Origin of the sequence: Magnetospirillum fulvum, from assembly GCF_900108475.1 — a bacterium.
GTDB classification, from domain to species: domain Bacteria; phylum Pseudomonadota; class Alphaproteobacteria; order Rhodospirillales; family Magnetospirillaceae; genus Phaeospirillum; species Phaeospirillum fulvum_A.
Genome location: NZ_FNWO01000015.1, coordinates 1 through 84,221, shown reverse-complemented (window position 1 = coordinate 84,221; position 84,221 = coordinate 1). Strand labels below are relative to the sequence as shown.

Genomic DNA, 84,221 nt, shown 5'->3' with positions numbered 1-84,221 from the left:
TCACCCTTCAGCCGGTAGCGAGTAACGCACGATCCGGATATCTGCGTCTGTCTCGCTGCTCAGGGTGATTTCCAGCACCTGATTGACCAGATCGGACTGCGTGTCGAGGTCGTCGAGCGCCACCTCGAACAGTTCCATCTGCATGTCGAGATCCATGCCGACCGGACCGTTGAGGCAAATGAGCCCGGCATGGAGGTCGATATCGACGTATTCGCCGCTGCCTCCCGGGGCGTTGGCCGGGCCACGGAAATCGATCGAGTTCTTGGTGACGAAGGTCCAGTCGCCCTCCAGGATCACCGGCATCAGCTCCCAATCCTTGGCGCCGCCCTTGCCGATCCAACGGACATGGGAAGCCTCAAGATGGCCGCGCTCACGGGCCAGCTTGGCGAGCTCCTCGCTCAAGCATTCGTCGATCAGTAGCCTCATGCCCGGCGACGCCGGGGCACGGTGCGCTCGGCGGAGAGGGTGGCGTCCGGCGGCAGGATTGTGAAGCGGCGTGGCCGGCCGCGCACCGGATTGGCTTCGCCATAGAGGAGGGCCAGATCGAGAGCGGTTTCGTCCAGCCCTGGATAGGCGGCGAAAATCCGCTCACGAGGAAGTCCGGCGGCGACCGAGGCGACCAGATCGTAGACCGGGATGCGGGTGCCGCGGATCACCGGACTGCCACCCAGGATCCCCGGATCCTCGACGACCATCGCCCGCGTCGCCTCAAGCCGGGTCGAGCGATCATCGGCGTCGGCGATGAAGTCCGACAGGGTGACGGAGAGGAAGCCGTCGCGGACGGTCCAGTTGGCCTTATTCCAGCCGACGAACGGGTGACGGGCCATGTCGCCGGTGATGCGTTCGGAGAAGCTGTGGATCAACGTCAGGCGCTTTTCGGCGGTCAGGGCCTTGGCCGCGCGAAAGTAGAACCCCACCAGCGGGCAGGCGGCCAGTTGCACGCGTCGACCGTCATCCACGGTGTACAGCGCTGCGGGCAGGATTTTCTCGTCGATCACCCGGTTGATGTCGCGGACGGTGACGCTGGCGACGATGGCAGCTTCGCTCGGGGTCAGCAGACTGGCGCGCATGGCGATCCTCGAAAAAACATTCCGACACACCGGAAGATAATCAATGGGAGCCGGTTCGACAAGGGCTCCGTCTTGTCCGAAGCCGGTGATGGGTCGTTACCGGCACACGGGGCAGGATGTCTGGTTGATCGTAAATCATCGTAGCTAAAGGCGATTTTCGATTCCGGGGTTCTGCCTGACCCTTATCCCAAGCGCCCGGCAACAGTGCCGGACCGGTTCGGGACAGGCCGCCATGACCCCCACTAAGCTGCTGATCGGCCAGATCCTGGTCGTTTTCGCGATCACCCTGTTCGGGGTGTGGTCGGCGACCCAATGGGCGGCGGCGATGCTCGGCTATCAGACCCAGCTCGGCCCGCCCTGGCTGGTGCTCTTCGGCACCCCGGTCTATCGCCCCTGGCAGTTGTTCCCCTGGTGGTATGCCTACGAGGCCTATGCGCCGCACATCTTCGACAAGGCGGGGATGCTGGCCGGGGCCAGCGGCTTCATGGGCTGCGCCGCCGCGATCGCCGGTTCGCTGTGGCGGGCGCGGCAGAGCCGGCTGGTCACCACCTACGGCTCGTCGCGCTGGGCGACCGCCCGGGAAGTGGAGCGGGCCGGGCTGTTCCGCTCGGCGGGGGTGTTTCTTGGCCGACTGGGCAACCGTTATCTGCGCCATGACGGCCCCGAGCATGTGATGGCGTTCGCGCCGACCCGCTCGGGCAAGGGCGTCGGGCTGGTGGTGCCGACCCTGCTGTCCTGGACCGGCTCTGCGGTGATCCACGACATCAAGGGCGAGAACTGGCAGCTCACCGCCGGCTGGCGGGGGCGGTTCTCGCATTGCCTGCTGTTCAATCCGACCGATCCCCGTTCCGCCCGCTACAACCCGCTGCTGGAAGTCCGCAAGGGCGCCGACGAGGTCCGCGACGTCCAGAACATCGCCGACATCCTGGTCGATCCCGAAGGTGCGCTGGAGCGGCGCAGCCACTGGGAGAAGACCAGCCATTCCCTGCTGGTCGGCGCGATTCTCCATGTGCTGTATGCCGAGGAGGAAAAGACCCTGGCCCGGGTCGCCACCTTCCTGTCCGACCCCCGCCGCGGCTTCGCCACCACCCTGCGCCGGATGATGGAGACCAACCATCTCGGCACCCCCGACCATCCCCAGGTCCATCCGGTGGTGGCGTCGGCGGCGCGGGAAGTCTTGAACAAATCCGAGAACGAGCGCTCCGGCGTGCTATCGACCGCGATGTCGTTTCTCGGCCTTTATCGTGACCCGGTGGTTGCCGCGACCACCGTCGCCTGCGACTGGCGGATCGCCGATCTGGTCGATGCCGAGCGGCCGGTGTCGCTCTATCTGGTGATTTCGCCGTCGGACATCTCGCGGACCAAGCCGCTGGTCCGGCTCGATTTCTTCGAGACCGCGCTGGCCTTCATGGCCGGCTACGGCATCCGCGCCTATCTGATCGCCCAAAGCCTCAACCAGATATCCAAGGCCTATGGCGAGAACAACGCGATCCTCGACAATTGCCATGTCCGGATTGCCTTCTCCAGCAATGACGAGCGCACCGCCAAGCGGATTTCCGACGCGCTCGGCACCGCCACCGAATTGCGTGCCCAGCGCAACTATGTCGGCCACCGGCTGGCGCCATGGCTCAGTCACGTCATGGTCAGCCGCCAGGAGACGGCGCGGCCGCTGCTGACCCCGGGCGAGGTGATGCAATTGCCGCCCGCCGACGAACTGGTGCTGGTTTCCGGCCTTGCTCCGATCCGGGCGAAGAAGCTGCGCTACTACCAGGACCGCAATTTCTCGGCTCGGGTGCTGCCCGCACCGGAGCTGGCCGAGCACAGCTATCTCGATCGCCCGGCCGCCCGTCCCGTCGATTGGAGCGGATTGGTGCGCGGCCCGCACGTCCGCCTCGCCACCGCCGAGGAGTCTGCGCTGGGCTTCGAGGACGAAGGCGGCGTCCAGCAGCAGCGCCATCCCGGCCTGCCCGAGGAGGGAATCGTGGTGGCGGCGCGGTCTGATCCCGAGCCCGAACCTGTCGATGACGATTCCGATCTGCTCACTGACCAGCGGGCGATGGACCGCCTGCGCGGCCTCGGCACGGTGGTTCGCGCCCACGCCATCAACGAAGGCCGCGATGGCGCCGGGCCGGGCGACGATCTGCTGCCGAGCTTCTGAGGGAGGCGAGGATGAACCGCACCAGGATCCGCCATCAATTGTTCCTCGACCCGGACCTCAGTGCCCGGCTGGAAACGCTGGCGGCCAAACCGGGGGTGTCGAAATCGACCATTCTCGCCGACGCATTGGCCGCCTGGCTCAATCGCCGCGGCAGTCAGGAACTCGACGAGCGTTTCGGCCTGCGTCTTCACCGCATCAGCGACCAGCTCGACCGCATCGAGCGCGATGGTCAGGTGCTGCTGGAAAGTCTGGCGCTCTTTGTCCGCTATCAACTGACCGTTACCGCCCCGTTGCCCGAGCCGGACAAGGCGGCCCGCGCCGTCGGCCAGGAGCGCTTCCAGAAATTCATCGATCAGGTCGGCCGGCAGATCGCCGCCCGCCGCCGCACCCTGTCGGGAGATCAGGAGGGAGACCCATCATGACCAATCCGGAATCCTGCGACCGCCGCCGCGCCATGCTGCGCACCGCGATGGGGCCGGCGATCGCCGTCGCCCTGGCCGACCCGCTGGTGATCGAGGTGATGGTCAATCCCGATGGCGCGCTGCGGCTCGATCGGCTGGGGGAGGGGCGGGTCGATACCGGCGTGCGCCTTGCCCCGGCCGAGGTGGAGCGGATCATCCGCCTCGTCGCCAGCCATGTCCGCGCCGAGATCCATCCCGGCAATCCGGTGGTCAGCGCCGAGCTGCCCGCCCGCGACGACGGCGCCAGCGGCGAGCGGTTCGAAGGCCTGCTGCCGCCGGTTTCGCTCGGTCCCTGCTTCGCGATCCGCAAGCCGGCGGTGCGGATTCACCCCCTGAGCGACTATGTCGCCGACCGGATCATGCTGCCGCTGCAGGCCGAGACGCTGCGCCGCGCGGTGCGCGAGCGGCGCAATATCCTGGTGGTCGGCGGCACCTCGTCGGGCAAGACCACCCTGGCCAACGCCCTGCTGGCCGAGATGGCCGGACTCGACGAGCGGGTGATCCTGATCGAGGACACCCGTGAACTGCAATGCGCCGCGCCCGATTGCGTCGCGCTGCGCACCCGGGCCGGGGTGGTGAGTCTGGCCGATCTGGTCCGCTCGACGCTGCGGCTGCGGCCCGACCGGATCATCGTCGGCGAGGTGCGCGGTGCCGAGGCACTCGACCTGCTGAAAGCCTGGAACACCGGCCATCCCGGCGGCATCGCCACGATCCACGCCAATTCCGCCCGCGCCGCCCTCTACCGCCTCGAACAACTGGTCCAGGAAGGTGTCGTCACCGTGCCGCGCCGGCTGATCGCCGAGGCGGTCGATCTGGTGGTGTTCATCGCCGGGCGCGGCACCGGCCGCCGGATCGACACCATCGCCGAGGTCACCGGGCTCGACGGCAACGGCGATTACGCGGTCAGGGAGATGCCGGGCTGCCGCCCGGCCCCGCTCGGGGAAGTGTTCCCCGAACCCCTTCCCTTGTTTTCAGAAACCGGGTCTGGGGCCGTGCCCCAGGCAGGGGCGGGCGGCAGCCCGCATGACATCTAACCGAGGAGACTCATCATGTCGACTTCATCTCAGAAACTGTCCCTGATCAGCGCCAGCGTGATGGCGACCCTGCTGGTTTCCACCTCGGCCTTCGCCGCCGGGGCGGGGATGCCGTGGGAGCAGCCGCTGCAGCAGGTGCTCGACTCCGTCCAGGGGCCGGTCGCCAAGATCATCGCGGTGATCATCATCATCACCACCGGCCTGACTCTGGCCTTCGGCGAGACCTCGGGCGGGTTCCGCCGGCTGATCCAGATCGTGTTCGGCCTGTCGATCGCCTTCGCCGCCTCCAGCTTCTTCCTGTCGTTCTTCAGCTTCGGCGGCGGAGCGCTGGTGTGATGAGCATCGACGGCTTCGAGGTGCCGCTGCACCGGGCGCTGACCGAGCCGATCCTGCTCGGCGGCGTGCCGCATACCCTGGCGATCGTCAACGGCACCGTTGCCGCCGCTCTCGGTCTCGGCCTGCAGATGTGGAGCGCCGGGATCGTGTTGTGGCTGGTCGGCCATTCCGTCGCGGTGTTCGCGGCCAAGCGCGATCCCGACTTCGCCTCGGTGCTGGCCCGGCATCTGCGGCAGAAGGGGGAGCTGTCATGCTGAACCTCGCCGAATACCGCCGTCGCGCCGACCGTTTGGCCGACCATCTGCCCTGGGCGGCGCTGGTCGCCCCCGGCATCGTGCTGAACAAGGACGGCAGCTTCCAGCGCACCCTCCGCTTCCGCGGTCCCGATCTCGACAGCGCTACCGAGGCCGAACTGGTCGCCACCTGCGCCCGCGCCAACAATGTGTTGCGCCGGTTCGGCTCGGGCTGGGCGCTGTTCTTCGAGGCCGAGCGGATTCCGGCCCAGGATTATCCCGACTCGTCCTTCCCCGATCCCGCCTCCTGGCTAGTCGAGCAGGAACGCCGCGCCGCCTTCCTCGGTCGTGTCGGCAGCCATTTCGAGAGCGTCTACCATTTGACTCTGCTCTATCTCCCGCCGCCGGATTCGGTCGCCCAGGCTGAATCCGCGCTGCTGGATCAGGGCCGGGAAGGGAAGGAGCGCGACTGGCACCAGGAACTGGTGGCGTTCCAGGCCGAAACCGAGCGGGTGCTCGATCTGCTGGCCGGCTTCATGCCGGAAGCGCGCGGCCTCGACGATGGAGAGACACTGACCTACCTGCACGCCACCATTTCGACCCGGCGCCATCCGGTCAAGGTGCCGGAAACCCCGCTCTATCTCGACGGGATTCTGGTCGATACGCCCCTGACCGGTGGGCTCGAGCCGATGTTGGGCGAGGCCCATTTGCGCACGCTCACCATCCTGGGTTTCCCCAATATGACCCGGCCGGGGATGCTCGACGCCCTCAATCATCAGGATTTCGCCTATCGCTGGGTCACCCGCTTCATCGCCTTGGACAAGGTGCGGGCGACCAAGGATCTGACCCGGCTGCGGCGGCACTGGTTCGCCAAGCGGAAATCGATCGCCGCGCTGTTGCGCGAGGTGCTCTATAACGAGCCGGCCCAGTTGCTCGATTCCGACGCCGACAACAAGGTCGCCGACGCCGATCTGGCGCTGCAGGCGCTGGGCGGCGACCATGTCGCCTTCGGTCATCTCACCACCACTCTGACGGTGAGGGATCCGGACCGCCAGCGCGCCGACGACAAGGTCCGCGCCATCGAGCGGATCGTCACCGGACTCGGTTTCACCGTGATCCGCGAGAGCGTCAATGCGGTTGAAGCCTGGCTTGGTTCGCTGCCCGGTCACGTCTACGCCAATGTCCGCCAGCCGCTGGTCCATACCCTCAACCTCGCCCATCTGATCCCGCTGTCTTCGGTGTGGGCCGGGCCGGCGCGCAACGCCCATCTCGATGGCCCGCCGCTGCTGATCGCCGAGACCTCGGGGGCCACCCCGTTCCGCCTTTCCACCCATGTCGGCGATGTCGGTCACCTGCTGATCGTCGGCCCGACCGGGGCCGGCAAGTCGGTGCTGCTGGCCCTGCTGGCGCTGCAGTTCCGCCGCTATCCGGGAGCGCGGGTGACCCTGTTCGACAAGGGCAACTCGGCCCGCGCCGCGACCCTCGCCATGGGCGGGGCCCATCACGCCCTCGGCGCCGGTGGCGGGCTGGCGTTCCAGCCGTTGCGGCGGATCGACCTCGAGGCGGAGCGGTCGTGGGCAGTCGAGTGGATCGCCGGTCTGCTGGCCCATGAGCGGGTGACGGTTACCCCGGAGATCAAGGAGACGCTGTGGTCGGCGCTCGGCAGCCTCGCCTCGGCCCCGCCCGAGGAACGGACCCTCACCGGCTTCTCGATGCTGGTGCAGTCGAACGCGCTGAAGGCTGCGCTGTTGCCCTATACCCTCGACGGCCCCTTCGGCCGTCTGCTCGACGCCGCTGACGATCGGCTGGAATTGGCCGACGTGCAGTGCTTCGAGACCGAGGAATTGATGCACCAGCCCGGTCTGGTGCTGCCGGTGCTGACCTATCTGTTCCACCGCCTGGAGGAGCGGTTCGACGGTCGGCCGACCCTGCTGATTCTCGACGAGGCCTGGGTGTTCCTCGACCACCCGCTGTTCGCGGCGCGGATCCGCGAATGGCTGAAGGTGCTGCGCAAGAAGAACGTCGCGGTGATCTTCGCCACCCAGTCGCTGGCCGACATCGCCGACAGCACGATCGCCCCGGCGATCATCGAATCCTGCCCGCAGCGGCTGTTCCTGCCCAACGACCGGGCGATCGAGCCGCAGAGCCGCGCCGCCTATGCCCGCTTCGGCCTCAACGACCGCCAGATCGAGCTGATCGCCCAGGCCACGCCCAAGCGGCACTACTACCTGCAATCCCGGCGCGGCAACCGCCTGTTCGACCTCGCCCTCGGCCCGGTCGCGCTGGCGCTGTGCGGCGCCTCCTCCCCCGACGACCAGAAATTGATCGACCGTCTGTCGGCCGCGCCGGACTCGTTCCTCGAGTCCTGGCTCGCCACCAAGGGGCTGCCCTGGGCGGTCGATCTGATCCGGGAGTACGTCCCATGACACACATTATATATGGTGGGGCTTCCGCCCCACGCCCCGACCGGGAAGCCGGGCTTCCCGGACCCGCCCTCAATAAAATCACCGCGGGTCTGGGAGCGGCGCTCCCAGGCGGGCGCGGGCGGCAGCCCGCAGCGAAGCTTCTCCTCATTTCTATTTTGCTGATCGGTCTTTCTGTTCCACCGGCGCAGGCGCAATGGGCGGTGTTCGACGCGTCGAACTTTGCCGAGAACGTGCTGCAGGCAGCGCGGGCGATGGAGCAGATCAACAACCAGATCCGCTCGCTGCAGAACGAGGCGGCGATGCTCGAGACGATGAACCGCAACCTGCAATCGCTCGACAGCTCGTCGCTGGGGCAGATGACGACGGCCCTGTCGCGGATCAACGGGCTGATGAATCAGGCCAACGGAATCGCCTTCACCCTCGACGCCACCGACAGCGCGTTCCAGCGGCAATTCCCGTCGCAATACGGTGCGGCGCTGACCAGCGATCAGTCGCTGGCGGCAGCGAGGACTCGTTGGCAGAGCGCGATGAGCGCCTATCGCCAGACGATGCTGATCCAGTCCCAGGTCAATCAGAACGTCCAGGCCGACACCAATACCCTGGCCGATCTGGTCAATGCCAGCCAGGGGGCGGCCGGCAGTCTGCAGGCCCAACAGGCCGCCAATCAGCTGATCGCGCTGACCGCCAAGCAGCAGATGCAGATCCAGACCCTGATGGCGGCGCAGTACCGCGCCGAGGCGCTCGAGCAGGCCCGCAAGGCCCAGTCGGAAGCGTCCGGGCAGGCGGCGACGGCGCGGTTTCTTGGTTCGGGGACCGCCTATTCGGGACGGTGACGCAAGATGGACGATCTCTCGGTCATCGACAGCTTCATGGCGGCGTTCAGCCACGCGATCGATAGCGGCTTCGGCTTGCTGTCGGGCGATGTCGCCTCGTTGACCACGATCCTGATCGGCATCGATATCGCCCTGGCCGGGTTGTTCTGGTCGATGGACGGCGAGGCCAACATCTTGTCGCGGCTGATCCGCAAGATCCTCTATGTCGGGCTGTTCGCCTTCTTCCTCAACAATTTCAGCAGCCTTGCCGACATCGTCTATCGCTCCTTCGCCGAACTGGGCCTGCATGCCAGCGCCAACGCGCTGACCGCCGACGATCTGCTGAAACCCGGTAAGCTGGCCGGGATCGGCTATCAGGCGGCGTGGCCGCTGTTGAAGCAGGTCAGTGCTCTGATGGGCTTCACCAGTTTCTTCGACAATTTCCTCACCATCGCCGTGCTGCTGATCGCCTGGCTGATCGTGATCATCGCCTTCTTCATCCTGGCGGTGCAGATCTTCATCACCGTGCTGGAATTCAAGCTGACCGCGCTGGCCGGCTTCGTGCTGGTGCCGTTCGCGCTGTGGGGCAAGACCGCCTTTCTGGCCGAGCGGGTGCTGGGCAACGTGATCGCGTCGGGCGTCAAGGTGATGGTGCTGGCGGTGATCGTCGGCATCGGCTCGGGCTTCTTCGACCAGTTCATCACCGCGCTGCAGGGCCAGGAGCCGAATATCGGTCAGGCGATGTCGCTGGTGCTGGCGGCGCTGGCGCTGTTCGGGCTCGGTATCTTCGGCCCCGGCATCGCCGCCGGGCTGGTATCGGGCGCTCCGCAATTGGGTGCCGGGGCGGCGGTCGGTACTCTCGGCGCTGCGGCGGGGGCGGCGATGCTGGTCGGCGGGGCCGCCCTGGGTGGGGCCGGGATGCTGCGTGCTGCCGGAGCGGCTGGCCTGTCGGCGATCCGGGCCGGAACCGCGATGGGGGCGGCTGCCTCGACCGCCTATCAGATGGGGCAGGCGACCTCCGGGGCCAACGGAATCGGGGGTGCCGCCGCCGGTCTTGGCGGCATGGCCCGGGCTGGCGCCGGTGCGGCGGTCCAGAGTGTCCGCTCGCTGGCCGATCGTGCGACCGAATCCCTGTCGCAGAGCGTCCAGGCCGGGCGCGAAAGCGGCTGGCGCGCCACCGGGGGCGGCCCGGTTTCCGGCGCGGCCGGTTCTGCTTCGTCCCCCCGTTCGTTCGACAGCGCTCCCCAATGGGCCCGTCAGTTGCGGGCCGAGCAGGCGTCACGCGCCCATCGCCATGCTGCTCTGCAGGCGATCAAGGAGGGCGACCGCCCCGGCGCTCCCGCCAATCCTGATCTCTCGACCAGGGAGGAGTAAGCATGTTGTTACGACGATCCCTCCAGCGTTACGGCGAGACCCCGCTGCCGGTGACGCCCTATCAGAAAGCGGCGCAAGCTTGGGACGAGCGGATCGGCTCCGCCCGGGTCCAGGCCCGCAACTGGCGGCTGATGGCCTTCGGCGGCCTGAGCTTAAGCCTCGGCCTTGCCGGCGGTCTGATCTGGCAATCGGCCCAGAGCCGCGTCGTCCCCTATGTCGTCGAAATCGACACGCAGGGACAGGTGCGGGCGGTCGGGCCTGCCATCGAGGCGTATCGGCCCAGCGATGCCCAGATCGCCTGGTATCTCGCCCGATTCATCACCAACGTCCGCGCCTTGTCGATCGATCCGGTGCTGGTGCGTCAGAACTGGCTCGAGGCCTACGACTTTGTCACCGACCGTGCCGCCCTGTTTCTCACCGAGCAGGCCCGCGCCAGCGATCCGTTCGCCCAGATCGGCACCCGCACCGTCTCGGTCCAGGTGACCAGCGTGGTGCGGGCCTCCGAGTCCTCGTTCCAGGTCAAATGGACCGAGCAGATCTATGAGCGCGGCAGCCTCGCCGCCACCAGCCGCTGGACCGCGATTCTGTCGGTCGTGATCCAGCCGCCGCGCACCGCCGAGACGGTACGGAAGAACCCGCTCGGCCTCTACGTCACCGCCCTGGCCTGGACCCGCGACCTCGATCCCGGCACCAGCAAACCGGAAGGGAAATCGCCATGAAACGCGCTCCCATCATCATGATCGTCTCTGTCCTCATCTTGGCCGCCTGCGCAGGCAAGGAACCGCCGCCGGCGATTGCCTATGACGGCGCCACTTTCCATCCCGCCACCATCGCGCCGGAGCCGCCCCGTCTGGTGGAGGTGGTCGAGATTCCCACGCCGCTGCCGTTGCCCGGCCAGCTTCAGCCGCTGCCCGAGCCGGTCAGGCCGGACCAGCGGAAGCCGACAATGCGGGTTGCCGCCGCCAACCGGGCGGCACTGCAGGAACCCTCGGCCCATGGCTATATCAACGCGATCCAGGTCTATCCCTACAGCGAAGGGGCGCTGTACCGACTCTATGCCGCGCCGGAGATGGTCAGTGACATCGCGCTCGAACCCGGCGAGCAGCTCACCGCGGTGTCGGCCGGCGACACGGTGCGTTGGGTGATCGGCGACACCACCAGCGGGGCGGGCGAGTCCAAGCGGGTCCATGTCCTGGTCAAGCCGTTCGCGCCGGGGCTCCGGACCAACCTGATCATCACTACCGACCGCCGCTTCTATCACCTGCAACTGGAGAGCACCGCCCGCACCAGCATGGCGGCGATCTCCTGGACCTATCCGCAGGGGACCCTGATTGCACTGCAACGGCGCAACGCGTCGGCTGAGGCGGCCGCGCCGGTCGCCGACGGCATCGCCCTCGAGTCCTTGCGGTTCCGCTACGCCATTTCCGGCGACAGCCCGCCCTGGCGGCCGCTGCGCGCCTTTGACGACGGGGCCAAGGTCTATATCGAGTTCCCGGCCCGGCTCGATCAGGGAGAGGCGCCGCCGTTGTTCGTGGTCGGGCCTGACGGCGAGGCTCAGTTGGTCAATTATCGGGTGCGGCGCAACTACTACATCGTCGATCGCCTGTTCGCCGCCGCCGAACTTCGCCTGGGCACCGATCCCCAGCAGGTGGTTCGGATCAGCCGCACCGATGGCGTGCCGAAGAGCGGGGGTCGGTCATGAATACGCATGACGCCCCCGGCTCGCCCAAGTCCGATCCTGAATCCCTGGTGCTGCGGGCGCCGCCGCGCAACGTGCTGCGATTCAAGCGCGCGCTGCTGATCGGCATCGCCGGGGTAACCTCGGCGATGATCTTCGGCGTGACCTGGTGGGGGCTGAAAGGCTCGGCGCTCAGGATCGGGCAGCAAGCCCAGGAACTCTACAACACCGAGCGCAAGACCACCCCGGACGGCCTCTCCGCCCTGCCGGGATCGTATGGTCAGATCAAACCGGACACACCACCCTTGGGGCCGCCCTTGCCTGGCGATCTCGGGCGCCCGATCCTCGAGCATCAGCGCCAGATGGGCATCGCCCCGGGGGCCGAGCCGGTGGATCAGGCGGCGGCGGCCGAACGGCAGCGTCTGCTTCAGCAATCGCAGAAGGCCCGCGAAGCCGGAGTGATGTTCCAGATCAATACCCGCCCGCAGCCGGTTGGACCGGCGGCATTCAGTCCGGCGGTGGGGCAGGGGGGCACGCCGTCCAATCCGGAGTCTCCCCGGCTCGCCCTTGATCCTGAGCACGATCCGAATACTCAGCAGCGCAAGCTCGATTTCCTCAACCAGAAACCGGAGACCGGCATCTATAATCCCCATGCTCTGCAGCAGCCGGCCTCGCCCTGGCAGGTGATGGCCGGCAGCGTCATCGCCGCCAGTCTCGTTACCGGGTTGAAATCCGATTTGCCGGGAATGGTGGTGGCGCAGATCACCGAGAATGTGTTCGACAGCGTGACCGGCCGCACCCTGCTGATCCCGCAGGGGGCCCGGTTGATCGGCAGTTACGACAGCGTCGTCGCCTTCGGCCAATCCCGCGCCCTGCTGGTGTGGCGACGCATCGTCATGCCGGACGGGACCTCGATCCAGATCGACAATCTGCCTGCCACCGATACCGCCGGCTATGCCGGACTCGAGGACGATGTTGATTACCATACCTGGGCGCTGCTGAAGGGCATCGCCCTCGCCACCCTGCTCGGGGTCGGCACCGAACTCAGTTTTGGATCGAACGAGGGCGATCTGGTCCGCGCCATTCGCGAATCGACCCAGCAGAACGCTGATCGCGCCGGTCAGCGCCTGACCGAGAAAAACCTCAACATCCAGCCGACCCTGACCGTCCGCCCCGGCTGGCCGCTTCGCGTCATCGTCCACAAGGATCTGATCCTGCGCCCCTATCGGGGCTGAACGGAGGTCGTCATGTTGAAGCTTGGCAAACTGCCCGACCGCACTCCGGTCCGCATCGTCATCACTGTCAGTCCCGACCTCAACCGAGATCTCGTCGCCTATGCCGAGGCGTATCGCCAAGCCTATGGCCATGCCGAGGCCGTCGCCGACCTGATCCCGCCCATGCTGGCGGCATTCCTCGCCGGCGACCGGGGGTTTGCCAAGACCCGCCAGGATGGCGCGATCACGGCTGACGCCGCCGAACCGGTCCGGCGGCGGGGGCGGAAGGAGGCCGCGCCGGCTTCGATCCCGACGGGAGGAGTGGGCCGGGAATGAGCGTCATCAGGCATAGAGCCCCGGCTAAGGATGGTGGCTATGATCACGGTTTATCAGGATTGCTTTGGACGTCGGCGCAGCAGGTAATTGTCCATGATCCAGCTCTTGCGGGCACGCTGCTCAGCAATCGTCTGATCGATCCTTTCGGCGACCTCGTCCAATGAACCAGAGATCAGGACTTCGTCGGGCCCGCCAACATCGCCGCCCCAATAGATGTCGATATCGCCCGACCCCTCGAGTCGATGGAAGGCGGAACGCGAATCCAGCATCACCACCGCGTTGGTGATCAACCCGGGGTCGGTCTGCTCGATTTGGCGGCCTGTGGTGATGGTGATGCTCTCCCCGATCCGATTGAGCGGAATCTTGTGACGAGCGGTCAGCATTTGAATCGAGGTAATTCCGGGAATGACCTCGAAGCTCAGCTCGGTGCTGCTCTCGTCGATTATATCGCGCAGGTGCTGGATCGTTCCGTCATAGAGCGACGGATCTCCCCAGATCAGCAGCCCGGCTGTTTCGCCGTCAGCCATCTCGGACTCAATCAGGGCCTTGATGACCGCAGTGCGTTGGCGGTGCCAATCTTTGACCGCGCCGACATAGTCCTTCGCCGCATGATCGCGCACCGGGTTTTGGCTGGTGGCGGTGCGATAGGGCCGGTCGCCCCGGTGGGTTTGCAAAATCTGCTGGCGGAAGCGGATCAGCGAGTCTTTGCCTTCGCCCTCTTTTTCCAGGAAGAAAAAAACGTCGGCACGGCCGATTGCCTTGATCGCAGCCAGGGTCAAGGCGTCTGGATCGCCGGGACCGATTCCGATCAGAAGAATGGTCTTCATGATTTTTCCCTAAAGTGCATCCAACAGGCGGCGGACCAAAACAGACCCTATCCTGGTCCTCGGTTTGGTCCGGGGGCAGAGGCAGGATCAAAAGCGAAAATCGCGATTTCGTCTACGCCGTAGTCGTACAACCCGGTTCTTTCCATTGTGGGATTGACAGAGGGTGGCCGATCTCTTTGTGGAACAAATGAATTCGCGAATCTTTGCAAAAATTAACAAATGTAACTCTCTTCGCTGGCAACTCTGCGCTTCTTTAGGGGTTTTTATGGCGATAACACTGCGTATTATTGAGGGACAGTGCGATGTCGACAAGAAGTTATGTCCTTAGGAGGCGAGAAGACGAAGTAGTGGTGCCGCACGGAAAGTGTCGGTTTGTGAGAGAAATTGCCAGTCGATTCAAGAAATGCTTCCTTGAATATCCGGGTTCTTTGATCAAGGTCATGTGGATCATCGCGTCTTCAGGTTACCTATTGAAACAAGAGCTTCAGAATGAAGCGTGGCCTCAAGACGGAGGCAGGCATGAGGCGGATGGGTGTCCATACAATAAATATAATATTATCGCAGTGGAGGCTTTGATATGAACGCCAGTGTCAATGAGAAAAATATCTCAGTTCCGTTTAAGGCAAAGAAGTCTGTTGCGCTTTCTGGGGTAACGGCAGGTAACACCGGTCTTTGTACGGTTGGGAAGACCGGAAACGATTTGCGCTACCGGGGCTACGATATCCTCGATATCGCCGAACGCTGTGAATTCGAGGAAGTCGCCCATCTGTTGGTGCACGGCAAATTGCCGACGATTGCCGAATTGCGGGCCTACAAGACCCGGTTGAAGGCGAAGCGCAGCCTGCCCAACAACGTCAAAACCGCGCTGGAATGCCTGCCCGCGTCGGCCCATCCGATGGACGTGATGCGAACCGGGGTGTCGGCGCTGGGCTGTGCGCTGCCGGAAAAGGACGATCACAACCTTCCCGGCGCCCGCGACATCGCCGACCGTCTGCTCGCCTCGCTCGGTTCGATGCTGCTTTACTGGTACCACTGGTCCAACAATGGCCGGCGTATCGACGTTGAGACCGACGACGACTCGATCGGGGCCCATTTCCTGCACCTGCTGCACGGCCGCAAGGTGTCGGAGGTGTGGGAACGGGCAATGCACACCTCGCTGATCCTCTATGCCGAGCATGAATTCAACGCCTCGACCTTCACCGGCCGCGTCATCGCCGGGACCGGCTCCGACATGTATTCGGCCATCACCGGCGCGATCGGCGCTTTGCGCGGCCCCAAGCATGGCGGAGCCAATGAGGCCGCGTTCGAGATCCAGAAACGCTATGACACTCCGGACGAGGCCGAGGCCGACATCCGTCGCCGCGTCGAAAACAAGGAAGTGGTGATCGGTTTCGGCCACCCGGTCTACACCGTTTCCGATCCGCGCAATCAGGTCATCAAGACCGTCGCCCACAAGCTGTCGGTCGATGCCGGATCGACCAAGATGTTCGACATCGCCGCGCGCATCGAGTCCGTGATGTGGGACGCCAAGAAGATGTTCCCCAACCTCGATTGGTTCAGCGCCGTCAGCTACCACATGATGGGGGTGCCGACCGCGATGTTCACGCCGCTTTTCGTCATCGCCCGGACTTCCGGCTGGGCCGCACACATCATCGAACAGCGCATAGACAACAAGATCATCCGTCCGAGCGCCCACTACGTCGGACCGGAAGATCGCGCCTTCGAGGCGATCGACCAGCGTCATTGATATTGGAAACGCCATGAGTCCCGCATCCTTCCGCAAGCCCTTGCCCGGCCTGTCTCTCGACTATTTCGACGCCTGCGCGGCCATTGACGACATTCGCCCCGGTGCGTGGGACGGCTTGCCCTATGTCTCCCGCGTTCTGGCCGAGCAATTGGTGCGCCGCTGCGCTCCTGACGTACTGGGCGATGCCTTACGGCAGATCGTCGAGCGCCGCCGTGATCTTGATTTTCCCTGGTACCCCGCCCGGGTAGTCTGTCACGACATTCTCGGCCAGACCGCGCTGGTCGATCTGGCCGGTCTGCGCGACGCCATCGCCGACCAGGGCGGCGACCCGGCCCGGGTCAATCCGGTGGTGCCGACCCAGTTGATCGTCGATCATTCTCTGGCCGTCGAATATGGCGGTTTCGATCCGGATGCTTTTGATAAGAACCGCGCCGTCGAGGACCGCCGCAACGAAGACCGTTTCCACTTCATCGAGTGGACGAAGCACGCCTTCAAGAATGTCGATGTGATTCCGGCGGGCAACGGCATCATGCACCAGATCAATCTGGAAAAGATGTCGCCGGTGATCCAGGTCCAGGACGGGGTGGCGTTTCCCGACACCTGTGTCGGTACCGACAGCCACACCCCGCATGTCGATGCGCTGGGGGTGATCGCGATCGGCGTCGGCGGTCTGGAAGCGGAAACGGTGATGCTGGGCCGCGCTTCGATGTTGCGGCTGCCCGATATCGTCGGGGTCCGCCTGACCGGACGGCGGCGGCCCGGCATCACCACCACCGATATCGTGCTGACGTTGACCGAGTTTCTGCGCAAGGAACGGGTGGTGGGGGCCTGGATCGAATTTTTTGGCGACGGCGCGGCCAGCCTGTCGATCGGCGACCGGGCGACGATATCCAACATGTGCCCGGAATACGGCGCTACTGCGGCACTGTTCCCGATCGACCGGCAGACCATTGATTATTTGGCATTGACCGGACGCGCGCCGGAACAGGTTGCGTTGGTCGAGCATTACGCCAAGGTCACCGGCCTGTGGGCCGATGCGCTGCACGCCGTCGATTACGAGCGCGTTCTTGCGTTCGATCTGGGCAGCGTCGAGCGCACCCTGGCCGGTCCGTCCAACCCGCATCGGCGTCTGCCGACTTCGGCGCTGGCGGCGCGCGGCATCGCCGTCAATCTCGACCAAGCCCAGGCGGAGGAGCGGGCCGGTCGGCTGCCGGACGGTGCCGTCATCATTGCCGCCATCACCAGTTGCACCAATACCTCCAACCCCCGCAACATGATCGCCGCCGCTCTGCTGGCGAAAAAGGCGAACGAACTGGGACTGATCCGCAAACCCTGGGTCAAGACCTCCTTCGCGCCGGGGTCGAAGGTGGTTCGGCTGTATCTCGAAGAAGCGGGGCTGCTGCCGGACCTGGAAAAATTGGGGTTCGGCATCGTCGGTTATGCCTGCACCACCTGCAACGGGATGTCCGGTGCGCTTGATCCGAAAATCCAGCAGGAGATCGTTGCTCGCGACCTCTATACGACGGCGGTGCTGTCGGGGAACCGCAATTTCGACGGGCGGATTCACCCTTACGCCAAGCAGGCGTTTCTCGCCTCGCCGCCGCTGGTGGTCGCCTACGCCCTGGCCGGGACCATCCGCTTCGACATCGAACGGGATGTGCTGGGGACCGACCAGAACGGCCACCCGGTCACCCTGAAGGATCTGTGGCCGTCCGACGAGGAAATCGACACCATCGTTGCGTCCTGCGTCAAGCCCGAACAGTTCCGCCAGATATACGATCCGATGTTTTCGGCTCGCCGCGAAATCTCGGAGAAAATCAGCCCGCTCTACGACTGGCGTCCGGCTTCGACCTACATCCGCCGTCCCCCGTATTGGGACACCGAAGGGGTCGGAGCCTTGGCGGCAAACCCGCGCACCCTACGGGGCATGCGGCCGCTGGCGCTACTGCCGGATAACATCACCACCGATCATCTGTCGCCGTCCAATGCGATCCTGTCCACGTCGGCGGCCGGTGAGTACCTGACCCGGCTGGGGCTGCCGGAAGAGGATTTCAACTCCTATGCGACCCATCGCGGCGACCATCTGACCGCGATGCGCGCCACCTTCGCCAACCCGCAGTTGGTCAACGAAATGGCGGTGGTCGATGGGGCGGTGAAGAAAGGCTCGCTGACTCGTCTCGAGCCGGACGGCACGGTGATGCGGATGTGGGAGGCGATCGAAACCTACCTTGCGCGCAGGCAGCCGCTGATCGTGATCGCCGGAGCCGATTACGGCCAGGGCTCGTCGCGCGACTGGGCCGCCAAGGGGGTGCGTCTGGCTGGGGGCGAGGCGATCCTTGCCGAAGGGTTCGAGCGTATCCACCGCACCAACCTGATCGGGATGGGCGTTCTGCCGCTGGAGTTCAAGCCGGGGACGACGCGGCTGACGCTGGACCTCGACGGCAGCGAGACCTATGACGTGATCGGGGAACCGCAGCCTCGGGCCGATCTCGTTTTGCTCATTCGTCGCCGTACGGGCGAGGTTACCTCGGTGCCGGTTCTGTGCCGCCTCGATACGGCGGAAGACGTGTCGATCTATCAGGCCGGAGGCGTGCTGCAACGGTTTGCCCAGGATTTCCTCGCTTCGGAAACCGCACGCAAGGAGCCCGCTTGATGGCCGCCTTACCCCAACCGCAAATCCGCATTCCCGCCACCTACATGCGGGGCGGCACCAGCAAGGGCGTGTTCTTTCGCCTGGACGACCTGCCGGAACGGTGCCGGGTTCCGGGCGAGGCCCGCGACCGGCTGTTCCTGCGGGTGATCGGCAGCCCCGACCCCTATGGCAAGCACACCGACGGGATGGGCGGCGCGACCTCGAGCACCAGCAAGGCGGTGATCCTGTCGAAAAGCACGCGGCCCGGTCACCACGTCGATTACCTGTACGGTCAGGTCGCGATCGACAGCGCCTTTGTCGATTGGTCGGGCAATTGCGGCAACCTCTCGACGGCGGCCGGGGCCTTCGCCCTCCATGCCGGGCTGGTCGATCCGGCGGATATCCCGGAAAACGGGGTCTGCGCGGTGCGGATTTGGCAGGCCAATATCGGCAAGACCATCATCGCCCATGTTCCGGTCGCCAACGGCGCGGTCCAGGAAACCGGCGATTTCGAACTGGATGGCGTGACCTTTCCGGCGGCGGAGATCGTGCTGGAATTCGTCGACCCCGCTGACGATGGGGACGAGGCGGGAGCCCTGTTCCCCACCGGCAATCTGGTGGACGAAATCGAGGTGCCCGAGGCGTTGGTGCCGGGGGGGCGGCTGAAGGCGACCCTGATTAATTCCGGCATTCCCACCATCTTCGTCAACGCCGCCGACCTTGGCTATCGCGGCACCGAATTGCAGGCGGCGATCAACGAAGACGCGGCGGCACTGGCCCGGTTCGAGGTGTTGCGGGCGATCGGTGCCCAACGGATGGGATTGATCAAGGATCTGGGCGATGCCGCCCGGCGTCAGCACACGCCGAAAATCGCTTTCGTGGCCCCGCCCGTCGATTATGTCGCCTCCAGCGGCAGGACGGTCCAGGCCAGCGACATTGATCTGCTGGTCCGCGCTCTGTCGATGGGCAAACTGCACCATGCGATGATGGGCACGGCGGCGGTGGCGATCGGGACCGCTGCGGCGATCCCCGGCACGCTGGTCAATCTGGCCGCAGGGGGAGGGGAGCGCGGCTCGCTCCGCTTTGGCCACCCCTCCGGAACCTTGCGGGTTGGGGCCGAAGCGACGCTGACGGCCGGCCGGTGGAGCGTCACCAAGGCAATCATGAGCCGCAGCGCCCGGGTGCTGATGGACGGCTGGGTCTGCGTCCCCGGCGATTCGTTCTGACTTACAAGGAAGCAATATGTCCACTCGTAAAAAGCTTAAAGACCTCGTGGAAGCCCGTCGCGGACTGATCGTTCCGGGCGCGTTCAATGCGCTGTCGGCCAAGGTGGTCGAGGATCTCGGCTTCGAGGCCATCTACATTACCGGGGCTGGCGTGACCAACATGTGGTTTGGCATGCCCGACCAGGGATTCATGGGGCTGGCTGAAATCGCCGACCATACGGCTCGTATTCGCGATGCGGTGAGCGTGCCGTTGATCGTCGATGCCGATACCGGCTTTGGCAATGCGCTCAACGTCTACCACACGGTGCGAACCCTGGAGCGCGCCGGCGCCGACTGCATCCAGTTCGAGGATCAGGTGGCGCCCAAGCGGTGCGGTCATTTCGCGGGCAAGGATGTCATCTCGACCGAGGAGGCCGTCGCCAAGATCAAGGCCGCGGCCGACGCCCGGCGCGATCCGAATCTGCTGATTATGGCGCGCACCGATGCCGCCGCCGTGCATGGCTTCGACGCCGCAATCGAGCGCGCCCAGAAGTTCGCCGAAGCCGGAGCCGACATCCTGTTCGTCGAGGCGGTGACGACGGCGGACCAGATCCGCGCCTTGCCGCAACGTTTGGACAAGCCCCAACTGATGAACATGGTCATCGGCGGCAAGACGCCGATCTTCAACGCCGATGAACTGGCGGAGCTTGGCTACGGCATCGTTCTTTACGCCAACGCCGCTCTGCAGGGGGCGGTGATGGGGATGCAGAAGGCCCTGACCGTTCTGCGCGATGAAAAAGAGGTCAAGGAATCGAGCGGTCTGGTCGCTCCCTTTGCCGAACGCCAGCGTCTGGTCGGCAAGCCTGCGTGGGATGCGCTCGAGACGCTCTACAGCTAGGGCATGTGGACATTCACCGCATGAAACGCGCTGCAGGAGAAAATCGCGGGATGGCAGGAGAAAAGCGATGAGCGTAGCGGCGCTACGGTCGAGGTTTTCGACGAACCAGACCACGATTTTCTCCGCAGCCCGAAGGGACGCGGGCAATTTGGCGGCTGGGTTCGCCGATCGTCACTCGTGGACCGCCAGTCCACATCGTTTCTCTCGTCTGCCCAGACACCAAATTGTCTCGCGTCGCGATTATGTGCTGAATGTCCACACGCCCTAAGTCGTAACGAAAAGGCTCCAGGGGGGGCGGGACGGGTGATGACCGCCCCCCTGACGGAACCGGGATGGCGCCGCTGTCCCGGATCGAGGACTCTCGCCCTGATTCCGGGATATGACGATGAGGAAAATCAAAAGCGTTCTGGTCGCCAACCGCAGCGAAATCGCCATCCGCATCATGCGAGCCGCTTCGGAACTGGGGCTTCGCACGGTCGCGATCTATGCCAACGAGGACCGCTTCGCGCTGCACCGGTTCAAGGCGGACGAAAGCTATCTGGTCGGCGAGGGCAGAAAGCCCGTTGCCGCCTATCTCGACATTGACGACATCATCCGTGTCGCCCGGCAAGCCAAGGTCGATGCGATCCATCCCGGCTATGGTTTTTTGTCGGAAAATCCCGATTTCGCCGAAGCCTGTGCCAAGGCGGGCATCGTCTTCATCGGTCCAAATCCCTCGGTGATGCGCGAACTGGGCAACAAGGTCGCGGCACGCGCGCTGGCCGAACGGGTCGGCGTGCCGGTGGTGCCCGCGACCGGGGCCTTGCCGGAAGATGCCGCCACCTGCCAGCGGTTGGCGGCGGAGATTGGCTACCCGCTGATGCTGAAGGCAAGCTGGGGCGGCGGCGGACGCGGCATGCGGGCGATCAACGGCGAAAGCGAATTGCCGGCGGCGATGGCCAGCGCCCGGCGCGAAGCCGCCGTCGCCTTTGGCAACGACGAGGTCTATCTGGAAAAAATGGTGGAACGGGCCCGCCATGTCGAAGTCCAGGTGCTGGGCGACCTGCACGGGAACCGCGTTCACCTGTTCGAACGTGATTGCTCGGTGCAGCGGCGAAACCAGAAAGTGGTCGAACGCGCTCCGGCGCCCTATCTCAGCGCCGACCAGCGCGAAGCCCTGTGCGCTGCCGCGCTGAAGCTGGCGGCTGGGGTCGAGTATACCCATGCGGGCACCGTCGAGTTTCTGATGGATGCCGATACCGGTGCCTTCTATTTCATTGAGGTCAATCCCCGCATCCAGGTCGAGCATACGGTGACCGAGGAAGTCACCGGCCTCGATCTGGTCAAGGCGCAGATCGTCATCAGCGAGGGTGGCCGGATCGGCGCCAGTGATTTTCTGCCGGCCCAGGCCGATATCCGTCTTTCCGGTCACGCTTTGCAATGCCGGGTGACTACCGAAGACCCGGAAAACGGGTTTACCCCGGATTACGGCAAATTGTCGGCCTATCGCAGCGCCGCCGGTGCGGGGATCCGGCTTGATGCCGGGACCGCTTATACCGGGGCGATCATCACCCCCTATTACGATTCCCTGCTGGTCAAGGTGACCGCGCGCGGCCACGACATTGACGAGGCGATCCGCCGCATGGACCGGGCATTGCGCGAATTCCGCGTTCGCGGCGTGACGACCAATCTGGCCTTCCTCGAAAATCTCATCCGTCATCCGGCCTTCAGAACCGGCACCTGCACGACGCGCTTCATCGACACCACCCCGGAGCTTTTCAATTTCAAGCCTCGCCGCGACCGGGCAACCCGACTGCTTCGATTTATCGGCGAAGTGACTGTCAACGGCAATCCAGAGATGAAAGGCCGCGCGAAACCGGCCTTGCCCCTGCCGAAGCCGTGCCTTCCCAAGGCCGACCTCGGCGTTCCACCGACGCCTGGCAGTCGGGATCTGTTGCGCGAGTTGGGGCCGCAGGGATTTTCCCGCTGGATGCGGGATCAGAAGCGCGTGCTTTTGACCGATACCACGATGCGCGATGCCCATCAGTCCCTGTTTGCGACACGCATGAGGACTGCGGACATGATCGCGGTGGCACCCCATTACGCCCGGCTGCTGCCCGAGCTGTTCTCGCTCGAATGCTGGGGCGGGGCGACCTTCGACGTGGCGATGCGGTTCCTCAAGGAAGATCCGTGGGAACGTCTCGACCGTTTGCGCGCGGCGATTCCCAACACGCTGTTTCAGATGCTGCTGCGAGGCTCCAACGCGGTCGGTTACACCAATTACGCCGACAACGTGGTGCGCTATTTCGTCCAGCAGGCCGCCGCGCATGGCATGGACCTGTTCCGCGTGTTCGATTCGCTGAACTGGGTCGAGAACATGCGGGTATCGATGGATGCGGTGATCGAGGCGGGCGCCCTGTGCGAAGGCACGATCTGTTATACCGGCGATCTGCACGACCCGGATCGCGCCAAATACCATCTGCGCTATTACGTCGAGATGGCCAAGCAGCTTGAAAAGGCGGGCGCCCACATCCTGGGGATCAAGGACATGGCCGGGGTCTGTCGGCCTGCTGCGGCACACGCTCTGGTCAAGGCTTTGAAGGCGGAGATTGGCCTCCCCATCCATTTTCACACGCACGACACCAGCGGTGGTTCGGTGGCCAGCATTCTTGCCGCGATCGAAGCCGGGGTTGACGCTGTCGATGGCGCGATGGACGCGATGAGCGGCCTGACATCGCAGCCCAGTCTTGGCGCTATCATTGCGGCGGTGGAGTTTACCGAGCGCGACACGGGCCTGACCGCCGGCCGCATCGCCCCCTTCTCGCGCTATTGGGAAAATGTGCGCCGCTCTTATGCTCCGTTTGAGGCGGATATCCGTGCGGGCACCTCCGACGTTTACCGGCATGAAATGCCGGGAGGGCAGTACACCAACCTGCGCGAACAGGCCCGCGCGATGGGACTTGATCACCGCTGGAACGAGGTCGCCCAGGCTTACGCCGACGTCAACAAGCTGTTCGGCGATATCGTCAAGGTGACGCCGTCGTCCAAAGTCGTCGGTGACTTGGCGCTGTTCATGGTCGCCAATGAACTGACGGCGGAAGATGTCGCCGATTCGGACAGGGACATCTCCTTCCCGGATTCGGTGGTCGCGATGATGCGCGGCGAGCTGGGCTATCCCGCCGATGGGTTTCCCAAGGACTTGCAGGCGCGCATCCTGAAGGGGCAGGTGCCGGTCGATGGCCGTGCCGGGGCGCACATTCCTCCGGTCGATCTCGATCGGGCGCGTGAAGATGCCCAAAAAGCCGTCGGCCACCACATCAGCGACGCCGAACTGGCCAGCTGGTTGATGTATCCCAAGGTGTTCGCCGATTATGCGGACCATCACCGCAAATACGGCAACGTCTCCGATCTGCCGACGCCCGTTTTCTTCTACGGATTAGGCGATAAGGACGAGATCACAGTCGAAATAGAGCCTGGAAAAACACTCATTGTTCGGTTGCTTGGTAAAAGTGATTTTTCAGAAGAAGGTGAGGTCAAGCTTTTCCTTGAACTGAATGGCCAGCCACGACCGATGCGTATTGCCCGTGCTGGCTTGCAGACGCCTGGACGGGCTCGTCCGAAGGCAGAAGAAGGTAACCCGGCCCATGTTGCCGCGCCGATGCCCGGGATGGTCGCCGTCGTCGCGGTGAAGCCGGGACAGAGGGTGAAGAAGGGCAGCCCGCTGTTGTCGATCGAGGCGATGAAAATGGAAATGGCGATTGTTGCCGAGCGTGACTCCACCGTCTTGCGTGTTCATGTCGCGCCGGGAGACGTCCTCAAGGCCAAGGATCTGCTGATCGAGTTCGCCTGAGGGGCCAATGACGTTGGTTGCCGCCGTCCCCCAGGACGGCATGGAAAGAGTGAGAGGATTTGGTCGTGCTTGAAGCCTATCGCCAGCATGTCGCCGAGCGCGCCGCGCTCGGGATTCCCCCCCTGCCGCTGTCGGCGGCCCAGACCGAGCAATTGGTCGCCCTGCTGCGCGATCCGCCGGTCGGCGAGGACGCGGTTCTGGCCGACCTGATCGCCGAGCGGGTTCCCGCCGGGGTCGATGACGCCGCCCGGATCAAGGCCGCGTTTCTGGAAGCCGTCGCCAAGGGGCTCGAAGCCAATAAGGTGATCAGCCGCGCCCGGGCCACCGAACTGCTCGGCACCATGTTGGGCGGGTTCAACGTCAAGCCGCTGATCGATCTGCTGGGCGATGCCGAGGTCGGCACGCTGGCGGCCGAAGGGCTGAAGAAGACCCTGCTGGTATTCGATTTCTTCAACGATGTCCGCGACGCCGCCCGTGCCGGCAATGCCAACGCCAAATCCGTGCTGGACTCGTGGGCGGCGGCGGAATGGTTCACCGCGCGCCCCGAAGTGCCGCACAGCCTGACCGTCACCGTGTTCAAGGTGTCGGGCGAGACCAACACCGACGATCTGTCGCCCGCGCCCGACGCCTGGAGCCGCCCCGATATCCCGCTGCACGCTTTGGCGATGCTGAAGAATGCCCGTTCCGGGATCGAACCGGACGAGCCCGGCCAGCGCGGGCCGCTGCGCCAGCTCGCGGCGCTGAAGGACAAGGGCCATCTGGTCGCCTATGTCGGCGACGTCGTCGGCACCGGCTCGTCGCGCAAATCGGCGACCAATTCGGTGCTGTGGTACACCGGCACCGACATTCCCTGTGTCCCCAACAAACGGTTCGGCGGCGTCTGTCTCGGCACCAAGATCGCCCCGATCTTCTACAACACCATGGAAGATGCCGGCGCCCTGCCGATTGAACTCGACGTCTCGGCGTTCGAGATGGGCGACGTGATCGAGCTGCGCCCCTATGAGGGCAAGGCGCTGAAGAACGGCGTGGTCGTCGCCGAGTTCAAGGTCAAGTCCGAGGTGATCTTCGACGAGGTCCGCGCCGGCGGCCGCATTCCGCTGATCATCGGTCGCGGCCTCACCACCAAGGCGCGCGAGGCGCTGGGCCTGCCCGCCAGCACCCTGTTCCGCCTGCCCGCCGTGCCCAAGGATAACGGCAAGGGCTATTCCCTGGCGCAGAAGATCGTCGGCCGCGCCTGCGGCCTGCCCGAGGGCACCGGCATGCGCCCCGGCACCTATTGCGAGCCGCGCATGACCACGGTGGGGTCGCAGGACACCACCGGGCCGATGACCCGCGACGAGTTGAAGGACCTTGCCTGCCTCGGCTTCTCGGCCGATCTGGTGATGCAGTCGTTCTGCCACACCGCCGCCTATCCCAAGCCGGTCGACGTCAAGACCCATCACGAGCTGCCCGGCTTCATCTCGACCCGGGGCGGTCTGTCGCTTCGTCCCGGCGACGGGGTGATCCATTCCTGGCTCAACCGCCTGCTGCTGCCCGACACGGTGGGCACCGGCGGCGATTCGCACACCCGCTTCCCCATTGGTCTGTCCTTCCCGGCCGGTTCCGGTCTGGTCGCCTTTGCCGCCGCTACGGGCGTGATGCCGCTCGACATGCCGGAAAGCGTGCTGGTGCGCTTCAAGGGCACCTTGCAGCCCGGCGTGACGCTGCGCGATCTGGTCAACGCGATCCCGCTGTACGCGATTCGCAAGGGTCTGCTGACCGTCGAGAAGAAGGGGAAGAAGAACGTCTTCTCCGGCCGCATCCTCGAAATCGAGGGGCTGCCCGACCTCAAGATCGAACAGGCGTTCGAGTTGACCGACGCCTCGGCCGAGCGCTCGGCCGCCGGGTGCACCGTCCATCTCGGCCCGGCGCCGATCATCGAATACATGCGCTCGAACATCACCTTGATGAAGTGGATGATCGCCGGGGACTATGAGGACCGCCGCGCCCTGGAGCGCCGGATCCGCGCGATGGAAGCATGGATCGCCGATCCCAAGCTGCTGGCCCCCGATCCCAACGCCGATTACGCCGAGGTGATCGAGATCGATCTGGCCGAGATCACCGAGCCGGTTGTCGCCTGCCCCAACGATCCCGACGACGTCAAGCTGCTGTCCGAGGTCGCTGGCGACACGATCGACGAAGTGTTCATCGGTTCGTGCATGACCAATATCGGCCATTTCCGCGCCGCCGGTCGGGTGCTGGAAGGCAAGACCGATCTGCCGACCCGGCTGTGGATCGCCCCGCCGACCAAGATGGACGCCCTAATCCTGACCGAGGAAGGCTATTACGGCATCCTGGGCCGGGCCGGAGCCCGGATGGAGCTGCCCGGCTGTAGCTTGTGCATGGGCAATCAGGCCCAGATCCGCAAGGGCGCGACCGCGATGTCGACCTCGACCCGCAACTTCCCCAACCGGCTGGGCGTCGACACCAACGTCTATCTCGGCTCGGCGGAACTGGCCGCCGTCTGCGCCCTGCTCGGGCGGATTCCGACCGTCGCCGAGTACATGGCCCAGGTCGCGGTGGTCAACGCCAAGTCGGCGGACATCTATCGCTACATGAACTTCGACCAGATCCCGGCCTTCCGCGACGTCGCCGCTCACTGTTCGAAGCCAAATTTGTAATGATAGCGGGGTAATGGTTTGGCTGCCCGCTATAATAGCGGGCAGCCTGCAGCGGGTTGAAATAGAGTATTACGCCCACTTCCTTGGCAGATGGAGGATGCCCGGTGAGCGTTTTGCTTCCTCCCGGTCAAATTCGGCCCAAACGCCATCGTCCCCATCCCAATTGCCCCGGCTTGCGACCTTACTGTATTCGGTTGCTCTTTGTTCGAAAAAGTTGGCGTGTTCGACTCCGTTTAGAATCTCTACCAGCCAGGGGAGGGGGTGGGGACGAATCTGGCGATAAACTCCATCGGCCAACGTGAAATAGCCAAACACCGGCGGCAGACGCAGTTGGGTCAGGCGCCAATCGGCAATGTAGGAGACATACGCCTTGATGTCCGGGGCGGTCATCCCCTCCACCCGGCCCAGTTCGAAGGCAAGGTCGATGAAGCTTTCTTCGAGTGTCACCATGGTCTTGGCGACGTCGATGATATCGTCCCGTACTGCGGGGGTGACGGCATCCGTTTCCCGGTTCCACTCATGGAACAGTCTGATGATCCCCTCGCAGTGCAGGCTCTCATCGCGTACCGACCAACTGACGATCTGTCCCATGCCGTTCATCTTGTTGTGGCGGGGGAAGTTCAGCAGCATGGCGAAGCTGGCGAACAGGGCCATGCCCTCGGTGAAGGCACCGAACATGGCCAGGGTGCGCGCCACGTCCGCCACCGTGTTCACACCGAATGTGTGCATATAGTCGGCTTTCGCCTGCATCGCCCGGTAGTTGCGGAATGCCTCGAACTCCGTCGTGGGCATGCCAAGGGTTTTCAACAGCAGGGCATAGGCATCGATATGCACCGTCTCCATGTTGGAAAAGGCCGCCATCATCATCTGAATTTCCAATGGCTGGAACAGCGGGATGTAGCGCTTCAGATAATTGTCGCCCACCTCCACGTCCGACTGGGTGAAAAAACGGAAGATTTGGGTCAGTAAGGCACGCTCGCTGTCCGTAACCCGATCCGACGTCCAATCCTTGATGTCGCCTCCGAGTGGCACCTCTTCTCCCATCCAGTGGGTCTGCTGCTGGCGTTTCCATAATTCGTAGGCCCACGGATAACGCTCGACGTCATAGGTGCCGGAGCCAGTCAGCAGACCGACGCGGCCGCTTCCGATCAGGGTGTGAGGATCCAGAAGGGACAGGCCGGTCATTGGCATGCCAAACACTCCTCGTAATCTGTGCGGATCGTCGGAGGCGTGCCGGTATCGACTGGCGCGCGGTCAAGTCGTCCCGCCACGGCGGCGCGGTTGATGGATTTGGATCGGCAGTAGTACAGGCTCTTGATCCCACGCTTCCAGGCGGTCCAATGCAGCATGTGCAGGTCCCATTTGTCGATGTCGGCCGGCAGGTAGAGGTTCAGAGATTGACTCTGGCAGATGAAGGGAGTGCGGTCGGCCGCGAGATCGATGATCCAGCGTTGGTCAATCTCAAATGCCGTGCGGTACACCGCTTTCTCGTCTTGGCTCAGGCCGTCCAGATGCTGAACCGAACCTTCATGCTCCACGATGGATTGCCACGTTTCCGGCGTGTCGAGTCCCTTTTCGGCCAGGAGGCGGCCCAGGTGGGGGTTGCGCACGACGAAGGCGCCGGACAGGGTCTTGTGGTTATAGACGTTGGCTGGAATGGGTTCGACACAGGCACTGGTGCCACCACAGATGATGCTGATGCTGGCGGTGGGGGCGATCGCGATTTTGTGGCTGAAGCGAGCCTTCATTCCTCGCTCCTGCGCGTCGAGGCAAGGGCCGCGCTCCACCGCCAGACGGACGGAGGCCGCGTCCGCCTCCCGCCGGAGCTTGCGGAAGATCTTCAAGTTCCAAGACTTGGCCAACGCGCTTTCAAAGGGAATCCCGCGCGCTTGCAGAAAAGAGTGGAAGCCCATGATGCCCAGGCCCACCGAGCGTTCGCGTAGCGCGGAATAGCGGGCGCGTTCCATGCTGTCGGGGGCCGCGTTGATGAAGTGGGTCAAGACATTGTCCAGCATGCGGAGGATATCTTCGACCAATCTGGGCTCGCCCTGCCACTGGGCCCAGGTTTCCAGGTTCAGGGATGACAGGCAGCAGACGGCTGTGCGCTCGTTGCCCAGGTGATCGGCGCCGGTGGGCAGCACGATCTCGCTGCACAGATTGGAACTGGTGACCTTCAGACCCAGTTCACGTTGGTGTTTGGGGAGGGTCTTGTTCACGCTGTCGATGAACAGAAGATAGGGTTCGCCTGTGTGCATCCGGGTTTCCAGGATGCGCTGCCAGAGCTGGCGGGCGTTCACCTCGCGCAGAGCTGTGCCCGTTTTGGGGCTGACAAGAGAGAAGGGGGCGTTGGTTCTCACAGCCTCCATGAAGGCGTCGGTGACGTTGATGCCGTGGTGCAGATTTAAGCCTTTTCGATTGAAATCACCCGAGGCCTTGCGGATTTCCAGGAACTCCTCGATCTCCGGATGGTGGATGTCGAGATAGCAGGCGGCCGAGCCGCGGCGCAGACTGCCTTGGCTGATCGCCAGCGTCAGGCCGTCCATCACGTGAATGAAGGGGATAATGCCGGACGTTACCCCGCTCCCCTTCACCGGCTCTCCGATGGAGCGGACATTGCCCCAATAGGTGCCGATGCCGCCGCCATTGGAGGCGAGGGCCACGTTTTCGTTCCAGGTCCCGACAATGCCGTCCAACGAGTCCGACACTGTGTTGAGAAAGCAGGAAATAGGCAGTCCGCGAGACGTGCCGCCGTTGGACAGGATCGGCGTTGCCGGCATGAACCACAGACGCGACATCGCATCATACAGACGTTGGGCATGTTCCTTGCCGTCGGCAAAGGCGCAGGCCACGCGGGCAAACATTTCCTGGAAGCTTTCGCCCGGAAGGAGGTAGCGGTCCTGCAATGTCGCTTTGCCGAAAGGCGTGAGCAGGTCATCCCGGCCACGATCTATGTGCACCTCGACCGGCTGGAGGACTGACGCCACGGGCGGGATCGGTTGGGCGAGTTGTTTCGGCGGTGGGAGATCGGCCACAGGTGTCCCGGGGAACCGCGCCAGCGGCACCAGATGACCATTGTGGTCTATGTCGTAGGCAAGCTCAGGCATCTGGCATCTCCCAAGGTCGGGGTGGAAGAGGACGGGGCATCGCCCCGCCAGAGGCGATGAATCCTAGTGGCAGGCGGAGGTGCCGCAGCGCGATTCTGAGAAGTAGAGGCGTTCGGCGAATTCTCCCTGCTTGCCTTTATTGAACGAAGCCAACGGGCGGTGATAGCCCATCACCCGAGTCCAGATTTCGCAGGGCTGACGCTCGTCGTCGCGCAGTTCCAAGGCGGCGTCGCAGGCGGTTGTGGACGGAATGTGATTCACGGACCAATCCTTTCGGGTCAGGAGGCAGGGGAACGGCTCGATATGGGGCGGTTGATCGACAAACGGAGAGACGGCGGCAAGGCTTCGCCAGCGTCGAGTTCGGTGGTGGCACTTGCCGACGCGCAGGATCGCGGAGCGGATTTTGTTGAGGCCGAACGGAACGGTGAGGCCGCTTCGCTTCAGAATCGAATGGCACGGGGGGAGGGCGGCAGGCACCGGGTTCTCCTGTCTTGCTGTGGCGAGGGGGCAAAGACAGGAACACAGGTCCGGACAGACAAGACGTAATGTCATTTCCGGATCGGCACTCCATCGGGACACCCCGCCCGCGGACGATCATCAACGCTACGGCAGGTCTCCTGGCTCGCGGGTCGTGACAACGTCTCCTGCCTTCCCGGGAAACCCCAGTGGCGTTTGCGGAGGTTGCTCGCCGCTGACAGTTGCGGGGGCAGCGCCGGTTTCACACCGGCTTCCCTCTTAGCTTCGGGCGGATGCCGCGAAGAACCGTATACCAATATGTTGTATCACCCACGCCTGTTTTTGTCACCTAATAGATTATAGACCCATTTTGCTCGCGAAGCCGCGGATTGTCCGGCTGACGGTGCCGCTATGGCCCGGAGGGGGGAAGAGCTACCGGGCGGGATAGGGGTCAAACGCGCTGTGGTGTTCATCGATTCTCACCGTGCGGCCAAGCGGAGGGAAGGCGCGCTGGGGGCAAGACGGGCGTTCGCACACCTTGCAGCCCGCGCCGATCGGGATGGCTGCTTCGGGGTGGGCGAGGTCGAGACCGCGTGCATAGATCAACTTGCCCGCGTGGCGCAGATCGCAGCCCAGCCCGATCGCGAAGGTTTTCCCCGGGGTGCCAAAGCCGGTGCGGCTGTGATCGACGGTGCGGGCGATCCACAGATAGGTGCGGCCGTCGGGCATCGCCGCCATTTGGGTGACGATCCGGCCGGGATGGGTGAAGGCTTCGTAGACATTCCACAACGGACAGGTGCCGCCTACTCGTGAAAAGTGAAAATCAGTCGCCGATTGACGTTTCGAGATGTTGCCGGCGCGATCAACCCGGACGAAGAAGAACGGGACTCCGCGCGCCTCGGCCCGTTGTAGGGTGGACAGGCGATGACACACCGTCTCGAATCCGACACCGAAGCGCAGCCCGAGCAGATCGATATCGTAGGCGAGGCCTTCGGCTGCGGCGAGAAACCGGGTATAGGGCAACAGCACCGCGCCCGCGAAGTAATTCGCGAGCCCGATCCGGGCCAGGGCGCGGGAATCGGGACCCGGAAGCTGCGGGCATTCGGTAAGCCGGTCGATCAGGGGGGCCTGATCGAGGAAGGCCAGTTGGGTCGCCAGTTGAAAAGCCCGCTGACCCGAGGAAAGGACTCGTGACAGGCTGAGTACGCGGCGGTCAGAATCGTAGCTTCGGTTGACGCTGGTCGCCTCGGTTTCGGCCCAGGCGACGGTGACGCCGTGGCGGTCGCGCAACAGCCGCTCCAGCCCGATTTCCATGGTCCCTGGTTTCAGTCCTTCCTGTTCCACCATTTGTTCCGCGGCTTCGTCCAGTTCGGCGACATAGTTATGTCGGTGGTAGAAGAAGTCGCGGACCTCCTCGTAGGGCATCGGTCGTCGCATCGGGGGGAATCCGCCTGGGGCGCCTGGCGGGGTCGCCATGGCCGCCAACCGCTCCTCTGCCGCCTGAGAGCGGCGATGCAACGCCACCAGAGCACGGCCAATGCGCGGCATATTGGTGGCGAGGCTTTTTATGTCGCCGAGCGGGATCGCCTCCTCACCGCCATTTTCGCCCAAGGCTTCACGCAGATCTGCCACCAGGCGGGCCTCTTCTTCCTCGGAGAACATCTGTACGTCGATGCCGAGGGTCGCGTTGATCCGCACCAGGACAGCCACGGTTAAGGGGCGTTGGTTGCGTTCGATCTGGTTGAGGTAGCTGGCCGACAAGCCGAGTCGACGCGCCAGTTCGGCCTGACTAAGGCCGAGATCCTCGCGCAGTCTTTGAATCCGGGGGCCCATGAACGTTTTTTTCATCCGCGCCCTTGTCCTTCGCAAAGATTTGCAAATCCATTGGCCATCACTGGCAATTTTACGCCTCTTTAGGCGTTTTCATCCCTTTGAATCTGCGTAGGATTGCAAATAGACGCGGTGCAGGCAAGAGGGCTTGTTCCAGTCCCCTCAGTCGGAGCGAAACAGTGATGGCAGAAGAAGAAAGCCGGTTCGTGGAGATGATCTTTCCCGAGCAGGCCAATCATTACGGCACGCTGTTCGGCGGCACAGCCCTGGCCTTGATGGGCAAGGCGGCCTTCGTTGCCGCCAGTAGGGCCACCCGTCATCCGGTGGTGATGGCGGCGTCGGAACGAGTCGATTTCCATGCTCCGGTTCGGGTCGGGCAAATGGTCGAATTGGTGGCCCGTGTTGAACGGACCGGCCGCACGTCTCTCGGCGTTGCCGTCGAGATGCATGCCGAGTCTCCGGCCGGGCCAGAACGACAGGTTGCCGTGACGGGGCATTTCGTCATGGTCGCGGTCGATGCCGCCGGTCGTCCCGTGCCGCTGCCGTCTGTTGCCGCGGCGTCCCAAGCGGGGGCTATCTGATGCTGCACGCTAACCTATCCGCCAACGACAAACGTCTCGCCTTCCGCGCCGGTCTCGCCTCGGGCAAGCTGCAACGTTTTCCCGGCGCGTTTTCGCCGCTGTCGGCGCTGCTGATCGAGGAGCAGGGCTTTGACGGGATTTATATCTCGGGCACGGTGCTGTCGGCCGATCTCGGTCTGCCCGATCTTGGGCTTGCCACCTTGTCCGAAGTGGCCCAGCGCGGCCATCAGATCGCCCGCGTCACCGATCTGCCGAGCCTGATCGACGTCGAAAGCGGATTCGGCGAGGCGATTAACGTCGTCCGCACGATCCGGATGCTGGAAGATCTCGGGCTGGCCGGATGTCATATCAAGGACCGGGTCGGTCCGAACCGAAGCGGTGTTCCCGCCGCGACGGTACTGGTCGGGGCCGCCGAAATGGCGCGGCGGATCAAGGCCGCCGCCTCGGCCCGGCGCGATTCCGATTTCGTGCTGTGCGCCCGCACCGACGCTCGCGCCAGCGAGGGGCTGGACGGGGTGATCGCACGGGCCCGGGCCTATCTCGACGCCGGGGCCGACATGATCTTCGCCGAGGCGGTCGCCGACGAACGCGAGTTCGAGGTGCTTCGCCGCGCCCTGCCCGATACGCCGCTGCTGGCCAACATGAGCGAGTTCGGTCCGTCGAAACTGTTGAGCGCCCGCAGCTTACAAAATCTCGGCATCAACATGGCGATCTACCCCGTCACTCTGTTGCGGCTGGCGATGGCTTCGGCCGAGGTCGGGCTGAAGACGATCCAGATCGAAGGGAGCCAGGCCAGCATCGTCGATCGGATGCATTCGGGAGTTCGTCTCGACGAATTGCTCGGTCATCAGGAGTACATCCAGATCGACAGGGAGCCGAGCAACGTCCGTGTCTGATGCGACAAAGCGGCGATGCCCGCCTCACCATTTCGGTCACGCAGGGCGAACCGGTCGATGATTGCGCAAAACGGCGGCGGCCGGAGAACGGCGTGGGGAGGAGGAGGCTCCACTGCGATTTCCACGCGGGGGCAGGAGGTAAAGGCGCAAACCTATCGGGGCTACCCGGTCGAGGACCTGGTTGCCAAATGCCGTTTCGAGGAGGTTGCCTATCTAATCTGGCACGGCGATCTGCCCGATCCCGAACAAGGCCGCCGCTTCATGGAACGGGAACGGGCCGTGCGCGGACTGAGCCGGGGAACACGGTCCGTGCTCGACCGGTTGCCGGATTGCTGCGCCCCGATCGATGTTCTGCGGACCGCGATCAGTGTTATCGGCGGCGAGGATGGCGAGGCGGAGATCAATGAGCCTCTCGCCCTTCGGGCCAGGGCGCTGGCGCTGATGGCCAGGATGCCGACGGTGGTGGCATACGAGTACCGCCGCAACCGCGGCCTTGACTCCATCCCGCCCGATCCGGACCTGGGCTTCGTCGAGAACTTTTTCTGGATGTGCTTTGGCGTGATTCCCTCGCCTGCGATCGCTCACGGTTTCGAGACGGCGTTGATCCTTCATGCCGAGAACGGTTTCTCGCCATCGACCTTCGCCGCGCGGGTGGTCATCTCGACCCAATCCGACATTTATGGCGCGGTGGGGGCGGCCATCGGCGCGTCGAAGGGGGCGCGGCAAGATGGCGGCGCCCAGGCGGTGATGCAGATGCTGCTGGAAATCGGCGATCCGCGCAGCGCCGAGGCGTGGGTGCGCGACGCGCTTGCCCGGCGGCGTCCGGTGGCGGGGTTCGGCGCGGACATCGGCTGCGGCGAGGAGCCCTGTGTTCCCATCATGACGCAGGTCTTTCAGGAGGTCGCCGCCCTGCGTCACGGCCGCAAATGGGTCGAAATTTCCGAGGGTCTTGAACGGACCATGCGAAAAGAAAAGGGGGCGTTTCCAGGTCTCGAATTTCCCACCGGTCCAACATATTATCTGATGGGGTTCGATGTCCCGATGTTCATATCGCTCATCGCGATGGGCCGAATCGTCGGATGGATTGCCCACATCATTGAACAGATCGATGAAGACGGTTTTATCCGTCCTCTCGTTGCTTATCACGGTCCTGCGCTTCGTGCCGTCCCTGGTTCGGTTATTGACCGAGCAGGTTAGCGTCATCGGTTTTGCTAGGGCTTTTTATTTCGTATTTGGAAAGGGTGTCATGTTTCTCTCTCACTGGTTTCCTCTGGCGGTCGCGGAACGACGTCTGCGTCATGTCTTCATTCACGATCTGGTGCTGGAGGCCAGCATTGGCGTTTTGGCCGAAGAAAAGCAGTTTCGGCAACCGGTGCGAATCAATCTTGATCTCGCCGTTTGCGACCCCGTCGATGACTTGCGCGACGATCTGGCCAATGTGGTCTGCTACGAACAAATGGCACATAGGATTCGCGCCATTGTCGAGGCAGGGCATCTGCATCTGGTGGAAACCCTCGCCGAAAAAATAGCGGCGGCCAGTCTGGAGAATCCCCGGGTTCGGCGGGTCAGGGTTCGGGTCGAAAAACCCAATGCGATCGCTGGGGCCGCCAGCGCTGGGGTTGAAGTCGAACGCGCAGCCTGATTCGGCGCGATTCAAAGATGACGTCCGATGGTTTTGAATTTTGGCCAGGGAAATTTTCATGAAACGGATGATGAGTTATCTTTATTTTTGGGTTCTCGTTGCTATTGTCTGTGGCGGCACCCTTGGCTATTTTGAACCGGCAATAGGTGTCAGTTTAAAGCCGCTGGGCGACGGCTTCATCGCGCTTATTAAGATGCTGATCAGCCCGGTGATCTTCTGTACGGTCGTTCTCGGCATCGCCGGAGCGGGCGACATGAAGAAGGTCGGCCGAGTCGGCGGCAAGGCGCTGCTGTACTTCGAAGTGGTTTCCACCCTGGCCCTGATCATCGGTCTGGTGGTGATGAACCTGATCCGTCCCGGCGACGGCTTCCACGCCGACCCCAGTCAGCTCGACGCCAAGGCGGTGGCGAAATACGCCAAGCTGGCCGAAGAGCAGAGCACAGTCGATTTCATCCTGCACATCATTCCGAAAACCTTCACCGACGCCTTTACCGGCGGGGGCGACCTGCTTCAGGTTCTGCTGGTGGCGATCCTGTTCGGCTATGCGATGAGCCGGATGGGCGAGAAGGGCGCTGGCGTTCACCGCTTCATCGGGGAATGCTCGCACATCTTCTTCGCGATGATGAACAGCATCATGAAGCTGGCTCCGATCGGCGCGGGCGGCGCGATGGCCTTCACCATCGGCAAGTACGGCGTCGCGGCCCTGAAGCCGCTGGCGGCGCTGATGGGCAGCTTCTACCTGACCTGTATCCTGTTCGTCGTGATCGTGCTGGGCGTGATCGCGAAGACGACCGGGTTCAGCATTTTCAAGTTCATCGTCTACATCAAGGAAGAGTTGCTGACCGTTCTCGGCACGTCGTCGTCTGAATCCGCGCTGGTGCCGTTGATGGCCAAGCTGGAGAAATTGGGCTGCTCGAAGTCGGTGGTCGGTCTGGTGGTTCCGTCGGGCTATTCGTTCAATCTCGACGGCACCAACATCTACCTGACGATGGCCGCCCTGTTCGTCGCCCAGGCGCTCGACATCAACCTGACCCTGGGTCAGGAGGCAACCCTGCTGGGCGTCGCGATCCTGACCTCGAAGGGGGCCTCGGGCGTCACCGGCGCCGGCTTCATCACCCTGGCCGCCACCCTGGCGGTGGTTCCCGCCGTCCCGGTGGCCGGTCTGGCCCTGATCCTCGGCATCGACCGCTTCATGTCCGAAGCCCGCGCGCTGACCAACTTCATCGGCAACGGTGTCGCCACCGTGGTGGTGTCGAAGTGGGAAAAGGAACTGGACGAGAAGCAGATGAAGCAGACCCTGGGGTAAATCGGGGGAGCCTGTCCGGTTTTGATTATCCGCGAGGTTTCCGGCGGCTTTGCCGGGAGCCCAGTGCGTGGGCCGCGTTTCTCTCCTTCAGAACGGAGCATCGCCTGTCATGCCTAAGGAAACCTCCCTGATCGATCTCGTCTTTCCTGGTGAGACCAACCATCACGGGACTTTGTTCGGCGGCGCGGCGCTGGCCTATATGGATAAGCTGGCTTATATCGTGGCGGCGCGCTATGCCCTGACCGACTTCGTCACCGCCTCTTGTGATCAGATTGATTTCGCTGCGCCGGCTCATTTGGGAGAGATTGTCGAAGTGACCGGCCGGGTGGTTCGAACCGGGCGCCGTTCGCTGACGGTTGAAACCGATCTGGAGGCGGAAACCTTGCGGACCGGCCAGCGCCGTCTGTGCAGCCGTGGACGGTTCCACCTCGTTACCGCCGATCCGGCGGCCTTGGTTCCGCCGTTGCCGGCGCAGGAGCCTGCCGACGGGACCGACTCGCCTCCTCCGCCACTGCGGATGGTCGAACTGGTGTTTCCGGATCAATGCAGCCATCGTCATGTGCTGTTCGGCGGCTATGCCCAGGCGGTGATGGGCAAGGCGGCGTTTGTCGCCGCGACCCGGTTCTGCGGCAAGACGGTCGTGATGGCGGCGTCCCGGGGGATGGATTTCATTGCCCCGGTCCATGTCGGCGAGATCATGGAAGTGACCGCCAGCGTCGGAGATGTGGGAACGTCATCAATGGTGGTCGATGTCGTCGCCACCGGAGAAAACCTTCAGACCGGGGAACGCTGGCCCGCCGCGCGCGGCAGTTACACCATGGTCGCCATTGATGATGACAGTGGTCGTCCGTGCCCGGCGCGGGGGGAGGGGGGCAAACGTCAGTCCTGACCGACCTGGGGCTGGTCCGGACCGGCGGGGGCTCGGCGTCGCGATGGCGGACAGCCGCAATAGCGTTGCTGGTAGAATCCCTCGCGCCGGGCGATCTCGACCATTCGTGAGGCTCCCCCGTCTTTTCGCCAATTGTAATCCCAGTAGGTCAGTCCGGCGTGAGAGGCGGCGGCGCGATGGCCGCTGGCATTGACCTGCGCCATATTCTTCCAGCGCGAGATGCCGAGCGAACTGGTGAAAACCGCGAAGCCATGGTCATGGGCATACAGGGCGGTCCGCTCCAGGCGTAGATCGAAACAAGCGGTGCAGCGCCGCCCCCGCTCAGGCTCCTGCTCCAATCCGCCGGTGCGCGTCAGCCATGTGTCAGGATCGTAATCCGCATCAACAAAGGCGGCCCCTCTTTGCCGCGCCTGCCGGATCACCTCGGCCTTGCGCCGGTCATATTCCTCGTGTGGTTGGATGTTCGGATTGTAGAAGAAAATAGTGAGGGTGATGCCCGAGGCCAGGATCGCCTCGATGATTTCGCCGCAGCACGGCGCGCAGCAGGAATGCAACAGCACCCGGCTCTGGCCATTGGGCCAGGGCAGCGGGGCGCGAGGTTGGGACGATGAGGTGTTCACGCTGGGCCGGGCCTCGTGTCGCGGTGGGCCCGCGCCAGATCGATGAAAGCGCGCAGGTAATCGAGGTCGGTATCCGCATTGCGGAACCCTAGGAAGATCTGCTTGGCGACGCCGTGTCGGCCCAGGCGTACCGGAGACAGCCCGAATTTGGGGCCATACTCCTCGACCATCCAGCGCGGCAGGGCGGCAACGCCACGGCCGTGGGCCACCATCAAGAGCATGATGTCGGTTGTTTCGATTGGTTTATGGTTTTTGGGGTGGATTCCGGCCGGCATCAGGAACTGGGTATAGATATCGAGCCGGTCGATCTCCACCGGATAGGTGATCAGGGTTTCCTCGGCGATCTGTTCCGGCTCTACGAACTCAGCGTCGCGCAGTCGGTGTCCGGGGCCGACCACCAACACCTGCTCGTAATCGAATACCGGTTCGAAGCACAGTCCATTCCGGTAAAGCGGGTCCGGTGTCACCAGCATATCGATTTCATAGCCGAATAACGCGCCGAGTCCGCCGAACTGGAATTTTTGCCGCACGTCCACTTCGACCTTGGGCCAGGAATCGAGGTAGGGAGCGACGATCTTCATCAGCCACTGATAACAGGGATGGCATTCCATCCCGATGCGCAGCTTGCCGCGTTCGCCCTGGGCGAACTGACGCAGGCGCTCTTCGGCGTGGTCGAGCTGCGGCAGCAGGCGATTCGCAACCGCCAGCAACCACTCTCCGGCCTGGGTCGGATGCAGGTTGCGGCCTTCCCGTCGCCAAATCGCCACGCCGAGCTGATCCTCAAGCTTGCGGACGGTATGACTGAGGGCCGATTGGGTCAGATTCAACCGTTTGGCTGCCGCCGTCAGAGAGCCGTGACGGTCAACCTCTTGAATGATCGTCAGGTGAATTCGTTCCAGGGTCGCCATGTCGGTCCAGAGCGTGGCTGAAAATTATTCATGCTTTGATGATTTAATATCATTTTTTTTCATGAAACGGAAATTCTACGATCCGCCTCGTTCCTCTTTTCAAGGCGAGACCCATGGCAACCACTCACTCTCTCGGTTTTCCCCGTATCGGCGCCAAGCGCGAACTGAAGCTCGCGCAGGAGGCCTATTGGAAGGGGCTCTCCTCTCGAGACGACCTGATCGCGACCGGTGCTGCGTTGCGCGCAGCCCACTGGCGTGTCCAGGCCGGGGTTGATCTGGCTCCGGTCGGGGATTTTTCGTTCTACGACCAGATGCTCGACATGAGCTTCACTCTTGGCAACCTGCCCGAGCGGGTGCGTGGTTTCACGGGCGACACCTTGGACAATTATTTCCGGGTGGCGCGAGGGCGCTCGGCACCGGGGGCTGGGGATCATGCCGAGGGGTGCTGCGGTGGCGTTGCCGCTGGCGAAATGACCAAGTGGTTCGACACCAACTACCATTACATCGTGCCCGAATTCGAGGCGAAGACGGAATTCCAGCTCGACCCGTCCCGTCTGCTGGCTCAACTTGCCGAAGCCAAGGCGCAGGGGGTGAAGGCCAAGCCGGTGATCATCGGCCCGGTGACCTATCTTGCTCTCGGCAAGGCCAAGGACGGGTCAGATAAACTGGCGCTGCTGCCGCGCCTGCTGCTGGTCTATGCCGAGTTGCTGGCGGTACTGGCCGCCGAAGGGGTGGAGTGGGTCCAGATCGACGAACCGATTTTGGTGACGGAGCTTGTCCCCGGTTGGCGCGAGGCTTTTGAGCGCGCCTATGCGGCGTTGAATTCCGGCAAGCTCAAGCTGCTGCTCGCCACCTATTTCGGCGCGTTGAAGGAGAATCTGCCCCTGGCCTGCTCCCTGCCGGTGCAAGGGATTCATCTCGACGCCGTCAACGCCCGCGACGAGGTGACGGCGCTGATTGCCGCGTGCCCGACCGACCGGGTGGTGTCGCTCGGCGTCGTCAACGGCCGCAACATCTGGAAGACCGATCTTGAGGCGGTGCTGGACTGGCTAGAGCCGGTGGCGCGGGCGCTCGGCGACCGCTTGTGGCTCGCCCCCTCTTGCTCGCTGTTGCATGTGCCGGTTGATCTGGCCAATGAAACGGCGCTCGATCCCGAGGTGCGCTCGTGGCTGGCCTTCGCGGTGCAGAAGCTCGACGAAGTGCGGGTGATCGCCGCTGCGTTGCGTCAGGGGCGCGGCGCGGTGGCAGCCGATCTCGCCGCCAACCGTGCCGCTCTCGCGTCCCGCCGCGTTTCGTCGCGGGTGAACAACCCGGAGGTGAAGGCGGCTGTCGCCCGGATCGATCCCGCTCTCGGCCGGCGGCAGAGTCCCTTCCCTCAACGCGCAGCCAAACAGGATCTTCGGCTGCATTTACCTCGTTTTCCCACCACGACCATCGGTTCTTTTCCGCAGACGGCGGAAATCCGCCAGACGCGCAGCCAGTTCAAGGCTGGCAAGATCGACGCGGCGACCTACCGGGCCGCGATGCACGGCGAGATCGAGCGGTGCGTGCGCGAGCAGGAGGTGTTGGGGCTCGATGTGCTGGTTCATGGCGAACCGGAGCGCAACGACATGGTCGAATATTTCGGTGAACAGCTTGACGGCTATGTCTTCAGCCAGTTCGGCTGGGTGCAGTCCTATGGCTCGCGTTGCGTTAAGCCGCCGATCCTGTTCGGTGACATCAGCCGGCCCAAGGCGATGACGGTGGAGTGGATCAGCTACGCCGCCTCGCTGACCGACCGGCCGATGAAAGGGATGCTCACCGGTCCGGTGACGATCCTGAATTGGTCCTTCGTCCGCGACGATCAGCCGCGTTCGGTGTCGTGCCGTCAATTGGCCCTGGCAATGCGGGAAGAGGTGCTCGATCTCGAAAAGGCTGGCATCCGCGTGATCCAGATCGACGAGGCGGCGTTGCGCGAAGGGCTGCCGTTGCGCCGGTCCCAGTGGCAGGACTATCTGGATTGGGCGGTGGAATGCTTCCGGATCACCGCCAACGGGGTGGATGACGAGACCCAGATCCACACCCATATGTGCTATTCGGAGTTCAATGACATCATCGCCTCGATTGCGGCGATGGACGCCGACGTCATCACCATCGAGACCTCGCGTTCGGACATGGAACTGCTCGACGCCTTCGACGATTTCAAATACCCCAACCAGATCGGCCCCGGCGTTTATGACATCCACTCGCCCAATATCCCGAGCGAGGAGCATATCGTCGACCTGATGAAGAAGGCGGCGGAGCGGATTCCGGCCGAGCGGCTGTGGGTCAATCCGGATTGCGGCCTCAAGACCCGGCAATGGAGCGAGGTGATCCCGGCCCTGACCAACATGGTCAGCGCCGCCAAGACCCTGCGCGCCACCGTCGTCTAATGACGTTACGCCCTGGCCGGGAGGATCGCTCATTCCGGCCAGGGTGCGGATGGCAATGCTCCGGTCTCTCCTCGTTCGTCTTGATGAAGAAGATAGGCCGGCGCGAGGGCTCAGATTGAAACAGAAGATTCAATCTGAGCCCTTAGCCCGAGCGGCGCTTGAGCCCTAAAAAAGCGGAACTATTTTGCTCACGCAGACCCTAGGACACTGAATCATCTGAATGTTTCAGGGCCCTAGGGCAAGGCGGCTGTGTCCTCCCGCCGAAGCCCTTCACTCTTCCGTCCCGTCGGGACGATCTGTTGGAATTGATGCCATGTTTGACCGTAGCCACGATACGATTGCCCGGATCGATCCGGAAGTGTTCGCCGCGATCGAGAATGAGAACCGCCGCCAGGAAGATCACATCGAACTGATCGCTTCGGAAAACTATACCTCTCCAGCCGTCATGGCGGCTCAGGGGTCGCAATTGACCAATAAATACGCCGAAGGATATCCGGGGAAACGTTATTACGGCGGTTGTGAGCATGTTGATGTTGTCGAGCGGCTGGCGATCGATCGGGTTCGTCGGTTGTTCGGGGCCGAGGCCGCCAATGTTCAGCCCAATTCCGGTTCCCAGGCCAACCAGGCGGTGTTTTTTTCGACGCTCCAACCTGGCGACACCATCATGGGAATGAGCTTGGCCGACGGCGGGCATTTGACCCATGGCATGGCGCTCAACATGAGTGGCAAATGGTTCAACGTGGTCAGCTATGGCCTGAACGAGCAGGAAGACATCGATTATGCCGCGCTGGAGCGGTTGGCGCGGGAGTCCCGGCCGAAACTGATCATCGCAGGCGCGTCCGCCTTCGCGCTGCGGATCGACTTCGAGCGGATCGCGCGGGTGGCGCGCGAGGTCGGCGCCTATTTCATGGTCGACATGGCCCATTATGCCGGCCCGATCGCCGCCGGGCTCTATCCCAATCCGGTGCCGCATGCCGATTTCGTCACCACCACCACCCACAAAAGCCTGCGTGGCCCTCGGGGTGGGGTGATCCTGACCCGGATCGAGCATGAGAAGGCGATCAATTCGGCGGTGTTCCCGGGATTGCAAGGCGGGCCGCTGATGCATGTGGTTGCCGCCAAGGCGATCGCCTTCAAGGAGGCGATGAGCCCCGACTTCGTCGATTATCAGCGCCATGTCCTGCGCAATGCGGCGGTGCTGGCCGAGACCCTGACCGCGCGGGGCCTGCGGATCGTCTCCGGTCGTACGGAAAGCCATCTGATGCTGGTCGATCTGCGGGCCAAGCGGATCACCGGCAAGCAGGCCGAGGCCGTTCTGGGACGGGCCCACCTCACCGTCAACAAAAACGCCATTCCGCAAGATCCGGAAAAGCCGTTCGTGACCTCCGGCATCCGGTTGGGAACGCCGGCGCTGACCACGCGGGGGTTCCGGGAAACCGAGGCGCGGGAGGTGGGAAACCTGATTGCCGACCTGTTGGATGCGCCGGACGACGAAGCAGTTCTTGCCCGCGTTCAAGGAAGGGTGTCCGACCTGACCCGGGCGTTTCCGGTCTATCGCTGAAACACGCAATCCGAAGGCTCGTCCGATTTGCGCCTCGGACACGCTTTCGGATTAACGGACGAATTCATGGTTGAGGGGGCCCCATCACTCGGCCTATCAACGCGGATGGCCAAGCTTGGCGAGGTGATGATCGTTAGGGGCACATCTTTGGATAAAGTTGACGCCAGAGATCCGGGGGCGCTTCCCGAAGTGCCCCCCCCTCCTACATTCCGTAGTGTTAGAGGACGGCGTCGATCAATTTTCTGCTTAGGTTAGGTATGGCTTCTGGCGAAGTCCCAATTCAAGGAGGCAGGCATCTTTCGCGGTTAAGCCTTTAGGCAGAGGAGTGCGCTCTTTCATGTCAAACGCGGTGTGGGCAAAGAGTCGGCATTTTTTATTTTATGTTTGTGGTGAAAATGTTCGTATCCTGTTGAGGGATTTGTCGAAATTAGACTCCTTGAAAATAAGGAGGCGTGAAGTTGTTCGTGTTTTGCGTCGGCGACTTGGCAAGATTGGTGAAGTGTTGTCTATTGAAATGGATCCTGAGATTATTGTTGAGATTTGCCCGTATGTTGATGCCGCTTGCTGCCATAAATTAATTGAACGACTGGATGATCGTATCGGTGAAATCATGAGCCGTCCATTGCACCCTAAGTTACTTCAGTCGTTGCTGGGTATCTCATCGCAGGAGCGATTGCGATGGACAAAGGATGGCCGTCTCCCACGTTCAAGAAATATTAATTTTAGAAGGGGGCGTGTTGTATCTATAGCTTCATACCCGATTGATGTAGCCCTTGAGATATCAAATAATCCGTCTGTTGTAGAAGGGTGGCGCCGCTGTGATTGTGAAAAAGGTTTGTTCTGAATTTTACGGAAAAACAGAATTTCTGATGCTCTCGATCGGCATGATCAGGACGCGCGGCCCAAGCGGGGAGGGGATGAACCCGAGCCGTCGGTAGAATTCGACCGCCCCGTCGTCGATGGCATGGACGATCACGGCGCGGACACCGGCGATGTCCGAGGCGGCGAGGCAGCGGCGCAAAGCATCGGACACAAGGGCGCTCCCCAGGCCCATTCCCTGCCACGCCTGATCGATTGCAAGGCGGCCGATCAGCAGCAGCGGGATTTCGTCGGGCGTTCCGGATCGAAGCCTTGCGCTGGGCAGAACGAGCCGCTGCTCCATCGCGGTGGACAGCGCGTAATACCCAACCACCCGTGCCGGATGGTCGGCGTCACAGACGACGTAGGTCCGGGCCGAAAGTCCTTCGCTGGCAAGCGCCCGACGTTTCAGCCAATCGTCCAGAGGTGGATGCCGACCATTTTGGAACGAGGTCAGATCGTGGTTCGGGGTCAAACGCTCTGGTGAACGAACGCGCCTGGCCGGATTGGAGCCCTCTATTTCCGGCATCACCGCTCCCAGGGAGCCGGGCGGGTCAGGCGCTGACGGATTTCGTCGCTCGGCGCGGCGGGGGCGTCAAGGATCGCCAGGAATTGCTCGTGCGCTTCGGGTTCCAGAAAGAATACCCGCTGATCCAGCAGCGTTTCCTCGGCCTGACGGCGGGCGCTGTCCAGCATGAATTCCGACAGCTTTTGTCCGCGCAGGGTCGCTGCCCGGTTCAGCAGCGCCTTGGTTTCGGACGAGGCGCGGATCTGAATCACGTCGCCCTTGCGGGAGAGGCTTCTTCCGGTGTTCGGTTCGGCGGACGTCATGGTGCACCTCTCAATCTGAGACTCACCCTATCAAGGGTGTACTGACATCGTCAACACGATGCGGACTATCTCGCCGATTTCCTTTGCCCTCGGGATTTGTGTTTTGGGGCACCCAGCAGGGCGATGCCGATCGTATCCGACACGCGCCCGGCGGCACGTTTGACTGGATCGTTCGCGAGGTGGGCATAGCGAGCGGTGGTCTGGACCTGAGTGTGGCCGAGCAGCTTGCCGATCATCGGCAACCCTTCCCCCAGCGCCAGGGCGCCGCTAGCATAGGAATGGCGCAGATCGTGGATGCGGACATCACCCAGGCCGGCCTTGTCCCGAATGCGCCGCCACGGGTGTTGCAGGTCAGTCAGCCGGGCACCGGTCTTCTTGCCGGTGATGACGAAGGGGTTGTCGTCCAACCTTTCGATGCCGTCCAGGATAGCGGCGGCGGTTTGGCCGAAATGCACCACCTTCGCCCCGGTTTTGGAGTCGGGTAGGCGCAGTTCCCGAGCCGTGGTGTCGACGTACTCCCATTTCAGCGTCATGATTTCGCTCAGACGGCAGCCGGTCAGCATCAACAGCCGGATCGCGGTGATCGCCGATTGGGTCTCGGGTCCATCGGCCTCGGCCTCGCGCAACGCCGTGCCGAGGGCGGCGAACTCGTCGGTGCTGAGAAAACGCTCACGCTTGCGCTCGACGTATTTCTTGACGTGCAGGCATGGATTGCTGCCGTCCGGCCGTAATCCCCACACCTCGGCGAGATTGAACATTTTCGACAGGACGCCGAGGGTCCGGTTGGCTTGGTAGGGGATGTGGCTGAGCGATTGGTGCAGTTCCGCGATGTCGCGTCGCTCGATGTCGGTGACCTTGCGGGTTCCGATTTTCGGATTGATGAACAGCTCGACCGAACGCTTGTATTCGGCCTGGGTGCTCGGCTTGCAGCGCACCGCGACATGCTCTTTGAGGAAGCGCTCGCCCAATCCCTTGACGGTCGGTGCCTTCCGCGCCTGATCGAGTTCCTGGGCGGGATCGCGGCCAGCCTTGGCCTCCGCAAGAATCTCGTGCGCCCGGATCCGGGCCTGCTCAGGCGTGATGGCGCCGTGGGGGCCGATGGTGATCCGGCGCAGACGCCCTTTCACCCGGCTCATCACCATGTAGACCTTGCGCCCGCTGGGCCAGACCCGCAGGCCGAACCCTTTGAGCTCGTCGTCCCAGTGCATCGATTCGGTGTTGCCGGGAGCGATCTGGTCCACCACCCGCTTGGTCAATTTCGCCATTGAACCCCTCCCTCCGGCGTCGCCCATCCTCAACCTGAAGGTCGGGTACAGGTAACGCATAGGTAACAGTAGAGAGCCGAATTGATGATGGGGAAGGGTATCATGATCGTAGAGTGTATGAAATAATAATGTTTGATATCAGTATATTGTCGTATGTTCGCGTAGGAGGGCGAAGGTCGGTCGGTGAGCATTTATCAAACTCATAACCTGAAGGTCGCAGGTTCAAATCCTGCCCCCGCAACCAAACTTGACAAACACGCCGCAGCCCTAAAGCTGCGGCGTGTTTGTCTGTCTAATCCACAAGAGATAAAACGCACGAGCAGGCCGCGCGCGAGGGGGGGGGTAGGCTGCACCGTCGTGCGATACAGCCCACCCGTTCTGTTACTCCTGTTGATTAAGGCCGAAGGCCGGGTGGTGAATCAGTTCACCGCGCGGGACGATGTCGGTGAACGGCAAGGCCAGAACCACCTCGGGAGGGCAGCCGGTGACGCCCAATCCGGGAAAGGTCCGAAAGCCGAAGCGGTGATAGTAGCCGGGATCGCCCACCAGCGCGGCGCCCCGGCACGATCCCCGCAAGCGGCGGAGCGCTTCCGCCATCAGGGCCGAGCCGATTCCTTGGCGATGCCGTGCGGGCGAAACAGCCAGCGGCCCGATCAGACCCCAGCCGTCCTGTTGCCCGACCCGTGCGGGCGAGGCGACCAGAGACCCGATGATCTGGCCGTCTTCCTCGGCGACCAGCGAGAAGATCATCCCGCCCTCGGCCCGCAGCCTTTCGACGATCCCGGCCTCGGTTCCGGTGGATTGAGCGAGTAACCGCAGCGCTTCGGTGACCACCCGGCCGATCGCCGCGATGTCACCGTCTGATTCCGTGCGAATCCGCATATCAGGCCCCCCGATTGTCGAGTTGGGCGCGAACGGCGGTCCGGCCCCGTTTCGAGATCCGATAGGCTCCGCCCAAGCGGGATTCGATCAGCCGTTTGCCCCGCAACCGTGCGAAGACGATCAAGGTGCAGTCCGACAGAATCATGCCGTCGCGGGTGTAGCAGGTGACGGAGGTGATTTTGGGACCATCGTCCCGCTCATGCAGAATGTAGCCGCCCAGGGCCAGAACGTGCAGCACACGTTGTTCATATCGAGAGATGTTCATGGACGTCTCGTGTGATAGGCGCAAAAAAACACCCCAGGCGCACAGGCACCCGGTGGGGTTAAATTTCACGAGGCTCTCTGAATCTCAGAGAGCCGTATCACACAAGCTCTGACATCCACTCTCCATTGGCCGGGCGGAGAGCATGGTCGCCACCCGGTGGATTAATCATAAGAGGCGTCCGCCCCAGGGACAAGCCCCGGCAACAACACATTGCCGTTTGGCTTTACGGCCCCTTGACCGCGTTGAGGACCATCGCGGTGTATTGATCGATCAGGTCGGCGGCGGTCAGCCGACCATCGGGACGGAACCAGGTGCAGACGCCGGTCAGCATCGCCAGGATGCCGTAAGCGGCGACCGGGGCGTCGCCGACGCGGAAGCAGCCCCGCGCCACGCCCTGCTCGATGATCGCGATCAGGCGCCGTTCGTAACCGCGCCGCAGCCCGACGATGATCGCGTAATTGTCCGGCTCAAGGCTGCGAAGTTCCGAATAGCAGATGAACACCTCGGCCTTGCGGGTGATGTGATAATCGACGTGAAAGGCGACGAACCGCCGCAGCGCGTCTTCCGGATCGGCCGTTTCGGCCAGGGCCTGATCCAGCGCCGTCAGCAGACTTTCCATGTGCCCGTGCAGCAGGTCGAACAGCAGATCCTGCTTGGTCCGGATATGGTTGTAGAGCGAGCCGACCTGAAGACCAACCTCGCCCGCCAACTGGCGCAGGCTCATTGCCGCGTAGCCATGGTGGTGGATCAGCCGCAATCCGGCGTCCTGGATCGCTTTTTGGGTGGTCGGACCATGCGATCCGGCGGTACGTGTCATTTTTCTCGTATCTCTTCCATGCATCCGCCGCCACCGCCGCCCTCGCCAGACTGCGGGGTGGGACGTCTGCGTTCGAGCGGGCGGCCCGGTGACGAGCCATGTATCACCCCCTCCTCCGTCTGTCTTGCGGATGGTGCGACAAAAGGGACTTGCGCTGCAAAGAAAAAAACGCATGATCGTTTTTATAAGAACGAGCGGCGAATGCCGCCATGCACTATGCCACCGAACGGGGAGGGCCACATGTCCACGACGTCGTTAGCTATGCTCGATTTCGGCCTGGGCGAGGAGATCGACCTGCTGCGCGACAGCGTGCAGGGATTTGCCGCCGACCGCATCGCCCCACGCGCCGCCGAGATCGACCGCACCGACCAGTTTCCGCGCGATCTGTGGCCGGAGATGGGCGCGCTCGGTCTGCACGGCATCACCGTCGAGGACGAGGATGGCGGAGCCGGGATGGGCTATCTCGCCCATTGCGTCGCGATGGAGGAGGTCAGCCGGGCTTCGGCCTCGGTCGGGTTGTCCTATGGCGCCCACTCCAATTTGTGCGTCAACCAGATCCGCCGCTGGGGCAATGCCGACCAGAAGCGGCGCTATCTGCCCGGCCTGATCGACGGCAGCCAGGTCGGCGCGCTGGCGATGAGCGAGCCCGGGGCCGGATCGGATGTGGTGTCGATGCGGCTGCGCGCCGACCGCCGCGGCGACCGCTACGTCCTCAACGGTACCAAGATGTGGATCACCAACGGCCATGTCGCCGACACCTTGGTGATCTATGCCAAGACCGATCCCGCCGCCGGGCCGCGCGGTATCAGCGCCTTCATCGTCGAGAAGGGCTTTGCCGGGTTCCGCCCGGCGCAGAAGCTCGACAAGCTGGGGATGCGTGGCTCGCCGACCTCGGAACTGGTGTTCGAGGAGTGCGAGGTGCCTGCCGAGAACCTGCTCGGCCCGCAGGGCGACGGGGTGCGGGTGCTGATGAGCGGGCTTGATTACGAGCGGGCGGTGCTGGCCGCCGGTCCGCTGGGGATCATGCAGGCCGCGCTCGACGTGGTGTTGCCCTATGTCCACGAGCGCTGTCAGTTCGGCCAGCCGATCGGCGAGTTCCAGCTGATCCAGGCCAAGCTCGCCGACATCTACACCCGCCTGAATGCCAGCCGGGCCTATGTCTATGCCGTGGCGCGGGCGTGCGATGCCGGCCGCGCCACCCGCCAGGATGCCGCCGGAGCGATCCTGTTCGCCGCCGAGCAGGCGACCCAGGTCGCGCTCGACGCGCTGCAAGTGCTGGGCGGCAACGGCTACATCAACGACTACCCCACCGGTCGTCTGCTGCGCGACGCCAAGCTGTACGAGATCGGCGCCGGTACCAGCGAAATCCGCCGGATGCTGATCGGCCGCGAATTGTTCAAGGCCAGCGCCTGACCCCGGGAGGAGATCGTCATGATCCTGCGTTCGACTCTGTCGCGCCACGAATCCGGCTTTGCCGCCAACGCCGAGGCGATGCGCCTGCTGGTCGATGACCTGCGGGCCAAGGTGGCCGAGATCAAATTGGGCGGCGGCCCCCTGGCGCGCGACAAGCATCTCGCCCGCGGCAAGCTGTTGCCGCGCGACCGGGTGCGCTGCTTGATTGATCCCGGCACCCCCTATCTCGAACTGTCGCAACTGGCGGCGCACGAGGTCTATGACGAGCCGATTCCGGCGGCCGGGGTGCTGACCGGCATCGGCCGGGTGGCCGGGCGCGAATGCGTGATCATCGCCAACGACGCCACCGTCAAGGGCGGCACCTATTACCCGCTGACGGTCAAGAAGCACCTGCGCGCCCAGGAGATCGCCCGCGACAACCGGCTGCCCTGTCTCTATCTGGTCGATTCCGGCGGGGCCAACCTGCCCAACCAGGACGAGGTGTTTCCCGACCGCGACCATTTCGGCCGGATCTTCTACAATCAGGCCACCCTGTCCGCTGCGGGGATTCCCCAGATCGCGGTGGTGATGGGCAGTTGCACTGCGGGCGGGGCCTATGTCCCGGCGATGAGCGACGAATCGATCATCGTGCGCCAGCAGGGCACGATCTTCCTGGCCGGTCCGCCGCTGGTGAAGGCTGCCACCGGCGAGGTGGTGACGGCCGAGGATCTGGGCGGCGCCGACGTTCATTCCCGCGTTTCCGGCGTCACCGACCATTACGCCCAGAACGACGCCCACGCTTTGGCGATCGCCCGGCGGGTGGTGGGCAATCTCAACCGGTCCAAACAGCCGGGAGTCGAACTGCGTCCGCCGGTCGATCCGCTATATCCCGTCGAAGACCTGCATGGTGTCGTTCCGGTCGATCCGCGCAAGCCGTTCGATGTGCGCGAGGTGATCGCCCGGCTGGTCGATGGCAGCGCCTTCGACGAGTTCAAGCAGCTTTACGGTCCGACCCTGGTGTGCGGCTTTGCCCACATTTTCGGCTATCCGGTCGGCATCGTCGCCAATAACGGCATCCTGTTCTCGGAATCCGCTCTGAAAGGAACGCATTTCGTTGAATTGTGCGCCCAGCGCGGCATTCCGCTGGTGTTCCTGCAAAACATCACCGGGTTCATGGTCGGACGCAAATACGAGGCGGGCGGCATCGCCAAGGACGGCGCCAAGATGGTCGCGGCGGTGGCCTGCGCCAAGGTACCGAAACTGACGGTGGTGATCGGCGGCAGCTTCGGGGCGGGAAATTACGGGATGTGCGGGCGGGCTTTTTCCCCCCGCTTCCTGTGGATGTGGCCCAACGCCCGCATCTCGGTGATGGGGGGCGAGCAGGCGGCGGCGGTGCTGGCCCAGGTCCGCCGTGACGGGCTGGAGGCGCGCGGCGAGAGTTGGAGCGCCGAGGACGAGGCCGCTTTCAAGGCTCCGATCCGTGCCCAGTACGAGACCCAGGGTCACCCCTATTACGCCTCGGCGCGGTTGTGGGACGACGGCATCATCGACCCGGCCGACACCCGGATGGTGCTGGGGCTTGGCCTGTCGGCCGCGCTCAACGCCCCGATCGAGCCGACTCCCTTTGGCATTTTCCGGATGTGAGGCGGCGATGAGCCAGCAAACGATTCGCGTCACGAAGCGACCCGACGGGGTGGCCATCGTCACCCTGGCCCGGCCGGAGGTTCACAACGCCTTTAACGAACGGATGATCGCCGATCTGAGTAGTGCGCTGTCCGCCCTGGGCAAGGACAAGACGGTGCGAGCCGTGGTGCTGGCCGCCGATGGGGCCAGCTTTTCCGCCGGGGCCGATCTCGATTGGATGCGGCGCAGCGCGGCCTATGCCCCGGCCGAGAATCTCGCCGATGCCGAGGGTCTGGCCGAGTTGATGCGGGTGTTGAACAGCCTGCCCAAGCCGACGATTGCGCGGGTCCAGGGGGCGGCCTTGGGCGGCGGCGTCGGGCTGGTGGCCTGTTGCGACATCGCGATTGCCGTCGATAGCGCCGTGTTCTGCCTGTCCGAGGTCCGGCTGGGGCTGATCCCGGCGGTGATCTCGCCTTATGTGATCGCGGCGATCGGAGCGCGGGCGGCGCGGCGCTGGTTCCTTACCGCCGAACGGTTCGTTGCCGCCGAGGCGCTGCGGCTCGGTCTGCTCCATCGGGTGGTCGAGGCCGACGATCTCGATCCCGCGATCGAGGAAATGCTGGCCGCGCTGCTGGCCGGTGCGCCCGAGGCCCAGGCAGCCGCCAAGGATTTGATCTTCGCGGTGTCCGACCGCCCGGTTTCTCCGGCGCTGATCGCCGATACCACCCGCCGCATTGCCGAGCGGCGGGCCGGGGCGGAAGGACGCGAGGGAATCGCCGCCTTTTTGAACAAACGCCCGCCGGTGTGGGGAGGCTGAGCCGATGTTTTCGAAAATCCTGATCGCCAATCGCGGCGAAATCGCCTGCCGAATCATCCGCACCGCCCGACGGCTCGGCATCGCCACCGTCGCGGTTCATTCCGATGCCGATGCCGGATCGGCTCATGTCGCCCTGGCCGACGAAGCCTGGGCCATCGGCCCGGCCCCCAGCCGCGACTCCTATCTGCGCGCCGAGGCGATCCTGGCCGCCGCCCGCGCCAGCGGGGCCGAGGCGATCCATCCCGGCTATGGCTTCCTGTCCGAGAATGCCGATTTCGCCGAAGCCTGCGCCCGCGAGGGTCTGGTGTTCATCGGCCCGCCGCCTTCGGCGATTCGGGCAATGGGCGGCAAGAGCGAGGCCAAGGCGCTGATGGAACGGGCCGGGGTGCCGCTGGTTCCCGGCTATCACGGCGCCGACCAGGACCCGGACCGGCTGGCGGCGGCGGCAGCCGAAATCGGCTTTCCGGTGCTGATCAAGGCATCGGCCGGGGGCGGCGGCAAGGGGATGCGGGTGGTCGATTCCGCCGATACCTTCGCCGCTCAGTTGGCGGCAGCGCGGCGCGAGGCGGCGGCGGCATTCGGCGACGAGAGGGTGCTGGTCGAGAAATACCTGACCCGGCCGCGCCATGTCGAAATCCAGGTCTTCGCCGACAGTCACGGCAACGCCCTTTCGCTGTTCGAGCGCGATTGTTCGATCCAGCGTCGTCATCAGAAGGTGGTCGAGGAGGCTCCCGCCCCCGGTCTTGACGACGATCTGCGCCGCCGGATGGGCGAGGCGGCGGTCGCCGCCGCCCGCGCCATCGGCTATGTCGGGGCGGGAACGGTCGAGTTCCTGCTGGGCGCCGACGGCGGGTTCTATTTCATGGAGATGAACACCCGGCTCCAGGTCGAGCATCCGGTAACCGAGATGATTACCGGTCTCGATCTGGTCGAATGGCAGGTGCGCGTCGCCGCGGGCGAGCCGATGCCCTGCCGCCAGGACGAGGTCCGCCGCGACGGCGCCGCGATCGAGGTCCGCCTCTATGCCGAGGATCCGGCGCGCGGCTTCCTGCCCGCCACCGGTCGGATCGCCCATCTGCGCTTTCCCGCCCCCGGCCCCAATCTGCGGATTGATAGCGGGGTGCGGGCGGGCGATGCCATCACCGTCCATTACGACCCGATGATCGCCAAGCTGATCGTGTGGGATCGTGACCGCGCCAGTGCGGTGCGGCGGCTGCGTGCCGCCCTGGCCGCGACCGAACTGGTCGGCCTCGCCACCAATCTCGACCTTCTTGCCGCGATCGCGGACGATCCCGCCTTTGCAGCCGCCGAGATCGACACCGGCTTTCTCGACCGCCATCTCGCCCGCCTGCTGCCGCCCCTGCCGCCTCTGTCCGACGCGGTGCTGGGGCTGGCCTGCCTTGGTCTGCTGCTCGAACGGCAGGTCGAGGCGGCGGCGGTGGCGGCGGGCTCGGCCGATCCCTACAGCCCGTGGAGTCGCCGCGACGGCTGGCGGCTCAACGACGACGCCCACGACAGCCTGCATCTGCGCTATGGCGACGAAGAGGTCGAGGTGCCGCTGATCCATCGCGCCTGGGGGTGCGAGCTGTCGCTGCCGGGGGGCTTGGTCGCGGCGCGGGGCCATCTCGATCCCGACGGGCGGCTGGAGGGCACGTTGGGGCCGATGCGGCGTCGGGCCGGGTTCTTCCATCGCGACGGACGGATCACCTTGTTCCTCGACGGCGACCGCCATCAATTGTCGATCGTCGATCCGCTGCCGGACGACGGCCCCGATCTGGCCGGGGGCGGGGTGGTGGCGCCGATGCCGGGGACGATCACCGCCTTACTGGTCGAACCCGGCGCGCGGGTCATCCAGGGCCAGCCCCTGGTGGTGATGGAGGCGATGAAGATGGAGCACACCCTGAAGGCTCCGGCCGACGGCACCGTCGCGGGCCTGCCCTATCCGGTCGGTGCCCTGGTCGAGGACGGAGCGGTTCTGGTCGATTTCACCGCCGAGGCGGCCTGAGATGGCGGCCCGGCCGACCCGGGTCCGGCTGGTCGAGACCGGACCGCGCGACGGTTTGCAAAACGAGCCGATGCCGGTGCCGCTTGCTGTCAAGCTGGAGTTGATCGAGCGGCTGGCCGCCGCCGGGCTGACCACGATCGAGGCCGGGGCGTTCGTCTCGCCGAAGCGGGTACCGCAGATGGCCGACAGCGGGGCTTTGTACCGCGAACTGCCCCGCCGCGCCGGGGTTTCCTATCCGGCGCTGGTGCCCAACCTCGCCGGGCTGGAGGCGGCGCTGGAGGCCGGACTCGATTCGGTGGCGCTGTTCGTTTCCGCCTCCGAGGGCTTCAGCCAGCACAACATCGCCTGTTCGCGGGCCGACAGTCTGGTCCGTCTCGCTCCGGTGGCGGCGCGGGCGCGGGCGGCCGGGCTGTCCCTGCGCGGCTATGTCTCCTGCATCGTCGCCTGTCCCTATGACGGGGCGGTGGACCCGGCAGCGGTGGCGGAAATGGCCCTGCGGCTGGCCGATCTCGGCTGCGACGAGATATCGCTGGGCGACACGCTGGGGATCGCCACCGCCGATTCGGTGCGGCGGGTGATCGAGGCGGTGGCCCGCCGCCTGCCGCGCGAGCGGATCGCGATGCATTTCCACGACACCTATGGCCAGGGAATCGCCAACACGCTGGCCAGTCTGGAAGAGGGAATCGCGACGTTCGACAGCGCGGTCGCCGGTCTGGGCGGATGTCCCTTCGCCCCCGGGGCCAGCGGCAACGTCGCCACCGAGGATCTGCTTCACCTGCTGCACGGGCTGGGATGCGAGACCGGGATCGACCCGATGGCGGTTGCCGTCACCGGGGCGTGGATTTCGGCCCGGCTCGGCCGCCCCTATGCCGCCCGGGCCGGTCGTGCCCTGCTGGCCGCCGCCGCCAGGACCGAAGCCCCGATCGCGCTCTAAGCCGGAGGACCGCACCATGTCAGCTCCCCTGTGGCAGCCCTCGCCCGACCGGATCGCCGCCAGCCGACTTACCGCCTTCATCGCCGAAATCAACCGCCGCCATGCCCTGGCGCTGGCCGACATGGCCGGGCTGTGGCGCTGGTCGGTCGAGCGGCCCGATCTGTTCTGGGATGCGGTGTGGAGCTTTTGCGGGGTGATCGGCGACAGGGGCGAGGGGCCGGCGGTTGACGATCCCGACCGTCTCCCCGGCGCGGTGTGGTTTCCCGAGGCCCGGCTCAATTTCGCCGAGAATTTGTTGCGCCGCCGTGACGACGGCGACGCCCTGGTGTTCTGGGGCGAGGATCAGGTCCGCCGCCGGGTCAGCCATGCCGAGCTTTACACCCTGGTGGCGCGGTTGGCGGCGGCGATGCGGTCGCGCGGAATCGGCCCCGGCGACCGCGTCGCCGGGGTTCTGCCCAACCTGCCCGAAGCGATCGCCGCGATGTTGGCGGCGGCCAGTCTGGGCGCGGTGTGGTCGTCGGCCTCGCCCGATTTCGGGGTGCAGGGGATCGTCGATCGCTTTGGTCAGATCGCCCCCAAGCTGCTGATCGCCGCCGACGGCTATTGGTACAACGGCAAGCGGCATGACATCCGGCCCAAGCTGGCGGGGATTCGGGCCGGTCTGCCCAGCGTCGAGACTCTGGTGGTGGTGCCCTATCTCGACGCCCGGCCGGACCTGGCCGATCTGCCCGGCGCGGTCGGGCTCGACGCCTTCCTCGGCCCGGCTGCGGCCGGAGAGATCGCGTTCGAGCGCCTGCCGTTCGACCACCCCCTCTACATCCTCTATTCCTCGGGCACCACCGGCTTGCCCAAATGCATCCGGCATGGGGCGGGCGGGGTGCTGGTGCAGCATCTGAAGGAACACCAGCTTCATTCCGACATCCGCCCCGGCGACCGGATATTCTACTTCACCACCTGCGGCTGGATGATGTGGAACTGGCTGGCCAGCGGGTTGGCGTCGGGGGCGACCCTGATGCTGTACGACGGCTCGCCCTCGCTGGCCCAGGGGGCGATTCTGTTCGATTATGCCGAGGCCGAGGCGGCGACCTTCTTCGGCACCTCGGCGAAATGGCTGGATGCGATTGCCAAGGCCGGTCTGCGTCCCCGCGACACTCACCGCCTCGAATGTCTCCGCACCATCGCCTCGACCGGGTCGGTGCTGGCGCCAGACAGCTTCGATTACGTCTATGACGCGGTGAAAAGCGACGTCTGCCTGTCCTCGATCTCGGGCGGCACCGACATCGTCTCCTGCTTCATGCTGGGCGACCCGACCGGCCCGGTCTGGCGCGGCGAGGTCCAGTGCCGCGGCCTGGGGATGCGGGTCGAGGTGTTCGATCCGGATGGCGTCTCGTTGCGGAGCGGGCAGGGCGAACTGGTCTGCACCCGGGCCTTCCCCTGCGTGCCGCTCGGCTTCGGGAATGATCCGGACGGGCACAAGTTCCACGCCGCCTATTTCCAACGCTTCCCCGGAGTGTGGACCCATGGCGATTGGGTCGAACTGACCGAGCATGGCGGTCTGATCGTTTCTGGCCGCTCCGACGCGACTCTCAATCCCGGCGGGGTCCGGATCGGGACCGCCGAGATATACCGTCAGGTCGAGACCCTGGACGAGGTGGTCGAGGCGCTGGCGGTCGCTCAGAACTGGGCCAACGACGTGCGGGTGGTGCTGTTCGTGCGGCTGAAGGAGGGGCTGACGCTCGATTCCGCCCTGATCGACCGGATCAAGCAGCGCATCCGCGACAACACCACGCCCCGCCACGTTCCGGCCAAGGTGATCCAGGTGAGCGACCTTCCCCGCACCCGCTCGGGCAAGCTCGTCGAACTGGCGGTGCGCGATCTGGTCAACGGCCGCACCGTCGCCAACCGCGAGGCCCTGGCCAATCCCGAGGCGCTTGACCTGTTCGTCGGGATCGAAGACATCGCGTCGCCCTGACCACAGCCGGGGCGGCAGGGACCGACGTTCAATGCCTTGAGCCCGGTTAGAAAAAAACGTATGCTTGTTTCCACAACCGCCGCGCTGGGACAGACCCCGGCGCAGGCGGACGAAAAAGGGGGGCAACGACCCCCCGCCAGGGAGTGACGCCGATGTCGCGCGATCCGTCGATTGTGCCGGATAGACATCCCGTGCTCGAAGTTCGCGACGTTTCCCTTGGCTTCGGGGGCGTCCGGGCACTGACCGGGGTGAGCTTTTCGGTCGCCAAAGGTGAGTTGTTTTCGATCATCGGCCCGAACGGGGCCGGAAAAACCTCGATGCTGAACTGCATCTCGGGGCGCTATCGGCCCTCTTCGGGCCAGATTCTGCTGGACGGCAGCGACGTGACAGGGCTGTCGCCCAATCGGCGGGCGACGCTGGGGCTGGGACGGACGTTCCAGAATCTGGCCCTGTTCGGCCATATGAGCGTGCAAGACAACATCATGGTCGGCCGCCATCACCTGCTGAAGAACAACGCCCTGACCGGGGCGCTGTACTGGCTGGGGGCCAGACGCGAGGAACTGGCCCATCGCCGCGTCGTCGAAGAGATCATCGACTTCCTTGAAATCGCCCCGATCCGCAAGGCCCAGGCGGGCACCTTGTCCTATGGCCTGCGCAAGCGGGTGGAACTGGCCCGTGCGATGGCGGTCTCCCCCAAGGTCATCTTGCTCGACGAACCGATGGCGGGAATGAACCTCGAAGAGAAAGAGGACATGGCCCGCTTCATCGTCGATCTCAACGAGGAATGGGGCATGACGGTGGTGATGATCGAGCACGACATGGGGGTGGTGATGGACATCTCTCACCGGGTGATGGTTCTCGAATTCGGCTGCAAGATCGCGCTTGGCCTGCCCGAGGAGGTGATGGCCAACGACCGGGTCAAGGTGGCCTATCTCGGCATCGACGAAGACGAACAGGTGGCGTGATGAGCGAGACGATCGACCTCTCCCGCCACGACACCTTCGCCAAGGCGCTGGTTCACAACGCCGCCCGCTGGCCCGACGCCATCGCGATGCGCGAAAAGGCGTTCGGGATCTGGAACAGCGTCACCTGGGCCGAGTATCTGCGTCAGGTCCGCCTGCTCTGTCTCGGCCTGATCGACCTGGGAGTCGGTCGCGGCGAGGTGGTGGCGATCATCGGCAAGAACCGCCCCGAAAGCATCTGGAGCGAGCTTGCCGCCAACGCCCTGGGGGCGATGTCGCTGGGGATCTATCACGATTCGATGGGGGCCGAGGTGTCCTACCTGCTGTCCTACACCGAGGCCGCTTTGGTGATGGCCGAGGACGAGGAGCAGGTCGATAAGCTGCTTGAGATCGCGGGCGATCTGCCCGCCTTGCGCCACATCGTCTATTTCGATCCGCGCGGGATGCGTAAACACGCCGACCCCCGCCTGATCTTCGCCGACGACCTGCGGGCGCGGGGTGCCGCGCTGGATGCGCGCGAGCCGGGCCGGTTCGAGGCCGAGGTGGCGGCCGGGCAGGGCGACGACGTCGCCATCTTGTGCACCACCTCGGGGACCACCTCGCACCCCAAGCTGGCGATGTTGCAGGCGGGACCGTTCCTGCGCCATTCCGCCGCCTATCTCCGCGCCGATCCCAAGCACGCGGGCGAGAATTACGTCTCGCTGCTGCCGCTGCCATGGATCATGGAACAGATCTATGCGGTGGCCCAGCCGCTGGTCTGCCGCACCATCGTCAATTTCGTCGAGGAACCGGAAACGATGATGGCCGATATGCGCGAGATCGGCCCGCATTTCGTCCTGCTCGCCCCCCGGATGTGGGAAGCGATCGCCGCCGAGGTCCGCTCCAAGATGATGGAATCGACCCGGTTCAAGCGGGCGATGTTCGCGCTGGGGATGAAGCTCGGCATGGCGGCGCTGGATCAAGGGCGGCGGTCGCGTCTGGCCGACCTGATCTTGTTCTCCGCCCTGCGCGACCGGCTGGGCTTCACCTTCCTGCGCTCGGCGGCGACCGGCGGCGCAGCGCTGGGGCCGGACACCTTCCGCTTTTTCCTGGCGATGGGGATTCCGCTGCGCCAGATCTACGGCCAGACCGAACTGGCCGGGGCCTACACCGTCCATCGGCCGGGCGACATTGATTTCGACTCGGTGGGGATTCCGTTCGACGACGCCCGGCTGCGGATCGACCGGCCCGATTCCAACGGAATCGGCGAGATCGTCGCCACCACCGACGGGATGTTCTGCGGCTATTACCGGAATCCCGAGGCCAGCGGTGCCGACATCGTCGATCAGGTCTGGCTTCGGACCGGCGACGCCGGATACATCAAGCCCGAGAACGGCCATCTGGTGGTAATTGACCGCATCAAGGATCTGGCCACCACCTCGACCGGGGTGCGCTTCTCGCCCCAGTTCATCGAGAACAAGCTGAAATTCTCCCCCTACATCGCCGAGGCGGTGATCCTCGGGGCGGATCGGCCCTATCTGTCGGCGATTGTCTGCATCCGCTTCTCGATCGTGTCGAAATGGGCGGAAAGCAAGGGGATCGCCTTCACCAACTACACCAATTTGTCGGGGCAAAGCGCGGTCTATGACCTGCTGACCGCCGAGGTCGAGACGGTCAACCAGACGCTGCCCGAGCCGCAGCGGATCAGGAAGTTCCTGCTGCTGTACAAGGAACTCGACGCCGACGACGGCGAACTGACCCGGACCCGCAAGGTGCGCCGCTCGGTGATCAACGAGAAATACGCCGACATCATTCACTCGGTTTACGCCGATTGCGACCGGGTTCCGGTCGATGCCGTGATCACCTTCCAGGACGGCACCACCACCCGGGTCAAGACCGACCTTGCCGTCGTCACCGTGCTGCCCGCCCCGTCCTCCCGGATGGCCGCCGAGTAGGAGAGCCGCGATGATCTCCAGCCTGCTTTTGCAATTGATCCTGAACGGCCTGATCGTCGGCGCGCTGTATGGCGTCGTCGCGATGTGTTTCGTTCTGATCTACAAATCGACCCAGGTGGTCAATTTCGCCCAGGGCGAATTCCTGTTGATCGGGGCCTGGACCTGCTGGTGGCTGGTTACCAGCCTTGAACTGCCGTTTCCAGCCGCGTTCCTGCTGACCTTCCTGTTCATGATGGTGTTCGGCATCGTCTTGCAGATGGTGGTGCTGCGCCCGCTGATCGGCGAGCCGGTGATCTCGGTGATCATGGTTACCATCGGCCTGTCGATCTTCTTCCAGGCGGTGGTGAAGGCGATCTTCGGAGCCTGGGCCCAACCCTTCCCCGAGGTGTTTCCGGTCAAGTCGGTCGATGTGTTCGGCCTGCCGGTCCAGCCCGCTTATCTGATGAGCCTCGTCGTCTCGGTGGTGATCATGGTCGCCTTCGCCTGGTTCTTCAAATATTCGCGGATGGGTCTGGCGATGCGGGCCACCGCCTTTGACCAGCAGGTGGCGCAAAGCCTGGGCATCTCGGTCAAGGGCGTGTTCGCCCTGGCCTGGGCGATCTCGGCGATGGTCTCGGCCCTGGCCGGGGTGGTGGTGGGCATGGTCAACGGGGTGTCCTCGGCGCTGTCCTTCTTCGGCATCAAGGTGTTCCCGGCGGTGATCGTCGGCGGGCTCGATTCGATCGTCGGCGCGATTGTCGGCGGGTTGATTATCGGCCTGCTGGAAAACCTCGCCGAATATGCCGACAGCCAGTTCCTCCACCTTGGCAACCTGTACTCCGTCGCGCCGTTCTACGTGCTGGTGATCATCTTGATGATCAAGCCCTACGGCCTGTTCGGCACCAAGCGAATCGAGAGGGTGTGATGATCGGCAGCAGTCTCGTTCCCTGTGGTCAGTTCAAGACCTCCTATAGCGAGGACACCACGCTGTTCCTGACGCCCGCCTCGCGCCGGTTCTGTATCGCCGCGATCGTACTGGCGGCGGCGGCTCCGCTGGTGCTCGGCCCCTATCCGCTGACGCTGATGATCCAGATCGGCTTTTTCGCGATCGCCGCGCTGGGGCTCAACATCCTGGTCGGCTCGACCGGACAGATCTCGCTCGGTCACGCCGCCTTTTTCGGCTTTGGCGCGTTTGCCTCGGCCTGGCTCAACAGCACGGTGGGCGTCCCGGTCCTGCTGGCGATTCCGCTGGCCGGGCTGATGACGACGCTGCTGGGGCTGCTGTTCGGCATTCCGGCCGGACGTCTGAAGGGGCTTTACCTCGCGATCGCCACCTTTGCCTCGCAATACATTCTGGAAGATTTCTTCGCCCGCGCGACGTGGTTCACCGGGGGCTCGTCGGGGGCGATGGCCGCGCCTGCCTCGCTGTTCGGCTGGGAGTTGAGCGGCGACCGCCAGTATTTCTATGTCGTGCTGGTCTTCCTGGTGGTGATGTTTGTTCTGGGCGCGAACCTGTTGCGGACCCGCGACGGCCGGGCCTTCGTCGCGGTGCGCGACCATTACCTCTCGGCCGAGGTGATGGGGGTCAACCTGACCCGATACCGCATCTTGTCGTTCGGCATCTCGTCCTTTTACGCCGGAATCGGCGGGGCGCTGTACGGGCACTATCTCGGCTACGTCTCGGCCGAGGGCTTCACCATCCTGCAATCAATCCAGTTCCTGGGGATGATCATCATCGGCGGGCTCGGCTCGGTGACAGGGACGCTGATGGGCACCTGCTTCATGGTCCTGCTGCCCGAGGTCACCGAAGGCGCGGTCAGCCTGATCAAGCAGGTGGTGGGCGACGTTCCGGGACTGACGGGGGCGTTGGCCTACATCAAGGAAGCCGCGATCGGACTGGCCATCGTCTTGTTCCTGATCTTCGAGCCCGACGGTCTGGTCCACCGTTGGCGGACGATCAAATCCTACTGGAAGCTTTATCCCTTCTCGTACTGAGGCCGGGACAAGAACAACAATAAAAACAAAAAGACGACGCGACAAAATGGGGAAGCACCCCCCGCTCTGGACAACAAAACGGGAGGAAACAACGATGTTGACGCGGACTCTGTTCGCCGGGACGGCCTTCGCCCTCCTCGGCTTTTCCGGTGGCGCGGCGCTGGCCGCCGACAGTCTGGTCGTCGGCCATCTGGCCGACCTGACCGGGGCGACCTCGTCGGTGGGCAAGCCCTATGCCCAAGGCATCGCCGACGCGATGAGCTATATCAACGCCCATGGCGGCATCAACGGCAAGACGATCGAATTCGAGACGGTCGATTACGCCTACGAAGTGCCGCGCGCGATGGCCGCCTACAAGAAACTGTCGGGCGGATCGGACAAGGCGGTCGCCCTGCAAGGGTGGGGCACCAGCGACACCGAAGCCTTAAGCGGGATGGTCGCCAAGGACCAGATTCCCTATTTCTCGGGGTCTTATTCCGGTCACCTGACCGACCCGCAGGGCAAGGGCTCGGCCAAGGCGGCTCCCTACAACTTCTTCTATGGCCCCAGCTATTCCGACGCCTGCCGGGGGCTGGTGCAATGGGCGGCGGCCGACTGGAAGAAAAAGGGCGGCACCGGCACGCCGAAATTCGTCCATATGGGCGACAACCATCCCTATCCCAACGCCCCCAAGCAGGCCTGCGGCGCCTATGCCAAGGAACTGGGCTTCGAGGTTCTGAACGAGATTCAGTATTCGCTGAAGCCGGGCGATTTCAAGGCCCAGTGCCTCAGCCTCAAGCAATCGGGGGCCAATTATGCCTATCTCGCCAACACCGCCGGATCGACGATCTCGTTGCTGAAATCGTGCGAGACGGTGGGGGTCAACACCCAGTTCCTCGCCAACATCTGGGGCACCGACGAAGGGGCTCTGAAGACGGCGGGCGATGCCGCCGACGGTCTGGTCTGGGTGGTGGGCGCCGCGACCTGGGCCGATCCGGCTCCGGGGATGGCGTTGGTGCGCGAGATATCGAAGGTCTCCGACCCCAGTGGGGCCGAATCGCGTCCGGTCCATTACGTCCGTGCCGTCTGTACCGTCTATTACATGAAGGAAGCGATGGAGATGGCCGACAAGATGCCGGGCGGCGTCACCGGTCCCAACATCAAGCAGGCGATGTACCAGAAAAAGGGCTGGGTTCCCGCCGGTCTGGACGGCGTCTGCCTGCCGTCGGCCTGGGCTGCCGACGACCATCGCGGTACCACCGTAGTCAAGGTCTATCAGGCCGCGACCAAGGGCGGCACGATCGCGATGAATCCGGTCTATACCGCCGAACTGCCCCGTCGGCCGGAATGGCTGGGCTGGTAAGCGGACGGGTGGTGGGAGACGGCGGTGTCGTCTCCCCCTTTCCTTTGACCAACGCGCGGGGATGAAACGACATGGCACCAGCCGCAGCACGGACCGAGACGGCGACCGAAACGCCGCTGTTGTCGGTCAATAACATCGAGGTGGTCTACGACGATGTGATCCTGGTTCTGCGCGGGGTCAGCCTCGACGTTCCCACCGGACGGATCGTCACCCTGCTCGGTCCCAACGGCGCGGGGAAATCGACGACGTTGAAGGCGATTTCGGGTCTGCTTGGCACCGAGAACGGCCGGGTGACCCGGGGCAGCATCACCTTCCGGGGCGAGGAAATCGCCAACCGCCCGCCGGAGGAGATCGTCCGGCGCGGCATCTTCCAGGTGATGGAGGGCCGCCGCATCATCGAGGACATGACGGTGATCGAGAATCTGCGGCTGGGGGCGTTCACCCGCCGCGACGGCGGTGCCGCGATCCGCGCCGATATCGAACAGGTCTTTCACTATTTCCCCCGGCTCAAGGAACGCACCGGTCTGGCCGGGTATCTGTCCGGGGGCGAACAGCAGATGCTGGCGATCGGGCGCGCGATGATGGCCCGGCCCCGGATGATCCTGCTGGACGAGCCGTCGATGGGGCTGTCGCCGCTGCTGGTCAAGGAAACCTTCGCGATCATCGAAACCCTGTGCGCCGAAACCGGGATCACGATGCTGCTGGTCGAGCAGAACGCCCGGATGGCGCTGAAGATCGCCCAGTTCGGCTACATCATGGAATCGGGCAAGATCGTGCTGGACGGCAGCCGCGACGACCTCGCCGACAACGAGGACGTCAAGGAATTCTATCTGGGCGGCGACCGCGAGCGGAAATCGTTCAAGAACCTCAAATCCTACAAACGCCGCAAACGCTGGCTGTGACGCCATCGGTCCCACCGGGCATGACGAGGAAGGACGAGGCATGGGCGCATTCTACGATTCCCTCGAAACCCGTTCCGCCGACGAACGGGAGTCCGCTCAGTTCGGCGCGCTGGCGGCGCTGCTGGCCAAAAGCCTGGCCCACGCGCCCGGTCTGGCCGCGCGTCTGGCCGGGCTCGACGCGGCGACGGTGGTTGACCGCGCCGCCCTGGCCTGTCTGCCGCTGATCCGCAAATCCGAACTGATCGAGGCCCAGCAGGTGCAGCCTCCCTTCGCCGGGCTGACCGCGACGCCGACCGGAGGCTTGCGCCGGGTGTTCGCCTCGCCGGGGCCGATCTACGATCCCGAAGGCGGCGGTGCCGATTGGTGGCGGCTGGCCCGCGCTTTGTTCGCCGCCGGAATCCGCCGAGGCGAGTTGGTCCACAACGCCTTTTCCTACCATTTCACCCCGGGCGGGCGGATGTTCGAAAGCGGTGCCCACGCGCTGGGCTGCCCGGTGTTTCCCGCCGGAACCGGCAACACCGACCAGCAGGCCCGCGCCATCGCCGATCTGCGGCCCTCGGGCTATGCCGGAACCCCGTCCTTTCTCAAGATCATCCTCGACCGCGCCGACGAACTGGGGCTCGACTCTGCGTCGCTGACCAAGGCCTGCGTGTCGGGCGAGGCGCTGACCGCCGCGCTGCGCCAGGGGTTCGAGGCGCGCGGAATCGCGACCAGCCAGTGCTACGCTACCGCCGATCTCGGCCTGATCGCCTATGAGACCGCCGCCCGCGAGGGGCTGGTGGTCGATGAAGGGGTGATCGTCGAAATCGTCCGTCCCGGCACCGGCGATCCCGTCCCCGACGGCGAGGTCGGCGAAGTGGTGGTGACCGCGATCAACCGCGATTATCCGCTGGTCCGGTTTGCCACCGGCGACCTGTCGGCGGTGCTGGCCGGACCGTCGCCGTGCGGCCGGACCAACCTGCGGTTGAAGGGCTGGATGGGGCGGGCCGACCAGACCACCAAGATCAAGGGGATGTTCGTTCATCCCCACCAGATCGCCGCCGTGCTCGCCCGCCATCCCGAACTGGGGCGGGCGCGGCTGGTGGTCGAGCGCGGCGAAGACGGCGACCGTCTGACCCTGGCAATCGAGAGTGCGGCGGCGGCGGGGGAGGGGGAGGGACTGGACGAGGCGGTGCGGACCAGCTTCCAGGCGGTCTGTACCCTGCGCGCGGCGGTGACGCGCCACGCCCCCGGCAGCCTCCCCAACGACGGGATCGTCATCGAGGACCGGCGGGGGGCCGCGTCCTGACCGACATCCGGACGCCCCACCGCGAGACAAGAGAGGACGGCATGAAGGACATTCTGGTTCATATCGACGATTCGCCGCGCGCGGCGGTGCGGCTGGCGATTGCGCTCGATCTGACGAAACGGCACGGCGGACGGCTGACCGGCCTGTTCGCCCGGGTCGAAAGCCACCGCCCCAGCGCGGTCAGCCATCAGGCCAGCCCCGCTTTGGCCGCCGCCCGCGCCGCCTGCGAGGCGAATTTTCGCGCCCGCGCCGCCGAAGCCGGGGTCGCGGCGCGCTGGTGGCAATTGTCGCATGGCGAGCCGGGCCATGTTCTGTCCGAAACGATGTTCTGCGCCCGCTTCGCCGATCTGGTGGTGATGGGCCAGCCCGAGCCGGGCAATCGCGCCGTGCCGTCGCGGCTGGTCGAACATGTCATCCTTCATTGCGGCCGCCCGGTGCTGGTGATCCCCCATGCGGGCAGCTTCGCCACGGTGGGCGAGCGCGTCGCCATCGCCTGGAACGCCGGGCGCGAGGCGGTGCGGGCGCTGAACGATGCCAAGCCGCTGCTGCGCCGGGCTCAATCGGTGACGGTGCTGTCGCTCTACACCCAGCCGCCCCAGGGTGCGTCCAGTCTGTTCGAGGTGCCCCAGGTCGATGTCCTCGATCACCTCGCGATCGACGGCATCGTCGCCAAAGGGGAGCGTCTGGCCGGCGAGGATATCGGCAAGATGGACATGCTGTTGTCGCGGCTGTGCGATCTGGGGGCCGATCTGGTGGTGATGGGGGCGCAGGGCGCGGCGGGACTGACACTGAAGCGCGGGCGCGGCACCCGCTTCGTGCTGGAACAGATGACGGTTCCGGTGCTGATGTCGAACTAAAGGGGAGGGCGCGATGGCGGGTCCATTGCACGGGGTGCGGATCGTCGAGTTTGCTGCGTTGGGACCGGCACCGATGGCGGCGATGATCCTGGCCGATCTGGGAGCCGAAATGGTGCGGATCGACCGCGCCCGCGACGACGCGGCCAAACCGGCCTCGGACCTGTTCGACCCCGCGCTCGATGTCCTTGGCCGCAGCCGCCGAATCGTCGCCCTCGACCTCAAGCGGGCGGAGGACCGCGCCCAGGCGCTGGCCCTGATCGCCCGCGCCGACGCGGTGATCGAGGGGCTGCGGCCCGGCGCGATGGACCGTCTCGGCCTGGGGCCGGAGGTCTGCCTGGGGGTCAATCCCCGGCTGGTCTATGGCCGGATGACCGGCTGGGGCCAGACCGGACCGCTGGCCAGCGCCGCCGGGCATGACATCAATTATCTGTCGCTGTCGGGCGCGCTGCATGCGATCGGCGAGGCGGGCGGGCGACCGGTTCCGCCGCTCAATCTGGTCGCCGACGGCGGCGGCGGCGCGATGCTGCTGGCGGTCGGCCTTCTGGCGGCGCTGGTCGAGGCGCGCGGGTCGGGCCGGGGCCAAGTGGTCGATGCGGCGATGACCGACGGTGCCGCGCTGATGACCAGCATGATCCACACCCTGCGGGCGATGGGGCAATGGACCGACCGGCGCGGCGACAATCTGCTCGATGGCGGTGCGCCCTATTATGGCTGCTATCGCTGCGCCGACGACGGCTGGATCGCGCTCGGGGCGATCGAAGACCGGTTCTACGCCCTGTTGCTGGACAAGGCCGGGCTGACCGACCCTGCTTTCCTGGACCGCTCCGACCGGACACGCTGGCCGCTCTTGCGCGAGAGGTTGGAGGCGGTGTTCGCGACCCGGAGCCGGGCTGAATGGTGCGCCTTGCTCGAAGGCAGCGATGCCTGCGTCTCGCCGGTGCTGTCCCTGTCCGAGGCCCCCGACCATCCCCACAACCGGGCACGCGGCACCTTCGTCGAGTTGGGCGGCGTCACCCAACCGGCTCCGGCACCGCGCTTCGACCGCACGCCTTGCCCGCCGCCGCGTCCGCCCACCCCGCCCGAGACGGCCGCCGCGATCCTGGCCGACTGGACCGCCGCCGCCATGGGGTGATCCCTGGCGATTCGGGGGGCTTTCGCCCCTATGGCCGTGGACGTGCGAAGACTCGTTTCGGGGTCCGCCTGGGCGTCACACCATAAAGTCGCTCGATCATCGCGTCGGTGACGACGGTTTCGGGGGGGCCGTCGGCGGCGATACGACCGTTGATCAGCACCGCCACCCGGGTCGAGACCATCGCCGCCAGATCGGGGGCGTGGGTCGTCATCAGGATGCCCAGACCGGACTCGGCCAACTCGGCAAGGCGGTCGAGCAGGCGAAGCTGGTTGCCGTAATCAAGGCCGGTCAGCGGCTCGTCCATCACCAGCAGGCCCGCCTCCTGGGCCAGGGCGCGGCCGATCAAGGCCAACTGACGCTCGCCGCCGGAAATCTCGGTATAGGGGCGGTCGGCGAGATGGGCGATGCCTAGCCGGGCCATCGTCGCCGCGACCGCGTCGCGGTCGGCTGGGCCAGGCGCGCGGAACAGCCCGGTCACCGCCAGCCGTCCCAATCCGATCACCTCGCGGACCCGATAGGGGAACGGGGCGACATGAGATTGGGGGACATAGGCGACGGCGCGGGCGATGGCGCGCCGCGACAGATCGCGGAGAGCGGCTTGGCCCAGCCGGACCTCGCCCGCCTTGGGGCGCTCGAAGCCAAGCAGCAGGCGGAGCAAGGTAGTCTTGCCCGCTCCATTGGCTCCCAGCAGCGAGACCAGTTCTCCCGGACCAAGGCCGAGATCGGCCCCCTGCAACACCGCCCGGCCATTGCGGTGAAACCATACATCCTTGCCCTGCAACAGCGGCGCGGCGGTCTTCATGCCCACCCCCGGCGCGACCGATGCAGCACGATCAGAAAGGCGGGAATGCCGAGAAGCTCGGTCACGATGCCGATCGGAATCTCGACGGTGGAAAGTCCGCGCGACACGATGTCGGCGGCGACCATGAACGCCGCCCCCAAAATCGCGCTGGCGGGGATCAGGCGGGCATTGCCCGGCCCCAGCAGCAGCCGGGCGAAATGGGGCACGATCAGCCCGACCCAACCGATCATCCCGGCCAGCGATACCGTCAGCGCCGAGATCAGGGTGGCGACGGCGATCAGTCCATAGCGCAGCAGCGTGACCGGGATGCCGATCGCGCGGGCTTCGTCGTCGCCCATCGACAGCGCGTCGATGGCGCGGCCGCACAGTGTCAGCACCCCGACACCGGCCAGGATAGGCAAAGCGGACCAACCGATCCGGCCCAGATCGGCCTGTCCCAGATTGCCCATCAGCCAATAGACAATCGACGGCAATTGGTTGAGCGGATCGGCGACATATTTGATCATCGACAGCAAGGCGGCGAACAGGGCGCTGCTGATCAGCCCGCCCAGAACCAGGGTGATCATCGAGGCACTGGCGAACATCGTTCCAATCGCGACGCCGACCGCCACCGCCGCCAGCCCCATCGCGAACGAGAGGGTTTCGACCAGCAGGCGCGACCCGTCCAGCACCATCGCCAACGCGCCGCCGAACGCCGCGCCGCCCAACACTCCCAGCAGGCCGGGCGAGACCAGCGGATTGCGGAACACCGCCTGGAATGACGCGCCGGAACTGGCCAGCGCCATTCCGACCAGGATCGCGGTGAGAACCCGGGGCAGGCGCAATTCGATCAGGATGGTGTGCAGGGTGCGGAATCGCTCGTCCGCCATCGTGTCCAATCCGGCCCAGGCCAGGAAAAAGCGGACGATCTCGCCCGGCCGCACCGGGAACGGGCCGATCGACAGATCGATCACCACCACCAGCCCCAGCACGCCCGCCAGCACCACCGGCCAGCCCGGCCGACCGAGCGTGGCACGGGACGGCATCATCGCTAAGGCGCGCTCCGCCGGGCCGCTCATCGCGTTACGGTGCCCCGATCAGGGTGGCAAGATCGGCTTCGGTCAACGCGATGCCGAAGAACAGGCGGAAGAAGGCGCGGGTCTCCGCCGCGAGATCCTGGGAATAGAGGTCGGGATACAGCTTGGCCGTCAGCCAGTGCGCGCCAATCGCCCGCATGAACGACGGCGGACGGTCGAACCAATTGAACGGCAAGGCGGGGACGGCAAGAACCCGGCCCTCACGCACCGCCCGCAGCGTCTGCCAGCGCGGATCGGCCAGGATGCGGGGGCGGGTTTCGGCGAAGCGGGTGACGATCACGTCGGGATCGGCCGCGATCAGGGTTTCCAGCGCGATCGGGGTGTTGTCGGCGGCGGTGGGCGGGTTGACGCAGACCATCGCATTGACCGCCCCGGCGCGGCGGATCACGTCGCTGCGATCCGAACTGTCACACTGGGTGGTCAGTCCGTCGATGCTTTCGGCGTAATAGACCCGGACCCGGCGGTCGGACGGAATCGTCGCGACGATCCGCTCCAGCCGGGCCATCGACTCTTCCAGACCCGAGGCCAGCGCCTCGCCCCGCTCGGTCCGGCCGAGCAACTGGCCGAGAAAGCGGAAGGTGGCCGGATAGGAGTGCAGCCGATCGACATCGACCAGCACCGAGGGCAGGCCGATCCGGTCGAATTGGGGGACGCGGTCGCGGATGAAGGCCGGGGTGGGCCAGCCCAGCACGATGTCGGCCTCCAGCGCCTTGACCGCCTCCAGACCGTTGTCGATCTGCGGCAAGGTGGCGAAGCGGGCGGGCAGGAAGCGATCCGCCGCCGGGTTGTGCTTGAAGGGAAAGGGAAGGGCAACCAGCGTTTCCGGGGCCATCACCGTTACCAGCGAGAGCGAGTGCGACAGGACATGGATGCGGTGGATCTGGTCGGGCACGGTGACGGTCCGCCCGGCCATGTCGGTGATCTCGCGGGCGGTGGCGGACGGCCCCGGCGGGACCAGGATCGCCGCGAGTAGCAGCAGAAAGAACAGGGGGCGGGCTGGGCGGCGCATGGGGGTGGCCTCTTGCGGTCAAAGGATGGAACGGCCGCCCGGTCTTCGAACAAACCCAAGACCGGGCGGCAATGGATCAGAAGCTCATCGTCATCGAGGCTTTGACGGTCCGGGGTTCGCCGATGAACACCGTCGAGCCCGAACTGGTCGAATCGCCTGCGATGTTGCTGGGGAACACCGAAGCCCAATAGCGTTCGTCGAACAGGTTGTTGACCTTGAGGTTGGCGGTGATGGCGCGGCCGATCACCTCGCCGCTATAGCGGATGCCGAGATCGACCGTGGTGAAGCCGTCCGCCCAGGCGGTGTTATAGGCATTGGCGGCGCGTTCGCCGGTGTAATGCAGGTTAAGGCTGCTGGTGATTCCGGGCAGGAAGGCCTCGGAGAAGGCGTATTCGGTCAGCAGGTTGGCCTGCCATTCGGGGACGCCGATGGCCTGCTTGCCCTCGGTCAGGGCGGTGTCGGTCTTCGTCACCTCGCTGTCCAGCCAGGTGACGCCGCCGAACACGGTGATCTGGTCGGTGACCTTGCCCTTTGCCATCAGCTCGATACCGCGATTGCGCTGTTCGCCCTGGACCCGATAGACGTTGTCGTCCCCGGCATAGGCGGTCGGCCGGGTGATGTGGAACAAAGCGGTGTTGAGGTCGATATCGGCCAACTCCACCTTGTAACCGACTTCCCATTGGGTGCTGCGATAGGGCGACATCGGTTCGTTGGGATTGGCGACGCCGCTGCTCGACGCCCGTTCGCCCGGCAAGACGCTCGACCCATGATTGGCATAGAGGCTCATATTGTGGCGCGGCTTGTAGATCAGCCCGGCGGTGTAGGATTGAGCGTTATCGACCGAAATACTTTTGCCCGGCGTCGCGCTGTCCGACGAAATCCAGCCATTGCTGAACACGCCCATCACCGACCATTGGTCGTTGATGGTGATCGTGTCGCCGATAATCGCGGTCTGATAGCTATCTTCCAAACCGGTGCGGTAGAACCCGCCGTCGGTTTTCCATTTGAGTGCGCTGGCCGAACAAGATGTCTCGGTGATGATGCAGCTATAGGCGGTGGTCCGGCTGGTGGCGGCGGTGTTGTAGGCGGAAAAATTGGGGTTGATATAGCCGTTGGTGCCAAAGGTCAGTTCGTGCTTCAGCGGACCGGTTTCGACCTTGCCGTTCAGATAAAGCTGGTTCGAGGTCAGCTCCCAATGGGCGAACGCCTCGGACACCTGGACCTGATAGGCATTGCCCGAGGTGGACATTTTGTTGCTGGTGCTGCGCATGATCCGGGTGACGTTCTGGCGCATCAGGCCGCCGGTCACCGACCAATCCTGATTGAGCGCCTGGGTAATCTTGCCGCCGTAATAATCGATGGTGGTTTCGACCCCGGCCCAGTCATAGCCATAGCCCCTCGGGTCGATTTTGCTGGCGTCGGGAACCCTGGCATTGATCCCGGTGGCGACGGCGAACGATCCCGGACTGCCGGTCCGGTCATAGATATAGCGGGCGGCGTTGGCCTCGATCAGGGTCGATGACGTCACCCGGGCATCGACGGCGAGGCTGGCCACCTCGCGGCGGAGGTTGGCGGTTTCGGACGCGGTCTCGCCATCGGTGTGACTGAGATTAAGGCGATAGCCGAACATCCGGTCCGGCCCGACCCGCCCGCCCAGATCGGCCCGTTCGGTGACATTGCCATCGGATTGATAGGCGAGTCCGACATCGTTGACGAAGTGCTCTGTCGGCCGCTTCAGCACATAATTGAACACGCCCGCCGGATTCATCGGCCCATAGAACGCCCCGGACAGGCCGTTCAGCACGTCGAGATGGTCGGTCATCTCGATCGGTTGGGGAATGTGCGATTGCACCGCGAAGCCGTCGATTCGGGTGTTGCCCAGCAAATCGGCTTCGAACCCCCGGCTTTGCGGACGGCCCACTTCCGACCCGCCGCGATACTCGATCTGGGTCGAAGGCAGGTATTTCAGCAATTCCGCATTGTCGGTGACCGCCTGATTGCGGATCAGATCCTGGGGGATGGTCTGGGTCTGGAACGGGGTATCGAGCGCCGGGCGGGGACCAAGCGGACCGATGGTGAAATCGGTGACCCGGTAACCCTCGGCGGTGCTGCCGGTATGCTTGCCCGCGCTGTCGCTGACGACGACGGTCGGAACGCCATCCTCTTTGCCGCTCTCTTGCTCGCTGTCGGCGGCCCAGACCGGAGGGGCGAACACCAACAGCGCGCAGAGGACGGGCGGTCCGGCGAACAGTCGGGCGGAGGCCGGGGCGGACGGGGCGAGACAGCGTCGGAGCATTGGTCGATCCTATTTCAATGATCTGCGCGATTTGGCGCAAGAAGAGTGAAGATAGGCTCAGGCCTTGCTCCGTCCATTTCATGTCAATGAATTCAGAAATGGACCGAAAAGTACGAATGCGTACATTTCATCTATATTAATTATTGCGCATGGTGCATCTGGTGATAGTTGGTGTCAATGATTTGTCACGTAATAACCCGTATTGTATATATATTGTATCTAATTTATACCGTATTGGGTGATTGGATCAAGGCAGGGTGAACGAGTCGATCTGGTGGCGACGGACCGCGTTCATTGCCGCGACGACGTGGCGATAGGCGGTCTTGGCGTGGGGCCGCAGGACGATGTCCGGCTTCGGCATCTGGGTTGCCGCGACGGCAAGCCGTTGGTCCAGCGCGTCGGCTCCGTCCAACTGTTCGCCGTTCCAGCGTATCGCGCCTGAATCGTCGATGCTGATGGTGACGGTGGCGACCGGCCGTGTCGCCGTTTCTCCCTGGGTTGGAAGAGCCAGATCGACGATATGGGTATGGGCCGGAATGGTGACGATCAGCATGATCAGCAGCACCAGCAACACATCGATCAGCGGGGTGGTGTTGATTTCGATCACCGCCTCGGGGGCGTTGTCGTCGCTCATCTCAGCGCTCCGTGGCGGCGTCGGGGGATTGCGGATCGGTCAGGAAGCCGAGCCGGGTCAGTCCGGCCGCCCGACAGGCCGTGACGACGCGGGCCACCGCGGCATAGGCGGCATCGCCGTCGCCGCGTAACCGGACCAGCGGCGGGGGGCTTTGTCGCGCCGCTTCACTCAGACGGGCGAGCAGGGCGGATTCGTCGGCCAGGGGGGTCTCGTTCCAGAACAGCGCGCCGCTTTGGGTGACCGTCACCGTGACCGTGTTGGGCTCGGACGCGGCGGGCACGGCGCTCTGCTGCGGCAGCCGAACCGGGACCGAGGCCGTCACCACCGGCACGGTAATCAGGAAGATGATCAGCAACACCAGCATCACATCGACCAGCGGCGTCGTGTTGATCAGCGCCAGCGGTTTGGGATCGGCCTCGCCGCCATCGGGGAACAGGCCGCTCATGATTGCTCCAGCAAAAGGGCGTGGAGGTCGGTTCCGAATCCCCGCACCATCTCGATGGCGCTTTTCTGGCGGCGGACCAGCCAATTGTGCGCCAGCACGGCGGGAACGGCGACGGCCAAGCCCAGCGCGGTCATCACCAGCGATTCGCCGACCGGGCCGGCCACCCGCTCGATCGAGGCCTGCCCCGACACGCCGATTTCGGTCAAGGCGTGGTGGATGCTCCACACCGTTCCGAACAATCCGACGAACGGAGCGGTCGAGGCGATCGTGGCCAATTGCGGCAATCCGTCGCCCAAGCGGGCGGTGACCCGCCCCACCGCGCGGGACAAGGACAGCGACAGCCAGCTATTGCGGTCGATGGTTCCGCTCAGTCCCTCGCGGTGACGCTCCAAGGCGGCCAGCCCGGTTTGGGCGAGATCGTGGAACGGACCGCCCGACGTCAGGGCGGACAAAATCGCGTTCGGTGCCGCGTTTCCGGTGACGGCGGTTTCGGCGGCGCGACCCTGGCGCAGCAGGCGGAGCAGCACGATTTCGCGGACCACGACGACATACCACGTCGTAACTGACATCGCGGCCAGGATCAGCACGGTGGTCTGGGTGACGGCATCGCCTTGCGTCCACAGGTGCAGCAGGTCGAACTGGCTGAAAGAAAGGGGCGGGGAGCTTGGCAAGGGAGGTCTCCTAATTCAATTTCCAGACATAGCGCAGCCGGGCCCAGGCGGCATGGGGGCGGCCATCGACCGTTCCCGGCGAAAAGCGGCAGCTCGATAGCGCGGTCAGCGCGGCGGCATCCAGCGCGTCCGATCCGCTGGTCCGCTCGACCCGCCGGTCGGTCACCGTCCCGGTCTCGTCGATCAGCAGCCCCAGCAGCACGGTTCCGGTTTGGCCGAGGCGGCGGGCCTCGGCGGGATAGGGGGGAACCCGGCACGAGATCGCCGCCGGTTGCCGCACGGGCGGCGGCGGCGGGCGCTCTCCCGCTTCGGCAGGGGCGGAGGGTTCGGCGGCAGGAGAGGCTGGCGCGGTGGCGGCAACAGCCGAATCCGTGGGACGCGCCGGTTCGACGGTCGCCGCCGGACGGGCCGGGACCGGGCGGGGCGTGTCCGGCTTCGGCTTCGGTTTTGGCTTTGGTGCGGGCGGAACCGGCTGGGGCGGCGGCTTCTGGGGCACCGGCGCGGGCTGGTCCACCGCAGCGGCGGGGGCAAGATTGGCGATCAGCATCGGCGCCACCGTCACCGGCGCGGCGGGGCGGTCGGACAGCGAGGCCTGAAGCGCGACAACCGCTCCGGCATGCAGCGCGACAATCGCGCCCAGCACGCCCAGCCGCCAGGGCGGACGCACACGATCGAGAAAGGTGTCGGTCGGAAACGGAGAAAAGGGCACGATGCACACAAATCCGGTCAAGACTCCCCCGCGCGACGGCATCACGCGGACGGGAATTTGGAAACCGGCTCAGGCCGTGCTCCGCCCCCATCCGCCGGGGCGGTGGGGGCATTGATGTATGCTCATCCTCCCGGCGGCGGACCTCCGGGCCGGACGAGTTTAAACGATCCAGCGGTACTGGTCGCGGAACGAGACCTGACGGGCCAGACTGTATTCGACGACATGGGCCAGCAGGTCGCGGCGGGAAAAGCCCCAGCGCGATCCCGCCAGCGCCAGCGCGCCCTGACGCCCGAAATAGCAGCAGATGTTGATCTCCAACACCGTCCGCCGCCCGGTCTCGGGATCCCAGCGGTAATCGACCCGGAAATAGTCGATCGGCCCCAATCCCCGCCACAGCCGGGCGACGTCGTCGGCGATCGGGGCGGCGGTCGCGCCGACATCAATCAAGCAATTGCCGAGATGGTCATCGAGCTTCAAATCCTCGGTCAGGATGTGGCCGATCTGGTCCGATTGGGGGGCGACATGGCCGAGGATCAGGTAAGGCTCGTGCCCGATCACCGGGACAGTGACGTCGAGACCGGGGCAATATTCCTCGACCAGCGCCTCGCGGCCCTCGGCGTGCAGGCGTCGGACGATTGCCGCCGCTCCCTCCCAGGTTTCTTGCAGGCTGTCGGGGGTAATGCCCTCCGACGCCGCGCCAAAGCGGTCCTTGACGAAATACGGTCCGGCAAAGTCGGGCGGGTCAAGTGGAGCCCCCACGGCATAGGCCGCTCCGGCGGCGACGGGAAGACCAAGCGATTTAAACGTAAGTTTACTTAAGTATTTGTCCTCGGCCAAAGCGCGGATGTTCGGCGGCGCCCCCAGGTAAGGCAGGCGCTGATATTCGCACAGGCTGGAGACGAAGATTTCGGGATTGCGGATCGGCATCCGGTTCAAGAGCGAAAACACGTAATCGACATTGCCCCCGGCCAGCCACGCGGCATACGGCTTCGAGCTGGAGGCGACGCGATAGCCGATTCCTTGCAACTCTTTGAAAAGATTGAAGTGGTATTCGGAATAACCCGAGGCGATTCCCTCGGCCTTCATCTCATAGACCGGATCGTCGGGGGCATAGCGGGCCAGATACAAGATGCGGGTCCGCTCGGGATCGGTTGGCGTTCTCAGCCGCAGCGTCATCGTCGCCTCTTCGACAGGGAGGGAAAATACGGAAATGTACGAAACGACCTAAAACTGTACGCCAATGTAAAAATGCCGTTCATTCATTTTTATGTTTAGCCGCTTTGGGTTAATATTTCAAACCGTTTTTGAAAATAACATTGACATTGGCTTTCTATCGACGGAAACCTTGAGCATGTTCTGGAGTTGACCGCGAGGGAACAATGTTCCAAAGCAGGACTTTGCGCGCCGGAGAGCCCGAAACAGCGACGTGGCGCGCAACGGAACGGGATGCGTCGATGTCGGGACCGGGACGGTGGGATCTGCTGGGCCGGGTGCCGATGCCGTTGCGGCGGCCGGTCCGGGCCGAACTGGAGCGCGCCCTGCGTGGCCACGATCTGGCTTGGTCGGTTCTGATGGGCGGGGCGTGGGACGCGCCGTTCGACGAGATGCTGGCGCTTGGCTCTGCCGACGATCTGCCGGGGATGGTAATCACCTCGTGGGCGCCTGATGCCCTGTCCGCCCATCTTCTCGCCACCTATCCCGGTGGGGCCTGTCCTCCGGCCGAGTTGCATCCCGCCTGTGCCGAGGCCGGGCTGATTGATCCGCTGGGATGCTTCTCGGTGTTCGCGGTCTTTTTGCTGGTGTTCCTGGTCGATCGGCGCCGGTTGGGCGACCGCCCCCCGCCCCGCTGTTGGAGCGACCTGCTGGGGCCGCTTTATCGTGGCGACGTCGTGTTCGGCGGCTGGCGGCCCAACGACCGGGTTCCCTTCACCGATTACAACCAGTTTTTGTTGCTCGGATTGTTCGAGCAATTTGGGGCCGAGGGGATTCGCGCCTTCGCCGCCAGCGTCAAGGCGCTGCGCCACAACGTCGTCAGTGCCAAGATCGCCGGGTCGGGCCATCCCGACGGAGCGGCGGTGACGGTGTTGCCATGGATGCAGGCCGAGATGTCGCCCCGGCGCGACCGGGTCGCGGTGGTGTGGCCCGAGGACGGGGCATGGGCGATGCCGATCGGCACGATGTCGCGGCCCGAGCGGCGCGTGCGGTTACAGCCCGTCTTCGAGTGTCTGAGCGGGCCGACCTTGGGGCGGGTGCTGGCGCGCAATTGCTATCCCCCGGTCGGGGGCGCGGCGGCCCAGGCGGCTTTTCCCGCTCAGGCCCGGCTGAAATGGCTGGGCTGGGATCACGTCCGCGCCCACGACATGGCCGAGCGGACCCGGCATGCCGGCCGACTGTTCTTCGACTCGTGGGGCGGGTGATGGCGCGGCCCCGGCTGGTCACCGTCGCCGGGTCGCCGTCGGTCGGCAAGACCTCGGTGATTCTCCGCGTGCTCGATCTGCTCGCCGCCGAGGGGCAGAAGGTCGGCGTCGCCAAGTTCGATTCGCTCTCGACCGAGGACGATAAAGCCTATGCCCGGCGCGGTATTCCGGTTTCGGTCGGGCTGTCGGGTGGGCTGTGCCCCGACCATTTCTTCGTCACCAACATCGAAGCCTGCTTGGAGTGGGGACAGCGGCAGGGGCTTGACCTGCTGGTCAGCGAAAGCGCCGGTCTGTGCAACCGCTGCTCGCCCCATATCGAAGGGGTGCTGGCGGTGTGCGTCGTCGATGCGCTGGCGGGAATCCATACGCCAAAGAAGATCGGGCCGATGCTGCGTCTGGCCGATCTGGTCGTCATCACCAAGGGCGACATCGTCAGTCAGGCCGAGCGCGAGGTGTACGCCTATAACGTCCGCCTCGCCAATCCGCGTGCGCCGGTGGTGTTCTGCAACGGCATCACCGGCCAGGGCGCGACCGAGATCGCCTTTCACCTGCGCCATGCCGACGCGATCGACGGGTTGGAGGGGCGGCGGCTGCGCTTTTCGATGCCGTCGGCGGTCTGTCCCTATTGCGTCGGCGAAACCGCGATCGGGGAGACCCACCATCGCGGCAACGTCAAGACGATGTGCTTCGAGGACCAGCGATGAGCGCGGTCAGCCTGGGGGCGCTGATCCGTGCCCATCCTCGGGTGGGGGCGTTCCTCGCCACCTTTCCGGTGCCTCGGCCGGACCAGATCGGGCTGGAGGCGTGGCTGGACGGGCTGGGCGAGGAGACGCTGGCCGATCTTGGGATGACCCGGTCGCAGATTCTCGACCATGTCCGCCGCTTGCAGCAGGAAGACCGGCAGGCGGGACCAGAGCCGGTGCAGGCTTTGACGATCCTGGGCGGCCGCGACAAGTTGGGCCGGGCCGAGGCGGTCGAGCTGACGATCCGCGCCGGAGAAATCGTCTGTATCGTCGGCCCCACCGGGTCGGGCAAAAGCCGCCTGCTCGCCGATATCGAATGTCTGGCCCAGGGCGACACCCCGACCGGACGGCGGATTCTGATCAACGCCGCCCCGCCGCCGCCGGGCAGCCGCTTTGCGCCCGAGCGCAAGCTGGTCGCCCAATTGTCCCAGACGATGAATTTCGTCGTCGATCTGACCGTCGCCGAGTTCGTCGCGATGCATGCAAGCTGCCGTCAGGTCGCCGATGCGGACGTGGTGGCCGAGCGGGTGATCGCCACCGCCAACGCTTTGACCGGCGAGACCTTTGCCCCGACGGTGTCGGTGACCCAATTGTCGGGCGGCCAGACCCGGGCGCTGATGATCGCCGACGCGGCGTTGCTGAGTGCCTCGCCGGTGGTGCTGATCGACGAGATCGAGAATGCCGGGGTCGATCGCAGCCGCGCCCTTGATCTGCTGGTCGCCGAGGACAAGATCGTCCTGATCTCGACCCACGATCCGCTGCTGGCCCTGCGCGGCGGGCGGCGGCTGGTGATCCGCCATGGCGGCATCGCCGAAATCATCACGACCTCGGCGGCAGAGCGGGCCAACCTGCTCGCGCTGGAACGGGTCGATGCCGGATTGATGGATATCCGCGAGCGCCTGCGCCGGGGCGAGCGGATCGACGAAGCGCTGGAGCCCTGGACATGACCGAAGCCCTATCCCTGCTGCTGAACCGGCGCTCGTGCCATGCCCTGACCGCGCCTGCGCCAACCGGCGAGGCGCTCGACCTGATCTTTCGCGCAGCACTCAGGGTGCCGGATTTCCAGCATCTGCGCCCCTATCGCTTCCTGGTTGCCGAGGGGGAGGGGCTGGAGCGGTTGGGGGCTTCGATGCAGCGGGCCGCAATCGCCGCCGGTCAGCCCGATGCGGTGATCGAGCGGGCACCGCGGATGCCGCTGCGGGCGCCGATGGTGGTGATTGTGGTGGCCTCGCCCAAGCCTAACGAACACGTTCCCGAATTCGACCAGATCCTGTCGGCGGGCTGTACCGTGATGGCAATGCAGATGGCGGCGCGGGGGTTGGGCTTCGGGGGCGTGTGGCGCTCGGGCTGGCTGATGCACGATCGCGGTTTTCACACCGAACTGGGGCTGGGCGAGGCCGAGCGGATCGTCGGCTTCCTCTATCTCGGCACGCCCTCGCGCGAGCCGCCGCCGCTCTCTGTCTCCGACGATCCCACCCCCCTGATCTCCTGGCTGTGACGAGGCGACATGGACGCGAAACTGACCCGGAATCAGACCTTCCACCTGATCCTCGCCGACATTGCGATGGCGATGGCCGTCGCGACCGTTACCGGCGAGGCACTTCCGCAGGAGGAGGTGTACGTTCCCGGCCGCCCCCGCGATCTGTGGCTGGAACGGATTGCGGCCGGGCCGTCGCGCCAGCGGGTTCTGGCCCTGGCTTCGGCCGGACTGGCGGCGCTGCAATCGCTGGAAGGCGAGGCCCTGATCGAGCAGGCCCGCCGCTATGGGGTGCCGCTGTCGGACGATCTGGCCGCTGAAATCTGCACCCACTTCGTTGACCGCCGCAACGCGGTGCTGACCTATCGCCATTAACCCGGGCCAGGATTGGCCCGGGTCAGCCGCGTTTCTGATTACTTCACGATCTCGGTCGAATCGGGACGGTCCTTGCTGATTGCGGCGATCCAGTTCCGCACCCGATCAACATCGGAATCGACGCAAGGGATGAAGGATTCGGCGCGGAACACCTTCAACGCCTCGGGATCGGTGACGCTGATGAAGGCCTTGCGGATTTCCTCCTTGAAGGCGGGGTCCAGGCCGGGACGGAAGGTCCACATATATTCCGGGATCGCCGGAGATTCGGCCAGGACGCGGACCGCCTTGGAATCGATCTTGCCTTCCTTCAGCAGCCGCTTGTAGATCGGCATCGACAGCCCACCGGCATCGGCCTTGTGATTGACCACCGCCAGGGCGACGGCATCATGCGCGCCCAGCACCCGCAGTGAATAATCGCGATCCGAGACCAGACCGGCTTCGGCCAGCATGTAGCGCGGCACCCAGGTGCCCGAGGTCGAGGCCGGATCGCCAAAGGCGACGTCCTTGCCCTTCAGGTCGGCCAGACTTTGCGCCGGGCTGTCGGCGGGGACGATCACCACCGCCTGGAAGGTCGGGCCGACGATTTCGTGCGAGGGGCGGGCGAACGGCTCGAGCGGGGCGCGGCGGCTCTGAAGGATGTAGGTCACCGGTCCCAGATAGGCGATGTCCAATCGGCCAAAGCGCAGGGCTTCGCCGGTGGCGGCGTAATTGGCCCCCACCACCAACTCGACCGGCAGGCCCAGTTTGTGTTCGAGATAGGCCCGCAGCGGTTCGTTGAGGCGCATCACCGTGGGGGCGGATTCGCCGGGCAACAGCCCGATCACCAGCTTTTCCGGGCGGTCGGCGGCATAGGCCGGGGCCAGCAAGGTGGACAGCAACAGGGCGGCCAGCAATCCGGCGCGTTTGAAGGGTGCGAACATCGGTCAGACCTTATTCTGTTGGGACGGCAAGAACAGGAGACGGGAAAATCCGGGCTTCGGCTTCGGCATTGAACTGGTCGGGTGGCCCGACAAAGCCGACCCGTCCCTCGACCAATCCGACGATGCGGTCGGCCAGCAGACGGGCGGTTTCAAGCTGGTGCAGCACCAGCACCACGGTCAGGCCGTTGCGGGCGACCAGCGAGCGGAACTCGGCGCTCATCTGCCGCACCAGCGTCGGATCGACCGAGGCGAACGGCTCGTCGCCCAGCAGAAGATTGGGGCGGCGGACCAGGGCGCGGGCAACGCCGACCCGCTGCCGCTCGCCGCCGCTTAAGGTCGAGGTGCGGGCATTGGCCCGGTGCAGCAGGCCGACCTCGTCCAGCGCCTGGGCGGCGCGGCGGCGGAACTCCTCGGGCCAGGGTAGCAGCGACAGCGGATGGCGCTGATCGGCCAGACCGAGCAGGACGTTATCGAGCGCGCTCAAGCGGTCGATCAGGGCATGGTCCTGAAAAATCGTCGCGGTGCGCCGCCGGTGTTCGCGCAAAGGTCCGGGATCATCGAGCCGTCCGACGTTCGGCACCGCAATCGTTCCCGCTTCGGGGCGGATCAGGCCGTTCAGGGTGGCGATCAGGGTACTCTTGCCGACGCCGGAACGGCCGACGATCGCGGTAATCCGCCCGGCGGGAAAGGCGAGATCGATCCCATGCAACACCGCGCTATCGCCCCGGCGGACGTGGACGCCGGTTAGGACCAGGGCGTCTGCTGGGTGGGTGGTCGAAGCCATCGGCGGCGAATCGTCAAAAGGCGTCATGGGCGGAACTCATCAGGGCGGTGCGCCCCTGCGGCGGGCGGCCATAGCGGAGCAGGCGGCACATCCACAGCGGCGGGTCTCGCGTCATCAGCACCTGAAGACGGGCGATCACGTCGTCGATGGCGCGGCGGCGTTCGATCACGACGGGGAAGGTGCCCTCGCGGGTCATCCGCAACGCGGTGTGGTCGCTAAGTGCGGTGGTGAACAAGACGCCGCATCCCTCAAGGCAGGCCAATCGCGCCGCGACCGATCCGCCAAGATGGGTCGGCTCGGCTCCAACCGGGCAGCCGCCTGCGGCGGGCCGCGAGTCACCGATCCCCGATGCGACCGGGCGAAATTCCGGGGCGTCCAGGAAGTCGGCTCGCGTCGGGGTGACGTCGTAAAACACCAGATGGCGGGCGCGGACAAAATCCGCATCGACCCAGGCGAGGCTGTTGGTGGAAAAGGCCGCTTTGAGGTGGGGTTGGGCTGGGATCATGGCAGTGTCCGGAACGGCAGTTTCCGAGGCGGGCGATATGGATTCGCCCCTTCGGGAAACGATGTCTGATCCGGCTCAGGCCGTAATCCGGTGTCTGAATTGCTCAGAACCCAAAATCTTGAACAGAATCCGTTCAAGACGATCAGATGAGTGTGAAGAGGCGGCTGCGTTTCGTCAATTCCAATGAGCGAAGAATGCTTGTGGGTATAACCAAAGGATTGATTGAGGCCCCGCGTCATCCTTTGGCCTTAAGGTGGTTGTATTTTCCGAAACGGGTAAATTCGCGGGGCAAGGCCCCGGCGCGAATCGCGGCGGCCAGACCTTTGGGGTCGTGGACGATCAGCCCGCCGAGTACGGTGATGCCATAGCTGAACAAGCGCGGTGTCAGCGGGGTCGAGGGGCCGATCAGGGCCAGCGGCGCGGCTTCGGCCAAGCGGAGAATCCGGGGCAGCGAGCGGTTGACCAGCGCCGACGAATTGACCACCGCGCCGCCGCAGCCGGGCAGCAGCGTATCCATCGCCACCGGGGGGAACTCGCCGGGGCGGGGGTCGGTCTCGATCACGGCGGAATTGGGCAAGATGCCGGACAGGCCGGGAAAAGCCCCGATCACCACCACCCGTCCGGGGGTGTGAGGCAACGATTGGACCCCGTTGCCGGGGCGCAGATCGAGGTCGCGGCGATTGTAATGGGCGTTGATCGCGGCGATGCCCAAGGCCATTTCGGTCGGGTCCCACGAGCGCGACAGATCGGCGAGACGGCGCAATCCCTGGCGCTGCAAGCTGGCGAGGCGGGGCAGCAGATCCTTGGGCGAGCGGGGTAGATAGGCCAGTCCGCTGCCATGCGGACCCTCGACCATGATCCAGCGTGCGCCGCAGGCGATGGAACGGACTTCGTCGTCGGCGACGCCTAGCACCAGATCCTGGTACAGCCGGTCCGGTCCCCACCAGCGCCACAAAGCGGCGAGATCGGGGGCGATCATCGACCCGGCATGGCCGGGCAGCGCGCCCAGCCATTTCTGGACGCAACGCCCGGCAATCGAGGTCAGCACCGGCATCCCCTGCGAGGCCCCTTCGCCGATGGTGGCCCGCACACTTTTCGAGGCCGATTGAAACGCCTGGAACCGGCTGATCACCAACAAATCGGCGTCTTCGCGCATTGCCTTGCGCAGGTAGAAGGTGGCGTCGGCGCGGTCGATTTCGACGACGCGGCCGGTGGCGACCTCGAAGAACTCGATCCGCTCGGCGCAGCCCTGGCCCATTTCGGCCCCACCGGTATTGTTGCGCTGGACCGTGCCGGTGACGTTGAAGCCCCGCTCACGCAGACGCAGGGCGAACTCGGCCAACAAGCCATCGACCGGGATTGCGGGATCGTGGATCACCACGCCGGGGCGGACCCAGGGGGCTTTGACCGGTTCGAACACCGCCCCGATTCTTTTGTCGGCGGGCAGAGGGGCGCGACGCGGTTCGTCCCGATCGGTCAGGGCAGCATAGGAATCGAGCTTGTCCATAGCGGCTCTCGGTCCTAACCGTTGCGGCGGGAGGCGCGGAAGCGGCACGGCCGGGCCGGGGCCGCATCCTCGCGGCGCAGATGCAGGTACTGGCCGAAACGGCCGAATTCGCGCGGAAGAGCCCCGGCGCGGATCGCCTCGCCCAAGCCTTTGGGATCGCGGATCACCAGACCGCCCAGGATTTCGACTCCATAGGCGTGCAGCCGGGGGGTCAGCGGCGTCACCGGCCCGACCAGGGCGATCCGCGAGCCTTGCGCCAGCCGCAGGATGCGGGGCAGGTTGCGGTTGACCAGGGTGGAGGAGGCAACTACCGCCGCCGCGCAGCCGGGCAACAAGGTATCCATCGCGATGGTGGGATATTCGCCGGGGCGGGGATCGTTTTCGATCACCTGGGGATTGGGCAGCATTTCGGACAGGCCGGGAAAGGCCCCGACCACCACCACCCGCCCGGCTTCGCGCCCGAACGCCTGGGCTCCGTTGCCCATCTCGCCTTGCAGATCGAAGCGGTTGTAATGGGCGTTGATCGCGGCGACCCCCAGCGCCATTTCGAGCGGATCCCACGAGCCAGAAAACTCAGCCAGCTGCTTCAGGCTCATCTTGCGAAATTCGGGCAGACGGCCGATCAGATCGCGGGCATTGCGGGGCAGATAGGCCAGACCGGCCCC

Annotated in this window: 76 protein-coding genes and 1 riboswitch; of the genes, 47 read left to right on the top strand and 29 right to left on the bottom strand. The window is 64.8% G+C overall.

Annotated features, from left to right (window positions below):
• Together BLW40_RS15500 and BLW40_RS15495 are read right to left on the bottom strand one after the other, a co-directional pair.
• The gene (locus BLW40_RS15500; protein ID WP_074768549.1) at positions 1–426 is read right to left on the bottom strand and encodes a DUF5615 family PIN-like protein; all 426 of its coding nucleotides are present in this window, start codon (positions 424–426) and stop codon (positions 1–3) included.
• Positions 423–1,070, bottom strand: a complete 648-nt coding sequence (locus tag BLW40_RS15495; protein ID WP_074768547.1) for a DUF433 domain-containing protein — start codon at positions 1,068–1,070, stop codon at positions 423–425. The genes BLW40_RS15500 and BLW40_RS15495 overlap by 4 nt, the downstream gene beginning before the upstream one ends.
• Before the next feature lie 232 nt (positions 1,071–1,302).
• On the opposite strand from BLW40_RS15495, the gene BLW40_RS15490 reads away from it, so the two are divergent.
• From BLW40_RS15490 to BLW40_RS15435, 12 genes are read left to right on the top strand one after another with little or no spacing between them, the layout of a single operon-like run.
• Positions 1,303–3,228, top strand: coding sequence for a conjugal transfer protein TraG (locus tag BLW40_RS15490; RefSeq protein ID WP_074768545.1), 1,926 nt, complete (start codon positions 1,303–1,305; stop codon positions 3,226–3,228).
• Between the two features lie 11 nt (positions 3,229–3,239).
• Positions 3,240–3,650, top strand: a complete 411-nt coding sequence (locus BLW40_RS15485; RefSeq protein ID WP_074770171.1) for a ribbon-helix-helix domain-containing protein — start codon at positions 3,240–3,242, stop codon at positions 3,648–3,650.
• Entirely contained in the window at positions 3,647–4,723 is a 1,077-nt protein-coding gene (gene trbB / locus BLW40_RS15480) for a P-type conjugative transfer ATPase TrbB (protein WP_074770169.1), read from the top strand. The genes BLW40_RS15485 and trbB overlap by 4 nt, the downstream gene beginning before the upstream one ends.
• 15 nt (positions 4,724–4,738) lie before the next feature.
• Positions 4,739–5,059, top strand: a complete 321-nt coding sequence (locus BLW40_RS15475) for a TrbC/VirB2 family type IV secretion system protein (protein ID WP_074770167.1) — start codon at positions 4,739–4,741, stop codon at positions 5,057–5,059.
• The gene (locus BLW40_RS15470) at positions 5,059–5,316 is read left to right on the top strand and encodes a VirB3 family type IV secretion system protein (RefSeq protein WP_074770165.1); all 258 of its coding nucleotides are present in this window, start codon (positions 5,059–5,061) and stop codon (positions 5,314–5,316) included. The genes BLW40_RS15475 and BLW40_RS15470 overlap by 1 nt, the downstream gene beginning before the upstream one ends.
• The gene (trbE, locus tag BLW40_RS15465; RefSeq protein ID WP_074770163.1) at positions 5,310–7,718 is read left to right on the top strand and encodes a conjugal transfer protein TrbE; all 2,409 of its coding nucleotides are present in this window, start codon (positions 5,310–5,312) and stop codon (positions 7,716–7,718) included. The genes BLW40_RS15470 and trbE overlap by 7 nt, the downstream gene beginning before the upstream one ends.
• Positions 7,715–8,551, top strand: coding sequence for a P-type conjugative transfer protein TrbJ (trbJ, locus tag BLW40_RS15460; RefSeq protein WP_280139927.1), 837 nt, complete (start codon positions 7,715–7,717; stop codon positions 8,549–8,551). The genes trbE and trbJ overlap by 4 nt, the downstream gene beginning before the upstream one ends.
• A 6-nt stretch (positions 8,552–8,557) precedes the next feature.
• Complete coding sequence (trbL, locus tag BLW40_RS15455) at positions 8,558–9,904, top strand: P-type conjugative transfer protein TrbL (protein ID WP_074770161.1); 1,347 nt, start codon at positions 8,558–8,560, stop codon at positions 9,902–9,904.
• Between the two features lie 2 nt (positions 9,905–9,906).
• A complete protein-coding gene (gene trbF / locus BLW40_RS15450; RefSeq protein ID WP_074770159.1) occupies positions 9,907–10,623 on the top strand; it encodes a conjugal transfer protein TrbF in 717 nt (238 codons plus the stop codon).
• Complete coding sequence (gene trbG, locus BLW40_RS15445; protein ID WP_074770157.1) at positions 10,620–11,606, top strand: P-type conjugative transfer protein TrbG; 987 nt, start codon at positions 10,620–10,622, stop codon at positions 11,604–11,606. Before trbF ends, trbG begins: the two co-directional genes overlap by 4 nt.
• Positions 11,603–12,817 carry a TraB/TrbI/VirB10 family type IV secretion system protein gene (locus tag BLW40_RS15440; RefSeq protein WP_074770155.1) on the top strand — a complete coding sequence of 405 codons (1,215 nt, stop codon included), beginning with the start codon at positions 11,603–11,605 and terminating at the stop codon, positions 12,815–12,817. Before trbG ends, BLW40_RS15440 begins: the two co-directional genes overlap by 4 nt.
• Positions 12,818–12,829: 12 nt before the next feature.
• Complete coding sequence (locus BLW40_RS15435; protein WP_074770153.1) at positions 12,830–13,132, top strand: DUF2274 domain-containing protein; 303 nt, start codon at positions 12,830–12,832, stop codon at positions 13,130–13,132.
• Between the two features lie 53 nt (positions 13,133–13,185).
• Here BLW40_RS15435 and cobF read toward each other — a convergent pair whose 3' ends face one another.
• Positions 13,186–13,959, bottom strand: a complete 774-nt coding sequence (gene cobF, locus BLW40_RS15430; protein WP_074770151.1) for a precorrin-6A synthase (deacetylating) — start codon at positions 13,957–13,959, stop codon at positions 13,186–13,188.
• Positions 13,960–14,536: 577 nt separating this feature from the next.
• Between cobF and prpC the strand changes: the two genes are divergently transcribed.
• From prpC to acnB, 6 genes are all read left to right on the top strand, one after another.
• A complete protein-coding gene (gene prpC, locus BLW40_RS15425; protein WP_074770149.1) occupies positions 14,537–15,706 on the top strand; it encodes a bifunctional 2-methylcitrate synthase/citrate synthase in 1,170 nt (389 codons plus the stop codon).
• 13 nt (positions 15,707–15,719) lie between these two features.
• Complete coding sequence (gene acnD, locus BLW40_RS15420; RefSeq protein ID WP_074770147.1) at positions 15,720–18,359, top strand: Fe/S-dependent 2-methylisocitrate dehydratase AcnD; 2,640 nt, start codon at positions 15,720–15,722, stop codon at positions 18,357–18,359.
• A complete protein-coding gene (prpF, locus tag BLW40_RS15415; protein WP_074770145.1) occupies positions 18,359–19,564 on the top strand; it encodes a 2-methylaconitate cis-trans isomerase PrpF in 1,206 nt (401 codons plus the stop codon). The genes acnD and prpF overlap by 1 nt, the downstream gene beginning before the upstream one ends.
• A gap of 16 nt (positions 19,565–19,580) precedes the next feature.
• Positions 19,581–20,441, top strand: coding sequence for an isocitrate lyase/PEP mutase family protein (locus tag BLW40_RS15410; protein ID WP_074770143.1), 861 nt, complete (start codon positions 19,581–19,583; stop codon positions 20,439–20,441).
• Between the two features lie 379 nt (positions 20,442–20,820).
• The gene (locus BLW40_RS15405) at positions 20,821–24,270 is read left to right on the top strand and encodes a pyruvate carboxylase (RefSeq protein ID WP_425283721.1); all 3,450 of its coding nucleotides are present in this window, start codon (positions 20,821–20,823) and stop codon (positions 24,268–24,270) included.
• A 65-nt stretch (positions 24,271–24,335) separates the two neighbouring features.
• Positions 24,336–26,930 (top strand): bifunctional aconitate hydratase 2/2-methylisocitrate dehydratase, encoded by a 2,595-nt coding sequence (acnB, locus tag BLW40_RS15400; protein WP_074770141.1) that lies wholly within the window; start codon positions 24,336–24,338, stop codon positions 26,928–26,930.
• A 69-nt stretch (positions 26,931–26,999) separates the two neighbouring features.
• On the opposite strand, the gene BLW40_RS15395 is transcribed toward acnB, so the two are convergent.
• From BLW40_RS15395 to BLW40_RS15380, 4 genes are all read right to left on the bottom strand, one after another.
• Entirely contained in the window at positions 27,000–28,115 is a 1,116-nt protein-coding gene (locus BLW40_RS15395) for a ribonucleotide-diphosphate reductase subunit beta (protein ID WP_074770139.1), read from the bottom strand.
• Complete coding sequence (locus BLW40_RS15390) at positions 28,112–30,034, bottom strand: ribonucleoside-diphosphate reductase subunit alpha (protein ID WP_083386817.1); 1,923 nt, start codon at positions 30,032–30,034, stop codon at positions 28,112–28,114. The genes BLW40_RS15395 and BLW40_RS15390 overlap by 4 nt, the downstream gene beginning before the upstream one ends.
• Positions 30,035–30,097: 63 nt before the next feature.
• Positions 30,098–30,511 (bottom strand): anaerobic ribonucleoside-triphosphate reductase, encoded by a 414-nt coding sequence (nrdD, locus tag BLW40_RS18020; protein WP_244511224.1) that lies wholly within the window; start codon positions 30,509–30,511, stop codon positions 30,098–30,100.
• 113 nt (positions 30,512–30,624) lie between these two features.
• Positions 30,625–30,816, bottom strand: a riboswitch (cobalamin riboswitch).
• 106 nt (positions 30,817–30,922) lie between these two features.
• Positions 30,923–32,338 carry a short-chain fatty acyl-CoA regulator family protein gene (locus BLW40_RS15380; RefSeq protein ID WP_074770135.1) on the bottom strand — a complete coding sequence of 472 codons (1,416 nt, stop codon included), beginning with the start codon at positions 32,336–32,338 and terminating at the stop codon, positions 30,923–30,925.
• 164 nt (positions 32,339–32,502) lie between these two features.
• Here BLW40_RS15380 and BLW40_RS15375 point away from each other — a divergent pair, with 164 nt between their 5' ends.
• From BLW40_RS15375 to BLW40_RS15350, 6 genes are all read left to right on the top strand, one after another.
• Entirely contained in the window at positions 32,503–32,901 is a 399-nt protein-coding gene (locus BLW40_RS15375) for an acyl-CoA thioesterase (protein ID WP_074770133.1), read from the top strand.
• Positions 32,901–33,797: an isocitrate lyase/phosphoenolpyruvate mutase family protein gene (locus BLW40_RS15370; RefSeq protein ID WP_074770131.1), complete on the top strand. Its 897-nt coding sequence runs from the start codon at positions 32,901–32,903 to the stop codon at positions 33,795–33,797. Before BLW40_RS15375 ends, BLW40_RS15370 begins: the two co-directional genes overlap by 1 nt.
• Before the next feature lie 57 nt (positions 33,798–33,854).
• Positions 33,855–34,994 (top strand): citrate/2-methylcitrate synthase, encoded by a 1,140-nt coding sequence (locus BLW40_RS15365; protein ID WP_074770129.1) that lies wholly within the window; start codon positions 33,855–33,857, stop codon positions 34,992–34,994.
• Positions 34,978–35,439: a dihydroneopterin aldolase gene (gene folB, locus BLW40_RS15360; protein ID WP_244511222.1), complete on the top strand. Its 462-nt coding sequence runs from the start codon at positions 34,978–34,980 to the stop codon at positions 35,437–35,439. Before BLW40_RS15365 ends, folB begins: the two co-directional genes overlap by 17 nt.
• A 58-nt stretch (positions 35,440–35,497) precedes the next feature.
• On the top strand, positions 35,498–36,745 hold the full coding sequence (locus BLW40_RS15355) for a dicarboxylate/amino acid:cation symporter (protein ID WP_074770125.1): 1,248 nt from the start codon (positions 35,498–35,500) through the stop codon (positions 36,743–36,745).
• A gap of 109 nt (positions 36,746–36,854) precedes the next feature.
• On the top strand, positions 36,855–37,634 hold the full coding sequence (locus tag BLW40_RS15350) for an acyl-CoA thioesterase (protein WP_074770123.1): 780 nt from the start codon (positions 36,855–36,857) through the stop codon (positions 37,632–37,634).
• On the opposite strand, the gene BLW40_RS15345 is transcribed toward BLW40_RS15350, so the two are convergent.
• Entirely contained in the window at positions 37,625–38,254 is a 630-nt protein-coding gene (locus tag BLW40_RS15345; RefSeq protein WP_074770121.1) for an epoxyqueuosine reductase QueH, read from the bottom strand. The two genes, BLW40_RS15350 and BLW40_RS15345, sit on opposite strands and share 10 nt — an antisense overlap.
• Positions 38,251–39,162 carry a LysR family transcriptional regulator gene (locus BLW40_RS15340; RefSeq protein ID WP_074770119.1) on the bottom strand — a complete coding sequence of 304 codons (912 nt, stop codon included), beginning with the start codon at positions 39,160–39,162 and terminating at the stop codon, positions 38,251–38,253. The genes BLW40_RS15345 and BLW40_RS15340 overlap by 4 nt, the downstream gene beginning before the upstream one ends.
• 113 nt (positions 39,163–39,275) lie before the next feature.
• On the opposite strand from BLW40_RS15340, the gene metE reads away from it, so the two are divergent.
• From metE to BLW40_RS17490, 3 genes are all read left to right on the top strand, one after another.
• Entirely contained in the window at positions 39,276–41,573 is a 2,298-nt protein-coding gene (metE, locus tag BLW40_RS15335) for a 5-methyltetrahydropteroyltriglutamate--homocysteine S-methyltransferase (protein WP_074770117.1), read from the top strand.
• Between the two features lie 313 nt (positions 41,574–41,886).
• On the top strand, positions 41,887–43,134 hold the full coding sequence (gene glyA, locus BLW40_RS15330) for a serine hydroxymethyltransferase (RefSeq protein ID WP_074770115.1): 1,248 nt from the start codon (positions 41,887–41,889) through the stop codon (positions 43,132–43,134).
• 337 nt (positions 43,135–43,471) lie between these two features.
• Entirely contained in the window at positions 43,472–43,978 is a 507-nt protein-coding gene (locus tag BLW40_RS17490) for a hypothetical protein (protein WP_139305626.1), read from the top strand.
• Between the two features lie 3 nt (positions 43,979–43,981).
• Here the strand turns inward: BLW40_RS17490 and BLW40_RS15325 are convergent, their stop codons facing one another.
• From BLW40_RS15325 to BLW40_RS15300, 6 genes are all read right to left on the bottom strand, one after another.
• Positions 43,982–44,467 carry a GNAT family N-acetyltransferase gene (locus BLW40_RS15325; protein WP_244511221.1) on the bottom strand — a complete coding sequence of 162 codons (486 nt, stop codon included), beginning with the start codon at positions 44,465–44,467 and terminating at the stop codon, positions 43,982–43,984.
• A gap of 53 nt (positions 44,468–44,520) precedes the next feature.
• A complete protein-coding gene (locus BLW40_RS15320; protein ID WP_074770111.1) occupies positions 44,521–44,823 on the bottom strand; it encodes a type II toxin-antitoxin system TacA family antitoxin in 303 nt (100 codons plus the stop codon).
• A gap of 65 nt (positions 44,824–44,888) precedes the next feature.
• A complete protein-coding gene (locus BLW40_RS15315; protein WP_074770109.1) occupies positions 44,889–46,088 on the bottom strand; it encodes a tyrosine-type recombinase/integrase in 1,200 nt (399 codons plus the stop codon).
• A gap of 381 nt (positions 46,089–46,469) precedes the next feature.
• Complete coding sequence (locus BLW40_RS15310; RefSeq protein WP_074770107.1) at positions 46,470–46,970, bottom strand: GNAT family N-acetyltransferase; 501 nt, start codon at positions 46,968–46,970, stop codon at positions 46,470–46,472.
• A 1-nt stretch (position 46,971) separates the two neighbouring features.
• Entirely contained in the window at positions 46,972–47,235 is a 264-nt protein-coding gene (locus BLW40_RS15305) for a YjhX family toxin (protein WP_074770106.1), read from the bottom strand.
• 223 nt (positions 47,236–47,458) lie between these two features.
• Complete coding sequence (locus tag BLW40_RS15300) at positions 47,459–48,052, bottom strand: TetR/AcrR family transcriptional regulator (RefSeq protein ID WP_074770105.1); 594 nt, start codon at positions 48,050–48,052, stop codon at positions 47,459–47,461.
• A 240-nt stretch (positions 48,053–48,292) separates the two neighbouring features.
• Between BLW40_RS15300 and BLW40_RS15295 the strand changes: the two genes are divergently transcribed.
• The 15 genes from BLW40_RS15295 to BLW40_RS15225 all read left to right on the top strand — a co-directional run bounded on the left by BLW40_RS15295 (position 48,293) and on the right by BLW40_RS15225 (position 67,186).
• Positions 48,293–49,465 (top strand): isovaleryl-CoA dehydrogenase, encoded by a 1,173-nt coding sequence (locus tag BLW40_RS15295; RefSeq protein ID WP_074770103.1) that lies wholly within the window; start codon positions 48,293–48,295, stop codon positions 49,463–49,465.
• Between the two features lie 18 nt (positions 49,466–49,483).
• Complete coding sequence (locus tag BLW40_RS15290; protein WP_074770102.1) at positions 49,484–51,088, top strand: carboxyl transferase domain-containing protein; 1,605 nt, start codon at positions 49,484–49,486, stop codon at positions 51,086–51,088.
• Positions 51,089–51,095: 7 nt separating this feature from the next.
• Positions 51,096–51,884 carry an enoyl-CoA hydratase-related protein gene (locus BLW40_RS15285; protein ID WP_074770101.1) on the top strand — a complete coding sequence of 263 codons (789 nt, stop codon included), beginning with the start codon at positions 51,096–51,098 and terminating at the stop codon, positions 51,882–51,884.
• 4 nt (positions 51,885–51,888) lie between these two features.
• Positions 51,889–53,889: an acetyl/propionyl/methylcrotonyl-CoA carboxylase subunit alpha gene (locus BLW40_RS15280; protein ID WP_074770099.1), complete on the top strand. Its 2,001-nt coding sequence runs from the start codon at positions 51,889–51,891 to the stop codon at positions 53,887–53,889.
• A gap of 1 nt (position 53,890) precedes the next feature.
• A complete protein-coding gene (locus tag BLW40_RS15275) occupies positions 53,891–54,823 on the top strand; it encodes a hydroxymethylglutaryl-CoA lyase (protein WP_074770097.1) in 933 nt (310 codons plus the stop codon).
• A gap of 16 nt (positions 54,824–54,839) precedes the next feature.
• Positions 54,840–56,795, top strand: a complete 1,956-nt coding sequence (locus BLW40_RS15270; RefSeq protein WP_074770095.1) for an acetoacetate--CoA ligase — start codon at positions 54,840–54,842, stop codon at positions 56,793–56,795.
• Between the two features lie 152 nt (positions 56,796–56,947).
• A complete protein-coding gene (locus BLW40_RS15265; protein WP_074770093.1) occupies positions 56,948–57,760 on the top strand; it encodes an ABC transporter ATP-binding protein in 813 nt (270 codons plus the stop codon).
• The gene (locus BLW40_RS15260) at positions 57,760–59,691 is read left to right on the top strand and encodes a long-chain fatty acid--CoA ligase (RefSeq protein ID WP_074770091.1); all 1,932 of its coding nucleotides are present in this window, start codon (positions 57,760–57,762) and stop codon (positions 59,689–59,691) included. The genes BLW40_RS15265 and BLW40_RS15260 overlap by 1 nt, the downstream gene beginning before the upstream one ends.
• A gap of 10 nt (positions 59,692–59,701) precedes the next feature.
• A complete protein-coding gene (locus BLW40_RS15255; protein WP_074770089.1) occupies positions 59,702–60,595 on the top strand; it encodes a branched-chain amino acid ABC transporter permease in 894 nt (297 codons plus the stop codon).
• Positions 60,595–61,665 (top strand): branched-chain amino acid ABC transporter permease, encoded by a 1,071-nt coding sequence (locus tag BLW40_RS15250; protein WP_074770088.1) that lies wholly within the window; start codon positions 60,595–60,597, stop codon positions 61,663–61,665. The genes BLW40_RS15255 and BLW40_RS15250 overlap by 1 nt, the downstream gene beginning before the upstream one ends.
• A gap of 97 nt (positions 61,666–61,762) precedes the next feature.
• A complete protein-coding gene (locus BLW40_RS15245; RefSeq protein ID WP_139305627.1) occupies positions 61,763–63,007 on the top strand; it encodes an ABC transporter substrate-binding protein in 1,245 nt (414 codons plus the stop codon).
• Positions 63,008–63,078: 71 nt separating this feature from the next.
• Positions 63,079–63,909: an ABC transporter ATP-binding protein gene (locus tag BLW40_RS15240; protein ID WP_139305625.1), complete on the top strand. Its 831-nt coding sequence runs from the start codon at positions 63,079–63,081 to the stop codon at positions 63,907–63,909.
• A 40-nt stretch (positions 63,910–63,949) separates the two neighbouring features.
• Positions 63,950–65,197: a phenylacetate--CoA ligase family protein gene (locus BLW40_RS15235; RefSeq protein WP_074770084.1), complete on the top strand. Its 1,248-nt coding sequence runs from the start codon at positions 63,950–63,952 to the stop codon at positions 65,195–65,197.
• Between the two features lie 41 nt (positions 65,198–65,238).
• Positions 65,239–66,054, top strand: a complete 816-nt coding sequence (locus BLW40_RS15230; protein WP_074770082.1) for a universal stress protein — start codon at positions 65,239–65,241, stop codon at positions 66,052–66,054.
• 13 nt (positions 66,055–66,067) lie between these two features.
• Positions 66,068–67,186: a CaiB/BaiF CoA transferase family protein gene (locus BLW40_RS15225; protein ID WP_074770080.1), complete on the top strand. Its 1,119-nt coding sequence runs from the start codon at positions 66,068–66,070 to the stop codon at positions 67,184–67,186.
• A 28-nt stretch (positions 67,187–67,214) separates the two neighbouring features.
• On the opposite strand, the gene BLW40_RS15220 is transcribed toward BLW40_RS15225, so the two are convergent.
• The 9 genes from BLW40_RS15220 to BLW40_RS15180 all read right to left on the bottom strand — a co-directional run bounded on the left by BLW40_RS15220 (position 67,215) and on the right by BLW40_RS15180 (position 76,004).
• Positions 67,215–67,988, bottom strand: coding sequence for an ABC transporter ATP-binding protein (locus tag BLW40_RS15220; RefSeq protein WP_074770078.1), 774 nt, complete (start codon positions 67,986–67,988; stop codon positions 67,215–67,217).
• Positions 67,985–69,016, bottom strand: coding sequence for a FecCD family ABC transporter permease (locus BLW40_RS15215; RefSeq protein ID WP_083386818.1), 1,032 nt, complete (start codon positions 69,014–69,016; stop codon positions 67,985–67,987). Before BLW40_RS15215 ends, BLW40_RS15220 begins: the two co-directional genes overlap by 4 nt.
• Positions 69,017–69,050: 34 nt before the next feature.
• Positions 69,051–70,073, bottom strand: coding sequence for an ABC transporter substrate-binding protein (locus BLW40_RS15210; RefSeq protein ID WP_074770076.1), 1,023 nt, complete (start codon positions 70,071–70,073; stop codon positions 69,051–69,053).
• 76 nt (positions 70,074–70,149) lie between these two features.
• Positions 70,150–72,369 carry a TonB-dependent receptor gene (locus BLW40_RS15205; RefSeq protein WP_074770074.1) on the bottom strand — a complete coding sequence of 740 codons (2,220 nt, stop codon included), beginning with the start codon at positions 72,367–72,369 and terminating at the stop codon, positions 70,150–70,152.
• A gap of 247 nt (positions 72,370–72,616) precedes the next feature.
• Positions 72,617–73,003: an ExbD/TolR family protein gene (locus tag BLW40_RS15200; RefSeq protein WP_074770072.1), complete on the bottom strand. Its 387-nt coding sequence runs from the start codon at positions 73,001–73,003 to the stop codon at positions 72,617–72,619.
• A gap of 1 nt (position 73,004) precedes the next feature.
• Positions 73,005–73,448: an ExbD/TolR family protein gene (locus tag BLW40_RS15195; protein WP_074770070.1), complete on the bottom strand. Its 444-nt coding sequence runs from the start codon at positions 73,446–73,448 to the stop codon at positions 73,005–73,007.
• Positions 73,445–74,119, bottom strand: a complete 675-nt coding sequence (locus BLW40_RS15190) for a MotA/TolQ/ExbB proton channel family protein (RefSeq protein WP_074770068.1) — start codon at positions 74,117–74,119, stop codon at positions 73,445–73,447. The genes BLW40_RS15195 and BLW40_RS15190 overlap by 4 nt, the downstream gene beginning before the upstream one ends.
• Positions 74,120–74,129: 10 nt before the next feature.
• Entirely contained in the window at positions 74,130–74,828 is a 699-nt protein-coding gene (locus BLW40_RS18090) for an energy transducer TonB (RefSeq protein WP_139305624.1), read from the bottom strand.
• 159 nt (positions 74,829–74,987) lie between these two features.
• Entirely contained in the window at positions 74,988–76,004 is a 1,017-nt protein-coding gene (locus tag BLW40_RS15180) for a D-alanine--D-alanine ligase family protein (protein ID WP_074770066.1), read from the bottom strand.
• Positions 76,005–76,282: 278 nt separating this feature from the next.
• Between BLW40_RS15180 and BLW40_RS15175 the strand changes: the two genes are divergently transcribed.
• The 5 genes from BLW40_RS15175 to BLW40_RS15155 are packed head-to-tail and all read left to right on the top strand — an operon-like array spanning position 76,283 to position 79,840.
• Positions 76,283–77,245 carry an ABC transporter substrate-binding protein gene (locus BLW40_RS15175; RefSeq protein WP_074770064.1) on the top strand — a complete coding sequence of 321 codons (963 nt, stop codon included), beginning with the start codon at positions 76,283–76,285 and terminating at the stop codon, positions 77,243–77,245.
• Entirely contained in the window at positions 77,245–77,949 is a 705-nt protein-coding gene (locus BLW40_RS15170; protein WP_074770063.1) for a GTP-binding protein, read from the top strand. Before BLW40_RS15175 ends, BLW40_RS15170 begins: the two co-directional genes overlap by 1 nt.
• Positions 77,946–78,935 (top strand): ATP-binding cassette domain-containing protein, encoded by a 990-nt coding sequence (locus tag BLW40_RS15165; RefSeq protein WP_083386814.1) that lies wholly within the window; start codon positions 77,946–77,948, stop codon positions 78,933–78,935. The genes BLW40_RS15170 and BLW40_RS15165 overlap by 4 nt, the downstream gene beginning before the upstream one ends.
• On the top strand, positions 78,932–79,486 hold the full coding sequence (locus BLW40_RS15160; RefSeq protein ID WP_074770061.1) for an NAD(P)H nitroreductase: 555 nt from the start codon (positions 78,932–78,934) through the stop codon (positions 79,484–79,486). Before BLW40_RS15165 ends, BLW40_RS15160 begins: the two co-directional genes overlap by 4 nt.
• 9 nt (positions 79,487–79,495) lie before the next feature.
• On the top strand, positions 79,496–79,840 hold the full coding sequence (locus BLW40_RS15155) for a hypothetical protein (RefSeq protein ID WP_074770059.1): 345 nt from the start codon (positions 79,496–79,498) through the stop codon (positions 79,838–79,840).
• A gap of 38 nt (positions 79,841–79,878) precedes the next feature.
• Here BLW40_RS15155 and phnD read toward each other — a convergent pair whose 3' ends face one another.
• The 5 genes from phnD to BLW40_RS15130 form a co-directional block, all read right to left on the bottom strand.
• Positions 79,879–80,760: a phosphate/phosphite/phosphonate ABC transporter substrate-binding protein gene (phnD, locus tag BLW40_RS15150; protein ID WP_074770057.1), complete on the bottom strand. Its 882-nt coding sequence runs from the start codon at positions 80,758–80,760 to the stop codon at positions 79,879–79,881.
• Between the two features lie 10 nt (positions 80,761–80,770).
• On the bottom strand, positions 80,771–81,571 hold the full coding sequence (locus BLW40_RS15145) for a phosphonate ABC transporter ATP-binding protein (protein WP_244511220.1): 801 nt from the start codon (positions 81,569–81,571) through the stop codon (positions 80,771–80,773).
• Complete coding sequence (locus BLW40_RS15140; protein ID WP_074770053.1) at positions 81,558–82,049, bottom strand: NifB/NifX family molybdenum-iron cluster-binding protein; 492 nt, start codon at positions 82,047–82,049, stop codon at positions 81,558–81,560. The genes BLW40_RS15145 and BLW40_RS15140 overlap by 14 nt, the downstream gene beginning before the upstream one ends.
• 235 nt (positions 82,050–82,284) lie before the next feature.
• On the bottom strand, positions 82,285–83,556 hold the full coding sequence (locus BLW40_RS15135; RefSeq protein WP_244511219.1) for a Rossmann-like domain-containing protein: 1,272 nt from the start codon (positions 83,554–83,556) through the stop codon (positions 82,285–82,287).
• Positions 83,557–83,570: 14 nt separating this feature from the next.
• Positions 83,571–84,221, bottom strand: a 651-nt coding sequence (locus BLW40_RS15130) for a Rossmann-like domain-containing protein (protein ID WP_244511218.1), incomplete at its 5' end; no start/stop codon positions are given.

Excerpts from the sequence above, each read along its gene's own strand:
- BLW40_RS15500 (WP_074768549.1), bottom strand. The coding sequence starts at position 426 with ATGAGGCTACTGATCGACGAATGCTTGAGCGAGGAGCTCGCCAAGCTG.
- BLW40_RS15495 (WP_074768547.1), bottom strand. The coding sequence starts at position 1,070 with ATGCGCGCCAGTCTGCTGACCCCGAGCGAAGCTGCCATCGTCGCCAGC.
- BLW40_RS15490 (WP_074768545.1), top strand. The coding sequence starts at position 1,303 with ATGACCCCCACTAAGCTGCTGATCGGCCAGATCCTGGTCGTTTTCGCG.
- BLW40_RS15485 (WP_074770171.1), top strand. The coding sequence starts at position 3,240 with ATGAACCGCACCAGGATCCGCCATCAATTGTTCCTCGACCCGGACCTC.
- trbB (WP_074770169.1), top strand. The coding sequence starts at position 3,647 with ATGACCAATCCGGAATCCTGCGACCGCCGCCGCGCCATGCTGCGCACC.
- BLW40_RS15475 (WP_074770167.1), top strand. The coding sequence starts at position 4,739 with ATGTCGACTTCATCTCAGAAACTGTCCCTGATCAGCGCCAGCGTGATG.
- BLW40_RS15470 (WP_074770165.1), top strand. The coding sequence starts at position 5,059 with ATGAGCATCGACGGCTTCGAGGTGCCGCTGCACCGGGCGCTGACCGAG.
- trbE (WP_074770163.1), top strand. The coding sequence starts at position 5,310 with ATGCTGAACCTCGCCGAATACCGCCGTCGCGCCGACCGTTTGGCCGAC.
- trbJ (WP_280139927.1), top strand. The coding sequence starts at position 7,715 with ATGACACACATTATATATGGTGGGGCTTCCGCCCCACGCCCCGACCGG.
- trbL (WP_074770161.1), top strand. The coding sequence starts at position 8,558 with ATGGACGATCTCTCGGTCATCGACAGCTTCATGGCGGCGTTCAGCCAC.
- trbF (WP_074770159.1), top strand. The coding sequence starts at position 9,907 with ATGTTGTTACGACGATCCCTCCAGCGTTACGGCGAGACCCCGCTGCCG.
- trbG (WP_074770157.1), top strand. The coding sequence starts at position 10,620 with ATGAAACGCGCTCCCATCATCATGATCGTCTCTGTCCTCATCTTGGCC.
- BLW40_RS15440 (WP_074770155.1), top strand. The coding sequence starts at position 11,603 with ATGAATACGCATGACGCCCCCGGCTCGCCCAAGTCCGATCCTGAATCC.
- BLW40_RS15435 (WP_074770153.1), top strand. The coding sequence starts at position 12,830 with ATGTTGAAGCTTGGCAAACTGCCCGACCGCACTCCGGTCCGCATCGTC.
- cobF (WP_074770151.1), bottom strand. The coding sequence starts at position 13,959 with ATGAAGACCATTCTTCTGATCGGAATCGGTCCCGGCGATCCAGACGCC.
- prpC (WP_074770149.1), top strand. The coding sequence starts at position 14,537 with ATGAACGCCAGTGTCAATGAGAAAAATATCTCAGTTCCGTTTAAGGCA.
- acnD (WP_074770147.1), top strand. The coding sequence starts at position 15,720 with ATGAGTCCCGCATCCTTCCGCAAGCCCTTGCCCGGCCTGTCTCTCGAC.
- prpF (WP_074770145.1), top strand. The coding sequence starts at position 18,359 with ATGGCCGCCTTACCCCAACCGCAAATCCGCATTCCCGCCACCTACATG.
- BLW40_RS15410 (WP_074770143.1), top strand. The coding sequence starts at position 19,581 with ATGTCCACTCGTAAAAAGCTTAAAGACCTCGTGGAAGCCCGTCGCGGA.
- BLW40_RS15405 (WP_425283721.1), top strand. The coding sequence starts at position 20,821 with ATGACGATGAGGAAAATCAAAAGCGTTCTGGTCGCCAACCGCAGCGAA.
- BLW40_RS15395 (WP_074770139.1), bottom strand. The coding sequence starts at position 28,115 with ATGACCGGCCTGTCCCTTCTGGATCCTCACACCCTGATCGGAAGCGGC.
- BLW40_RS15390 (WP_083386817.1), bottom strand. The coding sequence starts at position 30,034 with ATGCCTGAGCTTGCCTACGACATAGACCACAATGGTCATCTGGTGCCG.
- BLW40_RS15380 (WP_074770135.1), bottom strand. The coding sequence starts at position 32,338 with ATGAAAAAAACGTTCATGGGCCCCCGGATTCAAAGACTGCGCGAGGAT.
- BLW40_RS15375 (WP_074770133.1), top strand. The coding sequence starts at position 32,503 with ATGGCAGAAGAAGAAAGCCGGTTCGTGGAGATGATCTTTCCCGAGCAG.
- BLW40_RS15370 (WP_074770131.1), top strand. The coding sequence starts at position 32,901 with ATGCTGCACGCTAACCTATCCGCCAACGACAAACGTCTCGCCTTCCGC.
- BLW40_RS15365 (WP_074770129.1), top strand. The coding sequence starts at position 33,855 with ATGATTGCGCAAAACGGCGGCGGCCGGAGAACGGCGTGGGGAGGAGGA.
- BLW40_RS15355 (WP_074770125.1), top strand. The coding sequence starts at position 35,498 with ATGAAACGGATGATGAGTTATCTTTATTTTTGGGTTCTCGTTGCTATT.
- BLW40_RS15350 (WP_074770123.1), top strand. The coding sequence starts at position 36,855 with ATGCCTAAGGAAACCTCCCTGATCGATCTCGTCTTTCCTGGTGAGACC.
- BLW40_RS15340 (WP_074770119.1), bottom strand. The coding sequence starts at position 39,162 with ATGGCGACCCTGGAACGAATTCACCTGACGATCATTCAAGAGGTTGAC.
- metE (WP_074770117.1), top strand. The coding sequence starts at position 39,276 with ATGGCAACCACTCACTCTCTCGGTTTTCCCCGTATCGGCGCCAAGCGC.
- glyA (WP_074770115.1), top strand. The coding sequence starts at position 41,887 with ATGTTTGACCGTAGCCACGATACGATTGCCCGGATCGATCCGGAAGTG.
- BLW40_RS17490 (WP_139305626.1), top strand. The coding sequence starts at position 43,472 with ATGTCAAACGCGGTGTGGGCAAAGAGTCGGCATTTTTTATTTTATGTT.
- BLW40_RS15320 (WP_074770111.1), bottom strand. The coding sequence starts at position 44,823 with ATGACGTCCGCCGAACCGAACACCGGAAGAAGCCTCTCCCGCAAGGGC.
- BLW40_RS15315 (WP_074770109.1), bottom strand. The coding sequence starts at position 46,088 with ATGGCGAAATTGACCAAGCGGGTGGTGGACCAGATCGCTCCCGGCAAC.
- BLW40_RS15310 (WP_074770107.1), bottom strand. The coding sequence starts at position 46,970 with ATGCGGATTCGCACGGAATCAGACGGTGACATCGCGGCGATCGGCCGG.
- BLW40_RS15305 (WP_074770106.1), bottom strand. The coding sequence starts at position 47,235 with ATGAACATCTCTCGATATGAACAACGTGTGCTGCACGTTCTGGCCCTG.
- BLW40_RS15300 (WP_074770105.1), bottom strand. The coding sequence starts at position 48,052 with ATGACACGTACCGCCGGATCGCATGGTCCGACCACCCAAAAAGCGATC.
- BLW40_RS15295 (WP_074770103.1), top strand. The coding sequence starts at position 48,293 with ATGTCCACGACGTCGTTAGCTATGCTCGATTTCGGCCTGGGCGAGGAG.
- BLW40_RS15290 (WP_074770102.1), top strand. The coding sequence starts at position 49,484 with ATGATCCTGCGTTCGACTCTGTCGCGCCACGAATCCGGCTTTGCCGCC.
- BLW40_RS15285 (WP_074770101.1), top strand. The coding sequence starts at position 51,096 with ATGAGCCAGCAAACGATTCGCGTCACGAAGCGACCCGACGGGGTGGCC.
- BLW40_RS15280 (WP_074770099.1), top strand. The coding sequence starts at position 51,889 with ATGTTTTCGAAAATCCTGATCGCCAATCGCGGCGAAATCGCCTGCCGA.
- BLW40_RS15275 (WP_074770097.1), top strand. The coding sequence starts at position 53,891 with ATGGCGGCCCGGCCGACCCGGGTCCGGCTGGTCGAGACCGGACCGCGC.
- BLW40_RS15270 (WP_074770095.1), top strand. The coding sequence starts at position 54,840 with ATGTCAGCTCCCCTGTGGCAGCCCTCGCCCGACCGGATCGCCGCCAGC.
- BLW40_RS15265 (WP_074770093.1), top strand. The coding sequence starts at position 56,948 with ATGTCGCGCGATCCGTCGATTGTGCCGGATAGACATCCCGTGCTCGAA.
- BLW40_RS15260 (WP_074770091.1), top strand. The coding sequence starts at position 57,760 with ATGAGCGAGACGATCGACCTCTCCCGCCACGACACCTTCGCCAAGGCG.
- BLW40_RS15255 (WP_074770089.1), top strand. The coding sequence starts at position 59,702 with ATGATCTCCAGCCTGCTTTTGCAATTGATCCTGAACGGCCTGATCGTC.
- BLW40_RS15250 (WP_074770088.1), top strand. The coding sequence starts at position 60,595 with ATGATCGGCAGCAGTCTCGTTCCCTGTGGTCAGTTCAAGACCTCCTAT.
- BLW40_RS15240 (WP_139305625.1), top strand. The coding sequence starts at position 63,079 with ATGGCACCAGCCGCAGCACGGACCGAGACGGCGACCGAAACGCCGCTG.
- BLW40_RS15235 (WP_074770084.1), top strand. The coding sequence starts at position 63,950 with ATGGGCGCATTCTACGATTCCCTCGAAACCCGTTCCGCCGACGAACGG.
- BLW40_RS15230 (WP_074770082.1), top strand. The coding sequence starts at position 65,239 with ATGAAGGACATTCTGGTTCATATCGACGATTCGCCGCGCGCGGCGGTG.
- BLW40_RS15225 (WP_074770080.1), top strand. The coding sequence starts at position 66,068 with ATGGCGGGTCCATTGCACGGGGTGCGGATCGTCGAGTTTGCTGCGTTG.
- BLW40_RS15220 (WP_074770078.1), bottom strand. The coding sequence starts at position 67,988 with ATGAAGACCGCCGCGCCGCTGTTGCAGGGCAAGGATGTATGGTTTCAC.
- BLW40_RS15215 (WP_083386818.1), bottom strand. The coding sequence starts at position 69,016 with ATGATGCCGTCCCGTGCCACGCTCGGTCGGCCGGGCTGGCCGGTGGTG.
- BLW40_RS15210 (WP_074770076.1), bottom strand. The coding sequence starts at position 70,073 with ATGCGCCGCCCAGCCCGCCCCCTGTTCTTTCTGCTGCTACTCGCGGCG.
- BLW40_RS15205 (WP_074770074.1), bottom strand. The coding sequence starts at position 72,369 with ATGCTCCGACGCTGTCTCGCCCCGTCCGCCCCGGCCTCCGCCCGACTG.
- BLW40_RS15200 (WP_074770072.1), bottom strand. The coding sequence starts at position 73,003 with ATGAGCGACGACAACGCCCCCGAGGCGGTGATCGAAATCAACACCACC.
- BLW40_RS15195 (WP_074770070.1), bottom strand. The coding sequence starts at position 73,448 with ATGAGCGGCCTGTTCCCCGATGGCGGCGAGGCCGATCCCAAACCGCTG.
- BLW40_RS15180 (WP_074770066.1), bottom strand. The coding sequence starts at position 76,004 with ATGACGCTGCGGCTGAGAACGCCAACCGATCCCGAGCGGACCCGCATC.
- BLW40_RS15175 (WP_074770064.1), top strand. The coding sequence starts at position 76,283 with ATGTCGGGACCGGGACGGTGGGATCTGCTGGGCCGGGTGCCGATGCCG.
- BLW40_RS15170 (WP_074770063.1), top strand. The coding sequence starts at position 77,245 with ATGGCGCGGCCCCGGCTGGTCACCGTCGCCGGGTCGCCGTCGGTCGGC.
- BLW40_RS15165 (WP_083386814.1), top strand. The coding sequence starts at position 77,946 with ATGAGCGCGGTCAGCCTGGGGGCGCTGATCCGTGCCCATCCTCGGGTG.
- BLW40_RS15160 (WP_074770061.1), top strand. The coding sequence starts at position 78,932 with ATGACCGAAGCCCTATCCCTGCTGCTGAACCGGCGCTCGTGCCATGCC.
- BLW40_RS15155 (WP_074770059.1), top strand. The coding sequence starts at position 79,496 with ATGGACGCGAAACTGACCCGGAATCAGACCTTCCACCTGATCCTCGCC.
- phnD (WP_074770057.1), bottom strand. The coding sequence starts at position 80,760 with ATGTTCGCACCCTTCAAACGCGCCGGATTGCTGGCCGCCCTGTTGCTG.
- BLW40_RS15145 (WP_244511220.1), bottom strand. The coding sequence starts at position 81,571 with ATGACGCCTTTTGACGATTCGCCGCCGATGGCTTCGACCACCCACCCA.
- BLW40_RS15140 (WP_074770053.1), bottom strand. The coding sequence starts at position 82,049 with ATGATCCCAGCCCAACCCCACCTCAAAGCGGCCTTTTCCACCAACAGC.
- BLW40_RS15135 (WP_244511219.1), bottom strand. The coding sequence starts at position 83,556 with ATGGACAAGCTCGATTCCTATGCTGCCCTGACCGATCGGGACGAACCG.